The organism is Azospirillum lipoferum 4B (assembly GCF_000283655.1).
GTDB classification, from domain to species: domain Bacteria; phylum Pseudomonadota; class Alphaproteobacteria; order Azospirillales; family Azospirillaceae; genus Azospirillum; species Azospirillum lipoferum_C.
The window spans coordinates 2,341,467-2,453,899 of the sequence record NC_016622.1; the positions used below are offsets into that span (position 1 = coordinate 2,341,467).

100 protein-coding genes (1 of these 100 only partly in view) are annotated in these 112,433 nt (G+C 68.3%); 35 read left to right on the plus strand and 65 right to left on the minus strand.

The genetic code is table 11. The annotated features are described in order from the left end of the window. Positions 1-55 precede the first annotated feature (55 nt). On the minus strand, positions 56-1,075 hold the full coding sequence (locus tag AZOLI_RS10815; RefSeq protein ID WP_014248674.1) for an aspartate-semialdehyde dehydrogenase: 1,020 nt from the start codon (positions 1,073-1,075) through the stop codon (positions 56-58). A gap of 216 nt (positions 1,076-1,291) precedes the next feature. Between AZOLI_RS10815 and AZOLI_RS10820 the strand changes: the two genes are divergently transcribed. Continuing rightward, on the plus strand, positions 1,292-2,902 hold the full coding sequence (locus AZOLI_RS10820) for an ABC transporter substrate-binding protein (RefSeq protein WP_014248675.1): 1,611 nt from the start codon (positions 1,292-1,294) through the stop codon (positions 2,900-2,902). 45 nt (positions 2,903-2,947) lie between these two features. Here the strand turns inward: AZOLI_RS10820 and AZOLI_RS10825 are convergent, their stop codons facing one another. Beyond that, a complete protein-coding gene (locus tag AZOLI_RS10825) occupies positions 2,948-3,553 on the minus strand; it encodes a cysteine hydrolase family protein (protein WP_014248676.1) in 606 nt (201 codons plus the stop codon). 86 nt (positions 3,554-3,639) lie between these two features. Here AZOLI_RS10825 and AZOLI_RS10830 point away from each other — a divergent pair, with 86 nt between their 5' ends. Continuing rightward, the gene (locus AZOLI_RS10830; RefSeq protein WP_014248677.1) at positions 3,640-4,545 is read left to right on the plus strand and encodes a LysR family transcriptional regulator; all 906 of its coding nucleotides are present in this window, start codon (positions 3,640-3,642) and stop codon (positions 4,543-4,545) included. Positions 4,546-4,570: 25 nt separating this feature from the next. On the opposite strand, the gene AZOLI_RS10835 is transcribed toward AZOLI_RS10830, so the two are convergent. The 4 genes from AZOLI_RS10835 to def form a co-directional block, all read right to left on the minus strand. Beyond that, positions 4,571-7,033, minus strand: a complete 2,463-nt coding sequence (locus AZOLI_RS10835; protein ID WP_244442473.1) for a PAS domain S-box protein — start codon at positions 7,031-7,033, stop codon at positions 4,571-4,573. A 531-nt stretch (positions 7,034-7,564) separates the two neighbouring features. After that, entirely contained in the window at positions 7,565-8,302 is a 738-nt protein-coding gene (truA, locus tag AZOLI_RS10840) for a tRNA pseudouridine(38-40) synthase TruA (protein ID WP_014248679.1), read from the minus strand. Between the two features lie 5 nt (positions 8,303-8,307). Then, positions 8,308-9,264, minus strand: a complete 957-nt coding sequence (fmt, locus tag AZOLI_RS10845; RefSeq protein ID WP_014248680.1) for a methionyl-tRNA formyltransferase — start codon at positions 9,262-9,264, stop codon at positions 8,308-8,310. 32 nt (positions 9,265-9,296) lie between these two features. Continuing rightward, complete coding sequence (gene def / locus AZOLI_RS10850; protein ID WP_014248681.1) at positions 9,297-9,809, minus strand: peptide deformylase; 513 nt, start codon at positions 9,807-9,809, stop codon at positions 9,297-9,299. Between the two features lie 149 nt (positions 9,810-9,958). Between def and cobS the strand changes: the two genes are divergently transcribed. The 3 genes from cobS to AZOLI_RS10865 are packed head-to-tail and all read left to right on the plus strand — an operon-like array spanning position 9,959 to position 11,989. After that, positions 9,959-10,759: an adenosylcobinamide-GDP ribazoletransferase gene (gene cobS / locus AZOLI_RS10855; protein ID WP_244442474.1), complete on the plus strand. Its 801-nt coding sequence runs from the start codon at positions 9,959-9,961 to the stop codon at positions 10,757-10,759. Then, positions 10,756-11,400 carry a histidine phosphatase family protein gene (locus AZOLI_RS10860; RefSeq protein WP_014248683.1) on the plus strand — a complete coding sequence of 215 codons (645 nt, stop codon included), beginning with the start codon at positions 10,756-10,758 and terminating at the stop codon, positions 11,398-11,400. The genes cobS and AZOLI_RS10860 overlap by 4 nt, the downstream gene beginning before the upstream one ends. 52 nt (positions 11,401-11,452) lie before the next feature. Then, positions 11,453-11,989 (plus strand): pyridoxamine 5'-phosphate oxidase family protein, encoded by a 537-nt coding sequence (locus tag AZOLI_RS10865; RefSeq protein ID WP_014248684.1) that lies wholly within the window; start codon positions 11,453-11,455, stop codon positions 11,987-11,989. A 180-nt stretch (positions 11,990-12,169) separates the two neighbouring features. Here the strand turns inward: AZOLI_RS10865 and AZOLI_RS10870 are convergent, their stop codons facing one another. The 3 genes from AZOLI_RS10870 to AZOLI_RS10880 all read right to left on the minus strand — a co-directional run bounded on the left by AZOLI_RS10870 (position 12,170) and on the right by AZOLI_RS10880 (position 14,936). Continuing rightward, positions 12,170-13,540: a DEAD/DEAH box helicase gene (locus tag AZOLI_RS10870; RefSeq protein WP_014248685.1), complete on the minus strand. Its 1,371-nt coding sequence runs from the start codon at positions 13,538-13,540 to the stop codon at positions 12,170-12,172. Between the two features lie 279 nt (positions 13,541-13,819). Continuing rightward, positions 13,820-14,356: a flagellar basal body-associated FliL family protein gene (locus AZOLI_RS10875; protein ID WP_014248686.1), complete on the minus strand. Its 537-nt coding sequence runs from the start codon at positions 14,354-14,356 to the stop codon at positions 13,820-13,822. A gap of 112 nt (positions 14,357-14,468) precedes the next feature. Beyond that, positions 14,469-14,936 (minus strand): preQ0 transporter, encoded by a 468-nt coding sequence (locus AZOLI_RS10880; protein ID WP_014248687.1) that lies wholly within the window; start codon positions 14,934-14,936, stop codon positions 14,469-14,471. Positions 14,937-15,128: 192 nt separating this feature from the next. Between AZOLI_RS10880 and AZOLI_RS31090 the strand changes: the two genes are divergently transcribed. Next, positions 15,129-16,192, plus strand: a protein-coding gene (locus AZOLI_RS31090) for an IS630-like element ISAli2 family transposase (protein ID WP_076611714.1) whose coding sequence is annotated in 2 segments (ribosomal slippage) — positions 15,129-15,612 and positions 15,612-16,192 — 1,065 coding nt in all. Because the reading frame shifts where the segments join, the coding sequence is not laid out codon by codon here. Between the two features lie 192 nt (positions 16,193-16,384). Here AZOLI_RS31090 and cimA read toward each other — a convergent pair. From cimA to AZOLI_RS10910, 4 genes are all read right to left on the minus strand, one after another. Then, a complete protein-coding gene (gene cimA, locus AZOLI_RS10895) occupies positions 16,385-17,986 on the minus strand; it encodes a citramalate synthase (RefSeq protein ID WP_014248688.1) in 1,602 nt (533 codons plus the stop codon). A 184-nt stretch (positions 17,987-18,170) separates the two neighbouring features. Further along, a complete protein-coding gene (locus AZOLI_RS10900) occupies positions 18,171-19,847 on the minus strand; it encodes a methyl-accepting chemotaxis protein (RefSeq protein ID WP_014248689.1) in 1,677 nt (558 codons plus the stop codon). A 215-nt stretch (positions 19,848-20,062) separates the two neighbouring features. Beyond that, positions 20,063-20,950 (minus strand): NAD(P)-dependent oxidoreductase, encoded by an 888-nt coding sequence (locus AZOLI_RS10905; RefSeq protein ID WP_014248690.1) that lies wholly within the window; start codon positions 20,948-20,950, stop codon positions 20,063-20,065. A 65-nt stretch (positions 20,951-21,015) separates the two neighbouring features. Further along, the gene (locus tag AZOLI_RS10910) at positions 21,016-21,441 is read right to left on the minus strand and encodes a tellurite resistance TerB family protein (RefSeq protein ID WP_014248691.1); all 426 of its coding nucleotides are present in this window, start codon (positions 21,439-21,441) and stop codon (positions 21,016-21,018) included. Positions 21,442-21,581: 140 nt separating this feature from the next. Here AZOLI_RS10910 and AZOLI_RS10915 point away from each other — a divergent pair, with 140 nt between their 5' ends. Together AZOLI_RS10915 and AZOLI_RS10920 are read left to right on the plus strand one after the other, a co-directional pair. After that, entirely contained in the window at positions 21,582-22,529 is a 948-nt protein-coding gene (locus tag AZOLI_RS10915; RefSeq protein ID WP_044550781.1) for an AEC family transporter, read from the plus strand. 487 nt (positions 22,530-23,016) lie between these two features. Then, positions 23,017-25,221, plus strand: coding sequence for a putative bifunctional diguanylate cyclase/phosphodiesterase (locus AZOLI_RS10920; RefSeq protein WP_162488059.1), 2,205 nt, complete (start codon positions 23,017-23,019; stop codon positions 25,219-25,221). Between the two features lie 3 nt (positions 25,222-25,224). On the opposite strand, the gene AZOLI_RS10925 is transcribed toward AZOLI_RS10920, so the two are convergent. Further along, a complete protein-coding gene (locus AZOLI_RS10925) occupies positions 25,225-28,002 on the minus strand; it encodes an ATP-dependent DNA helicase (RefSeq protein WP_014248695.1) in 2,778 nt (925 codons plus the stop codon). 112 nt (positions 28,003-28,114) lie between these two features. On the opposite strand from AZOLI_RS10925, the gene mtgA reads away from it, so the two are divergent. Next, positions 28,115-28,789, plus strand: a complete 675-nt coding sequence (gene mtgA / locus AZOLI_RS10930; RefSeq protein WP_014248696.1) for a monofunctional biosynthetic peptidoglycan transglycosylase — start codon at positions 28,115-28,117, stop codon at positions 28,787-28,789. Positions 28,790-28,814: 25 nt separating this feature from the next. On the opposite strand, the gene AZOLI_RS10935 is transcribed toward mtgA, so the two are convergent. From AZOLI_RS10935 to AZOLI_RS10960, 6 genes are all read right to left on the minus strand, one after another. Beyond that, positions 28,815-29,486: a ChrR family anti-sigma-E factor gene (locus AZOLI_RS10935; RefSeq protein ID WP_044550048.1), complete on the minus strand. Its 672-nt coding sequence runs from the start codon at positions 29,484-29,486 to the stop codon at positions 28,815-28,817. 10 nt (positions 29,487-29,496) lie between these two features. Next, positions 29,497-30,072 carry a sigma-70 family RNA polymerase sigma factor gene (locus tag AZOLI_RS10940; RefSeq protein ID WP_014248698.1) on the minus strand — a complete coding sequence of 192 codons (576 nt, stop codon included), beginning with the start codon at positions 30,070-30,072 and terminating at the stop codon, positions 29,497-29,499. 248 nt (positions 30,073-30,320) lie between these two features. Continuing rightward, entirely contained in the window at positions 30,321-32,297 is a 1,977-nt protein-coding gene (locus tag AZOLI_RS10945; RefSeq protein WP_014248699.1) for a molybdopterin biosynthesis protein, read from the minus strand. 24 nt (positions 32,298-32,321) lie between these two features. Then, positions 32,322-33,494: a molybdopterin-binding protein gene (locus tag AZOLI_RS10950; RefSeq protein WP_014248700.1), complete on the minus strand. Its 1,173-nt coding sequence runs from the start codon at positions 33,492-33,494 to the stop codon at positions 32,322-32,324. Next, positions 33,491-34,408, minus strand: a complete 918-nt coding sequence (locus tag AZOLI_RS10955; protein WP_014248701.1) for a diguanylate cyclase domain-containing protein — start codon at positions 34,406-34,408, stop codon at positions 33,491-33,493. The genes AZOLI_RS10950 and AZOLI_RS10955 overlap by 4 nt, the downstream gene beginning before the upstream one ends. Positions 34,409-34,416: 8 nt before the next feature. Further along, positions 34,417-38,310, minus strand: coding sequence for a response regulator (locus tag AZOLI_RS10960; protein ID WP_014248702.1), 3,894 nt, complete (start codon positions 38,308-38,310; stop codon positions 34,417-34,419). Positions 38,311-38,578: 268 nt separating this feature from the next. Between AZOLI_RS10960 and AZOLI_RS10965 the strand changes: the two genes are divergently transcribed. Further along, positions 38,579-39,937: a PQQ-dependent sugar dehydrogenase gene (locus AZOLI_RS10965; protein ID WP_014248703.1), complete on the plus strand. Its 1,359-nt coding sequence runs from the start codon at positions 38,579-38,581 to the stop codon at positions 39,935-39,937. A 16-nt stretch (positions 39,938-39,953) separates the two neighbouring features. On the opposite strand, the gene cowN is transcribed toward AZOLI_RS10965, so the two are convergent. The 6 genes from cowN to AZOLI_RS10995 form a co-directional block, all read right to left on the minus strand. Beyond that, the gene (cowN, locus tag AZOLI_RS10970) at positions 39,954-40,250 is read right to left on the minus strand and encodes a N(2)-fixation sustaining protein CowN (protein ID WP_014248704.1); all 297 of its coding nucleotides are present in this window, start codon (positions 40,248-40,250) and stop codon (positions 39,954-39,956) included. Positions 40,251-40,394: 144 nt separating this feature from the next. Beyond that, positions 40,395-41,108, minus strand: coding sequence for a LytTR family DNA-binding domain-containing protein (locus AZOLI_RS10975; protein ID WP_014248705.1), 714 nt, complete (start codon positions 41,106-41,108; stop codon positions 40,395-40,397). Between the two features lie 22 nt (positions 41,109-41,130). After that, on the minus strand, positions 41,131-41,913 hold the full coding sequence (locus AZOLI_RS10980) for an RNA methyltransferase (protein WP_014248706.1): 783 nt from the start codon (positions 41,911-41,913) through the stop codon (positions 41,131-41,133). Between the two features lie 51 nt (positions 41,914-41,964). Next, a complete protein-coding gene (lpxD, locus tag AZOLI_RS10985) occupies positions 41,965-43,125 on the minus strand; it encodes a UDP-3-O-(3-hydroxymyristoyl)glucosamine N-acyltransferase (protein WP_014248707.1) in 1,161 nt (386 codons plus the stop codon). 89 nt (positions 43,126-43,214) lie between these two features. Continuing rightward, positions 43,215-43,679 (minus strand): cupin domain-containing protein, encoded by a 465-nt coding sequence (locus tag AZOLI_RS10990; protein ID WP_014248708.1) that lies wholly within the window; start codon positions 43,677-43,679, stop codon positions 43,215-43,217. A 104-nt stretch (positions 43,680-43,783) separates the two neighbouring features. Continuing rightward, positions 43,784-44,476: an OmpA family protein gene (locus AZOLI_RS10995; protein WP_014248709.1), complete on the minus strand. Its 693-nt coding sequence runs from the start codon at positions 44,474-44,476 to the stop codon at positions 43,784-43,786. A gap of 53 nt (positions 44,477-44,529) precedes the next feature. On the opposite strand from AZOLI_RS10995, the gene AZOLI_RS11000 reads away from it, so the two are divergent. The 3 genes from AZOLI_RS11000 to AZOLI_RS11010 all read left to right on the plus strand — a co-directional run bounded on the left by AZOLI_RS11000 (position 44,530) and on the right by AZOLI_RS11010 (position 46,742). After that, positions 44,530-45,567 (plus strand): DctP family TRAP transporter solute-binding subunit, encoded by a 1,038-nt coding sequence (locus AZOLI_RS11000; protein ID WP_014248710.1) that lies wholly within the window; start codon positions 44,530-44,532, stop codon positions 45,565-45,567. Between the two features lie 144 nt (positions 45,568-45,711). Then, positions 45,712-46,251, plus strand: coding sequence for a hypothetical protein (locus AZOLI_RS11005; protein ID WP_014248711.1), 540 nt, complete (start codon positions 45,712-45,714; stop codon positions 46,249-46,251). Continuing rightward, complete coding sequence (locus AZOLI_RS11010; protein ID WP_014248712.1) at positions 46,248-46,742, plus strand: hypothetical protein; 495 nt, start codon at positions 46,248-46,250, stop codon at positions 46,740-46,742. The genes AZOLI_RS11005 and AZOLI_RS11010 overlap by 4 nt, the downstream gene beginning before the upstream one ends. Positions 46,743-46,975: 233 nt before the next feature. Here the strand turns inward: AZOLI_RS11010 and acs are convergent, their stop codons facing one another. After that, positions 46,976-48,916 carry an acetate--CoA ligase gene (gene acs / locus AZOLI_RS11015; protein ID WP_014248713.1) on the minus strand — a complete coding sequence of 647 codons (1,941 nt, stop codon included), beginning with the start codon at positions 48,914-48,916 and terminating at the stop codon, positions 46,976-46,978. A gap of 399 nt (positions 48,917-49,315) precedes the next feature. Between acs and AZOLI_RS11020 the strand changes: the two genes are divergently transcribed. Then, positions 49,316-49,540 carry a hypothetical protein gene (locus AZOLI_RS11020; protein ID WP_014248714.1) on the plus strand — a complete coding sequence of 75 codons (225 nt, stop codon included), beginning with the start codon at positions 49,316-49,318 and terminating at the stop codon, positions 49,538-49,540. A gap of 231 nt (positions 49,541-49,771) precedes the next feature. Here the strand turns inward: AZOLI_RS11020 and AZOLI_RS11025 are convergent, their stop codons facing one another. From AZOLI_RS11025 to AZOLI_RS11040, 4 genes are all read right to left on the minus strand, one after another. Further along, positions 49,772-50,191 (minus strand): EVE domain-containing protein, encoded by a 420-nt coding sequence (locus AZOLI_RS11025; protein ID WP_014248715.1) that lies wholly within the window; start codon positions 50,189-50,191, stop codon positions 49,772-49,774. 17 nt (positions 50,192-50,208) lie between these two features. Then, positions 50,209-50,493, minus strand: coding sequence for a YciI family protein (locus AZOLI_RS11030; RefSeq protein ID WP_014248716.1), 285 nt, complete (start codon positions 50,491-50,493; stop codon positions 50,209-50,211). Between the two features lie 74 nt (positions 50,494-50,567). Next, positions 50,568-51,209, minus strand: coding sequence for a 3'-5' exonuclease (locus AZOLI_RS11035; RefSeq protein ID WP_014248717.1), 642 nt, complete (start codon positions 51,207-51,209; stop codon positions 50,568-50,570). A 22-nt stretch (positions 51,210-51,231) separates the two neighbouring features. Beyond that, positions 51,232-51,834: an NUDIX domain-containing protein gene (locus AZOLI_RS11040; RefSeq protein WP_014248718.1), complete on the minus strand. Its 603-nt coding sequence runs from the start codon at positions 51,832-51,834 to the stop codon at positions 51,232-51,234. A 397-nt stretch (positions 51,835-52,231) separates the two neighbouring features. Here AZOLI_RS11040 and AZOLI_RS11045 point away from each other — a divergent pair, with 397 nt between their 5' ends. The 4 genes from AZOLI_RS11045 (at position 52,232) to AZOLI_RS11060 (ending at position 57,114) form a co-directional block, all read left to right on the plus strand. Continuing rightward, complete coding sequence (locus AZOLI_RS11045) at positions 52,232-53,149, plus strand: class I SAM-dependent methyltransferase (protein ID WP_014248719.1); 918 nt, start codon at positions 52,232-52,234, stop codon at positions 53,147-53,149. Between the two features lie 344 nt (positions 53,150-53,493). Beyond that, complete coding sequence (acnA, locus tag AZOLI_RS11050) at positions 53,494-56,181, plus strand: aconitate hydratase AcnA (protein ID WP_014248720.1); 2,688 nt, start codon at positions 53,494-53,496, stop codon at positions 56,179-56,181. A gap of 121 nt (positions 56,182-56,302) precedes the next feature. Next, a complete protein-coding gene (locus tag AZOLI_RS11055) occupies positions 56,303-56,635 on the plus strand; it encodes a hypothetical protein (RefSeq protein WP_014248721.1) in 333 nt (110 codons plus the stop codon). Next, positions 56,632-57,114 (plus strand): hypothetical protein, encoded by a 483-nt coding sequence (locus AZOLI_RS11060; protein WP_014248722.1) that lies wholly within the window; start codon positions 56,632-56,634, stop codon positions 57,112-57,114. Before AZOLI_RS11055 ends, AZOLI_RS11060 begins: the two co-directional genes overlap by 4 nt. An 18-nt stretch (positions 57,115-57,132) precedes the next feature. On the opposite strand, the gene AZOLI_RS11065 is transcribed toward AZOLI_RS11060, so the two are convergent. Continuing rightward, positions 57,133-60,240 carry a PAS domain-containing protein gene (locus AZOLI_RS11065; protein WP_014248723.1) on the minus strand — a complete coding sequence of 1,036 codons (3,108 nt, stop codon included), beginning with the start codon at positions 60,238-60,240 and terminating at the stop codon, positions 57,133-57,135. A gap of 339 nt (positions 60,241-60,579) precedes the next feature. On the opposite strand from AZOLI_RS11065, the gene AZOLI_RS11070 reads away from it, so the two are divergent. Together AZOLI_RS11070 and AZOLI_RS11075 are read left to right on the plus strand one after the other, a co-directional pair. Beyond that, positions 60,580-61,614: an amidoligase family protein gene (locus AZOLI_RS11070; protein WP_014248724.1), complete on the plus strand. Its 1,035-nt coding sequence runs from the start codon at positions 60,580-60,582 to the stop codon at positions 61,612-61,614. Positions 61,615-61,628: 14 nt separating this feature from the next. Beyond that, positions 61,629-62,405, plus strand: a complete 777-nt coding sequence (locus tag AZOLI_RS11075; RefSeq protein WP_014248725.1) for a gamma-glutamyl-gamma-aminobutyrate hydrolase family protein — start codon at positions 61,629-61,631, stop codon at positions 62,403-62,405. A 171-nt stretch (positions 62,406-62,576) separates the two neighbouring features. Here the strand turns inward: AZOLI_RS11075 and AZOLI_RS11080 are convergent, their stop codons facing one another. Further along, positions 62,577-62,990, minus strand: coding sequence for a hypothetical protein (locus AZOLI_RS11080; protein WP_014248726.1), 414 nt, complete (start codon positions 62,988-62,990; stop codon positions 62,577-62,579). 335 nt (positions 62,991-63,325) lie between these two features. Between AZOLI_RS11080 and AZOLI_RS11085 the strand changes: the two genes are divergently transcribed. Beyond that, positions 63,326-64,921, plus strand: coding sequence for a phospholipase D-like domain-containing protein (locus AZOLI_RS11085; RefSeq protein WP_014248727.1), 1,596 nt, complete (start codon positions 63,326-63,328; stop codon positions 64,919-64,921). Between the two features lie 93 nt (positions 64,922-65,014). Here AZOLI_RS11085 and AZOLI_RS11090 read toward each other — a convergent pair whose 3' ends face one another. The 3 genes from AZOLI_RS11090 to AZOLI_RS11100 form a co-directional block, all read right to left on the minus strand. Next, positions 65,015-65,785 carry an OmpA family protein gene (locus tag AZOLI_RS11090; protein WP_014248728.1) on the minus strand — a complete coding sequence of 257 codons (771 nt, stop codon included), beginning with the start codon at positions 65,783-65,785 and terminating at the stop codon, positions 65,015-65,017. After that, positions 65,782-66,321: a DUF4398 domain-containing protein gene (locus tag AZOLI_RS11095; RefSeq protein WP_014248729.1), complete on the minus strand. Its 540-nt coding sequence runs from the start codon at positions 66,319-66,321 to the stop codon at positions 65,782-65,784. Before AZOLI_RS11095 ends, AZOLI_RS11090 begins: the two co-directional genes overlap by 4 nt. Before the next feature lie 138 nt (positions 66,322-66,459). Then, positions 66,460-67,095 carry a DedA family protein gene (locus tag AZOLI_RS11100; RefSeq protein ID WP_014248730.1) on the minus strand — a complete coding sequence of 212 codons (636 nt, stop codon included), beginning with the start codon at positions 67,093-67,095 and terminating at the stop codon, positions 66,460-66,462. Positions 67,096-67,252: 157 nt separating this feature from the next. On the opposite strand from AZOLI_RS11100, the gene AZOLI_RS11105 reads away from it, so the two are divergent. The 3 genes from AZOLI_RS11105 to AZOLI_RS11115 all read left to right on the plus strand — a co-directional run bounded on the left by AZOLI_RS11105 (position 67,253) and on the right by AZOLI_RS11115 (position 68,741). Next, entirely contained in the window at positions 67,253-67,924 is a 672-nt protein-coding gene (locus AZOLI_RS11105; RefSeq protein ID WP_014248731.1) for an NnrU family protein, read from the plus strand. An 80-nt stretch (positions 67,925-68,004) separates the two neighbouring features. Then, positions 68,005-68,439, plus strand: a complete 435-nt coding sequence (locus AZOLI_RS11110) for a CBS domain-containing protein (protein ID WP_014248732.1) — start codon at positions 68,005-68,007, stop codon at positions 68,437-68,439. Positions 68,440-68,474: 35 nt separating this feature from the next. Beyond that, positions 68,475-68,741, plus strand: coding sequence for a DUF2934 domain-containing protein (locus tag AZOLI_RS11115; protein ID WP_014248733.1), 267 nt, complete (start codon positions 68,475-68,477; stop codon positions 68,739-68,741). Between the two features lie 18 nt (positions 68,742-68,759). Here the strand turns inward: AZOLI_RS11115 and AZOLI_RS11120 are convergent, their stop codons facing one another. The 3 genes from AZOLI_RS11120 to AZOLI_RS11130 form a co-directional block, all read right to left on the minus strand. Beyond that, on the minus strand, positions 68,760-69,503 hold the full coding sequence (locus AZOLI_RS11120) for a cold-shock protein (RefSeq protein WP_014248734.1): 744 nt from the start codon (positions 69,501-69,503) through the stop codon (positions 68,760-68,762). A 174-nt stretch (positions 69,504-69,677) separates the two neighbouring features. Further along, positions 69,678-69,869 (minus strand): hypothetical protein, encoded by a 192-nt coding sequence (locus AZOLI_RS11125; RefSeq protein ID WP_014248735.1) that lies wholly within the window; start codon positions 69,867-69,869, stop codon positions 69,678-69,680. 55 nt (positions 69,870-69,924) lie between these two features. Continuing rightward, positions 69,925-70,512, minus strand: a complete 588-nt coding sequence (locus AZOLI_RS11130; protein ID WP_014248736.1) for a hypothetical protein — start codon at positions 70,510-70,512, stop codon at positions 69,925-69,927. A gap of 206 nt (positions 70,513-70,718) precedes the next feature. Between AZOLI_RS11130 and AZOLI_RS33620 the strand changes: the two genes are divergently transcribed. Continuing rightward, positions 70,719-71,633: a solute carrier family 35 transporter gene (locus AZOLI_RS33620; protein ID WP_014248737.1), complete on the plus strand. Its 915-nt coding sequence runs from the start codon at positions 70,719-70,721 to the stop codon at positions 71,631-71,633. A gap of 9 nt (positions 71,634-71,642) precedes the next feature. Here the strand turns inward: AZOLI_RS33620 and AZOLI_RS11140 are convergent, their stop codons facing one another. From AZOLI_RS11140 to AZOLI_RS11170, 7 genes are all read right to left on the minus strand, one after another. Then, the gene (locus AZOLI_RS11140; RefSeq protein WP_014248738.1) at positions 71,643-74,237 is read right to left on the minus strand and encodes a hybrid sensor histidine kinase/response regulator; all 2,595 of its coding nucleotides are present in this window, start codon (positions 74,235-74,237) and stop codon (positions 71,643-71,645) included. Positions 74,238-74,385: 148 nt separating this feature from the next. Continuing rightward, entirely contained in the window at positions 74,386-75,036 is a 651-nt protein-coding gene (gene maiA, locus AZOLI_RS11145; RefSeq protein WP_014248739.1) for a maleylacetoacetate isomerase, read from the minus strand. Positions 75,037-75,260: 224 nt separating this feature from the next. Then, the gene (locus tag AZOLI_RS11150) at positions 75,261-75,965 is read right to left on the minus strand and encodes an ABC transporter ATP-binding protein (protein ID WP_014248740.1); all 705 of its coding nucleotides are present in this window, start codon (positions 75,963-75,965) and stop codon (positions 75,261-75,263) included. 13 nt (positions 75,966-75,978) lie between these two features. Beyond that, positions 75,979-76,803, minus strand: a complete 825-nt coding sequence (locus AZOLI_RS11155) for an ABC transporter ATP-binding protein (protein ID WP_014248741.1) — start codon at positions 76,801-76,803, stop codon at positions 75,979-75,981. Next, positions 76,800-77,747, minus strand: a complete 948-nt coding sequence (locus AZOLI_RS11160; protein WP_014248742.1) for a branched-chain amino acid ABC transporter permease — start codon at positions 77,745-77,747, stop codon at positions 76,800-76,802. Before AZOLI_RS11160 ends, AZOLI_RS11155 begins: the two co-directional genes overlap by 4 nt. Positions 77,748-77,761: 14 nt before the next feature. Next, complete coding sequence (locus AZOLI_RS11165; protein ID WP_014248743.1) at positions 77,762-78,637, minus strand: branched-chain amino acid ABC transporter permease; 876 nt, start codon at positions 78,635-78,637, stop codon at positions 77,762-77,764. Positions 78,638-78,796: 159 nt separating this feature from the next. Next, entirely contained in the window at positions 78,797-79,963 is a 1,167-nt protein-coding gene (locus tag AZOLI_RS11170; RefSeq protein ID WP_014248744.1) for an ABC transporter substrate-binding protein, read from the minus strand. A 447-nt stretch (positions 79,964-80,410) separates the two neighbouring features. Here AZOLI_RS11170 and paaX point away from each other — a divergent pair, with 447 nt between their 5' ends. From paaX to AZOLI_RS11190, 4 genes are all read left to right on the plus strand, one after another. Then, positions 80,411-81,355 carry a phenylacetic acid degradation operon negative regulatory protein PaaX gene (paaX, locus tag AZOLI_RS11175; protein ID WP_014248745.1) on the plus strand — a complete coding sequence of 315 codons (945 nt, stop codon included), beginning with the start codon at positions 80,411-80,413 and terminating at the stop codon, positions 81,353-81,355. A gap of 124 nt (positions 81,356-81,479) precedes the next feature. Continuing rightward, complete coding sequence (locus AZOLI_RS30345; RefSeq protein ID WP_014248746.1) at positions 81,480-81,965, plus strand: BLUF domain-containing protein; 486 nt, start codon at positions 81,480-81,482, stop codon at positions 81,963-81,965. Between the two features lie 248 nt (positions 81,966-82,213). After that, entirely contained in the window at positions 82,214-83,242 is a 1,029-nt protein-coding gene (locus AZOLI_RS11185; protein ID WP_014248747.1) for a hypothetical protein, read from the plus strand. A 234-nt stretch (positions 83,243-83,476) separates the two neighbouring features. Then, on the plus strand, positions 83,477-84,529 hold the full coding sequence (locus AZOLI_RS11190) for a 2Fe-2S iron-sulfur cluster-binding protein (RefSeq protein WP_014248748.1): 1,053 nt from the start codon (positions 83,477-83,479) through the stop codon (positions 84,527-84,529). A gap of 16 nt (positions 84,530-84,545) precedes the next feature. Here AZOLI_RS11190 and AZOLI_RS11195 read toward each other — a convergent pair whose 3' ends face one another. The 3 genes from AZOLI_RS11195 to AZOLI_RS11205 form a co-directional block, all read right to left on the minus strand. Beyond that, positions 84,546-86,627 (minus strand): methyl-accepting chemotaxis protein, encoded by a 2,082-nt coding sequence (locus tag AZOLI_RS11195; RefSeq protein WP_014248749.1) that lies wholly within the window; start codon positions 86,625-86,627, stop codon positions 84,546-84,548. A gap of 284 nt (positions 86,628-86,911) precedes the next feature. Then, positions 86,912-87,928, minus strand: coding sequence for a fumarylacetoacetate hydrolase family protein (locus AZOLI_RS11200; RefSeq protein ID WP_014248750.1), 1,017 nt, complete (start codon positions 87,926-87,928; stop codon positions 86,912-86,914). 64 nt (positions 87,929-87,992) lie between these two features. Then, positions 87,993-89,129 carry a homogentisate 1,2-dioxygenase gene (locus AZOLI_RS11205; protein WP_014248751.1) on the minus strand — a complete coding sequence of 379 codons (1,137 nt, stop codon included), beginning with the start codon at positions 89,127-89,129 and terminating at the stop codon, positions 87,993-87,995. Positions 89,130-89,285: 156 nt separating this feature from the next. On the opposite strand from AZOLI_RS11205, the gene AZOLI_RS11210 reads away from it, so the two are divergent. After that, a complete protein-coding gene (locus AZOLI_RS11210) occupies positions 89,286-89,825 on the plus strand; it encodes a MarR family winged helix-turn-helix transcriptional regulator (protein WP_014248752.1) in 540 nt (179 codons plus the stop codon). Positions 89,826-90,250: 425 nt separating this feature from the next. After that, on the plus strand, positions 90,251-91,342 hold the full coding sequence (locus AZOLI_RS32480) for a hypothetical protein (protein WP_162488063.1): 1,092 nt from the start codon (positions 90,251-90,253) through the stop codon (positions 91,340-91,342). 219 nt (positions 91,343-91,561) lie between these two features. Here the strand turns inward: AZOLI_RS32480 and AZOLI_RS11215 are convergent, their stop codons facing one another. Continuing rightward, on the minus strand, positions 91,562-92,383 hold the full coding sequence (locus tag AZOLI_RS11215) for an IS5-like element ISAli1 family transposase (protein ID WP_167331742.1): 822 nt from the start codon (positions 92,381-92,383) through the stop codon (positions 91,562-91,564). A gap of 126 nt (positions 92,384-92,509) precedes the next feature. Further along, entirely contained in the window at positions 92,510-93,148 is a 639-nt protein-coding gene (locus AZOLI_RS11220; RefSeq protein ID WP_014248754.1) for a transferase hexapeptide repeat family protein, read from the minus strand. Positions 93,149-93,382: 234 nt separating this feature from the next. On the opposite strand from AZOLI_RS11220, the gene AZOLI_RS11225 reads away from it, so the two are divergent. From AZOLI_RS11225 to AZOLI_RS11235, 3 genes are all read left to right on the plus strand, one after another. Then, a complete protein-coding gene (locus AZOLI_RS11225; RefSeq protein WP_014248755.1) occupies positions 93,383-95,038 on the plus strand; it encodes an FAD-dependent oxidoreductase in 1,656 nt (551 codons plus the stop codon). Positions 95,039-95,063: 25 nt separating this feature from the next. Then, the gene (locus AZOLI_RS11230; RefSeq protein WP_014248756.1) at positions 95,064-95,261 is read left to right on the plus strand and encodes a DUF2783 domain-containing protein; all 198 of its coding nucleotides are present in this window, start codon (positions 95,064-95,066) and stop codon (positions 95,259-95,261) included. 235 nt (positions 95,262-95,496) lie between these two features. Then, positions 95,497-96,873 (plus strand): CocE/NonD family hydrolase, encoded by a 1,377-nt coding sequence (locus AZOLI_RS11235; protein WP_014248757.1) that lies wholly within the window; start codon positions 95,497-95,499, stop codon positions 96,871-96,873. 72 nt (positions 96,874-96,945) lie between these two features. Here the strand turns inward: AZOLI_RS11235 and infC are convergent, their stop codons facing one another. The 5 genes from infC to AZOLI_RS11260 all read right to left on the minus strand — a co-directional run bounded on the left by infC (position 96,946) and on the right by AZOLI_RS11260 (position 103,068). Further along, on the minus strand, positions 96,946-97,509 hold the full coding sequence (gene infC, locus AZOLI_RS11240; RefSeq protein WP_244442475.1) for a translation initiation factor IF-3: 564 nt from the start codon (positions 97,507-97,509) through the stop codon (positions 96,946-96,948). A 48-nt stretch (positions 97,510-97,557) separates the two neighbouring features. After that, positions 97,558-99,522 (minus strand): threonine--tRNA ligase, encoded by a 1,965-nt coding sequence (gene thrS / locus AZOLI_RS11245; RefSeq protein ID WP_014248759.1) that lies wholly within the window; start codon positions 99,520-99,522, stop codon positions 97,558-97,560. 670 nt (positions 99,523-100,192) lie between these two features. Beyond that, positions 100,193-101,473, minus strand: coding sequence for an EAL domain-containing protein (locus tag AZOLI_RS11250; protein ID WP_244442476.1), 1,281 nt, complete (start codon positions 101,471-101,473; stop codon positions 100,193-100,195). Positions 101,474-101,623: 150 nt separating this feature from the next. After that, complete coding sequence (locus AZOLI_RS11255; RefSeq protein WP_014248762.1) at positions 101,624-102,697, minus strand: quinone-dependent dihydroorotate dehydrogenase; 1,074 nt, start codon at positions 102,695-102,697, stop codon at positions 101,624-101,626. Continuing rightward, a complete protein-coding gene (locus AZOLI_RS11260; RefSeq protein WP_014248763.1) occupies positions 102,694-103,068 on the minus strand; it encodes a DUF952 domain-containing protein in 375 nt (124 codons plus the stop codon). Before AZOLI_RS11260 ends, AZOLI_RS11255 begins: the two co-directional genes overlap by 4 nt. Positions 103,069-103,368: 300 nt before the next feature. Here AZOLI_RS11260 and AZOLI_RS11265 point away from each other — a divergent pair, with 300 nt between their 5' ends. Further along, the gene (locus tag AZOLI_RS11265) at positions 103,369-103,587 is read left to right on the plus strand and encodes a hypothetical protein (RefSeq protein ID WP_014248764.1); all 219 of its coding nucleotides are present in this window, start codon (positions 103,369-103,371) and stop codon (positions 103,585-103,587) included. A 29-nt stretch (positions 103,588-103,616) separates the two neighbouring features. On the opposite strand, the gene AZOLI_RS11270 is transcribed toward AZOLI_RS11265, so the two are convergent. From AZOLI_RS11270 to AZOLI_RS11310, 9 genes are all read right to left on the minus strand, one after another. After that, complete coding sequence (locus tag AZOLI_RS11270) at positions 103,617-103,937, minus strand: hypothetical protein (RefSeq protein ID WP_014248765.1); 321 nt, start codon at positions 103,935-103,937, stop codon at positions 103,617-103,619. Positions 103,938-103,970: 33 nt separating this feature from the next. Continuing rightward, on the minus strand, positions 103,971-105,491 hold the full coding sequence (gene terL / locus AZOLI_RS11275; RefSeq protein ID WP_014248766.1) for a phage terminase large subunit: 1,521 nt from the start codon (positions 105,489-105,491) through the stop codon (positions 103,971-103,973). Then, complete coding sequence (locus tag AZOLI_RS11280; RefSeq protein ID WP_014248767.1) at positions 105,488-107,518, minus strand: glycosyl hydrolase family 28-related protein; 2,031 nt, start codon at positions 107,516-107,518, stop codon at positions 105,488-105,490. Before AZOLI_RS11280 ends, terL begins: the two co-directional genes overlap by 4 nt. 33 nt (positions 107,519-107,551) lie before the next feature. Beyond that, positions 107,552-108,337, minus strand: a complete 786-nt coding sequence (locus AZOLI_RS30350; RefSeq protein WP_048816486.1) for a hypothetical protein — start codon at positions 108,335-108,337, stop codon at positions 107,552-107,554. A 20-nt stretch (positions 108,338-108,357) separates the two neighbouring features. Further along, entirely contained in the window at positions 108,358-110,253 is a 1,896-nt protein-coding gene (locus tag AZOLI_RS11290) for a hypothetical protein (protein ID WP_044550065.1), read from the minus strand. Between the two features lie 13 nt (positions 110,254-110,266). Continuing rightward, entirely contained in the window at positions 110,267-110,836 is a 570-nt protein-coding gene (locus AZOLI_RS11295; RefSeq protein WP_014248770.1) for a hypothetical protein, read from the minus strand. Between the two features lie 78 nt (positions 110,837-110,914). Then, positions 110,915-111,187 carry a hypothetical protein gene (locus AZOLI_RS11300; RefSeq protein WP_014248771.1) on the minus strand — a complete coding sequence of 91 codons (273 nt, stop codon included), beginning with the start codon at positions 111,185-111,187 and terminating at the stop codon, positions 110,915-110,917. 192 nt (positions 111,188-111,379) lie between these two features. Beyond that, the gene (locus tag AZOLI_RS11305; protein WP_014248772.1) at positions 111,380-111,901 is read right to left on the minus strand and encodes a phage tail protein; all 522 of its coding nucleotides are present in this window, start codon (positions 111,899-111,901) and stop codon (positions 111,380-111,382) included. A 246-nt stretch (positions 111,902-112,147) separates the two neighbouring features. Further along, positions 112,148-112,433, minus strand: the 3' end of a protein-coding gene (locus AZOLI_RS11310) for a phage capsid protein (protein WP_014248773.1). 533 nt of this gene lie beyond the right edge of the window; the window shows 286 of its 819 coding nt (coding positions 534-819); its start codon lies off the right edge, out of view; its stop codon occupies positions 112,148-112,150.

Sequence of the window (112,433 nt, forward strand, 5' to 3'; positions counted from 1 at the left end):
TCCCGCCAAAGGCGGGGGAGGGTTAGGGAGGGGGCAAAAGCTCAGCCCGCCCCCCTCACTCCACCATATAATCCCGCACCAGCAGTTCCGCGATCTGCACCGCGTTCAGTGCCGCGCCCTTGCGCAGGTTGTCGGCGACGCACCAGAAGGACAGGCCGTTCTCCACGGTGAAGTCGTCGCGGATGCGGCTGACGAAGACCGGGTTGTCGCCGGCGACCTCGACCGGGGTGACATAGCCGTCGCTGCTCTGCTGGTCGACCACCGACACGCCGGGGGCGGCGCGCAGGATGACACGGGCCTCCTCGGCGTTGATCGGCTCCTCCGTCTCGATGTTGATCGACAAGGCATGGCCGATGAAGGTCGGCACGCGGACGCAGGTGGCCGCGACCTTGATCTTGGGGTCCAGGATCTTCTTGGTCTCCACCATCATCTTCCACTCTTCCCTGGTGGAACCGTCCTCCATGAAGGCGTCGATCTGGGGGATGACGTTGAAGGCGATCTGCTTGGGGAAGACGCTCTTGGCGATGGGGTCGTTGACGAAGATGGCGCGGGTCTGGGTGAACAGCTCGTCCATCGCCTCCTTGCCGGCGCCCGAAACCGATTGGTAGGTCGAGACCACGACGCGGCGGATTTTATAGCGGTCGTGCAGCGGCTTCAACGCCACCGCCATCTGGATGGTGGAGCAGTTGGGGTTGGCGATGATGCCGCGCTTGCGATAGCCGGCCAGCGCCTCCGGGTTCACCTCCGGCACCACCAGCGGCACGTCGGGGTCCATGCGGAAGTGCGAGGTGTTGTCGATCACCATGGCACCGGCGGCGGCAGCGCGCGGCACATGGACGGCCGACACCTTGGCGCCGGGCGACGACAGCACGATGTCCACGCCGTGGAAGTCGAACTTGTTGAGGTCCTCGACCTTGAGGATGTCATCCTCGCCATAGGACACCTCCTGGCCGATCGACTTTTCCGAGGCCAGGGCGATGACCTTGTCGGCCGGGAACTTCCGTTCGGCCAGCGTTTGCAGGATCTCGCGCCCGACATTGCCGGTGGCGCCGATGACCGCGACGGTATAGCCCATGACGGTGGTGTCCTTCTGCCGAATATCCGCGAATACAAGAATGGTGCCGGAAGGCGATAGGAGCTAGGCGCTTTCCCCGCGAATTGCAACCCGTCCTCTCATGGAACCTGCCCTCCGACCGGGTTGACAGTCCATGGAAGGCGGCGGGAAGATTCCTTTCCTCAACAGCGCCCGCCCTCAATAGCGCCCAAACGGGCCTCCAGGGAGACATCACGGATGACCAGCTTCAAGCGCGGCCTAATCGCGCAGACGGTTCTTGGTGCCGCCGCTCTCGCCCTCGCCGGTTTCGCCGCCCCCGCCATCGCCGACACGCCGAAGGACGCGCTGGTGATGGCCTGGCAGTTCGACGACATCGTCAGCCTCGACCCGGCCGAGATCTTCGAGCTGTCGGGGGCCGAATACAGCGCCCAGGTCTATGACCGGCTGGTCCATTTCGACGTCAACGACGTGAGCAAGATCGAGGGCGAGGCCGCCGAAAGCTGGACCGTGTCGCCCGACGGCAAGACCTTCACCTTCAAGATCCGCGACGGCATCGCCTTCCATTCCGGCAACCCGCTGACGGCGAACGACGTGGCCTGGTCCTTCGCCCGTGCGGTGAAGATGAACAAGGGTCCGGCCTTCATCCTGACCCAGTTCGGCCTGACCCCGGACAATGTCGAGCAGATGGTCCGCGCCACCGACCCGCGCACGCTGGTCTTCACCACCGACAAGACCTATGCGCCGACCTTCGTGCTCTACTGCCTGACCGCCGACGTGGGCTCCATCGTCGATTCCAAGCTGGTGAAGAGCAAGGAGAAGGACGGCGATTTCGGCGCCGGCTGGCTGAAGACCAACTCGGCCGGCTCCGGCCCCTTCGTGCTGAAGCAGTGGAAGGCGAGTGAGCTGCTGACCTTCGACGCCAATCCGAAATACTGGCGCGGCGCGCCGAAGCTGAAGCGCGTGCTGATCCGCCACATCCCGGAACCGGCGACCCAGCGCCTGCTGCTGGAGAAGGGCGACGTCGATGTCGCGCGCAACCTGAAGCCGGAGCAGTTCGAACCGCTGAAGTCCAGCGACACCATCCGTCTGGTCCAGGCGCCGAAGGGCACGCTGTGGTATCTCAGCCTGAACCAGAAGAACGCCATCCTGGCCAAGCCCGAGGTGCGCGAGGCGTTCAAGTATCTGGTCGATTACGACGGCATGGCCGGCACGATCATGAACGGCATCGGCGCCGTCCATCAGGCCTTCCTGCCCAAGGGCTTCCTGGGCGCCGTCAACGACAACCCCTACAGATACGATCCGGCCAAGGCGAAGGAGCTTCTGGCGAAGGCCGGCTATCCCGACGGCTTCACCGTCAGCATGGACGTGCGCAACACCAACCCGACCCAGGACATGGCCCAGGCGATCCAGGCCAGCGCCGCGAAGGCCGGCGTGAAGATCGAGATCATCCCCGGCGACGGCAAGCAGGTGCTGACCAAATACCGCGCCCGCAACCACGAACTGATGATCCAGCAGTGGGGTGCGGACTATCAGGACCCGAACTCCAACGCCGACACCTTCGCTTCCAACCCGGACAACAGCGACAACGCCAAGTCCAAGCCGCTGGCCTGGCGCAACGCCTGGGATATCCCGGAACTGACCAGGAAGACCGCCGCCGCGGTCGAGGAACGCGACAGCGCCAAGCGCGCCCGGATGTACGAGGAGCTTCAGCGCTCGGTCCTGGCCGATTCGCCCTTCGTCATCATGTTCCAGCAGACGGAGATGGTGGCGGAGCGGAAGACCGTCAGCGGCCTCGTCTGGGGTCCGAGCTTCGACACCAACTATTACTGGAAGGCCGAGAAGAAGTAAGGATGCGGGAGAGAAATTCCCCTCTCCCCGGGGGGAGAGGGGATTTCAGCCCCAGGCCCGGGCATCCTCCACCACCACTGCGAGGCTGTCGGACAGGCCGGTCAGCACGCCGCGCTGGATGTCGGCCGCCGGCACCACGCCGCCCTTGCCATCCGGCAGGTCGCGGGTCGCAGTGGCGGACGCCACGACCGTCACCCGCCAGCCGTGATCCACCGCCGACCGCACGGTGCTGCTGACGCAGTTGTGGGTCATGAAGCCGGCGACGATCATCTCGGTCCGCCCGCTGTCGCGCGCCACCGCCTGCAGGTCGGTCCCGGCGAAGGCATTGGCGAGCTTCTTGACCATCACCGGCTCGCCCCCGCGCGGGGCGACCGCCGGGATGATCTCCGCCATCGATCCGGTCGGGTCGAACACCGGCGCACCCGCCGCGGTGTGGTGGACGATGTGGATCACCGGCACAGTGTTGGCGCGGGCGAGGCTCAGCAGGTCTGCCGCCTTCTCCACGGCGGCATCGACACCCGACAGCCGCAGGGCGCCGTCGGTGTATTCGCGCTGAAGGTCGATCAGCACCAGCACCGCCTTGTCCAGCGGGGCGGGAGTGGCCGGAGCGCCGACGATCTGGCGCAGGGTCTTGGCGGTTTGGGTCGTCATCGGGGGATGCTCCGCAATCGTTTGAATGTTGATGGAAGCGATGCTGCCCCGTTCACCGATGCGCAGCCATCCGCTATCCTTGCACGATGGCTGTTCAGAAATTCACAGGTCCGCTCGATTGGGACGATCTGCGCGTCTTCCTGGAACTGGCGCGGGCCGGCAGCCTGTCGGCGGCGGCGCGCGGCCTGCGGCTGAGCCACGCCACGGTCGGGCGCCGGCTGGCTGCGCTGGAGTCCGCGCTCGGTCGCAGCCTGATGGAGCGCCGGCCCGAGGGCTATGTCCTGACCGAAGAGGGCGAAAGCGTCCGCGCCCTGGCCGAAGCGATGGACGAGCGGGCGCAGGCGATTCGCCGCCGTGAAGGCGACGACGCCGGATTGACCGGCACGGTCAGGCTGACGATGACCCAGGCGTTGGCCGACATCTTCCTGATCCCCCGCCTGGGGCCCTTGCGCGCGGCCAACCCTGGCCTGGACCTGGAAATCATCGTCGACAACCGCACCCTCAGCCTTGCCCGGCGGGAGGCCGATCTGGCGATCCGGCTGGCCCGGCCGCAGCGCGGCGATCTGGTCGGGAGGCGGCTGGCGACGCTGGGCTATGGGCTCTATGCCGCACCGGACGCGCCCGATGCGCTGATCGCCTATGACGAGTCGATGGCGGAGCTGCCGGAAGCGCTGTGGCTGGACCGCCATGGCGGCGGCCGGCGCGTCGCCTTCCGCTCCAACAGTGTGCAGGGTCAGCTCGCGGCGGCGGTCGCCGGCTTCGGCATCGCCTTCCTGCCCTGCCTGCTGGCGGACGGCGTGCCGGGGCTGGAACGCCGCCCGCTGCCCGGCCCCTCGCTGACCCGTGAGGCATGGCTGCTGGTCCACCGCGACCGCCGCGAAGTGCCGCGGGTGCGGGCGGTGATCGGGCATCTGGTGGCGGTCTTCACCGCCGAGCGGGAGCGGCTGGAGGGCCGCGCCGGCCATCGAGAGCAGCCGCCGGAACACGGATGATCTCCTGTCGACGGGCGGACGGGCGTCACTCCGCGACGGACAGCATTTCCACGACGGCGTTCCGCAGATCGTTGGCCGCGACCGGCTTGTGAAGCAGCGCGTGCCCACCCGCCCGCACCTCGACCAGGCGTTCCGGGGCAGTGTCGCCGGTGATGACCGTTGCCGGCACCGGCATGTTCAGGCGTTCGCACACCGCCCTGATCGCATCCAGGCCCGTTTCGCCGCCGCGCAGCCTGTAATCGGCGAGGATGGCGGCCGGCCATTCACCGCTCTCGACATGCAGGACGGCATCCTCGATGGAACCGGCGGTCAGCACCCGGTAGCCCCAGCCCTCCAGCATCGCCTGCAGCCCCTGGCGCACCAGAGGCTCGTCATCGATCACCAGGATCAGGCCATGGCCGACATCCATGGCCGGCACGCTTTTCAACCGGTCGGAACCGGGCGAGCGCAGGGTCACGGCCGGCACCTCGACGCGGAAGGCGGAGCCGCGCCCCGGCAAGGATCGGAGTTCGATCCGATGACCGAGCAGGCGGGCAAGGCGCCGGACCACCGCCAACCCCAGCCCCAGGCCTTTGTTGCGGTCGCGCTCCGGATTGCCGACCTGGAAGAACTCCTCGAAGATTTCCTCATGCTTGTCGGATTGGATGCCGATCCCGGTATCGACCACGGCGATGTACAGGTTGCCGCCCTGCCTGCGGCATCCGATCAGCACACCGCCCCGTTCGGTGTAGCGCAACGCGTTCTCGATGAGGTTGCGCAGGATGCGCTCCAGCAATGCCGGGTCGCTGCGGATCGTCGCGCTATTGCCGACGACCCGCAGGCGCAGCCCCTTGGCCGCGGCCTGGGCATGATATTCGGCACCGAGCCGATTCAGCAGCGGCCCGATCTGCATATCCACCGGCGTTGGAACGATCAGTCCGGCATCGAGCTTGGACACGTCGAGCAGGCTGTCGAGCAGCATCCGCAAGCCCCCCATCGCCTCGCCCAGCGACTTCAGCAGGCGGGAGGCCGGATGCCCGTCGAGCCTCTCCTCCAGAGCGCTCTGGAACAGCATCATGGCCTGCACCGGCTGGCGCAGATCATGGCTGGCCGCGGCGAGGAACTTCGACTTGGCGACATTGGCGCGGTCCGCTTCGGCCTTCGACGCGCGCAGGGCATCCTCGGCAGACTTGCGTTCGGTGATGTCGCGTATGGTTCCGCTGAAATAGCGCCGCCTGCCGGAGGTCCATTCGGCGATGGCCAGCTCGATGGGGAAGGTCGTGCCGTCCTTGCGCTGTCCCATCAGGTCCCGGCCGGCACCGCTGCCCCGCCGCTCCCCCGTGCGCAGACAGGTCATGATGTGGATGTCGCTCGCGGAGGAGCACGGTTCCGGCATCAGGATTCGGACGCTGCGCCCGACAGCCTCTTCCGCCCGGTGGTCGAAGATGCGCTCCGCCGCCGGATTGAACGACTGGATGATGCCGGCGTCGTCGGTGACAACCATGGCATCCGCCGCCGTCTCCACCATGGCGCGATACCGGGCCTCGCTTTCGGCCAGATCCGCCTCGCGCTGCTGGATCAGGCCAGCAGCATTCCGGATCGCTTTGCCGACCGCGTCGATCTCCAGGATGCCTCCGGTGTCGACGGAGGGCAGATGCCCGGCCCCCACCGCTTCCGCGGCCTGGGCCAGTTGCATGACCGGGCGCATCAGGCGGCGTCCGAGCCAGAAGGCGGCGGCGATGCCGATCAGGAAGAACGCCAGCCCACCGCCCGTGAACAGCAGGAGCGTCTCACGGGCCGGCGCCGCTATCAGGGATTGGGGAACGCTGATGGCGACCACCCAGCCGGCCGCGTGGGAGCGGCTGTAGGCCTGGAAGGCGGATACCCCCTCCAGATTGGTCGCGCGATGGATGCCCTCCGGCGCGTCGCGCATCCCGGCCCACAGGTCCAGCGGCAGCGATTTGCCGACGAACTGTTCGGCCTGATGCGAGCGGGCGATGACGGTTCCGTCCTCGTCGATCACCGCCGCCCGCCAGCCGGACGGAAGGCGCTCCGGAGAGACGATCGTCTGGAGCCGTTCCTGGGTGATGGTCAGGCTCAACAGAAAGCGGACATCGCCCTCGCGGATCACCGGCACCACGACGATCAGAAGCGGTGTGCGCGTCACACCCCCCATGATGAGACCGGATACCTGTGGTTTCCCCGTCGCGATCGCCCGCTGGTCGGCTATCAGGCCGGAATTCGCGGGCAGGGGCGTTCCCCAGGGCACGCGGCTGTTGACGAGCTGCAGGTTCGAGAGGTTGCGCAGGACCACGTTGGTGCCGAGACGATCCCTCACCTCGACGGCACGTCGGTGGAAGGTGGCAAGGTCACCCACCGCCAGACTTTCGGAGGTGGCAAGGACTTCGGCGGCGGCGATCAGTTGCGCCACTTCCCGGTCCACGTCCTCGGCCAGCAGGCGCGCCCTGTCACGCACCAGCCGCTCGGCTTCCTCCGCCTGGGCGTTCACGTTCCGGACAAGCAGGAAACCCGAGAAAAGGACAAGCGGAACGGCCACCGCCGTGACCAGCAGGATGAGCCAAGTCCGCAACCGGCGCGACCGCAGTGACGGCTGTGGATGGAGCCCGCGTGACGGAGGCTGCATCATACAATCGGGACCGGAGGGCGAACTTCGGCGGCGCAAGCGGTCTGCATTGGGTCCCTTCCAAGTCCCGGAGCTAACGGACGTCAGGCCGAACAGCCGACGGGATCAGAAGGTCGATCTGAGTGTTGCAAGACGACAGTCTCCCAAAACCACCTTCCGCTTCCGCCTGCCGATGCCGTCGTCCCTGGCAAAGCATACCTGTTCGGATCATCGAATTCTTTGAAACGCAACAGCTGTTTCTGGCTTGTTTTCAGAAAAGTCACTGAATGACCGCGGCTGACCATCGAGGCGCCTTCAGAAGATTTTCATACAACAATCGTTGTTGGCTTGGAACAATTAAGCAGCGATTCCGGCAATCGCTTTCATCAGTGTGGCTCGGCCATCTTTTCTATAACTTTAGTAGCGGGCCAACTTGAAATACAACCCATCCGGCGGGCAGGTCGGCCCGGCCTTGGCGCGGTCGCGGGCCTCCAGCGCGCGGCGGACATCGTCCACGCTCCATTTGCCGGCCCCCACCAGTTCCAGCGTGCCGACCATGTTGCGGACCTGGTGGTGCAGGAAGGAGCGCGCGGCGGCGTGAACGCGGATTTCGTCGCCCTGGCGCTCCACATCCAGCCGGTCGAGCGTCTTCACCGGCGACTTGGCCTGACACAGCGCCGCGCGGAAGCTGGTGAAGTCATGCTGGCCGACCAGCACCTGCGCCGCCGCGTGCATCGCCTCCGCATCCAGCGGGCGGGTGACGTGCCAGGCCCGGCCGGCGTCGAGAGCCAGCGGCGCCCGGCGGTTGACGATGCGGTAGACATAGGCGCGCCCGGTCGAGGTCAGGCGGGCGTGGAAGTCCCCGGTGACCGCCTCCACCTCCAGCACCGCGATGGGCGCCGGCTTCAGGTGGAAGTTCAGGGCGTCGCGCAGCTTCAGGCCGGTGAAGGGCTTTTCCAGGTCGAAATGGCAGACCTGCCCGAGCGCATGCACCCCGGCATCGGTGCGGCCGGAGCCATGGACCCGCACCACCTCGCCCGACAGGCGCTGCACCGCCTCCTCCAGGCTCTGCTGGACGGAGGGGCCGTTGTCCTGGCGCTGCCAGCCGACGAAGGGGCGGCCGTCATACTCGACGGTCAGTTTCCAGCGCTGCACGTCGGTCAGTCCGCGACGGCTTCGGTGGACACGGGGGCGGAGACCGGCTGCCCGACCGCCAGCGCGAAGCCGCGCAGGAAGGCCGCCCCGTCCACCGGCGCCTTGCCCGGCCGTTGCACCTTGACCAGCCGCACCGCGCCGTCGGCGCAGGCGACCGTCAGCCGCTCGTCCAGAAGCGTGCCGGGCGTGCCGCCGCCGGTCGCGGATTCGGCGGCCAGAACCTTGATGCGTTCGCCGTTGGCGGCATCGAACCAGCAGCCGGGCCAGGGGGTGAGCGCGCGGACCTGCCGCTCGACATAAGCGGCGGGCTGGGTCCAGTCGAGCCGGCCATCCTCGCGCGTCAGCTTGGCGGCGTAGGTGACGCCCTCCTCCGGCTGCGGCACGGCGGCCAGCGTGCCGGCGGCCAGCCCTTCCAGCGCCGGAGCGATCATACGGGCGCCCAGCGCCGCCAGTTCGTCATGCAGGCTGCTGGCGGTGGTGGCGGGGGTGATCGCCACCGCCTCCTTCGACAGCATGGCGCCGGTATCGAGCCCGATGTCCATCTGCATGATGGTGATCCCGGTCTCGGCATCGCCGGCCAGGATGGAGCGCTGGATCGGCGCCGCACCGCGCCAGCGCGGCAGCAGCGAGCCATGCACGTTGACGCAACCCAGCCGCGGCGCATCCAGGATCGGCTGCGGCAGGATCAGGCCATAGGCGGCGACCACTGCGACGTCGGCCTTGAGGTCGGCGAACTCCGCCTGTGCCTCGGCATTGCGCAGGCTCTTGGGCGTGCGCACGGGGATGCCGTGCTCCTCGGCGAAGCGGTGGACGGGCGATTTCTGCACCTGCTGGCCACGGCCGGCCGGGCGCGGCGGCTGGCTGTAGGCGCAGACGACCTGATGCCCCGCCTCGATCAGCGCGGCAAGGCTGGGCACGGCGAAATCGGGCGTGCCCATGAAGACGAGACGGAGCGGGGTCATCGGATCGTATCGCAGTTCTGTTCTTGGGCTGGTCAGGCCGTCGCCTTCTGCAGCTTCTGGACCTTCTTCAGCAGGATGTTCCGCTTCAGCATAGACAGGTAATCGACGAACAGAACGCCGTTCAGATGGTCGATCTCATGCTGGATGCAGGTGGCGAGCATCCCGTCGGCCTCGAACTCCTGCTGCCGGTTCTTTTCATCCAGATAGCGGACACGGATGCGCTGGGGACGGGTGACGTCGGCATACTGCTCCGGCACCGACAGGCAGCCCTCCTCGCACACCGCCTTCTCGTCGGACGACCAGACGATTTCCGGGTTGGCAAGGCGGATCGGGTTCGGCGGATCGTCCTTCTCATGGACGTCGACGACGATGACGCGGTCGAGCACGCCGACCTGCGGAGCGGCCAGACCGATGCCGTTGGCGTCGTACATGGTCTCCACCATGTCGTCCATCAGCTTGACGACGCGCACATCCACTTCGGCAACGGGTTGCGCCTTGCGCTTCAGGATCGGATGCGGGGCGACGAGGATCGGAAGACGGGCCATGGGTGCTCGATGATGAGAGGGGGAGTTCAAAGGGAGAAGGTAGGCGGACCAAGTGTTTTGGTCAAGGAATCGGACCTATGCGAACGGTGCGGAACCGTCCTCCGTGCAGGGTTGCGCCGGACGCCGGTTGGGCGTAGTCGATGCCGATCATGCGTGATGCGACCACCGCCCCCTCCCCTTCCCCGCGCTGGACCCAGGACGCCGCCTTGGCGCTGGTGTTCCTGACCCGCCTGCCCTTGCCCGCCATCGGCCCGCTCGACGGACCGCTGGCCGAAGGAGCTTCGGCGCGGGCGATGGGGTGGTTTCCGCTGGTGGGGGCGCTGGTCGGGCTGGCCGGCGGTGCCGTGTTCGCATTGGCGGCATCGCTGAACCTGCCGCCGCTGGCCGGGGCGCTGCTGGCCTTGGCGGCGACCGTCCGGCTGACCGGCGGGCTGCACGAGGACGGCGCGGCCGATGTCGCCGACGGATTCGGTGGCGGGCGCGATCTGGCGCGGAAGCTGGAGATCATGCGCGACAGCCGGGTCGGCAGCTATGGCGTGCTGGCGCTGGTCTTTTCGGTCGGCATTCGCGCGGCGGCGCTGGCGGCCCTGCCGGTGCCGGCGGCGGTCGCGGCGCTGGTGGCGGCGGGCGCCCTGTCGCGTTGCGGGCTGGCGGCGATGGCGCGTGTGCTGTCCCCAGCGCGGCGCGACGGGCTGGCCGCGGCGCAGGGCCGGCCGGCGATGGCGACGGTGCTGCTGGCGCTCGTCTTCGGCATTGCGGTGGCGGCGGCGGCTCTCGGCGGGCTGGCCCTGCCGACACTGGCGGCGTCCCTTCTGGGGGTGACCGCGGTGGGAGCGCTCGCCCGGCGCCATCTCGGCGGGCAGACCGGCGACGTCTTCGGCGCCGCCCAGCAGGTGGCGGAGGCCGCGGTGCTGCTGACCTTATCGGCCCTCATTGGAGCAGCGGCATGAATGCGGTGAGCCTCACCCCCCTGACCGTCACCCGCTGGTGGCTGATCCGCCATGCGCCGGTCCACAACCCCGACAACGTCATCTGCGGGTCGAGCGACCGCGAGGCCGACACCGGCAACCGTGCGGCGGCGGTATCCCTCTCGGCCAGCCTCCCCGCCGATGCCCTGTGGCTGACCAGCCCGCTCCGCCGCAGCCGGCAGACCGCGCAGGCGCTGTGGACCCGTAACCCCCGGCTTGCCGACACGGCGGTGGTGGAGCCGGAGCTGGCCGAGCAGGATTTCGGCGAGTGGGAGGGCATCAGCCACGACACCGCGGCGATGCGCGATGCGGAGGCGGCGGCCCGCTTCTGGCGCGACCCGGCCCGCCACGCCCCGCCCAGCGGCGAGAGCTTCGCCACGGTGATGGAGCGCACGGCGGCGGCGCTGCGGCGGCTGACCGGCCTCCATGCCGGACGCGACGTGGTCGCGGTGATCCATGCCGGAACCATCCGCGGCGCGCTGGCGCTGGCATTGGATTTGACGCCGGAGGCGGCGCTGCGGCTGCGGATCGATCCCTGGTCGCTGACCCGGATCGACCACTACCACGCCGGGACAGGATCCTGGTCGGTCGGGGGAGTGAACGCACTGCCCGGAACCTTTTGACGGCAAAAGGCGTTCCCCTGTCTCCGCTGGGCGACCGAACGAGAGGCAGACCATGGTCCATAGCAGCACCGCCGGCCACAGCCCCGACCAGGGCCCCGACAAGGGCGACGTCAAAAAGCTCTGGGAGATGATGAAGGGCGTTCAGGTCGCGATGATGACGACGCTGGACGACAACGGCCGGCTGAACTCCCGTCCGATGGCGACACTGTCCCATGCGGGTTTCGAAGACGGCACCTTGTGGTTCTTCACCCGCGCCCATTCCGAAAAGGTGGCGGAGATCGACCGCCATTGGCGCGTCAACCTCGCCTACGCCAATCCCGACAAGCAGGATTACATTTCGGTTTCAGGCATCGCCGAAGTGGTGCGCGACCGCGACAAGATCCGCTTCCTGTGGCGCGACATCATGACCACCTGGTTCCCCCAGGGGCCTGACGACCCGGAGGTCGCCCTGCTGAAGGTGTCGGTCGATCAGGCCGAATATTGGGACAGCCCGTCGAGCACCATGGTCTACGCCTATGGCTATGTGAAAGCGAAGCTGACCGGCCAGTCGCCCGATCCCGGCGACAACGCGAAGATCGCGTTTCAGTGAGGTGCGCGTAAGTTCCTGACTTGCTGCCGCATGCCCCCTCCCCGACCCTCCCCCGCTAACGCGGGAGAGGGGGCCTTACGGGAGAGCGGCGGCAGTCCCCTCTCCCACCGAAGGTGGGGGAGGGTTAGGGAGGGGGCCGAAGCACGTCCCTCCCTGGTACTCCTACCTCAAACCGAACCCTTACCAGCTCTTCGCGCGGGCCGCCGGCTTGCCGTTGCCGTGGGCTTCACGGCGGGCATGGGCGTGGTCCGGGCGGGCATCGCCGCGGTGGTTGTCGTTGCGGGCATAGTCCGGACGGGGGCCGCGCGGGGCGTGCGGACCCTTGGACTCGCCGTTGCGGTGCCACGGCTTGCCGGCGCCGCCACCCGGACGGCCGCTGCGACCGGCCGGACGGCCGGCACCACCGGTGGTGAAGGGGCGCGTCGGCTCCAGGCCGGGCACCACATGCACTTCGAGCGTCGCCTTCGTGTAGCGCTCGATGCGGACCAGGGTCTCGCGGTCGGCACGGGAGGCGAAGGACACGGCGATGCCCGAGGCGCCGGCGCGGCCGGTGCGGCCGATGCGGTGGACATAGTCCTCCGCCGAGCGCGGCAGGTCGAAGTTGATGACGTGGGTGATGTCGCGCACGTCGATGCCGCGGGCGGCGACGTCGGTGGCGACCAACAGGCGGACCTGACCGGTGCGCAGACGCTGGAGCGTGCGGTTGCGCTTGGTCTGGTCCATGTCGCCATGCAGGGCGGCGGCGGCATGGCCGGCGGCGCTCAGCTCCTCGGCCAGCGTGTCGGCATCACGCTTGGTGGCGGCGAAGATGATCGCCTTGCCGACCTCTTCCTGGGCGGCGAAATGCTGCAGCAGGCGGCGCTTGTGGTCGAGGTCGTCGGCATGGTGCAGACGCTGCTCGACGTTGATCGCAGTCGCCTGGCTCTCGACGGCCACGCGCTCCGGATTGCGCAGCAGGTTGCCGGCCAGCTGCGCCATGCGGCGGTCCAGCGTGGCGGTGAACAGCAGGGTCTGGCGCGTCGGCGGGCAGCACTTGGCGATGGTCTCGACATCGTCGAGGAAGCCCATGTCCAGCATGCGGTCGGCCTCGTCGAGGATCAGCACCTCGACCTCGTCCAGCGCGATGCGGCGGCGGGCGACATGGTCCAGCAAGCGGCCCGGAGTGCAGACGAGAACGTCGACCGGACGCGACAGCAGGCGCAGCTGCTCGCGGTAGGGCATGCCGCCGACCACGTCCACGATGTTCAGCTTCATGAACTTCGCGTATTTGCGGGCGGCGTCGGTGACCTGCTTGGCCAGCTCGCGGGTCGGGGCCAGAACCAGCACGCGCGGCGTGGCGGCGCCGTTCAGCGGCAGCTCGGCGGTGCGGGTCAGCGTCGGCAGCATGAAGGCGGCGGTCTTGCCGGTGCCGGTCTCTGCGGTGGCGAGGATGTCGCGGCCCTGCAGCGCCGGCGGAATGGCGGCGAGCTGGACCGGGGTCGGGGTGGTGTATTCGAACGCCTCGAGGGCCTTCAGGACGAGCGGGTGCAGGCCGAGTTCGGAAAACGTCAAGTCGTAACAACCTTCTCAAAGCAACACGGCACGGCCCCGCGCGCCCCGATGGCGGGCGTGGGACATACCGGCGGACTCGCCGGGAGGAGGTCGATAGAGGGAGAGGCGTCTATCCGATGCAGCGGCCGGGGCGCCCCAGAACCTTGGTGGGCGTTTGCCGTTGCGCAATCACAGCGCGTCTCGCTCAAGAGACGCGCGAGCCTCCAGCGATCAAGACGCCCTACATAGGCTATTGCGCCGCACAAGACAAGGGGCATCGCCGAACGAGCCCCGCGTCCTTCACTTGACGACCATGCGTTCGATGTAGATGTCGCGGATCAGGCCGGTCCCGGCCTCGCGGTTGACGGCGTCCCTGATCCGCGCTTTCAGGAAGTCGGCGGAGCCGGTGCCGGTCAGGGTTTCAGTGTCGGCCTGGCTGACGGTCTGGAACAGCCGGTCGGCGATGCGGTCCTGGTAACGCAGGACGCGGTCGGCCTCCACCTTCGGCGCAAGCACCAGCGAGACCTGCATCTCCACCGCGCGCAAGCCCCCAAGCGGCACCTCGATCGCCGGCAATTGCGCGAGGCGGGGTTTTGGCCCCATGCGCGCCTCGATCCGCCGCTGTTCCATGATGCGGTCCACCGCGACACCGCCGCCATAGGCCAGCCCGGCCAGGGTCGCCAGCGCGACCAGGACGACGATCAGCGTGCGGGCCGGATGGGCGGCTTCTGAATGGGGCGCAGGCTGCGGGGCGAGCGTGTCCAGCGGATCCCGCCTCAGCGGATCGGGGGGCGGGGCCGGGTACGGCGTTCCATGCAGCGTTCTGTTCGTGGCCATGGTCGGCCTCCTCCGGGCCGGACAGGGGCATGGAGGAGTGTAGCGCGACCGTGGTTAAGATTCGGTGGAGGTGGGGGGCGCCGCCATGGCGACGGGCGCCCTCCCGGAAGCCTCAGGCCGCTACGGCCATCCGCCCTTCCCGCGTGCGCATCAGCAGCCACACCGCCGAGACGCCCAGCAGCTTCGACGCGAGGCTGGCGGCCCACACGGTGGGATCCCAGATGTCCAGCATGCCGAAGAAGATGGCGGTGTCGACCGGCACCGACAGGGCGGCGCTGATCCACAGACGGTCGCGCAGGGGGCGGCGGGTGATGGTGAAGACCGCCCAGTCGATCATCTCCGACACCGCGAAGGCGACGACGCTGGCGGTGGCGACGAAGGGATCGGTCAGCAGATAGGACAGCACGGTGCCGCCCAGCATGGCGGCGAGCGCCCAATGGCCGAAGCGCACCTGAACCATGTCGCGCAGGATGAAGATCAGCCCGGCCCAGCAGGACCAGACCAGATCCAGGTGCGGAAACAGGCTGAAGGCGAAGTTGATGGCAAGAATGCTGCCGATATAGGCGGCAAGCCAGAGCATGGCGATGATCCTCCGAAAGCGGACCCGCGGCAATACGGGCGCCGGTGACCGGAGCAGTCCCCGCGTGAATGCGAGCGCCCCGAAACCGCGTTATACCGCATCCAGAAATTTCTGACTCGCGTTGTGTCGCAGGGGATTGAGGCTGCGGCTTTGGTGTGATTCGCTGTCCGCTCTATTCAGCGGGGAGCGGGAATGCCAGCGATAGCGATCCGACAGGACATCTCGGTCTGCGAGTTGCGCCGGCAGGCCCGATTGGAGGAGGACGGGCGGGTGGCGGCGCGTCTTCTGGCGATCGCCGCCGTGCTGGACGGTCACAGCCGGGCCCACGCCGCGCGCTTGGGCGGGATGGACCGGCAGACCTTGCGCGATTGGGTGCATCGTTTCAACGCCGAGGGCGTGTCCGGCCTGCGCGACCGTTCGCGTAGCGGCCGGCCCCGCCTGCTGGCCGATGAACTGCGCCCGGAGCTGGCGACGCTGATCGCCGCAGGTCCCGACCTGGAGCGCGACGGCGTGGTCGAGTATCGGCTGACCCACATCCAAGACTTGGCCAAGCGCCACTTCGGTGCCGACTACAGCCGCGGCGGCATGCACAACGTGCTCCAGCAGATGGGGCTGTCCTGGCAGACCCCGCGCCCGATCCACCCCAAGACCGATCCCGCGGCCCAGGAGGCATTTAAAAAAACTTCCCCGACCAACTCGCCGCCATCGCCAAGCGCCACCCCGGCAAGCGGCTGGAGGTCTGGTTCCAGGATGAAGCCCGGGTCGGTCAGAAGGGGACCCTGACCCGGCTGTGGGCGCCGCGCGCCATCCGGGTGCGTGCCGTGCGCGATCATCGCTTCAAGTCGGCCTACATCTTCGGCGCCGTGTGCCCGCAGCGCGACACCGGCGTCGCCTTGGTGATGACGCGCGTCAGCACCGAGGCGATGACGCTGATGCTCGCCGAGATCAGCCAAGCCGTGCCGCACGAGGGGCACGCCGTCGTTCTGCTGGACGGAGCCGGCTGGCACATCGCCAATGAGTTGGAGGTGCCGGCCAACCTGACCTTGCTGCCGCTGCCGCCCTACAGCCCCGAACTCAATGCCATCGAGCGCCTCTGGCAGGTGATGCGGGAAACCGTCCTCTCGCACCGCCTGTTCACCGACACAAAGCACATTATCGACGCCTGTGGCCGCGCCTGGAACTCCCTCATCAACAAGCCAGGCCGCATTCAATCAACCTGTGGTTATCCGTGGGCCACACAGGTCAAAACTTCATGAACTTGGTATTAGCTAACAGAACATCGCCATGGTGGGAAGGTATAGTCTGCCCCCTCCCTAGCCTTCCCCCGCTTCGCGGGAGAGGGGACTGCCGCCGCTCTCGCTATACACCCTCTCCCGCCAAAGGCGGGGAGGGAAGGGGCCCATGCGCAAGCATGGGAAGGGAGGGGCATTCAGCCCTCACACCGGCCCTCAGACCGGCTTCGCCTCGCTCTTCATCAGGGCGTAGGTGTAGCTGTCCACCAGCGCTTCCATCGAGGCCTCGATGATGTTGGTGGAGACGCCCAGCGTCGACCATTCGGTGCCGTCGGTCCGTGCGCTGCGGATCAGCACGCGCGGCATGGCGCCGGTACCGTCCTTGGCGGCCAGAATGCGTACGCGGTAGTCGGACAGGCTGACCTGGGCCAGCGCCGGATAGACCGGCTCCAGCGCCTTGCGCATGGCGACGTCCAGCGCGTGGACCGGGCCGTTGCCGTCCGCCACCTCCAGCCGGACGGCGTCGCCGACGCGCACGCGCACCACCGCTTCCGATTCCACCACCAGCTTGCCGACCGCGTTGTAGCGGCGCTCGTCGGTGACGTGGAAGCGCAGAAGCTCGAAGAAGCGCGGCACTTCGCCCAGCTCGCGCCGGACCAGCAGCTCGAAGCTGGCCTCCGCCGTGTCGTAGGCGTAGCCGTCGCTGTCGCGCTGCTTCACCAGATCGAGCAGGCCGGTCAGCCGGTCGTCCTTCGCGTCCACCGCCATGCCGATGTCGCGCAGCCGGACGATCAGGTTGGAGCGGCCGGCCTGGTCGGACATGACGATCTGGCGGCGGTTGCCGATGGCCTCCGGGGCGACATGCTCGTAGGAGGACGGGTCCTTCTCCACCGCCGAGACATGCAGCCCGCCCTTATGGGCGAAGGCGCTGGCGCCGACATAGGGCGCATGCCGGTTCGGCGCGCGGTTCAGCCGGTCGTCGAAGGCGCGGCTCAGCTGGGTCAGGAGATGCAGATCCTCGCGCCGGATGCCGGTCTCGTAACCCAGCTTCAGCATCAGCGTCGGGATCAGCGAGACGAGGTTGGCGTTGCCGCAGCGCTCGCCAAGGCCGTTGATGGTGCCCTGGACCATGCGCGCGCCGGCCAGCACCGCCGCCAGCGAATTGGCGACCGCGTTCTCGGTGTCGTTGTGGCAGTGGATGCCCAGCCGGTCGCCGGGGATGCCGTGGGTCTCCACCACCTCGCGCACGATGGCGTCGATCTCGTGCGGCAGGGTGCCGCCGTTGGTGTCGCACAGCACGATCCAGCGCGCGCCAGCCTCATAGGCCGCCTTGATGCAGGAGACGGCATAGGCCGGGTTGCGCTTGTAGCCGTCGAAGAAATGCTCGGCATCGAACAGAGCCTCGCCCTTGGCGGCGTGCAGCGCGGCGATGCTGTCGCGGATCAGATCGAGATTCTCCTCGCGCGGGATGTTCAGCGCGACGTCGACATGGAAGTCCCAGGTCTTGCCGACCATGCAGACCGCCTTGGCGCTCGACTGCGCCAGCGCGGTCAGCTGCGGGTCGTTGGCGGCGCTGCGGCCGGGGCGGCGGGTCATGCCGAAGGCGGTGAAGACGGCGCGGGTCAGCTGCGGCGCCTCGGCGAAGAACTGGTCGTCGGTCGGGTTGGCGCCGGGCCAGCCGCCCTCGACATAGTCGACGCCCAGCCGGTCGAGGTCCTTGGCGATGGCGATCTTGTCGGCGACCGAGAAATCCACGTCCTGGGTCTGCGCCCCGTCGCGCAGCGTGGTGTCGTAAAGATAGATGCGTTCGCCCGTCATCGCCGCCTGACCTGTCTTAAGCCGATGGAACGGCGGAAGGTCCGCCGCCCCGTGGAAAGCCGGGAGAATGGACGATGCGGCGCCCGCGCTCAACCGTTTTGAGAAGAAACTTGCGAAAAGCGAGCTCTTGCCGCAACGGACGGGATTGGCCGATGGATTGCGGATGCCGTCCGCCGCATTCCGGTCAGGCCGACCGCACCTGCCGGATGAAGCCGCTCACCTCCACCGACAGCCGGTCGGCGTCGCCGGACAGGCTGCGCGCCGCCGTCAGCACTTCCCTGGCCGATGCACCGGTGTCGTCGGCCGCCTTGTGCACCACCACGATGCTGGTGGAAATCTCCTCGGTGCCGACGGCGGCCTGCTGGACGTTGCGCGCGATCTCGCGCGAGACGGCGTCCTGCTGATCGATGGAGGCGGCGATGGTGGCGGCGATGCGGTTGATGTCGTCGATGGTCCGGCCGATCTCGGCGATTGCGTCCACCGCTTCCCCGGTGATGCCCTGCATGCTGCCGATCTGCGTCGCGATCTGCTCCGTCGCATTGGCCGTCTGGGTGGCCAGCGCCTTGACCTCGCCAGCGACGACGGCGAACCCCTTACCGGCGTCGCCCGCACGCGCCGCTTCGATGGTGGCGTTCAGCGCCAGCAGGTTGGTCTGGGCAGCGATGGAATTGATCAGCTGGACCACGTCGCCGATGCCCCTGGCATGGTCGGCCAGCTGGCGGATGGTTCCGTCGGTGTGCCGGGCGCGTTCGTTCGCCCGGCGGGCGATGGCGGACGCCTCCCCGACTTGCCGGGTGATCTCGCCGACCGACGCCGCCATCTCCTCCGCCGAGGCCGCGACGGTCTGGACATTGGCAGAGGTCTGGCCGCTGGAGGAGGCGACTGCAGCAGCCTGGGCGCGACTCTGCTCCGCCAGAGCCGAGAGCGACTGTGCATTGGCGGTCAGCCGGCCGGCGGCATCGGTCACCTGTCCGACCACGCCCTGCACCGCCCATTCGAACCGCTCGGCGAGTTCGGCCATCATGCGGCGGCGTTCGGCCTCCATCGCCTGTTTGGCCTGCTCCTGCTCGGCTTCCATCCTCTGCTTGGCGATGGCGTTGTCCTTAAAGACGGCGACGGCGCGGCCCATCCGGCCGATCTCGTCCCGGCGCCCGGCCGCCGGCACGGCGACGGTCACGTCGCCCGCGGCCAGCCGGTCCATCGCCTGCGTCATCAGTCGAAGAGGCGCGACCACCCGGCGGGCGACGACGCCGATCCCGGCAGCCAGCAATAGCGCCGCCACGGCCAGCAGCATCCAGGATTGCCGGCTCTCGCTCAGATAAAGCTCCTGCGAGTCCTTGAAGTCGTTTCCGGCGACCGCGACCTGCAGGTCGATCAGCGCAATAACCTGATCGGTCACCGGGTCGATGCTGCGATAAAGATCCTGGACGACGAATCGATCCAGCGCCGCCTTGTCCAGAGCATCCAGCACACGCAGCAGGGAGGCGACCGCAGCGTCGGCCTTGTCCATCGCCGCGCGGGCCTGGGTCACCAGACGGGCCTCGTCCGCGGTAAGCATGGTGGCGGTGTAGGCGGCCCAGCGCTCGTGCACCGTCGCCTGCGCCTTGCGGACGGCGGCGCCACCGTCCGGCCAGGACAGCGCGCCGGATCGCACCTTGTGCGAGGTATCGACGATCAGCACGGCATAGGCGTCGGAGATGATCTTGAGGTCGCGCAGGGGAACGACGCGATCCTCATAGACCGACTTCATGCGCTCGTTCGCGGATCGGAGATTCATTATTCCGTTCAGCGCCTCGGAGCCCAGCATGACGCCGAGAATGGCCAGAACCCCAATCAGAAGCGTCCGCAGGCTCAGGCTCATCCGCCACCTCCCCGTCCAGAGCGTCGTCACACAATTGCAAGGAAAAGACCAGACTTCAGGCATAGGGTCTGAAAGACGATCTAATCCACAAAGCTATGTGACGACGGAGTGCGGCACATTGGTGCCAACCCTGACTGTTCGGCGACCGATCTTTGCTCGGGAGAACGGGTGTGCGGATGGGGGGCCGGCTGACCGGCGCCGGCAACCGCGAAAGGTCAGCGCGCGAACAGGCGGTAGAGCGCGGAATGGTCCAGTGCACCATCTCCCTGGTCGACCAGCATCTCGAACAGCTCCAGCGACAGGCCCAGCGTCGGAAGGTCGATGCCGGACTGCTGGGCAAGCTCCTCCGCCTGGCGCAGGTCCTTGACCTGGGTGGTGACGCGGCCGCCCGGCGTGAAGTCGCCGCTGACCATGCGGCCGCCATGCAGGTCGAGGATGCGGGATTCGGCGAAACCGCCGCGGATGGCGTCCCGCACCTTCGCCGGATCGGCGCCGGCCGCCCGCGCCAGGGCCAGCGCTTCCGCCACCGCGCCAATGGTCAACGCGACGATGACCTGATTGGCGGACTTGGCGATCTGGCCGGCACCGCTGGCCCCGACATGGGTGATGCGGCGGCCCATCGCCTGCAAAACCGGCAGGGCGCGGGCGAAGGTGGCATCGGTTCCGCCGGCCATGACGGTCAGGGTCGCGGCCTCCGCCGCCACCGTGCCGCCGGAAACCGGGGCGTCGAGCCAGTCCGCGCCGGCCGCGGCGGCCCGTTCGGCCAGCGCGCGGGTGGCGGCGACGGCGGTCGTGCCCATGTCGATCACCAGATGGCCCGGGCGCAGGACCGGCAGCAGCGCCTCGGCCACCGTCTCCACCGCCGCCGTGTCGGTCAGCATCAGGATGACGATGTCGGCCTGCCCGGCGACCGCGGCCGGACCGGTGGCGGCGATCATGCCCTCCGCCGCCAGTTCGGCGACCGGGCCGGGGCTGCGGCTGCTGACCACCGGCTCCGCACCGGCGCGGGCCAGGGCGCGGGCCATCGGCTTGCCCATCAGGCCAAGCCCGATGAAGCCGATGCGCCGGCCGGAAAGGTCGGGGCGGGTGATCTCGTCGCTCATGTCCAGGCTTTCGATTAAATTCCGGGCCGGCAAAATTCCGGGCTTTCAGGAGAAGGCCGGCAGGATCACAGGCGCATATGGCGGGCGCGGGCGCCGCGTTCGATGGCGGCGGCGCACAGCCGGTCCACCCCAAGCCGGTGGCGGATCAGCTCCAGCATGCGCAGCTCCTCCTGCGAGGCCTTGGGATCGGCGGCGGCGATGTCGCAGGCGACCGCATAGGCGGTTTCGCGCAGCTTGGACGGCAGCGCCTGCTCGACGATGGTCAGCACCGTGTCCAGCCCGTCATTGTCGGACAGCATGGCGGTGCATTCGCGGGTGGCGGCCATCACCTGATCGCCGCTGTAATCCTGGAAGATCGGCAGGTAGCGCACATTCTCGCCGATGGCCTCCAGTTCCGCGTCGGTCATATCGCCGTCGCAGGCGGATACCAGGACCATGACATAGATGAGGGCGCTGTGGTGGTCGATCATTGCGTCTGTCGGCTTTCTCATGAGGCGGTCTCCCCTGGGGAGCGGTCGCGTGTCCTTGCCGCAATCTCGAACGCCGCATGGGCGGCGTCAAGGGTGCCATGCTCGCGGCGGAGGGGTCGGTCGCTCGACGCGACGGTTGGCTACCCCTATTGTCGCGCATCATGAACGTCGTCCTCAATGTCGCTTTTCCCGTATTCGCCATCATCCTGGCCGGCTTCCTGTCCGGAAAGTCGAAGCTGCTGGGCCCGGCTTCGTCGGAGGCGCTCAACAAGTTCGTCTATTGGATGGCGCTGCCGCCGGTGCTGTTCCTGGGCACGGCGCGGCGGTCGATTCCGGAAATCTTCAACGGCCCCTTCATCGGCGCCTTCCTGGGATCGATGCTGCTGGTCTACGCGCTGGGGGCGATCGTCGGCCGGCTCCTGCGGCGGGAACGCACGCAGATCCAGTGCATGCAGGGGCTGAACGCCGCCTTCTCCAACACCGGCTACATGGGCATCCCGCTGTTCCTGGCCGCCTTCGGCCCGGACCGCCTGGCCCCCACCATCCTGGCGACCGTCATCATGAGCGCCATCATGGTCGGCATCGCCGTGGTCTGGATGGAGTTCGCCAACAGCCATGGCAACGGGGTGGGCAAGGCGCTGCGCGATGTCGGGCGCGCGCTGGCGAAGAATCCGCTGATCCTGTCCACCGCCGCCGGCCTCGCCTGGTCGGCGCTGCTGCCCGGCGTCGCGGTACCGAAGCCGATCGCCACCTTCTGCGAATTGATGGGCTCCCCCGCCGGCCCCTGCGCGCTGTTCGCCATCGGCCTGTTCCTGGCCTCGCAGCGGCTGACCGCCGGGCTGGCGGAGGCGGGGTGGATCAGCGCGTTGAAGCTGCTGGTGCATCCGGCGCTGGCCTGGGTGCTGACGCAGACCCTGTTCCCGATGGACCCCTTCTGGACCGGCAGCGCCGTGATCCTGGCGGCACTGCCGACCGGCGCCCTGACCTTCGTGGTCGCGACCCAGTACCAGACCTATGTGGAACGCACCTCATCGGCCATCCTGGTGTCCACGGTGTTCAGCGTGGTGACCCTGTCGGCGCTGCTGGCCGTCTACGCCCCCGCAGGATGATGCGGCGCCCTAGAGCCGTCTGTACGGATGAGAAGACGGCAAGGATTCGGCTCCCGCTCCCCTTGTCCACCACGTGAACACCGGACGTGGTCGCCGGGGGCGGGGAAATGGCCGGTGCATGCCGCCATGACCGGCTCGTTCCGCATTCAATAATGCGAACTGTTGCAGTCGTATGAAACTCTTGCTCCGCTGCCTGGCGATTGCAAGAATGCATATCGGAGAATTCAGGCGGCCCGGCTTGGAGAAGAAGGCGCGGCATTGGCGCGGGTGTTGGAAACGGCAGCCCCGCACCAGTGGGGATGGAGCGGAGCGGAAGCGATGCAGCACGCCATGACCCATCGATTTTCTGAAGCGCCCGCAGCCCGCCCGCCGCGCTTCCATCCATCCGTCGTGCGATGCCGCGCCTTGGAATCAGCGTCAGCCCCAACTGTCCGCACCCGCCGGCCCTCCGCTACCTTGCGACCCCTAAGCAATGCGGAGCCGGGCCATGTCTGACGGAAGCGCTCCGGGCCGGGCCGTAACGATCCGCCCGGGCAATGATGGAAATCCGCCACCCTTGGGGCGACGCCTATCCATCCCTTGGGCTGGCGGCGGCATCGCCGTCAGTCTTCTCTTCTGGATCCTTCTGTTCAGCACCCTCGTCACGCTCGTGTCCACGGCGCTCCAACTCTATTTCGATTTCCGGCGGGAGGTACGCGGGATCGAAGGCCGGTTCGACGAGATAAGGCTCAGCACCGTTCCCAGCATGAGCAACAGCCTGTGGGTGGTCGACCACGACCAGCTGCGTCTGCTGCTCAACGGCATCATCCGCCTGCCGGACATCCAGATGGCGGAGGTGAGGGAGCACAGCGCGACCGCGAAGAACCCCCTGGTGCTCACCGTCGGCACGCCGCAGGAGCGGCCCGGCCTCCATGCCGAAATGCCGCTGACCCGCTTGGCGGAGGGGAAGACCCTGACGCTGGGAACGCTGCGGGTGGAAGCGACGCTGGACGACGTGTACCATCGTCTGCTGACGACGGCGGAGGTGATCCTGATAAGCCAGGGCATCAAGACCTTCCTGGTGTCCGGATTCATCCTGTTCATCTGCCACCGGCTGGTGACGCGCCACCTGATTTCCATCGCCGCCAGCATGCGCCGGCACGACCGCCTGTCCTCGCCGCCGCTCCTCACCCTGGACCGGCCGGCGCCGAGCCGGCCCGACGAGCTGGACCAGCTGATCCGATCCTTCAACGATCTGGCCGGCGACCTCTATGCCGCCAACTGCGAACTGGCCGGGGCGAACGCCGCGCTGGAGCACGACATCGCCCTGCGCCGCAGCTATGAGGAGCAGCTGTACCGGCAGGCGCATTTCGACGAGCTGACCGGGCTGGCCAACCGCCTGCTGACCCGCGACCGGCTGGAACAGGCGATCCTGAGCTCCCGGCGCAACCAGCTGCCGTCCGCGCTCCTGTTCATCGACCTCGACAATTTCAAGAACGTCAACGACACGCTGGGGCACGAGGCGGGGGATACGCTGCTGCGGGAGGCGGCGAACAGGCTGTCGGCATCGATCAGGCAGGGCGATACCCTGGCCCGCATGGGCGGCGACGAGTTCCTGGTCGTGCTGCCCTGCATCGCCGGCAACGTCGCGGCGCGCGGCGTGGCGGAACGGGTGCTGGAGGCCTTCGCCCCGCCCTTCCGGATCTGCGGCCACGATCATTTCGTGACGGCCAGCATCGGCATCGCGCTCTACCCGTCGGACGGCAGCGACGCGCCGGAGCTGATGCGCAACGCCGATCTCGCCCTCTACCGGGCGAAGGAGCGCGGACGGAACCGATACGAATTCTTCACGGCCGAAATCAACGAGCGGGTCCAGCAGCGGATCATGCTGGAAAGCCGCCTGAGGCTCGCCGTCCTGCGCTCCGAATTCGTGCTCCACTACCAACCGATCGTCGAGGCGGGGGGCCGCCGGCCTGTCGCCCTGGAAGCACTGCTGCGCTGGCGCCAGCCCGACGGCACGCTGGTGGGGCCGGGACATTTCATCTGCGTGGCGGAAGAGGTCGGGCTGATCGGCGAGATCGGCGCCTGGGTGATCGAAACCGCGATCCGCGAAACCGCCGACCTGTTCGGCAAGGAGGCATCGGCACCGCGGGTCGCCGTCAACGTCTCGCCCCGGCAACTGCGCGACCCGTCCTTCGTCTTCCGCGTGACGGAGGCGCTCGCCGCCCACGGCCTGCCGCCAAGCCGTCTGGAGCTGGAGATCACCGAAGGTGTCCTGATGGACGAAGCGCCGGAGGTGACCGACGCGCTGCACCGGCTGTGCAGCTACGGCGTCCGTCTGTCCATCGACGATTTCGGGACCGGCTATTCCAGCTTGAGCTATCTGCAGCGCTATCCCTTCGACATGCTGAAGATCGACCGCTGCTTCGTCTCCAATGCCACCGATGGGGCGGCTGCGGCCCGGCTGGTCGAAACCATCATCATGATGGCCCACGGTCTCGGCATGGAAACCATCGCCGAGGGGGTGGAGACGGAAGAGCAGTTCGATTTCCTGCAATCGAAGGGTTGCGACCAGATGCAGGGCTATCTGCTGGGCCATCCGGCCCCGCTGGCCGAGATCGCCGCTCGGTTCCCCGCCGCCGACGCACCGTCGGCGAGACCGCTGGAGACGGTCACAGGGGACGGCACTGCTCCCGCCCCCTGCGCGGGCTGACCCTCACCAGCCCCGCAGGAACTCCGCCGTCTCCTCCACCGCCTGCTTCAGCCCGACCCGGCGCATCTCCACCCCCTCCGGGAAGGCGCCGGCCAGCCTGCTCGGCATCATGGAGTCGAGCAGGACGAAGACGCCGGTGTCGTCGGCACGGCGGACCAGCCGGCCGAAGGCCTGCTTCAGGCGCAGCCGCGTGATCATGTCCTCGTAGCGCCGGCGGCCGAAGGCATCGCGGCGGGCGCGGTGGAGGATGTCGGGACGCGGCCAGGGCACGCGGTCGAAGACGATGAGCCGCAGCGAGCGGCCCGGCACGTCCACCCCGTCGCGCACCGCGTCGGTGCCGAGCAGGCAGGCATGCTCCTCGTTGCGGAAGATGTCGATCAGGGTGGAGACGTCGAGCGGATCGACATGCTGGGCATAGAGTGGGATGCCCACCTGATCCAGCGGCTCCGCGATGCGGTCGCGCACGGCGCGCAGGCGGCTGATCGCAGTGAACAGGCCGAGCCCTCCCCCGCCCGCCGCCAGGAACAGCGATTTGTAGGCCGCCGAGACCTGCCCCAGATCGTCCTTGCGCACGTCGTTGACCACGAAGACGCGGGTGCGGTTCGGGTAGTCGAAGGGGGAAGGCACCTGGGCGCGGATCGCCGGGGCCGGCAGATGGCTGGCGCCGCAGCGGTCCTCCGCGGCGCGCCAGTCCTGCCCGACATCGCCGGTGCCGTCGGTCAGCGTGGCGCTGGTCACCACCAGCCCATGGGCGGGACCGGCCAGCGCCTCTGCAAACGGAACCGTCGGATCGACCCAATGGCGGTACAGCCCGACATCGACGTCGCGGCCGTCGATCCGCTCCACCGCGAACCAGTCGACGAAGTGCGACGGCGTCTCGGTCGGCAGGGTGCGCAGCATGGCGCGCCACGCCTCCACCGTCAGGGTGCCGCGGCGGTGCAGGCTTCGCGACAGCGCATCGATGCGGCGGCGCTGGTCGGAATCCAGTTCGGCGCTCTCGTCCTCAAGCCGCTGCGCCAGCCGGCGGGCCAGCGCCTCCACCGGTTCGGACAGGCGGACCAGCGCCTGCTCCAGCTCCGCCGCCGCTTCCAGCAGCCCGTCGACCGGATAGGCCTTGTCGGCCTCCAGGCTGTAGGGGCCGCCCTGTCCGGCGGTGCGGGCATACACCTGCTGACGGGCCAGCAGCAGAAAGCGCTCGGTCGGCCCCTGCGGGTTGTCGGCGGCCAGCCGCGCCGACCAGCCGTCGCCGGGCAGGACGCGGGCACCCATCAGGATGTCGTCGAGGTGGCGCAGTGCCTCTTCGTCGTTGGCGACAATGTCCTCCAGCCGGCGCTTCAGGCCGCGGGCGCGGCTGCGGCCGGTCTCCTCGGCTCCCAGCAGCCAACGGCGCAGCTCCTGCGTCTCGCGTCCGGTCAGGTGCCCTGCGAAGGCGCTGTCGGCGGCGTCGAAGACATGGTGGCCCTCGTCGAAGACATAGCGGCTGGGCAGCGTCGGCTCCTCGCCGCCGCCAAGCGCCGCCTGCACCATCACCAGCGCGTGGTTGGCGATGACGATGTCGGCGCGGCGGGCGCGGCGCACGCTCTTCTCGATGTAGCAGCGGGCGTAATGGTCGCAGGCGGAATAGATGCACTCGCCGCGGCGGTCGGCCAGCCCCATGGTCGGCCCGCGCCCGGCGATGTCGACCAGCCAGCCGGGAAAGTCGCCGCCGGTCATGTCGCCGTCGCGCGTCGCCGCCGCCCAGCGCGCCATCAGCCCGACACCGATGGCGTTGTGCGGCTGGAAGGGCATGGCGCGCACCGCCTCTTCCAGGTTCAGCAGGCACAGGTAGTTCTCGCGCCCCTTGCGCAGCACCACCTTGCGCGCCTTGGTCGCCGGGTCGGCATAGAGCCGGTCCAGCTCGGCGTCGATCTGGTGCTGGAGGTTGCGGGTGTAGGTGGAAATCCACACGGTGCCGCCATTCTTCTCCGCCCACACCGTGGCCGGCGCCAGATAACCGAGAGTCTTGCCGACGCCGGTCCCGGCCTCCGCCAGCACGACATTGGGGGTGTCCGGCAGCTGGCGCGGGGCGAAGGCGGCGGACACCGCGCTGGAGTAATCGGCCTGCTGCGGCCGCGGCTCCGCCACCTTGCCCAGCACATTGGCCGACAGCATGGCGGCGAGGCGGCGGCGCGCCTCCTCCGGGTCCACCGGGTTCTGCGCGGGCGGCGGCGGCGGCGCGCCCTCCTCCCACTCCTTGATGCGGGTCCAGACGCGCAGGCCGGAGCGGGCGGCACCCTTCTCCGGCCCGTCGGGCTTGCCGAGCGCGGCCAGAACCGCCGCTGCCCAGGGCCAACCGGCGCGCCCCATCTCCCAGGCGAAGGCGACGGGGTCGGAGGACTCCTCCCGCCCCCCAGGAGTCAGGGGGGCGCCGAGATCGCCCAGCAGGCGGCGCACGGCGCGCTGGAGCGCCAGCGCCTCCGCCTCGTGGCCCTCCGGTGTGGGCAGGTCGAGCGCCTCGGCGATGCCGCGCGGGGTGGGGACGCAGAAGCGGGCGGGATGGACGAAGGCGAACAGCTCCAGCACGTCGAAGGCCGGGAAGCCGTCGATGCCCAGCCGGCGGGCGAAGGCGCGGGCATGGCAGACCAGCGGCGGCTGGCGGCGCACCTTCGAGGCGGCTGCGGCCAGCGACAGCTCCTCCACCTCGCCGTCGAGCGTCAGCGACACGACGCGGCGCGCGCCGGCCACCATGGCGGGCGCGTCGTCCAGGCTGTGCATCGGGGTGGGGTCGGCGGTCAGGTCCATCGGCGGCACTATATGGCGGCGGCGTGCCGCAAAGCGAGTGCCGGATGTTGACGGGCCGCCGCTTCACCCCCATTGAGGGAAGTCCGGGGGAGCCGAGCGGAGACGGGACTTTATGCGGAAGCTGCTGCGCTGGGCGTCGATCGGGGTGGCGGGTCTGGTGGCCTTCACCATCCTGTGGGCCGCGCTCTACCGGATCGTGCCGCCGCCGGCGACGCCGCTGATGCTGATCCGGGCGCTGGGCGGCTCCGGCCTGTCGCGTGACTGGGAACCGCTGGAGCGCATCTCACCCTCGCTGGTGGAGGCGGTGATCGCCTCGGAGGACAGCAATTTCTGCGGCCATGGCGGCTTCGACTGGGCCGCCATCGAGGGCGCCTTCGAGGACAACGAGGAGGGCAAGCGCCTGCGCGGCGGCAGCACCATCAGCCAGCAGACCGCCAAGAACGCCTTCCTCTGGCCCGACCGCAGCTGGACCCGCAAGGGGGCGGAGGCTTGGTTCACCCTTCTGATCGAAGGGCTGTGGACCAAGCGCCGCATCCTGGAGGTCTATCTGAACATCGTGGAGTGGGACGACGGCGTCTATGGCGCGGAGGCCGCGGCGCGGCATCATTTCGGCAAGTCCGCCGCGGCGCTGACCCGGCGCGAGGCGGCGCTGCTGGCCGTGGTGCTGCCCAGCCCGCGCAACTGGTCGCCCACCCGCCCCGGCCCCTATGTCGCCCGGCGGGCGGGGGTGATCGAGCGGCGGATGGCGGTGGTGCGCCGGGACGGGCTGGCCGACTGCGCGCGGTAGCGCCAGCCCCGGCCCAGCCCAGCCCTCAGAACTTGATGAAGCGGTTGAACAGCCGCCCCAGCGGACCGGTCAGCCGCAGGCCGCCGATGGTGGTGGCGAGGCACAGGCAGCCCTCCGGGTCGGACACCGGCCGGTGGACCAGCGACGGGTCGCCGATGGCGAGGTCGCCGGGCAGGAAGGCGCCGAACTCGTCGGAGAAGCCGCCTTCCAGCACCACGGTCAACTCGATGCCGCCATGGGTGTGCTGGGGCACGCCGACGCCGCCCTTCATGCGGATCAGCCGGGTCGTCCCGTTCGGGCCGGACAGCAGATCCAGGCCGCGCATCCCCGGCTGCAGAAAGCGCCAGCCCTCTTCCGCGATCCGTCCGTCGCGGCCGAGACGACCGCGCAGATAGCTGCGCAGCGGCTCCGGATAGCGCGACTGCTCGGCCGGCGGCCTCGGCACGGGGCGGCAAGGCGCCGGCCGCTCGTGGTCCAGGCGGGCCATCAGCGCTTCCAGGCAGCCGTTGGACAGCGGCTCCGGCTCCAGCTCGTCGAGCAGGGCGCCGCCGATCGCCTCCATCTCCGCCACCTCGTGACGGCAGGCGGGGCAGAAGGCCAGGTGGGTCGCCACGGCCAGCGAGGCGCCTTCGCACAGGGCGCCGCCGGCATAGTCGATCAGCAGCGTATCGCCCGGATGGTGGCTCGGCCGAATCATCGGAAATGCCTCATCCCACATCCCTCAGCGACCGGCGCAGGCGTTCCATCGCCAGACGCAGGCGCGATTTCACCGTGCCCAGCGGGATGCCGTGCTCCGCGGAGATGACGCTGTGCGGCTTGTCCTCGAAATAGGCCATGCGCAGCAGTTCGGCCTGTTCGGGCGGCAGGTCCTTCAGCGCGGCGCGCAGGCGGCCGTTGCTCTCCTTCGCCTCGATCCGGCGGTCGGCGGCCTCCTGGGGTTCGGGGACCAGGGCCGGATCGTCGGGATCGATCTCCGGCCGCTGTTCGCGGCGCAACACATCGATTCGCTTGTTGCGCGCGATGGTGAACACCCAGGTGCCGGCCGAGGCGTGGATCGGATCATAGGTTTCGGCACGACGCCAGACCAACAGCATGACCTCCTGAACAAGCTCTTCCGCGGCGGCGGAATCGCATCCCAAACGGCGCAGATACGTCTTCAGCCGTGGCGCGAAGTGGCCGAACAGGACCCCGAACGCCTGACGGTCCCGCTCGCGCCCGACGGCGACGAGCAGATCTTCCAGACTGGGGGCCATGTCGGCCGCGGGGGTGTGCTGGTCCTGCATGAACCCATTCAAGGGGAACATCGGCCGCCGCACAAGCCGGGGATGGCACCCATTCCCGGAATTCGCGGCACCCTCCCCTTCCCAGGTCCCTTTTCAAGTCCCCTGCACCGGTCCCCAACGCCTCCGGCCGTCAAGCCGGGCTGTATGTCGCATCGTGATCCTCGGTACGCAACCGCCAGGCCGTCGGATCACCAGAAATCCCGGCCTGCGGCATTTTGTTCGGATTTGACGGAAGGATCGGTCGGCCTCTATCGGATGAACCCCATGGCACGCAGAGCCTTCGCCACCTCCGGCGTCTCCAGCGCCTCGACGAAGCGGCGGACAGCCGGACGGTCGCGGCGGGCGGCGGGGACGATGAAGTCGTAATGCTCCTCCTGCAGCGGCAGGAAGCCCAGCCCGTAGAGATCAGCGGCCGTCCCGATGGCCACACCCCAGTCGGCGCGGTTCTGCGCCACCGCGACGGCGACGGCATTGTGCGACTTGGCCTGCGTCCAGTAGCCGGTCGGCCGCGCCGGCCCCAGCAGCCGGTCGGTCAGGATGCGGGTGCCGCTGCCGGCATTGCGGTTGATCAGGATGCAGTCGGCGAGACCGGCGACCGCCGCCACCGCCTCGGCCGCCGCCCTGCCCTCGAAACGCGGATCGCCGCGGCGGAAGACGATGCCCTGCATCCGGCGGTAGCCGGTGACGAGCTCCAGCCCCGGCGCCAGGAAGGGCGTGTTGTAGGTGCCGGTGGCGGGGTCCATCAGATGGACCGGCGCGATGTCGCACTCGCCGCGCCGCGCCGCCGCCAGCCCGCCCATCGAGCCGACATTCAGCGCCTTCACCGTCATCCCCTCGCCGATCAGGCCGCCGAGCACGGCGTTGAGGCCGATGCACTGGCTGCCGACCACGATCAGGTCGGCCGGAACCACCGACCGGCCGAGCAGCTGGACCGAGACCGGCGTCCCGGCCTCCACCGCCTCCGCCTGGGCGTCGATGGCGAGGAAGCCGTCGGCATGGCTGAAGGCGGTGACGGCGCCCGATCCCTTGGACAGCGGATAGGCCGCCAGCGCGTCCCCATCGGCGCCATGGACCAGCGAGACCATGACATATTCGGTGCGCCCGCGCTCCGACCCAAGCCGCACCGGCAGGGTGGCCGGCACCTCCTCCGCCGTCGCGGGCGGCAGGCCGGCCATGGCGCGGATCACCGGCGCCACGAAGCTGTGGAAGGTGAACATGGCCGAGGTCGGGAAACCCGGCAGGATCACCACCGGCTTGCCGCCGGTCACCGCGAGGCACAGCGGCTTGCCGGGCTTCAGCGCCACGCCATGGGCGACGATGCCGGGATCCTTCAGCTGCGCCACGATGCGGTGGGAGCGGTCGCCCGCCCCCTTCGACGTGCCGCCCGACAGCAGCAGCGCGTCGCATTGCAGCCCCCGGGCGACCAGCCGCTCCAGCGCCTCGTCCTCGTCCGGGGCGATGCCCAGCGGCACCGGCTCCGCCCCCAGTTCGGTCACCGCGGCGGCCAGGATGGCGCCGTTGCTGTCATAGACCGCGCCGGTGCGGATCGGCTGGCCGGGCGCCACGATCTCGTCGCCGGTGGACAGGATGGCGACGCGCGGCCGGCGCACCACCGCGACCTCCGCCAGCCCGATGGCGGCGAGAACGCCGATCTCGCGTGAGGTCAGGGCCTGGCCCTTGCGCAGCACCACCTCGCCCCGGCCGATGTCGGACCCGGCGGCAGCGACGAAGGCGCCGGGGGTGGCGGGCCGGGTCAACGTGACGAACAGGCCGTCGGGCCGCTCCACCGCCTCCGTCGTCTCCACCATCACCACCGCATCGGCGCCGCGCGGCAGCATGCCACCGGTGGCGATCACCGTCGCGGTTCCGGGCTCCACCGTCAGTTCGGGGGCATGGCCGGCGGCCAGCACCTCGTCGTTCAGGCGCAGGGCGACCGGGCTGTCCTCCGCCGCACCGACCGTATCGGCGGCACGCACGGCGAAGCCGTCGACCACCGAACGGTCGAAGCCGGGAACGTCCACCTCCGCCACCACATCGGCGGACAGCACGCGGCCGAGGGATGCGGACAGCGGTACCCGCTCCTCCCCCCGCGGGGACAGGTCGAGATGGCGATGGAAGCGGGCGCGCGCCTCCTCTCCGCTCACCACCTCCAGGAACTGGTCCTGGCGGGCGGCCTGGGCGACGAAACGGCGGATGTCCTCGCGGCTGCGGTCGGAACTGTGCACGCGGCAAACCCTTCCCGAGAAGAATCAGGCGAAACGATACATGGTGACCGCCACGCCGTCCGGCACGCCTTCGCTGTCCGCCCCGATCAGGACGAAACCGTCGGCCCGCGCCGCAGCCGCCAATCCCGGCCAGCCGGGCGAACCCACCGGCTCCACCCTGCCCCCGTCGTCCAGCCGGACCCGGTGCAGGTCGACACAGCCGATCTCCGAAACCAGCTTGCGCGCGGTCACCGCCCGAACCGTGGCATGGGGCAGCCCGGCGGGCAAGCCGGCGGCACGTCGCACCGCGCGTCCGGCCAGCAGCTCGTAAGCCGCCAGCGCCGCCATCGGTTCGCCCGGAACCAGCAGCACGGGAACGCCGCCTGAAGTTCCCAGCCCGGCACTGCCGCCCGGCCGCATGGCGATGCCGTGAAGGTCCAGGCTGCCGGCCTTCGCCAGGGCGGGAGGCGCCACATCGTCCGGGCCGGTGCCGGTGCGTCCGGCCGACAGGATCAGGTCGGCGCCGGGCCGGGTGAAGCCATCGGCCAGCGCGTCCATGTCGGCGGGCACCAGAACGACCGCCTCGACATCGCCGCCGTCGCGCCGGACCAGCGCGGCCAGCATGTCGCCCAACTGCTCCGGCGCGCCGGCCTTGGGACCGCCGGCCAGAAGGATGCGCACCCGCGGCGCCGGCAGGACCGGCAGGTCGCGGTGCCCGGCGGCGGCGAGCAGGCCGAGGTCGGCGGGGCGCAGGCGCCGGCCGGCCGGCCACAGCGGGCTTCCGGCCGTCATCCAGGCGCCCCGGCGCTCCACCCCGCTGCCGGGTGCCACGGCATCGACCGCCTCGACGAAGGGGCCGGCGACCTGCGCCGATTCATAGGGGATCACCGAGTCGCAGCCCGGCGGCAGCGGATCGCCGGCCACCACCGCAACTGCGCCCGCCAGCGGCACCGGATTGTAGGATCCTGCACCCAGCGTATCGGCCGCCGCCACGGCATAGCCGTCCGTCGCGGCCCGGTCGGCCGGCGGCCAATCCCCCAGCGCCGCGACCGCCTCCGCCAGCACCAGACCGGCGCAATCCGCCAGCGGCAAAGGCCGGGCGGATTGCGGGGCAGACGGCGGGGTGGCTCGGCCGTCGATCCAGGTCCAGGCGGCATCCAGGGTCGACCGGCGGGAGAAGCCGCGGCTGCGGACATCATTGAACGGCGGGGCGGTCACAGCACCGGCACCGTGGCGTCCTGCACGCGGTTGCGGCCGGCGCGCTTGGCACGATAGAGCAGCTGGTCGGCCATCTCCGCCAGCCGTTCCGGGCTGCCGGCGGCGGACGGAATCACCGTGGCGACGCCGAGGCTGATGGTGACATAGGGGGCGACGGGCGACTGGGCATGCGGGATGCGCCGTTCGGCCACCCCGGCCCGGAAGCCTTCGGCGACGCGGGTGGCGCCGGGACCGTCGGTCTCCGGCAGCAGGCAGACGAACTCCTCTCCGCCATAGCGGGCGACGAGGTCGCTCGGCCGCCTCGCCCGGTCCGACAGCACCTCGGCCACCACGCGCAGGCATTCGTCGCCGACCTGATGGCCGTACTGGTCGTTGTAGGCCTTGAAATGATCGACATCGAGGATGATGAGCGACAGCGGCTGGTGCGAACGGGCGCAGCGCCGCCATTCGCGGGTCATCGCTTCGTCGAAGCGCCGGCGGTTGGCGATGCCGGTCAGCCCGTCCAGGAAGGACAGGCTGCGCAGCAGATCGGTCTGGCGTTTCAGCAGCAGGTGGTTGCGCACCCGCGCCTTCACGATGGGCGGGCTGATCGGCTTGGTTATGAAGTCGATGGCCCCGACCTCCAGCCCGCGGGTCTCGTCCTCCACCTCGCTCTTGGCGGAGATGAAGATGACGGGGATGTCGTGGGTGGCCGGGTCGGCCTTGATGCGGCGGCACACCTCGAAGCCGTCCATCCCCGGCATCATGATGTCCAGCAGGACAAGGTCGGGCATACGCGCCTGGACGAGATCCAGCGCCTTGTCGCCGTCGGTGGCGAAATAGATGTCGTAATCGTCCTTCAGGATGCGGCTGAGCACATGGACGTTGGACGGGATGTCGTCGACCACCAGTATCTTCGGGCGGGATTCGGCCATGGGCGCGTTCAGACCATCGGTAACGAAAGGCCGAGGTCCCGCGCGATCCGCCGCACGATCCCAAGCGCCCTGATGAAATCCAGACCGTCGATGGCGGATGAGAGCCCCTTCATCGTCGAGGGCTCGACCGAATCCGTCAGCAACGGTGCCAGCATAGCGAACTCTTCTGCGGCTGCGAAGTTGCTCTCATGCAACAATGTTGCGAACTGCGGCAATCGCCCGGCCAATTCCTTGCGGCTTTCCGCCGACCGGCCGGAATCGCCGCCGCTCCCCGCATTCCCGGAGCCTGCAGCCTCCGCCGCCAGCCGGTCGGCACTTTCCAGCACCAGGGCCAGTTCGGCATGCAGCACCGGCAGCTGGGCATCGGCCGCGGCGGCATCGCCCCGCTGCACGGCGATCTGCACCGCGTCGGCGGCAGCGGACAGGCGCACCGCCCCGACATTGCCGGCGACGCTCTTCAGTTCATGCGCGATGCCCTTGGCCGTCGTCAGGTCGCCGGAGCCCAGCGCCGCCGAAATCCGGTCGGCGACATCGCCGTAGCCCGACGCGAACTGGCCGATGAAGCGGCGGAGCAGCTCGGTATCGCCGCCAAGCCGGTTGAGCGCGTCTGCCAGATCGATGCCCGGCAAGTCGCCTGGCAGATCCCCTGCCGAGCGGTCCGAGACCGCTGCAGGCAGCATGGCGATGCCGGGGGAGGCCGCTGCGGTCAGCATGGTCTGGCCACGCGAGGGGATCGGTCCGGCAGCGCAGGGCGTGCACGGCCGGATCGTCACCAGCGGCGGCCCGATCCAGCGGGTCAGCGTGGCGAACAGTTGCGGCAGGTCGAGCGGCTTGGGCACATGGGCGTCCATTCCGTTGTCCAGGCAGCGCTGGCGGTCGGCGGGCAGGGCGCTGGCGGTCATCGCGATGATCGGCAGATTTCGTCCGCCCGGCAGCGCACGGATCGCCGCGGTCGCCGCGAACCCGTCCATGTCCGGCATCTGCACGTCCAGCAGCACCGCGTCGAAGGGCTGATCGGCCGCGCGCACGCAGTCCGCCGCTTGCCGGCCGGTGGCGGCCACGGTGACGACCGCCCCCGCCCGCTCCAGGATCTCGCGCGCCACCTGCTGGCTGATGGCATTGTCGTCGGCCAGCAGCAGCCGGCGGCCGTGCAGCGCCCGGCTGGCATCCCAGGCCGCTCCGGAAAGCCCTCCATCCGGCCGGCCGCCGCCCCCCGCTTCGAATCGCAGCATGGGATAGGCCGGGTCCGGAATGGAGGCGGGCAGGCGGACGCCCTCGCCGTCCGGCGCCGTCCGGGCATAGGCGATGGTGACGGCGTCGAGCAGGGTGGAGGCAGTGACCGGCTTCACCAGGAAACCGGCGGCACCGGCTTCCTCGAAACGGGCGCCCAGCCGGTCGCGGCCATAGCCGCTGATGACGATGATCATCGGGGTGCCGGCGCGGGCATCGACACGGATGCGGCGCGCCGCCTCGATGCCGTCCATCCCCGGCATCTTCCAGTCCATCAACACGACGTCATAGGGGTTGCCGGCCGCCGCCGCCCGCTCCAGCTCGTCGATGGCGGCCTGTCCGTCGGCGCAGGCGGTCACCGCCCAGCCGAAGGCGGCGGCGATCTCGCTCAGCACCTCGCGCGCGGTGGCATTGTCGTCGACAACCAGCACCGTCAGGTCGCGCGGAACCTGACGCGGCAGCCGTCCAGCCGGCCCGGCCGCGAACCCGCCCCCCGCACCGCTCCCGGCATGAAGCCCGAACTCCGCATGGAAGCGGAAGACGCTGCCCTTGCCCGGCTCGCTCTCCACCTCCATGGCGCCCTTCATCAGACGGACCAGCCGCGCGCAGATGGCCAGCCCCAACCCGGTGCCGCCGAAGCGCCGGGTGGTGGAGCTGTCGCCCTGGCTGAAGGCCTGGAACAGCCGGTCGCGCTGCTCCGGCGCGATGCCGATGCCGGTGTCGCGCACGGCGAAGTCCAGCACGGCGCGGTCGTTGGACAGCGAGCGGACCCTGACCGCCACCACCACCTCGCCGGTCTCGGTGAACTTGATGGCGTTTCCGGCGAGGTTGATCAGGATCTGCTGCAGGCGCAGCGGGTCGCCGATCAGGTCCAGCGGCACGTCCGGCGCCACGGAGAACAGGACGTCGATGTCCTTTTCCTGCGCGGCGGAGCCGACGATCACCGCCAGCGTCTGCAGCAGGTCGTCCAGGCGGAAAGCGACCTGCTCCAGTTCCAGCTTGCCGGCCTCCACCTTGGAGAAGTCGAGGATGTCGTTCAGGATGCCCAGAAGCGACTGCGCCGACACCCGCACCTTGTGCACGTAGTCGGCCTGCCGGTCGGTCAGCTCCGTCTGCTGAAGCAGGTGGATCAGCCCGAGGATCGCGTTCATCGGCGTGCGAATCTCGTGGCTCATGTTGGCCAGGAACTCGCTCTTGGCGCGGCTCGCCGCCTCCGCCGCCAGCCGGGCGCGCTGCATCGCCGCCTCCGCCCGCTTGCGCTCGGCGATCTCGTGGAAGACCACCACCGCACCCTCCACCCTGCCGTCGGCCAGCATGGGCGAGGCGGTGTATTCCACCAGGAAGGGCTTTCCCGCCTTGGTCCAGTAGGTGTCCTCCAGCCCGCGCCGGGTTTCCCCGCTCAGCAGCACCGCGGTCACCGGACACTCCAGCGCCGGGAAGGGCGAACCATCGGCGCGGCGGGAATGGATCAGCGCATGCAGGCTGCCGCCCAGAAGCTCTTCGTTGGCATAGCCGGTCAGCACCGAGGTGGCGGGGTTGGCGAAGGTGATCCGCCCCTCGCGGTCGATGCCGCAGATGCTGTCGGACGCGGAATGAAGGATCAGGTTCAGGCGGCGGTTGGCGTTGGCGAAGGCCTCGTTGGCGGACTCCAGTTCCCGCTTCTTGGCGTCGAGTTCCGCATTGGTGTCGGCCAGCCGGTTGCGGCCGGCCACCTCGCGCTCCAGACTGCGAAGGGCGGCATAGGCCAGGCCGGCGCAGGCCAGCACCGCCAGCCCGACCAGGATGCTGCCGCGGATCGACCGTTCCCGCCACGCCGCCAGCTCCGTCCGCTCCGACAAGGCGACGAAGACGACCAGCGGCAGGGTCGGCACCCGCTGATAGGACAGGACGCGCAGTTCTCCCGGCACCGGCCCTTCCACCTCGAAGGTCTCGGTGGCGGCGTCGATGGAATGGCGCAGCACGATCCTGCCGTCCGGCCCGTCCAGCGGCTCGCTGTCGGGGAAGCGCAGCACCGGCTTGCCGTCGGTGCGGTAGACCGCGACCGCCGAACCGGCGCCGAGATCGAGGCCTTCGTAAAGCTGGCGGTAATAGCCGAGGTCGATGTTGGCGTGGATGACCCCCAGGAAGCGGCCATCCTGCAGGACCGGCCGGCTGACCGTGAAGGACTGCGCACCGGTCAACCTGCCGGTGATCCGCTCACCGACATGGAACTCGGCGCCATCGCGGTGGACCTGGAAATAGGTTCGGTCGGCGACGTTGCCGCGCGGCACCGGAAACTGCCGGCTGGACAGGACGTTGTCGCCGGTGGAGCCATGGACCCACAGGGCCGCGATCTCCGGCAGATTGTCCACCATGTCGCGGACGGTTATCCATGCCTCGCGGTTGGTGTCCAGCCCCGACATGCCATAGCGGTCGATGAGATCCTGGGTGCGCCGGATGGCGAGATCGGCGGTCGCGACCGTCCGCCGCACATGTTCCTGCATGAGCCGCGCCGACGCCTGCGCCTGCTCCTGCGCATGGCGCAACGTCTCGGTCCGGTCGGCCCGGACCACATAGCCCCAGAATCCGATTCCCAACAAGGCGATCAGCGAAAAGGCGGCGGCAAGCAGCATGCGGGTGCGGGTGGGCGACAGGGCAGTTGCCGCAGCTTCGATCGCGTTTCTGTCCATCATTGCCGAACCGTCGCCGCATCGCTGCCGTCGACCGGCGCCCGCCGCCAGCCTTTCCGCCTACATCGGCCGGAGTATGGTCTGGCGTGCTCCGTGACCGCAAGCAACTTGATGGGCGCAAGTGTTACGATGGGGGCATCCGGCGCTTGCGGGGGACCCCGACGGTACAGCCCCCCTTGCTCCGCCTGCCTTCGCGCGCGGCCGGGGACATCGTACCCCATATTTGTCATGCCGCTCTTTCCGCTCCCGCCCCGTTGAAAGCGCCCGACCGATGGCCGACCGCCGCCTCGCTCCCGTCAAGCATCTTCCAACCACCCTGTCGGGCGCCGGCCTGCTGGCTCTGGCGGCCTGCATCATCCCGGCCGCGACGGCGCTGGCACAGGCGGCGATGACGGGGCCGGTGCGGACGGACCCGATGCAGACGGTCGGCGCCGAGGTGCATGTGCGGATGGAAACGCTGCCCAAGCCCTACGCCACGCCCGCCGTCGCCAACGAGGCGGTGCTGGTGCCGCGTCCCGCCGACCGGCCGCTGCGGGCGCCGCGCGGCTTCACCGTCACCCTGTTCCGTGACGGGGTGGAGAATGCGCGCAACCTGCTGGTCCTGCCGAACGGCGACGTTCTGGTTGCCCAGCAGAGGCCCGGCACCCTGACCCTGCTGCGCGATGGCGATAGCAACGGCCATGCGGAAATGGCCCGGATCTGGGCGGAGGGCTTCGATCATCCCTTCGGGCTCGCCTTCCATGACGGGGCGGTGCTGGTCGGCGACCTGGACGGGGTGTGGCGGCTGCCCTGGACGGCCGGGACCGCGCAGGCGGGGGAGCGGCGGCGGCTGACCCCCGAGGGCGCCTTCGGCAAGCGCGGCGGCCACAACACCCGCTCCGTCGTGGTGGCGCCGGACGGCCGGCATTTCTACGTCGGCATCGGGTCGGAGGGGAACATCGCGGTGGAGCCGGAACCGCGCGCCACCATCCAGGAATTCCGCATCGACGGCAGTGGCCAGCGCCTGTTTGCAGCCGGATTGCGCAACCCCGTCGGCCTCGCCTTCAAGCCGGGCACGAACGACCTCTATGCCGTGGTGAACGAGCGCGACGGGCTGGGCGACCAGCTGGTCCCCGATTTCCTGACCGCGGTGACCCCCGGCGGATTCTATGGCTGGCCCTATTCCTACATCGGCGCGAACCCGCAGCCGGACCTGGCGGGGCAACGGCCCGATCTGGTCAAGGCGGCGCTGGTGCCGGGGCTGCTGTTCCAGGCCCATTCCGCGCCGATCGGCCTGGTCTTCGGCGACGCCACCCATTTCCCGGAGCGCTACCGCATGGGCGCCTTCGTGGCTCTGCACGGGTCATGGAACCGGTCCCGCCCCACCGGATACGCCATCGCCTTCGTGCCCTTCGACAGCGCCCCCTTCGACAAGAACCGCCCGACCGGCACCTATGAGACCTTCGTCACCGGCTTCCGCATCGACAGCCGGTCGGGCGGCGACGAGACCCCGCGGGTCTGGGGCCGGCCGAGCGGGCTGGCGATTTCCGCCGACGGCGCCCTGCTGATCGCCGAGGACGCCTCCGGCACGGTCTGGCGGGTGGCCTATGCCGCGGCCGACCGCGAGCCGGAGCCGGCCGCGAAGCCCTGACCGTGCCGCGGCCCGTTCAGCAGCACTCGTCCTCAAGCTGGCGCAACATCGCCAGCCCTTCCTCGTCGTCATGCTCCTCGAACAGGTCGGCGATGTAATAGATGTTGGAGCAGAGCAGGCACAGCCCGTCGGCCTGTCGCTTCAGCGGGTCCTCGGCGACCGCCAGCTTGGCGCGGAACCGCTCCCAGAAGGCGTTGGTCTTGGCCGGATCGTCGATGTGCATGTAAAGCCGTTCGACGATGCGGCGGCTGTTGCCCTCGCAGTCGATTCCCTTGAACGAGACGTAACGGTCGGGCGCGTCGATGCTGTCCACGGGATGCGGCCTCCTGATGCCGGTTGCCAGGGGTGGGGAACATGGCACCGATGCTTCCCCGCCCGCGACCCTGCCTGCAAGCCGCGCTGCACCAGCGGCATCCGGCCTGCGCGAACGGTGGAATTGCTGCGTGAATGGAGACGGCTAAAGCGCCAGCCGCTTCTTCAATGTCTCGGCCCGGTTGCGGCTGACCGGCACGCGGGGGGCGCCGGGGGCGGCCATGACGAAGGCGGCGCGGCCGTCCTGCCGTTCCACCGCGCGGGCATGGCGCAGGTTGACGATGTAGCCGCGATGGGTGCGCACGAAGGACCGGGCGTCGAGCCGCGCCTCCAGCTCCGACAGGGGCAGGCCGCAGAAGAAGGCGCCGTCGACGGTGTGGACCGTGGTGTAATGGCCGTCGGCCTGCAGATAGACGGCATCCGCCGGGTCGAGCAGGACAATGCCCTGCCCTTTTTCCACCGGCAGCTTGACCAGGGGTTCGGGCTGCGGGAGCGGACCATCGGCATCGGCCGTCGCCGCCCGCCCCGCCTCCATCAGCATCAATGCGGTGACCGCACTCCCATCCGCCACGGTCGCGGCGGGCGCCAGCGCGGTCGCCTTCACCACCAGAACCCGGCCGGGCAGCGCCACCATCATCGAACAGGCGGAGGCGGGAGCGGCCGGATCGCCGGCCGCGGCCAGCAGCAGTTCCACCTTGGCCCGGTGCGAGGGCGGGTGCAGGTCGTGCAGATAGGCGCCGACCAGCCCGGCCGCCCGTTGCCCCAGCAGCCGCACCGCTGCCGGATTCAGGGCCAGCACCCGCCGTGCGCTGTCCAGCAGCACCAGCCCGACGTCCATGTTCTGCAACGCATAGTCCATGGACGCCCACTATAGCGGTGAATCAGTCCTGGCTCTCGCCTTTCCGCCGGCTGCCCTGCACCAGGGCGGCGACGACGCCGTGGAAGGTGCGCACCTCCTGCTCGGTCATCTCCATGCGCTCGAAGGCGTTGCGCAGCGTGCGGACCATCGACGGGCGCTTTTCCTCGCTGGTGAAGAAGCCGGTGCGGTCCAGCGCCGCCTCCAGCCGTTCGAAGAAGTTCACCCGCTCCGCCATCGTCGCCGGGCGGGTCTGTCCGGTGTGCAGGAAGCGGTCGGGCGTGCGGTCGCCGGCCTGGAACCACTCGTAGCCGATCAGCAGCACCGCCTGCGCGAGGTTGAGCGAGGAAAAGGCCGGGTTCAGCGGCACCGTCACCAGCGTCTGGGCGAAGGTCAAATCGTCGTTGACCAGCCCGGTACGCTCCGGCCCGAACATGGCGCCGACCTTCTGCCCGGCGGCATAGCGCTCCCGCATCTCGCCCGCTGCGACGCGCGGGGTGACGAAGCGCTGGATCATGTCGCGGGTGCGCACCGTGGTGGCATAGACCGCCTCCAGGTCGGCGACCGCCTCGGCCGTCGTCTCGAAGATCTTGGCGTTGTCGATCACGAGGTCGGCGCCCGATGCGGCGGCACTCGCCTTCGGGTTGGGCCAGCCGTCGCGCGGCTTGACGAGGCGCAGGTCGGTCAGCCCGCAATTCAGCATCGCGCGCGCACAGGCGCCGATGTTCTCGCCGAGCTGCGGCTGCACCAGGATGACGGCGGGGCCGCCAAGGATGGACTCACGCGTGGGGTTCTGGCCGGAGGTCATGGGAACGATTGTGGTTGAACGACAGAGCGGTGAAGACGGCCTGCTCGCCGCCTATTCCTGCTGCTCCGCCTTCTCCGCCTCGACCTTCACCGGGCCGCCGTCGATGGCGGTCAGGCGCTTCTTCAGGTCGGAGACGTCGGCGAACAGGCGCTTCAGGCGGGCGAGGCCCTTGTATTGTTCGAAGGCGCGGGCGCGGGGCACGGCGGGATAGCCCATCCACACCGACTTCGGCGGGATGTCCATGCCGACGCCGGAATTGGCGGCCACCACCGCGTCGCTGCCGATCTTCACATGGTCGGCAACGCCCACCTTGCCGGCCAGCACCACGCGGTCGCCGATCACCGTGCTGCCGGCGACGCCGACATGGCCGCACAGCATGCAGTTGGTGCCGACCTGGACGTTGTGGCCGATCTGGACGAGGTTGTCGATCTTGGTGCCGTTGCCGATGCGGGTGGCGGTGACGGTGCCGCGGTCGATGGTGGCGCCGGCGCCGATCTCGACATCGTCGCCCAGAATCACCGTGCCGATGGAATTCACCCGGCGGATCAGCACATTGGTGCCGACGACGCGGCCGGTGGTCTTGGCCGATTCGACGCTGCCCGGCTCCGGCGTGACGAAGCTGAAGCCGTCATTGCCGACGGCGGCGTTGGGATGGATGATGCAGCGCGCGCCCATCTCCACCCGTTCGCCGATGCGGGCGCCGGGATGGAGCAGGCAGCCGTCGCCGATCACCGCGTCGGCACCGACGGTGACGTGCGGCAGGACGATGGCGCCGGCCCCGATGCGGGCGCGCGGACCGATATAGGCGAAGGGGGCGATGGAGGCATCCGGCGCCACGACGGCGTCGGGCGCGACATAGGCCTGCGGCGACACCCCCGGTTCGGCATGGACCGGCTTCTCGAAGATGTCGAGCATCCCGGCCATGGCATAGCGCGGGCGCTTCACCACGATGCGGTTTTCGATGCCGTCCGGCACCTCGACCCCCTCGGCGACCACGGCGGCGACCGCCTTGCTGCCGGGCAGCAGGGCCAGCAGGTCCTTGTCCATCGCCAGCGCCAGATCTTCCGGCCCCTCGGCCTCCGACGGGTGGACGGCGCGGCGGATCGGGAGGGAGCCGTCGCCCTCGATCCGGGCGTCCAGCGCTTCGGCGATCTCGGCCAGGGTGCGGGGGGCCTGGGTCGGGTGGAGCTGGGTCGGATAGGGCTGGGTCATGGGAAAGCACCGGTGTCAGTGTGTTCACGAGCCGCCCTGCCGGACAGCGCGGCGGACCCTAACACGGGCGTCCGGCGGATGGCGAGGTGTCAGAATGCGGCCCCGGCCTGCGCATCTCCCGTCTGCCCGCCCTTGGCACCCGGACGCAGCCAGCCCTTCACCCGCTCCTTCACCCGCCGCAGCAGCGGCTGGCGCGCCTGAACCGCGTAGTATTTGCGCACCGTCTCCAGGATCTCCCAGGTGCCGGTGAAGCCCATCGGCAGGACCAGCGCGTCGCCGGCCCGGTATTCCCGCGGGACCCCGCCTTCGGGCGTGATGATGACGCGGCCGGACAGCAGGACGCAGAACTCGTGGTACGGCCAGTCCTTCATCGCCACGGTGCCCGGCGTGCACTGCCACACCCCCGACTTGAAGCGGCCATGATCGCCGTCGAACAGGTTGCGGTGAATCTCCTGCGGCTGGCCGGACAGGATGGCGCCGAAGACCGCCGGCTTGCCGATTTCGTCATCGGCGATGCGGCGGCTTTCGATGGGCACGGGGGTGAAGTCGGGCATCGGCTCTCCCGGTCGGAAGGGGTGGACGTCGAAGGGATGAACGGTCGGCGGCGCCCCAGCGCAACAGCACAAGCCCCCGAAGGTTCCCAGCGGGATCGAAAAAATCAGCCGCCCAGATTGACGATCTCCACCCGCCGGTTGGCCGCCGCCTTCGGTTCGCCGGGCAGCAGCAGGTCCCGTGCGCCCATGCCCGATGCCTCCAGCCGGTCGCGGCGGATATGGTGGCGCGAGGCCAGATACTCGACCACCGCCGCCGCCCGCCGCCTGGACAAGGCGAGGTTGGCCGCATCGCCGCCGACGGCGTCTGTATGGCCGACGATGCGGAAGCGCGTGTTGCCTGCCGTCGTCATCACCGCGGCCACCCTGTCCAGGATCGCCCGCGACTCCGGCTTGATGCCGGCGGAGTTGAAGTCGAACTCCACCCGGAAGGCGGCGCGCAGTTCCGGCGCCGGCAGGGCGGCGGGCCCCGGCAGCGGCGGCAGCGCCACCGGTCCGGGAGGAGCGGCAGCGCTTGCCGGCGGCGGAGCGGCGGGGCGCTGCATCGCCACCGGCGGGCAGTTCGGGCCGGTGGTGCCGAGCAGTGCCGCCTGAATCTCGCATTCGCTGGGGTTCGGTCCCATCGGCATCGCCGGGTTCGGCAACCCCTGAGCGCCTGCCCCGAGCGGCAGAACCAGCCAGACACAAGCACCGAGCATCAGGCCGAGCCGCGTGGCGGCATTGCGGCTCCGCCGCATGGCCGCATTGTTCGGACTGCGGACGGTGGTGTCACATTGCCCGTGGAACAGTCCTGCGTGCATCTGTACGATCCCGGTCCGTATCTTTCGTGTAGGGCGCTTGGGAGGAAACAAGCATGAAATCGCTGAAGGCTCTGCTCGCCGGCATCGCGCTGGCCGCGCTGACGGTTCCCGCCGTGCTGGCCGGTTCTGCGACCGCTGCCGACTACAAGGCGGAGTACAAGCTTTCCACCGTTCTGGGCAAGCCTTTCCCCTGGGGCATCGGCGGTGACCGCTGGGCCGAACTGGTCAAGGAGAAGACCAACGGCCGCATCAACATCAAGATGTATCCCGGCACCTCGCTGGTGAACGGCGACCAGACCAAGGAATTCACCGCGCTCCGCCAGGGCACCATCGACATGGCGGTCGGCTCCACCATCAACTGGTCGCCGCAGGTGAAGGAGCTGAACCTGTTCTCCCTGCCCTTCCTGATGCCCGACCACAAGGCGCTGGACGCCCTGACCAAGGGCGAGGTGGGGAAGAAGCTGTTCGACCTGCTCGCCACCAAGGACGTGGTGCCGCTGGCCTGGGGCGAGAACGGCTTCCGCGAGATCTCCAACTCCAAGCACCCGATCCGCACCCCGGCCGACCTGAAGGGGCTGAAGATCCGCGTCGTCGGCTCGCCGCTCTACCTCGACACCTTCTCGGCGCTGGGCGCCAACCCGACGCAGATGAGCTGGGCCGACGCGCAGCCCGCGCTGTCCACCGGCGCCGTCGACGGCCAGGAGAACCCGCTGACCATCTTCGTCGCCGCCAAGCTGGCGACGCTGGGCCAGAAGAACCTGACCCTGTGGGGCTATGTCGCCGACCCGCTGATCTTCGTGGTCAACAAGGAGGTGTGGGCGAGCTGGTCGAAGGAAGACCAGGAGGCGGTGCGCGCCGCCGCCGTCCAGGCCGCGGCCGAAGAGGTCGCCCTCTCCCGCAAGGGCATCACCGCCGAGGACGACAGCCTGCTGAAGGACATCGCCGCCCAGGGCGTCGAGGTCGTCCGCCTGACGCCTGACCAGCAGAAGGCCTTCCAGACCGCGACCCAGCCTGTCTTCGACAAGTGGACCAAGCAGATCGGCCCCGATCTGGTGAAGGCGGCCCAGACGGCCATTGCGGAACGGAAGTAGGCATTCCTCGCCCGCATATCGAATAGCGGCGCCCTTCTGGGCGCCGTTTTTCATGGCCGCAAGGCACTTGCTTGTGATGCTTGACCGTGCGGTTTACGCTACAATTCCCCTCGACTTGCCTGATGGTTTGCGGAGCGGGCGCGTATGACGTCGGAAATGCTGCTGGCGCTGTTCTGCATCGGCGCCACCCTGCTGTTCCTGGCGGTCCGGCGTGGGTTGATCCTTCGCACCGACCAGGAAATCCGCCGCACCGGCGCGATCCTGGTGGCGGAACGCGACGCGCTGGAACGCCAGGCCAACGAGCTGGAATCCATGCAGGCCGACATCGATGCGATGAAGGCCAAACTGGTCGAGCTGTCGACCGACAAGCTGGTCCTCAGCCGCCGCGGCGGCAAGCGAGCCGCGGCATCGCGCCGCTTCATCCACGAGATCGGCCGGCCGGAGCCGGGCCGAAAATGCTTCGTCTTCCGGCTGGCGATGGCGCCGGGCTTCGTCGCCCAGCCCGACGCCAAGGCGGTGGTCCATCCCGCCATCTGGCAATTCGAGAATGTGGCGCAGGTTTGGGCCGCCGATTTCGCCGCCGCCCAGATGCTGACCCGCAGCATTTTCCATGAAGGCGTCGGCGTGACGGTTTCCGGCGAAGATGCCGAGGAAGACGCCGTTGCGGGAGCCGCCGCGCCATGACCATCCTCTGGGTGCTGGGGGCGGTCGCCAGCCTGGGCGCCGGCGTGGTGGGAGAACGGTTCCTCGGCATCCGCGCCCGCCGCCAGTCGCAGAAGTTGGCCGCCTTGAAGGAGCGGCTGGACGTCTACGCCAACTACGCCAAGCTCGCCGCCGTCCGCCGGGCGGAGACGGAGGAAACACTGGCCGGCCTGCGCCGCGAGGTGGCGGAGGTGGAGGGCGAGATCCTGTCCCTGCAATCGGCCGTGACCGACGAGGCCGCGCTTGCGCCGATGGAATTCTACTCCGTCGACCGCGTCGCCCGCTCCGGCGGCCCGCTGTGGTATGTCGCGGTGGAGGCGCTGGACGCCACCGCCCCATGGTCGGGCGTGCGCCACTACGCCGTCGCCGCCGACACCGCGGAGGACGCGCGCAAGCGGATCGTCGAACGCTATCCCTCGCCGTCTTCCTTCGCCATCTCCCCCGCCGCGCAGCTGGTGCTGCCGGAGCGTTGAGGGCAATCGTGCTGGAGAGTGGTCGGCTGACGATGCCCCCTCCCCATCCCTCCCCCGCTATCGGACCGACCTTCGGTCGGCCGAGGCGGGAGAGGGGGCCTTACGGAAAAGCGGCGGCAGTCCCCTCCACCGCCGAAGGCGGGGGAGGGTTAGGGAGGGGGCAAAACGCCAACGAGATTCCAAGAAAAAAGGGGCGCCCCAACCGGAGCGCCCCCTCTTCCATCAACCGCAGATCACGCGTTGTTCATGCGGTTGTCGATCAGGTCCGTCACCACGCCCGGATCGGCCAGCGTGGAGGTGTCGCCCAGGCTGTCATGCTCGTTCGCGGCGATCTTGCGCAGGATGCGGCGCATGATCTTGCCCGAACGGGTCTTCGGCAGGCCGGGAGCCCACTGGATCAGGTCGGGCGAGGCGATCGGGCCGATCTCCTTGCGGACCCAGGCGACCAGTTCCTTGCGCAGCTCTTCCGTCGGGGTCTCGCCGGCGTTCAGCGTGACATAGGCGTAGATGCCCTGGCCCTTCAGGTCGTGCGGATAGCCGACGACCGCGGCCTCGGCGACCTTCGGGTGGGCGACCAGCGCGCTTTCGACCTCGGCGGTGCCCATGCGGTGGCCGGACACGTTGATGACGTCGTCGACGCGGCCGGTGATCCAGTAATAGCCGTCGGCGTCGCGGCGGCAGCCGTCACCGGTGAAGTACTTGCCCGGGAAGGTCGAGAAGTAGGTCTGGACGAAACGCTCGTGGTCGCCGAACACCGTGCGCATCATGCCGGGCCATGCGTCGGCGATGCAGAGGTTGCCCTCGGTCTCGCCTTCCAGGATCTGGCCTTCGTTGTCGACGACGACCGGCTGGACACCGAAGAACGGCTTGGTCGCCGAGCCCGGCTTCTGGCCGATGGCGCCGATCAGCGGGGTGATCAGGATACCGCCGGTCTCCGTCTGCCACCAGGTGTCGACGATCGGGCAGCGGGCATCGCCGACCACATTGTAGTACCACAGCCAGGCTTCCGGATTGATCGGCTCGCCGACCGAACCCAGGACGCGGAGCGAGGCGCGCGAGGTCTTCTTCACCGGGCCTTCGCCCTCGCGCATCAGCGAGCGGATGGCGGTGGGGGCGGTGTAGAAGATGTTGACCTTGTGCTTGTCGATGACCTGCCAGAAGCGCGAGGAGTCCGGATAGGTGGGCACGCCTTCGAACATCAGCGTTGTCGCGCCGTTGGCGAGCGGGCCGTAGACGATGTAGCTGTGGCCGGTGACCCAGCCCACGTCGGCCGTGCACCAGTAGACCTCGCCGTCCTTGTAGTCGAAGACATACTGGTGGGTCATCGACGCATAGACGAGATAGCCGCCGGTGGTGTGCAGCACGCCCTTCGGCTTGCCGGTCGAACCGGAGGTGTAGAGGATGAACAGCGGATCCTCGGCGCTCATCTCCTCCGGCGGGCAGTCGGCGGAGACGCTGTCCATCTCTTCATGATACCAGAGGTCGCGACCCTCGGTCCATGCGACGGTGCCGCCGGTGTGCTTGACGACCAGCACATGCTTGACCGTCGGCGCGCCGGCCACTGCCTTGTCGGCGTTGGCCTTCAGCGGCACCTTGCGGCCGCCGCGCAGGCCCTCGTCGGAGGTGATGACGAAATGGCTGTCGCAGTCGACGATGCGGTCCTTCAGGCTGTCGGGCGAGAAGCCGCCGAAGACGATGGAGTGGACGGCACCGATGCGGGTGCAGGCCAGCATCGCATAGGCCGCCTCCGGGATCATCGGCAGGTAGATGGTGACGCGGTCGCCCTTCTTGACGCCGTTCTTCTTCAGGACATTGGCGAGACGGCAGACCTTCTCGTGCAGTTCCTTGTAGGTGATGGCCTTGGAGACGCCGGGGTCGTCGCCTTCGAACAGGATGGCGGTCTGGTCGCCGCGGGTCGCCAGGTGACGGTCGATGCAGTTGGCCGAAACATTCAGCGTGCCGTCATAGAACCAGCGGATGTGAACGTCGTCGTTGAAATTGACGTCCTTTACCTTGCTGTAGGGCTTGATCCAGTCGAGCCGCTTGCCCTGCTCGCCCCAGAAGGCCTCGGGGTCCTTGACCGACTGCTCGTACATGCGGGCATAGGCTTCCGCATTCACGTGGGCGGTCGCCGCGATCTCGGGCTTCACCGGAAACAAGCTGTTATCGGTCATGAGTGCGATTCCCCCGTGGTGCTTCCGAGTTGGCCGGAAGATGTTGCAGGGCGGCGGGCCGCCGCCCGGAATTGAGCGGCATTATCCACACATGTTGCGGGACTAACAAGCAAATCGGCCCCCGCAGGCCCCCCGACCAAAGGAGGATTGTGTCGCTGATTTTGCAGCGCGAGACTGTTTCTTCCCCAAGCATACCCAGGCATTTCAGGGCACGCAGGATCCGGCGCCGGTCGGGTCCGGAGCACGGCCCCATCTTGCCGCGACCATCCGCCGCGCCGCGCTGCACACTGCATCGTGATCGCTCTGTAACGGAAGTTCGCTTGCTTAACCCGACCTTAACCGGGTGGCCGCTATAGAGTTGCTGCACTACGGTAACGATCATCGGCGGCAAGGATCGCAATGCCCAGCACCACGAACGCGGACGATCTTCCCGAAGCCGGCGACCGCAGCGACCGCCTCGCCGGTCTGGCCGACCGCACCAGCCTGATGGCCATCGACGCCACGCTGCGCGCGCTCGGCGCCCCCCTCAACGCGAACTCCGCCGTCAGCGTGGCGGACATCGCCCGGCGCATGAAGCAGGCGACCAGCGACTTCCGCGCCGCGATGCAGGAGGCGGCGGAGTAGGTTTTTCCATTAAGTGCAAGGCGTGTCGGCTGACGATGCCCCCACCTAGCCTCCCCCGCTCTCAGCGGACCTACGGTCCGCCTGCCGCGTCAGCACAAAGCAGAGCTTTGTGCGAGAGCTGGGCGGGGGAGGAACTGCCGCCGCCCTTCCAAACAAGCGCTTGTCCCCTCCCCCGCCCAGCGGGGGAGGGTTAGGGTGGGGGCAAGTGTCACCTCAGTTCCTCACGGCCCCTCAGGCCGGCACCCCGACCCCCGCCAGATCGCACACCCGCGCCCATTCCTCCTCGCTGACCGGGCAGACCGACAGGCGGGACTGGCGGACCAGAGCCATCGACTGCAGCAGCGGGTCGGCCTTGATCTGCTTCAACGTCACGGGCGTCTTCACCGGCATCACCGGGGCGACGTCGACCATGCCGAAGCGGCCGGACTCGTCGCTGGGGTCCGGGTAATAGGTGCGGACGATCTCGACGATGCCGACGATCTCCAGCCCTTCGTTGGAGTGATAGAAGAAGGCGCGGTCGCCCACCTCCATTGCCTTCAGATTGTTGGACGCCTGGTAATTGCGCACCCCGTCCCAATGGGTCCGGCCGTCGGCGACCATGCGGTCCCACGAATATTTGAACGGCTCGGACTTCAGCAGCCAGTAGGCCATCGCCGGCACTCTCCCGCTCAGGCCTTGGGGTAGACGCGGCGCCAGGGCCGGATCGTCACGCTGTCGAACAGGCCGGCCTTGGCATAGGGGTCGCCGGCGGCGAACGCCTGCGCGGCGGCGGCATCGGCGCACTCGACGATCAGCAGGCTGCCGACCATGCCGCTCTGGTCGTCCGACAGCAGCGGGCCGGCGGCGAAGATGCGGTCGGCGTTGGCCTCCAGATAAGCCAGATGCTCTGCGCGGTTGGCGGCGCGGACGTCGGCGGCACCCGCCTTGTCGACGCAATGGAACATGAACAGCATGCGGTCCCCTCCTCCATTCGGTGGAGCGGGAGCCTAGCGCAGGGGACGGCGGCGGGAAAGCGCCGCCTGCAGCGTCACGCCACCACGCGCGGACGCCGCGGCGGCGCCTTGCCGCGGCCCTTGCCGCCTTTGCAGGGGGAATAACCGCCGGGCGCGATGCGGCCCAGGCTGATGCCGGTGCCCTCGATCTCGCCGAAGCCGCGCAGCCCCATCTCCTGCGTCGCGGCCAGCGCGATGCGGCCGCAGGCTTCGGCATCGCTGCCGGCACGGTGGTGGTCGAGCGCGATGCCCAGGAAGTCGGCCAGATGGTTCAGCCGGTGCCCGGTCAGCGTCGGCCAGGCACGGCGGGCCAGCACGACCGTGCAGAGATAGTCGCAGGCCGGCCAATCGAGCCCGTAGTCGGTCAGGGTATGGCGCAGCACGCTGAGGTCGAAGGCGGCATTGTGCGCCAGGATCAGCCGGCCCTGCACCCGCTCGCGCAAGGCCGCCCACACCTCCGGGAATTCGGGCGCTCCGGCCACGTCCTCCGCCCGAATGCCGTGGATGGCGCTGTTGAAGGAATTGAAGCGCAGCTCGCGCGGGCGGATCAGATGCTCTTCCGTCGCGGTTACACGGCCGTTCTCGATCCAGGCGACGCCGATGGAGCAGGCGCTGGTGCGGGCCTCGTTGGCGGTTTCGAAATCGATGGCGACGGCGTGGCCGGTGATGACGGTCATTGATGTCCGATTTGCAAGCGGGTCAGAGGCGGAGAATGCCGGCGAGATCCTCGGGCAGCGCCTCTTCCGCCGCCAGCACCCGCAGCTTCAGCAGGCTGGCGACCGCCATGGCATCGGTGATGGCGCCGGCCAGCACCATGTCGATCACCTCGGCGAAGGGCACGCGGCGAACCGCCAGCACCTCGGTCTCGTCGGGAGCGGACTCGCCCTGCTCCAGACCCCAGGCGACGAAGGTATGGGCGACCTCGTCGGTGATGCAGTTGGACAGGTGAAGCTTCATCAGCGGCATCCAGCGCCGCGCCGTCAGGCCGGTTTCCTCGCGCAGCTCGCGCGCCGCCGATTCCTGCGGCTCCACCCCCTTGCGCCCGCCGCCTTCCGGAATTTCCCAGCTGTATTGCTTCAGCGGGAACCGGTACTGGCCGACCAGGGTCACCGTGCCGTCGTCGTGGACCGGCACCACGCCGGTGGCGAGGCTGCGGGGATGGACGACGCCGTAGATGCCGGGAGCGCCCTTCGGGGTCAGAACCTTATGTTCGACCACCTCCATCCAGGCATTCTCGTACTTCGTCGTGCTGGTCAGCACGGTCCAGGGATTGCCGGTGGACTCACCGGTTTCGATCGGCACGCGAGGCCCCCTCCGTCGGTTGCGACGGGAGTATAGGGAGACGGCCCCGCGCTCGCAATGGCCGCACCACAGCAGGTCACAGACAAAAAAAGATAAAATTTTCCAACAATTGGGGAAAACGAAGTCAAAATAGTTAAATAATGGTTTCTTGACAGACAAATCGACCGCACTTACTTCTAAATCGCGACGGCAAGAGGCGCGGTCATACTCCGAAAGGGTGAGGCAGAAGCCCGCCCATTGACCTGGAAAGGGCAGCTACGTGGCTCCGCAGTTTAATCCACAGGATTTGGAGCGGTGGCAAAACCCCGACTGGCGTATTCGTTTGGCCGCCTGGTGGGAAGGGTATGACCTGTCCCGGCTGCCCCGCGTTACGAACCGGTCTGCCCTGCGTAACTCGATGGACGACCGCAGGCACGGGCCGGTCAATGCGGTGGGCGCCGGCCTTTCCGCTCCCCTGCCCACTCCGGGCGATCCGCTTCCATCCGGTTCGGCGGCCGGCGGCAATCCGGAGCTGGACCGGCTGGCGTCGATGCAGCTCGACCGCCACGGCGAACCCGTCTGGTCGCCGGCACGCAGCGAGGGGGCACAGCTTCTGTGGGGCCAGGACATGACCGGGCCGGAGGAAGCGGCGTGGATGATCGACTCCGTCCGCTCCTTCGGGCTGAACCCGGCCAAGAGCGTGCTGGACCTTTCGGCCGGCCTCGGCGGGACAGCCCGCGCCCTGGTGGAGAGCTGCGACACCTGGGTGACGGGGCTGGAACCGTCGCCGCTGCTGGCGAAGCTGGCGATGGACCGCTCCAAGGCGCTGGGAGTGTCGAAGAAGGCGCCGGTCGCCCATTACGACCCGGAGCATTTCAACCAGGCCGGCAGCTTCGACCTCGTCATGGCCGACCGCATCGTCCACCGGGTGCGCGACAAGGAACTGTTCCTGGACCGGGTCGGCGACTGCGTGAAGCCCAAGGGCGGCATTGCCCTGTTCGATTACGTGATCGACGGCGCCCCCGGCTCCTGGGATGCCTGGAACGCTTGGCGGGAGGAGGAGCCGATGGAGGTCTATCCCTGGACCGCCACCCGCATGGCGGACGAGTTGACGCAACGCAACCTCGACCTGCGCATTTCCGAGGATCTGACCCAGCTGCACCGCCGCCACATCATCGACCGGGTGCGCAAGCTGGCAGACACGCTGGCCGCCGCAGTTCCGCCGGCACCGGTGCTGGCGGCGCTGAAGCGCGAGCTTGCCCTGTGGTGGGCGCGGCTGCGCGTGCTGGGCAGCGGCCTGCGCTTCGTCCGCTATGTGGCGATGAAGCCGGCGTGAGGCGCCGGAGCAGACTCCCCTAATGTTCATATGAGTAAAGAAAGCATCCGCCGGCACGGCATAGGATGATCGATGGAGCCTGTCCGAATGCCGGCCGGAGGATGGGTACGGCGCGATGCTCCATGACCATGCCCATGCTTCCGCTTTCTTCGAGCCATGCGTTTGATCTGCCCCGGCCACGCCCTACATCTTGCCTGCATGACGCGCGGGCGCCGTTGCGGCCGCCCCAGTCTTTTGGGCGGCCCATGACGTCCTTTTGACCGTCATCACCTGGACCGTAACCGAAGCGCTCTCCCAAGCGCCGCTCAAGGCGCGCGCCAGACCCAAAGCCAAGGAGGCTTCCCGTGACCACCTTCACCGGTCAGGATACGCTCAAGACCCGCCGCTCGCTCAGCGCGGGCGGCAAGAGCTACGACTATTTCAGCCTGAAGGCCGCCGAGGAGGCGGGTCTCGGCGATCTGTCGCGGCTGCCGTTCTCGATGAAGGTGCTGCTGGAAAACCTGCTGCGCTTCGAGGACGGGCGCACCGTCTCCGTCGACGACGTGAAGGCGGTGGCCCAATGGCTGGTCGACAAGCGGTCCGACCGTGAAATCGCCTATCGGCCCGCGCGCGTGCTGATGCAGGACTTCACCGGCGTGCCGGCGGTCTGCGATCTGGCGGCGATGCGCGAGGCGATGGCATCGCTGGGCGGCGACCCGGCGAAGATCAATCCGCTGGTGCCTGTCGACCTCGTCATCGACCACTCGGTGATGGTCGATTACTTCGGCGGCAACGACGCCTTCGAGAAGAATGTCGAGCTGGAGTTCGAGCGCAACCTGGAGCGCTATGCCTTCCTGCGCTGGGGCCAGAAGGCCTTCGACAATTTCCGCGTGGTGCCGCCGGGCACCGGCATCTGCCATCAGGTCAACACCGAATATCTCGCCCAGGTGGTGTGGACCGACAGCGACCCGTCGGGCAAGCCGGTCGCCTATCCCGACACGCTGGTCGGCACCGACAGCCACACCACCATGGTCAATGGGCTGTCCGTGCTGGGCTGGGGCGTCGGCGGCATCGAGGCGGAGGCCGCGATGCTGGGCCAGCCGATCTCCATGCTGATCCCGGAAGTCATCGGCTTCAAGCTGACCGGCCGGCTGAAGGAGGGCATGACCGCCACCGATCTGGTGCTGACCGTCACCCAGATGCTGCGCAAGAAGGGCGTGGTCGGCAAGTTCGTCGAGTTCTTCGGGCCGGGTCTGGACAGCATGACGCTGCCCGACCGCGCCACCATCGGCAACATGGCGCCGGAATATGGCGCCACCTGCGGCATCTTCCCGATCGACGCCGAGACCATCCGCTATCTGACCTTCACCGGCCGCGACCCCGACCGCGTGGCGCTGGTCGAGGCCTATGCCAAGGCCCAGGGCATGTGGCGCGAACCGGACAGCCCCGACCCGGTCTTCAGCGACATTCTCGAGTTGGACATGGGCACGGTGGAGCCGTCGCTGGCCGGCCCGAAGCGCCCGCAGGACCGCGTCGCCCTGTCGGGCATCGCCCAGGGCTTCGCCAAGGACATGACCGAGGCCTACAAGGCCGACGACCCGACGAAGGCGGTTCCGGTCCAGGGCGCCGATTACAGCCTGGAGCAGGGTGCGGTCGTCATCGCCGCCATCACCTCCTGCACCAACACCTCCAACCCGGCGGTGCTGGTCGCCGCCGGCCTGCTGGCCAAAAAGGCGGTGGAAAAAGGGCTGAAGCAGAAGCCGTGGGTGAAGACCTCGCTGGCACCGGGCAGCCAAGTGGTCACCGACTATCTCGCCAAGGCCGGGCTGCAGCCCTATCTGGACCGCATCGGCTTCAACATCGTCGGCTATGGCTGCACCACCTGCATCGGCAATTCCGGCCCGCTGCCGGAACCGATCGCGGCGGCGGTCGAGGAGGGCAACCTCGTGGTCGGCGCCGTGCTGTCGGGCAACCGCAACTTCGAAGGCCGCGTCAACCCGCACACCCGCGCCAATTATCTGGCCTCTCCGCCGCTATGCGTCGCCTATGCGCTGGCCGGCAACCTGAACATCGACCTGACCAAGGACCCCATCGGGACCGGCACCGACGGTCCGGTCTATCTGAAGGACATCTGGCCGAGCAACCGCGAGGTTCAGGACGCCATCGACGCCTCGCTGACCGCGGACATGTTCCGCAGCCGCTATTCCGACGTCTTCAAGGGGCCGGAGCAGTGGCAGGCCATCGCCACCGCGGAGGGCCAGACCTACCAGTGGCAGGAAGGCTCCACCTATGTGAAGCTGCCGCCCTTCTTCACCGGCCTGACCAAGACGCCGGACCCGGTATCGGACGTGCGCGGCGCGCGGGCGCTGGCGGTGCTGGGCGATTCGATCACCACCGACCACATCTCCCCCGCCGGCTCGATCAAGCGGACCAGCCCGGCCGGCGAGTATCTGCTGAGCTATCAGGTGCGGCCGCAGGACTTCAACAGCTACGGCGCCCGCCGCGGCAACCATGAAGTCATGATGCGCGGCACCTTCGCCAACATCCGCATCCGCAACGAGCTGATCCCCGGCGTGGAGGGCGGCGAGACCAAGCATTATCCGTCGGGCGAGCGGCTGCCGATCTACACCGCCGCCATGCGCTATGCCGACGAAGGCGTGCCGCTGGTCGTGGTCGCCGGCAAGGAATACGGCACAGGGTCGAGCCGCGACTGGGCGGCGAAGGGCACCCGGCTGCTGGGCATCCGCGCGGTGATCGCCGAGAGCTTCGAGCGCATCCACCGCTCAAACCTCGTCGGCATGGGCATCCTGCCCTTGCAGTTCAAGGACGGCCTCACCCGCGCCGACCTGAATCTGGACGGGTCGGAGACCTTCGACATCGCCGGCATCGAACAGGATCTGCGCCCGCGCAAGGATGTCACCCTGACCCTGACCCGCGCCGACGGCAAGGTCGAGACCTACCCGCTGCTGCTTCGCATCGATACGCTGGACGAGGTGGAGTATTACAGGAACGGCGGCGTGCTGAACTTCGTGCTGCGGAATCTGGCGAAGTGATCGCGCCCGCGCGGCATTCGCCACTTCATTCGTGAGCGAATGCCGCGTGGGGCGAAGTCTTGGTTGGACGGCACCTGTTCTCTTCTCCCTTGACGGGTGCCGCCCTGCTGGCTTAGGAAATGTGAACCGCGACCGGGAATTCCCGGTCGCTTCGCTTTTCGGCCGAACGGCCATCACCAGCCCGGCCTTGGATGCGGTTCCGGCCTGCATCTGGGCGGTTCAACATGGGTTGCTAAGCGACATGCCGAATCTTCAGGACGTGATGGACAACCCGCAACTGCTCGCGGAATCCATCGAACGAATGATGAAGTATCGTGAGACACGAGGCGAAGTGTGCCTGAACCACGGCATCCGCACGACCGAGGAACTTGACGCGCTGGTGCGTAATGCTTCCAAGGACGACGATGTGGACGTGAACGCCTACCGGCGGCTGCTGGGGCTTCCCCTCGAATGAAGAATGGCGACCCGGCGTTACCGGAGTTTTCCTTTTCCACCGACGTGTGGTCCAGGATATTCTCCGAGTATGTGCGCTTTCTGTGGAAGGCCTGCGGCGTTTTCGGACTTTCCCAGAAGCATATCGAATACAGCGACCGCGAACTTGCGCTGGCAGTGAAGGAAGCGGAGATCGACATCAGGGCAATGCTTGCCCGCCGCTCCAAATCACGTGGAGTGAGCCGCGGAAAGATCGCCGGGGTCCTGGCTTTCCGGCTGAGCCGCTTCAAGATCGTCCATTTCAAGGAAGAGGCCTGGGACAACAGCCACTTCCATCTCGTCCAGGAACTTGCCGCGACGCTTCTGGTGCGCAAGCTGTTCGTACAACGCCAAGTCCCGGAAGCGAATATCCTCGAACTCAGCTACCAGCTCTCGCGCCGGCACGCCAACCAGGAAACCGCCGGGCTGTTCTTCGACGCCTTCGTGGCGGAGGGCGGCTGACCTCCGCCTGCTCGCCTCTCACGCCGCCCCGGCGCTCGCCATCATGCGGCGGAGGTCGTTGGGGAAGACCGGCTTGTGCAGCAGGCGGAAGCCGCGGCGCTCGGCCTCTTCCTGGCGTTCGGAGCTGGTGTCGCCGGTCAGGATGATGCCGGGAACGGTCCGGCCCATCATGGTCTGGACCGCGATCACCGCCTCCGGACCGGTGCGGCCCTGCTGGAGCTGATAGTCGGCCAGAACGATCTGTGGGCAGCGTCCGTCGGCGCGCAGCCGCTCCAGCGCCTGGTCGCCCGACTTGGCGGTCAGCACGTCATAGCCCCAGCCTTCCAGGATCGCCTTCAAGCCGAGAAGGATGATCGCCTCGTCGTCGATCACCAGCACCATGCCCTTCGCATCCGCTTCCTTGCTGGGCGGGATCGCCGTCTTGACCGCAACGTCGCCACCCCCCGTCGCCCCCCGGCCCTTGCCGCCGCCGAACGCGCTGGCGATGGCGCTGATCGCTTGCCCCCGGTCGTTGGCGGCGGCGTTGGCCGCATCGTTGGCGGCGGAGCGGCGGGCCAGCGTCGCCGCGGCGGCTGCCGTGCCGCTGGCGGGACGGGCATTGCCCAGGATCACCCGCGGCAGTTCCACCGCGAAGACCGAGCCCTTGCCTTCCCACGACCGCACCGTCACCGGATGGCCGAGCAGGCGCGACAGCCGCTTGACGATGGCCAGCCCCAGGCCCAGGCCGCGCTCGCTGCGCTCGCCCAGCTGGGTGAATTCCTCGAAGATGTCCTCCAGCCGGTCGGCGGGGATGCCGGCGCCGGTGTCCCACACCTCCACCCGCATGCCCGACGGCGTGCGGCGGCAGCCCAGCAGCACCTTGCCGCTGCTGGTGTAGCGCAGGGCGTTTTCCACCAGATTGCGCAGGATGCGCTCCAGATGGGCCGGGTCGGTGCGCACCCAGGCGCGGGTCGGCACGGCGCGCAGCTGCAGCCCCTTCTGGGCGGCGCGCGGGCCGTATTCGGCGACCAGACGGCCGAGCAGCTGGTTCAGCCGCACCTCGACCGGTGCGGCGACGATCTTGCCGGATTCCAGCCGCGACATGTCGAGCAGGCCGTCCAGCAGGCCCTTCAGCGTGTCCAGCCCCTGACGGATGTTGTCGAGGATCGGCAGCGCCGGGTGCCCCTGCAGCCGGTCGCTCAACGCCGCGGTGAAGAGGTAGAGCGACTGGACCGGCTGGCGCAGGTCGTGGCTGGCGGCGGCCAGGAACTTCGATTTGCCCTCGTTGGCCTGATCGGCCTCTTCCCGCGCACGGTGCAGTTCGGCCTCGGTCTTCTTGCGGTCGGTGATTTCGACCGCGGCGCAGGTGACGCCCTCCACCCGGCCGGAGGGGTCGCGCAGCGGATCGACCGTCAGGTCGAAGAAGCGCTCCTCGCCCTTGCAGCGGATGCGAACCTCCTCCCGCGCGCCGATGCCGCTCTCCATCACGCGGCGCTTCAGCGCCATCAGGGTGTCGGCCTCCTCGCCATGGTCGAACAGGTCGGCGTCGGTGCGGCCGATCATCGTCTCCGGCGAGAAGCCCAGCAGTTCGGAATGGGACCAGGTGTAACGCAGGTCGCGGTCCTGGTTGAACACCGCCACCCCCGAATTGCGCAGGCCGGTGCGCACGCGCTCCTCGGCGACGCGCAGGGCCTCCTCGGTGCGCTTGCGCTCGGTTATGTCGATGCCCGAGGCGATCAGGTGGGTGACATGGCCGTCGCCATCGACCATCGGGGTCAGGTTGACGTCCACCGTCATCTCGCGCCCGTCGCCCAGCCGCAGCCCGGAGTCGAAGCGGGAGGAACGGCCGTGCGCGCCCAGCGCCAGCGCCTGGCGCAGCCGTTCGCGCCCGGCGGCGTCGAAGGACAGCCAGCAGATCTGGTCGAAGGGACGGCCGACGATGCGGGCGGCCGGCAGCCCGGCGGCATCGGCGGCGGCGCGGTTGACCTGGGCCACCGCCCCGTCCGGCGTCAGCACGCCGACATAGGCCGGCAACGCGTCCAGAACGGCGCGGATATGGCCTTCCGACTGGCGCAGCGCCGCTTCGCGCGCTTCCAGCCGGTCGGCCATCATGTCGAAGGCATGGCCGAGCTGGCCGATCTCCGACGAGCGGTCGGACAGCTTGACGCGGGTGGCGGTCTTGCCTTCGCTCCAGTCGCGGGCGGCGCAGACCAGCGCGTCGACGGGGCGGCGGATGAACAGGGTGCCGCCGATCCAGGCGGCGGCGGCGGCGACCAGGAAGCCGGACAGGGTCATCAGCAGCCCGTCGCGGGTGGCGCGGTCCACCGCCCCCATCGCCGCAACGCGGTCGACGCCGACGCTGATGAACAGGTCGCGGATCCCGGCGGTAGGCGGGGAGAAGGCCAGGATGCGGGACACGCCGTCCAGTCCGGGCAGCATCGTCACACCCATGTCGGTCGCCGACAGCAGCGGCAGGTGGTTGTCCGGCAACCGCTCGCCGGCGCGGCCCTGGGCGCCCGGCAGCTTGACCAGGATGGTGCCGGACCGGTCGGCGACGGTCAGGGCCGTGTTCTCCGGCATCGGGTGGGTGGCGAAGATCGAGATCAGCCGCGGCACGTCGAGAGACAGGGCGATCACGCCGGCCCGCTTGCCGTCGGCGTCGGTGTAGGGAACCGCGACCGGAAGCTCGCCGCCGGAGATACCGGACTGGGTGATCGTCCATTCGCCGACGACGAAGCGGCCCTGGGCCATTGCCCGGCGGAAATGCGGCTGGGAGGTCAGGGAGACGCCGATGCGCGACGGGTCGGCGCTGCACTTGATGCGCCCGCCGGCATCGGTGACCGACAGCGTGCGGTAGTCGGCGGAGCGGGCGGACAGCCTCTCCAGATAGGCTTGGCAACGGGCGACCTCGCCCCCGCTCCCGTCTCCGCGCAGGAAGGGAGCCTCCGTCACCGCGGTGACCATCAGGCGGGCGCTGTCCAGGATGCGGACATGTTCGCTCTCCACCTGACGCAGCAGCCGTTCGGCCTGGAGGGTGACCTCCGCCTCGCGCTCCGCCCGCTGTTCGAGCACGCTGTAGATCTGGATACCGATCGCCGGCAGCACCGCGAGCAGGACCAGGATGAAGAGGCGTGCCAGAAGGGTCATGGCGTAGACGAGGCTCCCACCGCGAAGCCGACCGGATGGCGCACCAGGCGCGCCACCGTGCCGCTTGCCTACCGCTATCGCACTTATGGTTAAGCGCCGGTTAATTTAGAAAACAGTTGGGTAGATCACGCAAAATCCTCCCGAACAGAAGCAAGAAACGCACTCAAGAATGCCGATCGATCAGCCACATTTGCATCGAAATTCAAAACATACCCCCAAGGAGTGGTTATCGCCGAAAGGAGTATGCCCTTGCCACGACCTGGGCTTCGCACCGTCGGCGCGGGTCTGGATTTCCGGCCTGCGGGAACAGCGCCGGGAATGGAGTGTTGATGGCTTGCAATGACCCATCCCTTCTTCCTCCCCCCGCTCCGCACCACCCCCCAGGGCACGCCGCGCCGCGTCGGGGTGGAACTCGAATTCGCCGACCTGGACGCGCCGTCGGCGGCGTCCTGCGTGCGCGAGCTGTTCGGGGGGACGGTCACCGTCGAAAACCCGCACCGCTGTCTGGTGACCGGCACCGCCCTGGGCGACTTCACGGTGGAGCTGGACATGCGCTCCGCCCATCCCGGCAAGGGTGGGGCCGCGGTGCTGGACCCCTTGCGTCCGCTGTGGGGCAACATCGGCAGCTTGGTGATGCCGTTCGAGATCGCCGCCCCGCCGGTGACGATGGAGCGGATGGCGGACCTGGAGAGGCTGGTCGCCTGCCTGCGCGACCGCGGCGCCGCCGGGACGGAGGCCAGCCCGTTCTTCGCCTTCGGCCTGCATTTCAATCCGGAGGTGGCGCGGACGGACGGCGACTATGTGCTGGACCACCTGAAGGCCTTCCTGATCCTGGCGCCCTGGCTGCGGCGGGAGATCCGCGTCGATCCGACCCGCCGCCTGTCAGGCTTCATCGCCGCCTTCCCCGCCCCTTATGCCGCCAAGCTGGCCGATCCGGCCTATCGCCCCGACCTGGGCGGGCTGATCGACGATTATCTGGCCGACAACCCCACCCGCAACCGCGAGCTGGACCTGTTCCCGCTGTTCGCCCATCTCGATCCCGACCGTTTGGCGAAGGCGATGGAGGACCCGCATATCCGCCCGCGCCCGACCTTCCATTACCGGCTGCCCAACGCGCGGCTGAGCGATCCGGACTGGTCGCTCGCCGCCGACTGGAACCGCTGGGTGGCGGTGGAGCGGCTTGCGGCCGACCGCGCCCTGCTGGACGGGCTGGGTGCCGAGTACCGGCAGATGGCCAAAACGCAGGCGCCCGATCGCTGGGCCGAGCGGATCGACGGCTTCATGGCCGCGAACCCCGTCATTCATGGCCCTCCCAGTGAGGAGGAAGACTCGGGGGATGACGCTGCGGACGGCACCCTGCGGCAGGCCGGCTGAAAAGGGAGCGTGCCATGGCAGCCGTCATCGGAAGGTCCCGGCCGCTGGTCGGCATCACCGCCTCCGTCCATGGCAGCCGCATCGCCGCCATGGCCAACCGCCTCGCCCTGTGGCGAGCCGGCGCCGCGTCGGTCCGCATCACGGCCGAGGCGCCCTTCCCTATCGACCGGCTGGACGCGCTGGTGGTCGGCGGCGGCGACGACATCGACGCGGCGCTCTACGGCGAATCCGCCCGGCCGCACATCCGCATCGATCCCGAACGCGACCGGCTGGAGATGCGCGCGCTGGACTGCGCCGCCAAGCGCGGCCTGCCGGTGCTGGGCATCTGCCGCGGGTCGCAGATGATCAACGTCCACCGCGGCGGCTCGCTGCACGTCGACATCCACGAGGTGTACGAGGAAGCGCCGCACATGCGCACCGTGCTGCCGCGCAAGCGCATCCGCATCGAGCCCGACAGCCGGCTGTACTGCATCCTCGGCATCGCCGAATGCCGGGTGAACGCCCTGCACCACCAGTCGGTGGACCGCGTCGGCGACGGTCTGCGCGTCGTCGCCCGCGAGCGCGCCGGCATCGTCCAGGGCATCGAGGCACCCGACGAGCCCTTCATGATCGGCGTTCAGTGGCACCCGGAATATCTGGTGGCGGACAGCCGCCAGCAGGGCCTGTTCCGCCGGCTAGTCGCCACCGCCATGGGCGCCGCCCCGCTGGACGACATCGCCGGAACCGCGCAGCCGGGCGCCGAGCGGATCGAAGCCCCACCCGACCGCCGGCCGGTGCGGGCGCAGGGCTGAAGCCTTCCGGCTTCCCGGCGGCCACGGTGCTTTTCCTCCGCCTCGCGCGCCCCGTCGCGCCATCCTCTTCGAGGACGCTCCGCTCCGAAGCCGGGCAGGTCGAAAACGACGCGGGCGCCGCCGGAGGGATGGCTCCGGGGCGCCCGCGGTGTCATGGCCGCTATGCGGACGTTACTGTTCCGGGCCGCAGTTCGGGGTGCCCGGCGGGCAGTGGGTGCCGGTCGCGGTCTGGTTGTCGCGCGGGATGTTGCTGCTGGTGTTGTTGCCCATGCCCGACGGCGCGGTGGTCACGCCCGGCGTCGACGAACCGGACATGCTGCCGCTGGAGGTGCCGGTCGAGCCCGAGGTGCCTGGGGCGGGCATCGGACCGCCGCTCGTCGCGCCGGCCGACGGCGAGGTGGTGGCGCCCGGCGGGGTGCGGACGACGCCGTCCGGACCGGTGGAACCGGCGCTGCCGCTCGGCGCGGTATCGTAGGCGCCGGGGCTCTTGAGGGCGCCGGGGTTGCCTTGCTGGGCGGTCTGCGCCATGGCCGGAGCAGCCATCAGGAGAACCGCCGAAACGGCGCCGATCATCAGGTTACGCATCCTCGAACTCCTTCATGGTGGCAACGCCTCGCAGTCGGGCGTCTTTCGGATCGGGGCGGATGGCGGACCCTCATCGCGTACCGCGTTGGCGTCGCGCTTGCCGGCCGGGCCATCGCCTCTTTCACCGGGATCAACAGGTCAGTCCGACCATGGTTTCGGTCGATGGAGGCGCAATTTTCAGGAATCCGCGGCAAAAACGTAGCCGGAAGGTCCCCCTTCGGCATGCCCCCGACACACCGGGCCTGCGGCGGGAACAACCGGCCCGCGCCGGGGTTCAAGCCGCGAGGCGGACAGTTTCCATGCGTTTCCGCCGTGCCCGGAGTCGATTTTTCCCGATGAAGCTCAATCCTTCCGCCCCGCCGATCCATTCCCCACAGCCCGCAGCCGGGCCGGTGCTGCGCCCCGGCGTCACCTGCTGGCGGACGGAGCGGGCCGGGCGGGTGGCGGTTCTCGTCGACGGCGCCGATTATTTCGTCGCCGCCCGCGCAGCGATGGAAAAGGCGCGGCATTCGATCCTGCTGGTCGGCTGGGACGTCGATCCGCGCATGCGGCTCGATCCCCACAGCCCGGAAACGCTCGGCCGCTTCCTGGCCCGGCTGATGCGGTCGCGCCCCGGCCTGCATGTGCGGGCGCTGAAATGGGACATGCCCTTCCCCATCGCGCTCGACCACCCGCATGAACCGCTGGAGCGCTGGAACCGCAACACCGGCCGCCGGCTGAACGCCCGGCTGGACGGGGAGTTGCCGGTCGGCGCCGCCCAGCACCAGAAGATCCTGGCGGTCGACGACGCGCTCGCCTTCTGCGGCGGCATCGACTTCTCCTTCGACCGCTGGGACACGTCGGAGCATCGCGACGACGACCCGCGCCGCCGCGGCCCGGACGGCGAGCCCTACGGCCCCCGCCACGACGTGATGATGATGGTCGACGGCGATGCCGCCCGCGCGCTGGCGGAACTGGCGCGGGAGCGCTGGCGCTGCGCCACCGGCGAGGTGCTGGAGCCCTGCCCGCCTCCTGATCACGACCCCTGGCCCGACTGCCCGCTGCGCGACTGCTCCCACCCGGTGCTGACCGACGCGGTGGTCGGCGTGTCGCGCACCGTGCCGGAGACGGACGACAGCCCGGCGATCCGCGAGAGCGAGGCGCTGACCTTCGCCGCCATCGCCGCGGCGGAGCGGACCATCTATCTGGAAAACCAGTATTTCGCCTCCGCCCGCGTCGCCGGCGCGCTGGCCCGCCGGCTGGCCGAGCCCAACGGGCCGGAGGTGGTGGTTGTGGTGTCGATGGAAAGCCCGAGCTGGTTCGACCGCATGGCGATGGACACGCCGCGGTCGGTCGCCCTGCGCTGCCTGCGCGAGGCAGACCGCTTCGGCCGCCTGCGCGCCATGACCCCGGTGACCGAGCAGGGGGCGCCGGTGATCGTCCATTCCAAGGTGGTGGCGGTGGACGGCCGGCTGCTGCGCATCGGCTCCTCCAACCTGAACAACCGCTCGATGGGCTACGACAGCGAATGCGACCTGACCATCGAGGCGCCGGAGGAGGACGGTCCCGAGCGCGACCGGGCGGCGGACGCCATCGCCGGCGTGCGCAACCGCCTGCTGGCCGAGCATATGGGCATCGACCAGGACCGGCTGGAGGCCGAGCTGCGGGAGACGGGAAGCCTGATCGCCGCCATCGACCGCCTGTGCCGGCAGTCCGGCCGCCGTCTGGTCGACCTTCCCACCACCGATCCCAGCCTGACCGAACAGGCCTTCGCCGCCCTGCGCATCGCCGATCCCGACGATCCGGAGGAAGCCTGGGCGCCGTGGAAGCGCCTGCCGGCACCGCCGCGCTCCGCCTTGCGCGTGGCCGCCGCGGCGTTGCTGACCGTGGGTCTGGCGGCGGGTGCGTGGGGAGTGTTGCGGGCGGTGCGGAAGGAGGAGCACGGTCGGTAGGGCATTTCATCCTAAAGCCAAGGCCCCCTCCCCCGCTGCGCGCGGAGAAGGGGGCCTTGTGCGAGGCGGTAAGGAGGGGCCGCGGCGCCCCCTTTAGCGGGTCTGCGCCACCGTGCCGTCGTCGGAAATGATGATCTCGACGCGGCGGTTCTGCTGGCGGCCGGCATCGTTGCTGTTGGAGGCGACGGGCTGCGCCTCGCCCATGCCCTGGGTGACGATGCGCGACGGCGACACGCCACGCGCCGACAGGGCGTCGCGGACGGCCTGGGCGCGGGCTTCCGACAGGCGCAGGTTGGTGGTGTCGCTGCCGGTGTTGTCGGTGTGGCCCTCGATCCGCACGGTGCGTGCCGGATGCGCCTGCAGGAACTGGGCGAGCCGGTCCATGCGCTCATAGGCGCCGGGGGTCAGTTCCGCCCGGCCGGTGGAGAACAGGATGTCGCCGAGCGTCATGACGAGGCCACGCTCGGTGCGCTGGGCCTGCAGGTCGCGCAGCTGCTGCTCCAGCTCGGTGTTGCGGGCCTGGAGGCGGTAGGTGTCGGCATTGGCGACCACGGTCTGCGCACCCTTCACCCCGGCCGTCTCCTGCGCGATCTGCACGCGGCGGCTGACGAGATAGGCCTGATGATCGACCTCGGAGGCGTCGGCGCCCTGCTCCCGCAGCGCCTCGGCCCGGCGCAGCGCCTGCTCGGCGTCGCGCAGCTGCAGCGGGGCGTTGCCGGCGATCTGCGGGTTGGCGGCGGCGAGGCTGTAGTCCTGGCGCGCCTGGGTCAGGGCGGCGCTGTCGGTCGGCTGGGTGGCGCAGCCGGCAAGGCCGAGCCCGAGGCCGGCCAGCACCAGAAGGGTGCGGGGGGCGAAGCCGTTCATTGACGCACCTCCGGATGGTTGTAGCCCCAGCTGTTGCCGGTGCTGGTCCCGAGCGAACCTGCGGGCGCCGGCGGGACGGCGGACGGCGCGGGGTGGCTGGAACCGCTCATGCCCGAAGCGCCATGGCTCGAGCCGCTATAGACCGGTGCGGCATTGGGCGCAGTCGCCGACTGCGGCGTGTTCGGGGTGGCGGAACGGCGGACTGCGGTGGCAGCCTGCTGGGTCACCGCGCGCTGCGAGGTCACCGTCGCCAGTTCGGCATCGACGCGGGCCTCCTCGGCCAGACGGCGGGCGCGGGTGCGTTCGTCGGCGCGCATCGCCATGTCGGCGGCGGCCAGCTTGTCGCGGGCGCTCTGCAGGGCGACCGGCGCATATTGCAGGGCGTTGGCGCGCTCGGCCTCCTGCACCGCCTGGGAGGCGGCGCCGAGCTGTGCGGTGGGCGGCGGTATGTCGGAGGCGCAGGCGGCCATGCCGAGCGCCGCCGACAGGACGGCGGCGGCACGCCACCGGTTGGTCGTTGCGGAATTGCGGGTCATCGCATTGGGTCCTTTCGGAAGCGGCTCATGCCGGAAATCCTGGCCGACGCTGCTGGCCGTAAGGCCATGTCCGTTCGGGTGGTTCGTGCCTCCAACGTGCAAGCGGGCATGAAGGTTCCGTGGCGGTTCAACGGTAAATCAGCCGCCGCGCGGCATCCCGGCCTGTGCCGCACGGCGGCTGTCGCGGCGGTGGCGGACCAGCCGCAGCACATAGGCGCCGATCAGGGCGACGAACAGCAACAGCGTCGCCGGCACCATCAGGTCGGCGATCCAGGGGAAACCCACCCGCACCAGATAGCCGGTGCAGGCCAGCACCAGCGACCACAGCGTCGCCCCCGCCGCGGCATAGAGCAGGAACACCCCCATCGGCAGCCCGCAGGCCCCGGCGGGGACGGAAATCAGGGTGCGCAGGCCCGGCAGGGGCTGGCACAGCAGGACGGCGAGGCCGCCGCGCCGGGCGAACCATCCGGTGGCGCGGTGGACCTGTTCCGGCTTCACCGTCAGCCAATGGCCGTGACGGCCGAGGAAGGCCTCGAACCGCTCGCGTCCCATCCAGTGCGCCGGCGCATACCACACCAGTTCCCCCACCGCGGAGCCGAGCCCGGCGGCCAGCGCCACCAGCAGCAGGTTGAACTCCCCCGTCGCCGCGCCCATGCCGGCCAGCGGGATCACCGTCTCCGCCGGGATCGGCGGCAGCGCGCGGGCCAGGATCAGCATCAGGAAGATGCCGAGATAGCCGAACTGCTGCACGATCTGGATGATCCACTCGGTCATTCGCTCGATGGGTTTGGCGGTGAAATGGGAAGTATCGATACTGTGAACCGCGCGACCGGCGTGGGCGTTCCCCCTTCTTGACCAGCCCCCTCTTGACCCGCCCCTCTTGACCCGAGTCAAGGCGCGGCTCGTTCATCCACGGTTTAGTGTCTCCATCATGACCGCATCCCTCGCCCTCGCCGCCGCCCTGCTGTTCCTCAGCCATGCCCTGCCGTCCTGGCCGGGGGTGCGGCCCGCCCTGATCGCCCGGCTTGGCCGCGGCGGTTTCGTGACGATCCATTCCGTCGGCTCGCTGCTGACGCTGACCCTGTTCGTGCTGGCCTATCGCGCCGCCGATGGCGGGGAGGTGCTGTTCACGCCCTTCGACTGGGCGGCGCCGCTGGTCGCGGTGGTGATGCCGGTGGTCTTCCTGTTGCTGGTCGCCCGTGTCACCACCCGCTTCGGCAGCCAGAGCGAGCCCAACCCGCCCCGCGGCATCTTTCGCCTGACCCGCGCGCCGGGCAGCCTGGCGCTGCTGCTGTGGGCATGTGCGCATCTGAACGCCACCGGCGACGGGCGCCGCGCGCTGCTGTTCGGCACCATGGCGGCCATAGCGCTGTTCGCACTGGTCAAGAACGAGATCGTCCTGGGCCGCAGCCCGGCCGGCCGCGCCTTCCGGGCGGAGACCTCGCTGCTGCCGCTGGCCGGACCCCAGGGGGTGCGCGGCGCGCTGACGGGACTGGCGGAAATGGGGCCGGCGCGATTGGCCGGGGGGCTGGCCGCTTATGGGGGCATGCTGTTGCTGCACCCCTGGCTCTTCGGGGTGGATCCCCTCTACTGGATAGGTTGAGCGCGACGGTGGACTGGCGCATCTGTTGAGACGGGACTGGAGTACCGCGCCTCACCGCCACTGTGCCAGGAAGCCCCCGCATGAAAATCCGCGAGATCATGACCCGCGACGTGCAGACGGTCCGGCCCGACGACAGCATCCGCCGGGCCGCGCAATTGATGGACCAGTTGAACGTCGGCATCCTGCCCGTCTGCGAAGGGCGGGATTTGGTCGGCGTGGTGACCGACCGCGACATCACCGTCCGCGCCATCTCGGCCGGAAAGCTGCCCGACCGCTGCAAGGTGGCGGAGGTGATGACCGCGAATCCCCGCTATTGCTACGAGGACGACCCGGTCGGCAGCGTCACCGAACTGATGGCCGGCCAGCAGATCCGGCGCGTGCCGGTGGTCGACCGCAACGACCGGCTGACGGGCATCGTCTCGCTGGGCGATTTGGCAACCGAAGCCAAGAACGACCGCGCCGTGCAGGGCGCTCTGGAGCGGATCTCCTCCCCCTCCCAGCCGGACCGCAGCTGACCGGCCCGCAACCCATCGAAGTGGAACCGACCATCATGGAACACACACTGGGTCCGGACGACCCGCGGGTCCGCGAACGCGCCCATCGGCTTTGGGAAGACGAGGGGCGGCCCGAAAACCGCCATCTCGACCACTGGGCGCAGGCCGCCCGCGAGATCGAGGAGGAGGACCGCCGCAACTCGGGCGGTCCCCGCGTCAACAGCCCGGACGCCGGGCTTGCCGTCCCCGACGACCCCGCCGCCCGCAACCAGCGGGAAGCGGCGGAGCATCTGGGGCAGTCCACGGTACCGTCCGACCGGTAGGCCGGGCGGCGGAAGCGGTCACTCGACTTTGAGGCTGACCGCTTCCATGCCCTTTTCGGTCTGGCGGACGGTCATGCGCACGCGCTGTCCGTCATCCAGGCCGCGCAGCCCGGCACTCTCCAGCGCGCGGGCCGGGATGAACACGTCGCGCCCGCCGCCGTCGGGCTGCGCGAAGCCATAGCCCTTGCCGCCGTTGAACCACTTCACGGTGGCGCCCATCTCGCTGGTCGGGCCGCTGGCCTGCTGCGGCCGACCGGGACCGCGATCCTGGAACCCGCGGCCCTGGCCACGATCCTGGAAGCCGCCGCGGTCGCCGCCCCGATCCCCGAAATTGCGGTCACGCGGACCGCCGGCATCGCGGCGCGCGCCGAACCCGCGATCCCCACCCCGATCACCAAAGCCGCGGTCACCGCCCCGATCCCCACCCCGATCGCCGAAGCTGCGCTCGCCGAAGCCGCGGTCGCGACCCTGCGGACGGGCCGGGGCGGCGGCGGTGGAAAGGTCGACGGAATGCAGGACGCTGACCTGCTGGCCCTTGCGATCCTCGACGATGTCGACGACGACGGTGGCGCCGTCCGGCAGGGTGGTATGGCCGGCGGGCACGACGAGCGAGGCCGGCAGCAAGGCGTCCTTGCCGCTGTCCCCGACCTTGACGAAGCCATAGCCGCGTTCGGGGTTGAACCATTTCACGGTGGCCGTCACCTGGGTGGCGACGACGTTGGGCTGACGATAGACGTGGCTGCGGGGCGGCTGATTGTACATGGGAAACCCGAACTCCGGCGAACAGAAGCGGCGCCCGCACCGGTCCCGACATGGACCGGCGGACGCCAACCCCTGACACATCGCCCGTCCCGGCGGCTTTGGCAAGTCGGGACCGCTCCGAATAGGCCGGACAGGCTGTAAAATCTCACGGCCGGGGCCTCAGCCCATCGGCCGTCAGCCCATCAGGCGATCCATCAGACGGTCGGGCACCGGCGGCGGTTCGCGCGGCGGCACCGGGATGGGGGCCGGCGGCTCCCCCAGCGGCGGGCGGGACGGATCGCCCGGCACCGGCTCGTCGGGACCGACCGGGGGAATGGACGGCTCGCGCGGCGGAGACGGCGGAAAAGGACCAAGGCTGAACTTCATGCTCGGTGTCCTGCAGCGGTGAAAGGGCAGCGGTGATTGGAAGGAGCGCGGCGGGTCAGCCGCCCTGCCCGCCGGGCGCCGTCTGCGACAGGCGGCGGGCATCGTTCAGGCTTTGCATGCAGCGGGCCTCGTCGCCGTCGCGGGCGGCGCTGCGGGCCGCCGTGACCAGGGCCTCCAGTTGAGCATTCCTGGCCGCCTGCCCCATCAGCCCGTTGGCCCCGCCGGAGCCGCCGGGTCCGCTGTCCGGCATCGCGCGGGAGTTGGCCTGCGGAGCGACGGAGGGGGCGGTCGGCATGTTGCTGCCGATTGCCGGAGGTTCGATCACCGCCTGGTCGCCGACGGCGGGCGGCGCCACCATGCCGCCGGATTGGGCAAGTTCCTCGCTGCTGGTGCCCGCTCCGGAACCGGAGCCCAGCTCGTCGCGCGGGGTCGAGCCGGACAGGCCGGGTGCCGGGCCGTCGGGGACGGCGACCGGCGGCGGTTCGGTCGACAGGCCGCGGTTTGCCGCGAACTGCTCCACCATCGCGGCGCATTCGGTTTGCGTCCCGGTCTGTGCGGCGGCCGGCTGGACGGCCAGTAGCCCGGCCGCCACCGCAAGCGCGAGGGGGGCGATGGCGCCAAGCCTCGTGAAATCTGTCCGCATCGGTCGCATCCTCCTCGGTTGGCTGTGCCACGGACGGCGTAGGTCAACCGACTCAACGGCGTGCGGCCGGGCCAAGTTCCGATGGCCAAACTCGGATGGCCGGGCGGAAGAGGGATCCGGCCATGCAGCTTGCTCATTTCGCGGGCAGTCGCCGGGTGCTGTAGAGTGCCGGCCTCCACCCTCAACCAACGGTTCACAAGCCCATCATGATCGCCAATATGGCTGCGCTCGGCGCGGCGCTGTGCTGGGCCGCGGGCGGCCTGATCGCCATCGGGCCGGTGCGGGTGCTCGGCTCCATCGCGTTCAACCGCGTGCGCCTGACCATCGTCGCCGCGGTCCTGCTCGTCGCCACCACGCTGCTGGGCGGCTGGGAGACGCTGGACACCGGCGCGGTCCTGACGCTGGCCCTGTCGGGGGCCGCCGGCATCGTGATGGGCGACATGGCGCTGTTCTGGTCGCTCAGCCGGCTGGGGCCGCGGCGCAACGTGGTGATCTACGCCGCCAACGCGCCGCTGACGGCCCTGCTCGGCTACACCCTGCTGGGCGAGGCGTTGGGGACGTGGACGACGCTGGGGATCGTGCTGGTGACGCTGGGGGTGATGCTGGCGGTGGCCCTGCGGTCCGGCTCCACCCACAATTGGGAAGCGGTGCAGGGCAGCCTGCTGGCCGGCGTCGGCGTCTGTCTGGTGGCGGCGGTGGCGCAGGCGGTGGGATCGGTGATCGCCAAGCCGGTGATGGCGGCCGGTGCCGATCCGGTCGCGTCGGCCACCGTGCGGGTGACGACGGCGGCGCTGATGTTCACCGCCATCGGCGCCCTGTCGGCGCTGCGGGGCGGCGATGCCGCGGCGGCCGGCGGCGGCCTGTTCCTGCCGCGGGGCCTGACGCCGAAGCTGGCCCTGCAGGTCGCCGGCAACGGGCTTCTGGGCGTCGGTCTGGGGATGACGCTTCTGCTGGTCGGGCTGGCCCACGGCAATGCCGGGGTGGTCGCCACCCTGTCGGCCCTGAGCCCGGTGCTGATCCTGCCGATGATGTGGCTGATGACCGGCCAACGCCCGTCGCTGGGCGCCTGGGCCGGCGCCGCGGTCGCCGTGGCCGGCGTCGCCCTGATCGTCAACCGATAGACGCGGGCCTCAGCGCACCTGCTCCACCGCGACACCCAGGGTGGGAAGCGCCGCCTGGAGCGCCGCGGAGGCGCGGTTGACGGAGTCGCGCAACTGCACCTTGAGGGCCGGCACGTCGGGGCGGTCCTGTTCGCAGGCATGCTGCAGCTTGCGGGCCAGCCGCGACAGTTCCAGCAGGCCGACATTGCCGGCCAGCGACACCATGGCATGGGCGTCGGCGGCGGCGTCCTTCATGGTCTCCGCCTTGCCGATGCGGTCGGCGCGCAGGGCCAGTTCCGCGAGCGTGCCGGTGACGAAGCGGGGAAGCACGTCGGAGCCCAGCGTATCCGCCAGCGTGTCCAGCGTGGCGCGGTTCAGCACCGGCGCGCTGTCGGAGACCGGAGCGACCCCGGCCAGCACGGCCGCCTCCTCCGCATCGCCGCCGGGCCGGGCAGTATCCGCCGCAGCCCCCGCCGCAGCCTTCGCGTCTGCATCCGCCTTGGCCTCCAGCCAGCGGTCGACCGCCGACAGCAGGGTGTCGCGCTCGATCGGTTTGGTCACATGGTCGTTCATGCCGACATCCAGGCAAAGCTGCAGCTGATCGGTCAGCGCGTTGGCGGTCAGCGCGATGATGGGCACGCTACCCCGCCGTCCGCCCAGCTGACGAATCGCCGCGGTCGCCTGCAGGCCGTCCATCCGGGGCATCTGCATGTCCATCAGGACCAGATCGAACTCGCCGCCGCGCACCGCCTCCACCGCCAGAATGCCGTCCTCCGCCACCTCCACCGTGTGGCCGGCCTTGCAGAGGATGGAGGAAGTGACGATCTGGTTCATCGGCACGTCCTCGGCCAGCAGGATGCGGGCGCTGCGCCTGGCCATCCCCTCCGCCCGCTGCTCCGCCGTGTGGCTGGGGGCCGCCTCCACCGGCAGCGGCAGCTCGAACCAGAAGGTGCTGCCGACGCCCGGGCTGCTCTGTACGCCGATCCGGCCGCCCATCAGTTCCGACAGCTGTTTGGAGATGATCAGCCCCAACCCGGTGCCGCCGAATCGCCGCGTGGTGGAACGGTCGCCCTGGCTGAAGCGCTGGAACAGGTTCGTCAGATCGGCCGCCGGGATGCCCGGTCCGGTGTCGCTGACGGAGAAGCGGACCAGGGCCGGAGCCTCCTCGCCACCGCCGCCCGCCTCCCCCGACAGCAGGCCGACGGAAACCAGCACCGATCCGCGTTCGGTGAACTTCACGGCATTGCCGACCAGATTCAGCAGGATCTGGCGGATGCGCGCCTCGTCGCCGCGGACGAAGCGCGGCACCGTGCTGCCCAGCGACAGCTGCAGCAGCAGTCCCTTCTGCGAGGCGGCATTGCTCATCAGGTCGCGGCAGTCGCGCAGCAGCCGGTGCAGGTCGAAGGCGCGCTCCTCCAGCTCCAGCTTGCCGGCCTCGATCTTCGAATAGTCCAGGATGTCGCCGATGATCGCCAGCAGCCCGCGCCCGGCCTCGCGCTGGAGCGAGACATACTGGCGTTGTTCCGGCGTCAGGTCGGTGCCCAGCAGCAGGTCGGCGAATCCGATGACGCCGTTCAGCGGCGTGCGGATCTCGTGGCTCATGGAGGCCAGGAATTCCGATTTCACGCGGTTGGCCGCCTCGGCCTCGGCGCGGGCGGCGGACAACTCCTCCTCATAACGCTTGCGCTCGGTCACGTCGCGGACGACGCCGATCACGACGAACATGCCGTCGGCCCCCACCGTGGGGCGCATGCTGGATTCGACCCACAGGTAATGGCCGTCACGGTGGCGCAGCCGGTGGGTGAAGGTGACGGGCGGCGACCCCGGCTGGATGCCGGCGAAGGCCATCGCCGCACTTTCCAGATCGTCCGGGTGCAACAGGTTGGCGGGGGCATGGCCGACGAGTTCCACGGGATCATGGCCCAGGATGTCGCGCACCGATGGCGACAGATAGCGCACCGATCCGTCCGCCTTCATCTCCAGGATCATGTCGGTGGCGTTGTCGGCCAGCAGGCGGTAACGGGCCTCGCTCTCGCCCAGCCGCTGCTCAGCGCCATGATGGCGCTGTTCGCGCAGCAGCAGGATGCCGAGGAACAAGGTGCCGAGCGGCACGATGGCAAGCATGGGCGCCGCCGTCCGCTCCGCCACCTGAAGCGCCAGATCCAGGCTGGGAAGCAGGACGAGGGTACAGAGCGACGCCAGCCCCAGAAGCAGGCCGAACAGCAGGAGCGACATCGCGCCCAGCGCGACGCGGCGCCTTTTCACCCAGACCGAGAAGCCGACGCCGACCAGGAAGGACAGCCCGGCATTGGCGATCCCGGCCTCCATCCCCGCACCGCCCAGGGAGAAGCGGTAGCCGGCCACGCTCGCCGCCGCCATCGCCGCGGAGATCGGCCCGCCGAACAGGGCGGACAAGCCGATCAGCGGGGCCCGCGCATCGATGAAGATGCCCGGTCCGACATGGATGGGGTGGACCATCGAGAACAGGGCGGTCAGCGCCATCACCGCGCCGAAGACGGCCTGGCGGGTGAACTGGCTCCAGCCGCCGGACCGGCGGATCAGGAAGGTGTAGGCGAGAACGACGAAGGCGCTTGCCGCGATGTTCTCGGCAAGATCGTAGGCCATCGAAGAAAAGTTGCCCAACATCGCCCGGCCGTCGTCCCTACATCGCTCCACCTACCTCTATACCACGGAAGGATGCCGCGAAACCGCTAACACCAATGATGGGATGTGATTTGAACGGGACAACAGCCGGATGCCCGACGCCCACGCCTCAGGCGTCCGCGTCGGGCTGGCCGTCGGGAGCGGCGGCGGCGAAGGCCGGCAGGGCACGGCATGCCTCGTCGATGCGCAGCAGGGTCGGATAGCCGTCCAGCGGGCAGGACAGCCGCCGCGCATTGAACACCTGCGGCACCAGCAGGATGTCTGCCAGTCCCGGCGAATCGCCGTGGCAGAAGCGGCCGGTGCGCGGATCGCCGGCCAGATGCGCCTCCAGCGCCGTCAGCCCGACGGCGATCCAGTGGCGGTACCAGCCGTCGACCTCCTCCTGGCTGTGGCCCATCGCCTTCAGCCGGCCCAGCACCCGCAGATTGTTCAGCGGATGAATGTCGCAGGCCACCGCCAGCGCCAGCGCCCGCACCCGCGCGCGGCCCAACGCATCGGCCGGCAGCAGCGGTGGGCTGGGATGCGTCTCGTCCAGATACTCGATGATGGCAAGCGACTGGGTCAGCACATGGTGTCCGTCCGGCCCGTCGACCTCCAGCGCCGGCACCAGAAGTTCCGGGTTGAGGTCGGCATAGGGCGGCTTGGCCTGCTCGCCGCGGCGCAGATGGACGAAGGCCTGCTCCGGCGCCAGCCCCTTCAGGTTCAGGGCGATGCGCACGCGGTAGGCGGCGGAGGAGCGGAAGTAGGTGTGGAGTTTCACGGGCTTGGGTCCGCTAGGTTGATGCTGCGCTTGCCCCCACCCTGACCCTCCCCCGCTCTCAGCGGACCTACGGTCCGCCTGCCGCGTCAGCACAAAGCATAGCTTTGTGCGAGAGCTGGGCGGGGGAGGGAAACAGGAGCTTTGTCGGGGGTCGGCGGCAATCCCTCCCCCGCCCAGCGGGGGAGGTTAGGTGGGGGCATTCGAAGCCGACACTCTACCAACCCTCACAGCCCCAGATAAGCCTGCCGCACCCGCTCGTTGCTCAACAGCGCGGCACCGCTGTCGCTCAGCACAATCTCGCCGGTCTCGATCACATAGCCGCGGTCGGCGATGGCGAGCGCCGCATGGGCGTTCTGCTCCACCAGCAGGATCGTCGTGCCCTCGCGCTTCAGCAGCTGCACGGCGTCGAAGATCTCCGCCACCAGCAGCGGCGCCAGCCCCATGCTTGGCTCGTCGAGCAGGAGCAGGCGCGGCTTCGCCATCAGCGCGCGGGCAAGCGCCACGATCTGCTGCTGGCCGCCCGACAGGGTGCCGGCAGGCTGGTCGCGCTTGACCTTCAGCACCGGGAACATCTCGTACAGCCGCTCGATGTCGTCGTCGGGCTTGCCGCTGCCGCGGCGGTAGGCGCCGAGGCGGAGATTGTCCTCCACGCTCTGCGGGCCGAACAGCTGCCGGCCCTCCGGCACCTGCACCACCCCTTCGGCGACGCGGCGCGAGGCCTTCATCCGGGTGATGTCGCAGCCGTCGAAGGTGATGCGCCCGCTGCTGGCGGGATGGACGCCGGACAGGGTGCGCAGCAGCGTCGTCTTGCCGGCCCCGTTGGCACCGACCAGCGCCACCAGCTCGCCCTCCCGCACGGACAGGCTGGCCGATTTCAGCGCGTGGATGCGGCCGTAATGGCTGTTCAGGCCATCGATTTCCAGAAGCATGTCCGGGCCTCCCTTACGGTGCCGCGCCGAGATAGGCGGCGATGACGTCCGGGTTGGCCGCCACCTCCTGCGGCGTGCCCTCGGCCAGCATGCGGCCCTGGTTCAGCGCGGTGATCCGGTGCGAGATGCCCATCACCATCTTCATGTCATGCTCCACCAGGACGATGGTGACGCCGCTCCCTGCCACGGTCTTGATCACCTCGTCGATCTCGCGGCTTTCGGTGGCGTTCAGGCCGGCCGCCGGCTCGTCCAGCAGAAGCAGCTTCGGTTCCGACGCCAGCGCGCGGGCGATCTCCAGCCGCTTCAGCGCGCCATAGGGCATGGAGGCGGCGTCGGCATCGATGTATTTCTCCAGCCCGACATCGGTCATCAGCTGGGCGGCGCGGTCGCGCGCCTCGCGGTCCTTGCGCACCAGAGAGGGGAAGCGGAACAGCGCCGGCAGCAGCCGGGTGTTCAGGTGCAGGTGCCGCCCGACCATGACGTTCTCCAGAGCCGTCATGTTGAAGAAGATCTGCAGGTTCTGGAAGGTGCGCGACATGCCGCGGGCCGCCAGCCTGTAAGGCGCCATGCCCGACACGTCGGCCCCGTCGAACAGAACCCGGCCGCCCGACGGCTTGTAGACGCCGGTCACAAGGTTGAACAGCGTGGTCTTGCCCGCGCCGTTCGGGCCGATGATCGAGTGGATGTCGCCGGCCGCGATGGTGAAGCTGAGATCGCCGACGGCGAGCACGCCGCCGAACTCGCGGCTGAGATGCTCCACCTGCAGGATCGGCGGGCCGACGCGGCGGGCCTGGGCCGCGGTGTCGGCGGCGAGGTCGGTCGTGGTCAGCATGTTCATGCCCGCCTCCGCGCCGGGACCAGCGCTGCCAGGGTGGGAAGAAGGCCCTTCGGCATGAAGACCATCGTCGCCATCAGGATGCCGCCCAGCACGATCTGCTGGTAATCCTGGAAGACGGTCAGCGCCTGCGGCAGCAGAGTCAGGACCACCGCACCCACCACCGCGCCGAAGGTGGACGCCATGCCGCCGAACACCACCATGGTCACCAGCTCGATCGACTTGAAGAAGTCGGCCTTGGCCGGGGTGATCAGGCCGGTGTAATGGGCGAACAGGCTGCCGGCCACGCTGGCGAACACTGCAGACAGCACGAAGACCAGCACTTTGAAGCGCGCGGTGTCGACGCCGACCACCTCGGCCGCCACCTCCGACCCATGGACGGCGCGCAGCGCCCGGCCCATCGGGCTGTCGATCAGGTTCAAGGAAAGCCAGACCACGCCCAGCAGGAACACGCCGACCACCCAGTACCAGACCTTCTCGCCATACAGCTCGACGCCGAAGATCCTGAACGGCTCCACCATCATGCCGTCCGGGCCGCCGGTCAGGCCGCTTTCGGTGCGCAGCACGATCGACACGATGATGCCGATGCCGAGTGTCGCCATGGCGAGGTAATGGCCCTTCAGCCGCAGGATCGGTTTGGCGACCAGGAAGGCCAGCAGCCCGACGAAGACGGCGCCGGCCAGCAGCGCCAGCACCGGCGGCCAGCCGTAGCTGCCGACCAGCACGCCCGACGCATAGGCGCCGATGCCGAAGAAGCCGGCATGGCCCAGGCTGATCTGCCCGGCATAGCCGATCAGCAGGTTCAGCCCGACGCAGACCACGGCGTTGAAACCGGCCAGGATGGCGATGTCGAGGTAGAAGTTGTTGGGCAGGAAGGCCGGCAGGACCGCGATCACCGCGCCCAGCGCCAAAAGCCCGGTCAGCCGCCCGTGAAGGAGTGCGTTCATCGGTTATCCGGTCCTTACACCCGTTCGGTGCCGCGCTTGCCGAACAGCCCGTTCGGCATGAAGAGAAGGACGGCCAGGATGATGACGAAGGCCACCGCATCCTTGTAGGCCGAGGAGATGTAGCCAGCGCCCAGCGCTTCCGCGACGCCGACGATCAGCCCGCCGGCCACCGCACCCGGCCCGTGGCCGAGGCCGCCCAACACCGCGGCGGTGAAGCCCTTCAGCCCCAGCATGATGCCCATCTCGGTGTAGGAGAAGGTGATGGGAGCCACCACCGCCCCGCCGATGGCGCCCAGCGCCGCCGACAGCGCGAAGGAGGCCAGCACCACCCGTTTCACGTCGATGCCGACCAGCTGCGCGGCCAGCCGGTTGTGCGAGGTGGCGAGGATCGCCTTGCCGGTCAGCGTCTTGTTGAAGAACAGGCCGATGGCGACGATCAGCACGCCCGCCGTTCCCACCACCCACAGCGACTGCGGCTGCATCGAGGCGCCGAGGACCTGGATCGGCGTTTCGCCGGAAAAGGCGTCCAGCCGCTTGAAGTCCTTGCCCCAGATCAGCTCGGCGATGCCGCGCAGGAAGATCGACGCGCCGATGGTGATGATGATGAGGGTGACGGTGGAGGCGTTGCGCGCCCGTTCGACCGCGAATTTAGCCACCAGAACGCCGACCAGCATGGCGCCGCCGCAGCCGATCAGGATCGCCAGCGGCAGCGGCACCCCCGACGCGGTCAGGGTGGCCGACGCCATGCCGCCGACCATGATGAACTCGCCCTGGGCGAAGTTGATGACATGGCTGGCGTTGTAGATGATCGAAAAGCCGAGCCCCGCCAGCGCATAGATCGCGCCGATGGTCAGCCCCGACAGCATGTATTGCAGCAGTTCCGCGAACATCGTTGGGTTTCCGCTTCGCAGGCCCCCTCCCCGCCCCTCCCCCTCTTCGAGGGAGAGGGTGCCTCACGGGAAAGCGGCGGCAGTCCCCTCTCCCACCAGAGGTGGGGGAGGGTTAGGGAGGGGGCATCGTGACGTGAGTTAAAAAGGGCGGAAGCCCCCTCACTTCACCAGCGACCAGTCGCCCTGCTTCACCTCCACCATGTGGAAGGCGTCCAGCGTCAGGCCCATGTGGTCCTTGGCGCTCATGGTCACGGTGCCGCCGGTTCCGACATAGCCCTTGGTCTGCTCGATGGCGTCGCGCAGCTTGGCCTTGTCGGTGCCGCCGGCGCGCTTCACCGCATCCAGCGCGATCATCAGACCGTCATAGGCATGGCCGGCGAAGGTCGAGACCTCGGTGTTGAAGCTGTCCTCGTAGACCTTGGTGAACTCGGTCACGACCTTCTTCTGCGGGTCGCTGTCGGGCAGCTGGGCGGCGACGACCAGACCGGCGGCCGGCAGGCGGACACCCTCGGCGGCACCGCCGGCCAGCCGGATGAACTCCTTCGACGCCACGCCGTGGGACTGGTAGAGCGGCAGCGAGATGCCGAGCTGGCGGTAGTTCTTTGTCACCACCGCAGGCCCCTGGCCCAGGCCGAACACCAGCACCGCCTGCGCCGCGGCGTTGTTCTTGATCTTGGTCAGCTGGGCGGTGACGTCGGTGTCCTTGGCGCCATAGGTCTCGTCGGCGACCAGTTCGATCCCGCGCTCCTTGGCGACGGCGATGGTCTGATCGCGGCCCGACTTGCCGAAGCCGGAATCCTCCGACAGCAGCGCCAGCTTGGTCAGCCCGCGCTTCTTCATGTCCTCCATCACCTTTTCCGCGGCCATGCGGTCGGTGTGGGGGGTCTTGAACACCCACTTCTTCACCGGCTCGACAATCACCACGGCGCCGGCCAGCGAGATGAAGGGCACGCCGGCGCGCTCCACCAGCGGCACCGCCGCCATGGTCGCCGCGGTCGTGGTACCGCCGACGATCACGTCGACGCCGTCGCTCTCGATCAGGCGCTTGGTGAAGGAGGCCGCCTTGTCGGCCGCGCCGCCGTCGTCATAGACGGTCAGCTGCACCGGACGGCCGTCGACGCCGCCGGCCTTGTTGATGCGGTCGGCATACAGCTCCAGCACCTTCTTCTCCGGATCGCCGAGGAAGGAGGCCGGGCCGGTGGCCGAAACGATGGCGCCGACCTTGATCGGGTCCGCGGCCTGCGCCGCCCCGGACAGCAGGCCGGACACCGCCGTCATGGCGGTCAGTGCGGTGAAGGCGATGGTGGCGAACAGGCGTTTGCGCATGATGTCCTCCCTTGGGCTGCCCACCTTGACACCGGACCGGGCGGCGGCCCGGTCCCGGCGCGGCGGGACGATTTGCATCGCATAATGTTTCAAACGAAATTATTTCGGAAGAAGATTTTTAGCCGTCGTGACCACAATCTCAGTACGGATATTGCCGGCCGCCTCCCCTTCCCTTTGCGATCCCGCCAGCTTCGGTGCGGGGGATCGTCATTTCATTTTATGACACAAATTTGTTTTGATGAGTCAACGTAGTGTATCACATTAATGGTTGTCAAACGGAAAGTCCGGCTTGCCTCCTATCTGCCGCCGCTGCTCGTTCCGTTCCGATCGTCCGCGCCGTCGTGACACTGGCAGAACCGGGTCCGGGTTTCGTATACAACTCCGTCGCGCCGCCTCATTCGGCTCCACCCGCACCACAAGCCGTATCGATAAGGACGTCCCCACCGCATGGCCCGCCCGCGTCGCCCCGAAGACCTTGCCGCCCAGCTGACCGAGACGATCGCACCGCGGGCGAAGTCGCTGATCATCACCGTCTATGGCGACGCCGTGCTGCCGCATGGCGGATCGCTGTGGCTGGGCAGCCTGATCGACCTGATGGGCCTGTTCGGGATGAGCGAGCGGATCATCCGCACCTCCGTCTTCCGGCTGTGCAAGGACGATTGGCTGACCAACACCCAGATCGGCCGGCGCAGCTTCTACCGCGTCACCGACAGCGGGAAGGAACGCTTCGCCGCGGCCGAACGGCGGATCTACGCGCCGCTGGCCCGCGAGTGGGACCGTGGATGGGACCTGCTGATGGTGCCGCCCAACGCGCTGGACGCGGAGACGCGCGACGCCCTGCGGCGGGAGCTGACCTGGCAGGGCTTCGGCGCCGCCTCGGCCACCGTCTACGCCCACCCCAACTGCGACGAGGCGGCAATGCACCGCTCGCTGGCGGAACTGGGGGTCGCCGACAGGATCGTCCACATGAAGGCCAGCCTGGACCGGGCGGAAGGGTTCGGGGCGCTGCGCGATCTGGTGCGCGGCTGCTGGGATATCGATCAGCTGGAGCACGACTATGCGGCATTTCTGGATCACTTCCGCCCGGTCTGGGCGGCGGTCGATGGCGCGGAGACGCCGGATCCGGCAGCCTGCTTCGTCCTGCGCACGCTGATGATCCACGATTTCCGCCGCATCCTGCTGCGCGACCCGATGCTGCCCCCCGACCTGCTGCCGGCCGACTGGCCGGGCCAGGAATCGCGGATGCTCACACGCAACCTGTACCGCCGGCTGGCCGGCCCGTCGGAAGCCTTCCTGATGCAGGCGGCGACCACCGCCAACGGGCCGCTGCCCGATGCACAGCCCGCCTTCCTCGGTCGGTTCGGCGGGATGGAGATCATACCGGTGGGCTGACCAGCGATCTGCGACAATGAGCACCGGCGGAAGCCGCTCTTTCGGCCTGAAGTTTATATATAAAATGCAAGCTATCGCGGTAAGATGAGGCCGTCGCCTGAACGACCATCACCGGACTGCCGCCATGCTGACCATCGCCTACCGCAGCGAGGCCGTTGACCGACTGCCCTACAGCGCCCTCGCCGACATTTGCCTGTTCAGCGCCCGCAAGAACCGGGAGCTGGGTGTGACCGGCTTCCTCGTGGAGTTCGAGGGCATCTTCCTCCAGGTGCTGGAAGGCGAGGCCGAGGTGGTGGAGCCGCTTTACGCCCGCATCGCCGCCGACCCGCGCCATCGCAATGTCGAACTCCTCTTGCGCGAGACCTCGGCCGGCCAGCCGAACTTCGGCTTCTGGGCGATGAATTTCGGGCCGCTCGACACCCCGACCTTCTGGCAGGCGGTCTTTGGCTCTCCGATTCGGATCGAGGAGTTCCGCCGCCGGTCGCACGATGCCGACTTCGCGCTGGACGTCCTGGCGCGGGCCTACATGCATGCCTGCATCGCCGCCGACGTCGATGCCGCGACCCGCGCTCTGGTGCGTGGCAGCATCCCCTGCTTCGAGGCCGCCTGACCCTGCCGGGGTCCAGCCTTCCGATACCCTATTTCCGGATAAAATCAGCTTTGCGAACGAATTGATCTGGATCAATTCGGCGCATTCGCGCGCATTATCTTTTGAAATCAAGCGCTTGGCCGCATTCTCCGGGCCGGATTAAGTGATACAGATACCGTTGCCGGTGCGTAAATTCTGTGTCATATAAAGACCACAGGGCGCCGATGGAAAAGTGAGCGCCCGCCGAATGTCCCGGAGGAAACGCCCCCATGTCCAAGGACTACACCCCCATCGCCAACACGATGGAGTTCCCCCCCGCCACGCCGCAGCCGAACGTCTACCCGCTGTCCTGGGTGTCGCAGACCAAGAAGCTGGAAGAGGTCTACGCCGCGGCCCAGCGCGAGAACTGGGATCCGGCCAAGCTGCCCTGGGACAGCTTCGACGTGTCGCGCTACAGCTGGGAGGAGCGGGAGGCCATCGCCTACTGGTGGACCATCCTGTCGGTGTTCGACGCGTCGGCCCCGCCGGTCTTCGCCCATGCCCTGATCAAGACCTACGAGGTGCATGAGGAGGATCCCGTCCGCCGCTGCTTCTTCTCCGTCACCCGCGACGAGCAGAACCACGAGCAGATGTGCGGTCTGGCCATCACCAAGCTGCTGGAGGCCACCAGCCCGCTGACCTACGAGCCGAAGACCGATCTCGGCCGCCGTCTGCAGAAGAACGCCCACTGGCTGTACTACAATGGCGGGCGTTATTGGGACGGCTACAAGAAGGCGGTTCCGAAATACTCGCTGGCCGTGCTGTTCAGCTCCTTCCTGATGGGCGAGATCGCGGCGGCGACCATCTTCCACCAGATGGCGGCCGGCTGCAGCGAGCCGGTGTTCAAGGAGGCCTTCCGCAACATCGGCCGCGACGAAGGCCGCCATATGGCGATCTGCATGTCGGTGATGGAGCGCGACTATCCCCATCTGGCGGTGGAGGACCGGTCGATCATCACCAAGCAGATCCGCGCCGGCTATCTGTTCCTGTCCGCCGTGCTGTTCGAACCGCCGCCCCAGTTCTGGGACCTGCCCGACGACTTCATCGCCACCCAGCGCGAAGCCGAGGCCATCGCCCGCAACGCCGGTTTCCACATCCCGGACTACGAGGCGAAGAAGGAGAACTGGCGCAACGCCATGCTGAACCTGAAGGGCGTGCTGGACCGCTACAACATCCCGTTCCCGGCGATCCCCGAGGTCGGCATCACCGGCGAGGAAGTGCGGGACGTCGACATGGACGAGATCATCCCGGTGTTCTGAGGCGATTCGTCAGAGCGCCGGCCCGGTTGCCCCCACCCTAACCCTCCCCCGCTCTCAGCGGACCTACGGTCCGCCTGCCGCGTCAGCACAAAGCGTAGCTTTGTGCGAGAGCTGGGCGGGGGAGGGGACTGCCGCTGAAAGCCGACAAAGCTCCTGTCCCCCTCCCCCGCCCAGCGGGGGAGGGTCGGGGTGGGGGCAAGAGTCCCCTGAAAGAACAGCCCAAGGATCCCCCCGGTGAGCCGCATCCGCCTCCACCCCTCGGGCCGCACGGTCGAGTGCCGTGACGGCGAGACCGTCCTGTCGGCGCTGGAACAGGCCGGCTACGCCCTGCCCAACAACTGCCGCGCCGGCGCCTGCGGCGAATGCAAGGTCAAGGTCCTCAGCGGCCAGTTCGACCAGGGCATGGTGCTGGACATGGCGCTGTCCCAGGGCGAGCGGAAGGACGGCTATGGCCTGATGTGCATGGCCAAGCCGATCTCCGACGAGTTGGTGATCGAATACGGCACCGCCGACGCCCAGCCCAAGCTGTTCCCGCCGCGCGAGAATGTGCTGTTCATCGTCACCGACCGCATCCCGCGCACGCCGCGCATCGTGGAACTGCGCCTGCGCCCGCTGGGCCAGCCGCTGCGCTACTGGCCGGGCCAGTATGTGATGCTGGGCGATGCCGCGGCCGGCGCGCCGCCGCGCTGCTATTCCATCGCCAACGCGCCCCGTCCTGACGGCGAGATCGTGCTGCAGGTGACCCGCGTCGACGGCGGCCCGACCAGCGGCTGGATCCACGACACGCTGACCGTCGGCAGCATGGTCAAGCTGTCCGGCCCATACGGCACCTTCATCGGCGACCCGTCGGTGGACAGCCCGGTGCTGTGCATGGCCGCCGGCTCCGGCCTTGCCCCCATCCTGGCGCTGACCGACGCGGCGCTGCGCCGCGGCTACCGCCCGCCGGTGACATTGCTGTTCTCCGCCTGCACCAGGGCGGATGTGTACGAGTTGGGTCTGCTCAGCTACTGGCAGGCCAAATACCGCAACTTCAAGGTCAAGGTGACGCTGACGCGGGAGGAGGCTGCCGGCCATCTGAAAGGCCGCATTCCCGCCATCCTGCCCGGCCTGTTCCCCGACCTGTCCGGCCACGCCATCTTCACCGCCGGCAGCCCCGCCTTCGTCGAGGCCTGCGTCGCCGCCGCCCGCGCGCAGGGCGCCCGGGACGACCGGATCCACAGCGAAGGCTATGTCTCCCAGCACATCCCGGAAACGCTGCCGGCCGACCGGCTGATGTCTGTGGGCTGAAACGGACGAACGCGCCTTAAGCCTTGCGGACACCGGCGATGAAGCCGTCGATCTCGCGGCTCAGATCCTTCGACTGGCCGGCAAGCGCGGCGGCGGCGGCGAGAAGCTGATCGGCCGCCGCCCCGGTTTCGCCGGCGCCCGCCCGGATGTCGCCCATGCCGCCGCTGACCTCCTGCGCCCCATCGGCGGCCTGGATCACGCTGCGGGCGATCTCCTGGGTCGCCGCCGCCTGCTGGTCCACCGCCGCGGCGATGCCCGACGCGATGCGGCTGACCTGGGCGATGGTTTCGCTGATGCCCTGGACGGCGGTGACCGCCTCCTGCGTGGCGTCGCGGATGCCCTTGATCTGGCCGACGATGTCCTCGGTCGCCTTGGCGGTCTGGTTGGCGAGGTTCTTGACCTCCGACGCCACCACGGCGAAGCCCTTGCCGGCCTCGCCTGCGCGCGCCGCTTCGATGGTGGCGTTCAGCGCCAGCAGGTTGGTCTGTCCAGCGATGGAGTTGATGAGCTCCACCACCGCGCCGATCCGCTCGGCGCTTTCCGCCAGCACGACGACGGCCTCGTCGGCCCGCTTGACGTCGGTCACCGCGGCGTCGGCGATGCGGGCGGATTCGCCGACCTGCCGGCCGATGTCCTGGACCGACGCCGACAGCTCTTCCGTCGCGGCGGCGGCGGTCTGCACATTCTCCGCGGCGGCGCGGGCGGAGGCCGCCACCTGCTCCGACCGGCCCAGGCTCTGGTCGGCGATGCCGGTCAGGCCACGCGCGGTCGATTCCAACTGCTGCGCGGCCGACGCCAGCGCGCCGGTCAGCCCGCCGACCCGCTCCTCGAAGCCTTTCTGCAGATCGGCGAGCGTCGCGGCGCGGGCCTCCTTGGCCTGCCAGTCGGCCTTCTGCTGACAGTCCAACTCGCGGGCGCGGACCAGCCCATCCTTGAACACCTCGACCGCGCGGGCCATGCCGCCGGCCTCGTCGTCGCGGTCGGCCCCCGGCACCGCAGTCTCCAGGTCGCCGGCCGCCAGCCGTGTCATCGCCCCGGTCAGCGACGCCACCGGGCGGGCAATGCCGTCGCCGACCTTCCACGCCACCAGGCACCCCAGCGCGACGCAGCCGAGACTGACCAGCACGGTCAGCAGGGTCAGCCGGTTGGCGTCGGCCATCACGCTGGACTGCGGCGCCGCCACCATGAAGGACCAGACGCTGTCGGCGCCGGTGAAATGGATCGGCGTCAGCCGCAGATAATGCGGCGCGCCGTTCAGCGGCAGGATCCCGTCGAAGTCGCGCCCTTCGGCCACGGCGCGGCGGGCGGCCTCCGGCAGGTCGTCGGCGGCCTTGGACAGCCGGCCGCCATCGGGATGAGCGACATAGAGGCCGGAGCCGGTCAGCACCGCAGCATAACCGTCGCCATAGGGCTTCACCGCGCGCACCAGATCGGTCAGCCCGGTCAGCGCCATATCCACGCCGGTCACACCGATGACGCGCCCATTCCCGCCGCCATCCATCACCGGGGCGGCGGCGCTGGTCATCAGCCGCTTGGTGAAGTCGTCGAGATAGGGTTCGGTCAGCACCGCTTTCCGCGCGGTCGCCGCCGCCTTGTAGTATTCCTTCTCCTGCACGTCGGAGAAGGGATAGCCCTCGCTGTCGTCGGCCTGAACCCCCTTGTCCCCCGGCAACCACAGCAGGCTCATCCGCCCGGTCTTCGGCAGCCCGAGAATCTCGGTTGCCCGGTCATGATCGGCGAAATCCCGGTCGCGCCCGTCGAACCCGTCGTCGGCCATGTCCACCCACACGCCGGCATAGAGCGGATTGGCTTCCGCCGTCCGGCGCAGATAGCGGTTCACCGTTTCGCGCCGCGGGCTTCCGGTGGAGCGCTCCACCTCCACCAGCGCCGCGGTGGCACGGGCGGCATTCAGGGCGGTGGACAAATCGGCGGCCACCCGGGTGCCGTGGCGGTCGGCCGTCTCGGCGGCGAGCAGAACGGCGGCGTTGTGCGCGGCATCGCGCGTCAGAACCAACGACACCGCCGTAACCGCCGCGGCCCCCGCCGCCAGCACCGTGGCCACACCGATGATGATCTTCGTCCTGAAATTGGCCTTCATCGCGACACCGTCGTCCGGTCCGCCCAAAGCTCCGGAATGAACGGAAAGGCGGCACCAAATGGGGAAAGGGGGCCACCTTATATTCGATAATAAGCGTCTGGCATGCTGATTTTTGCGATTCGATGACAGACCGTTCAATCACCCGGATGGCCATGAATCGCGATACCGACGGCGGGGCGAATTGCTGCAAGCGCGAAAAGGACGCCTGCGGAATGCTTGTACATCCCGCCGACGCCCGTATCCCAGCCTTCCAGACCGGGCCGCCGCGGCCTTACGGTCCCTCCTTACGGCCCCTCATACCGCACCACCTGCTGGTCGATGGCGCCGAACACGCTGGCACCCTCCTTGTCGAACAGCTCGATCCGCACGCGGTCGCCGAAGCGCAGGAAGGGCGTCTTCGGCGCGCCATGCTCGATGGTTTCGATCATCCGCAACTCGGCCAGGCAGGAATAGCCGACACCGCCGGCACCGACCGGCTTGCCGGGGCCGCCGTCCAACTTGTTCGACACCGTGCCCGAGCCGACGATGCTGCCGGCCGCCAGATGGCGGGTCTTGGCGGCATGCGCGATCAGCGTCGGAAAGTCGAAGGTCATGTCGACGCCGGCATCCGGGCAGCCGAAGGCTTCGCCGTTCAGCGTCGTCACCAGCGGCCGGTGCAGCTTACCGCCGTCCCAGGCGTCGCCCAACTCGTCAGGCGTCACCGCGACGGGGGAGAAGCTGGAGGCCGGCTTGGACTGAAAGAAGCCGAAGCCCTTGCCCAATTCCGCCGGGATCAGGTTGCGCAAGCTGACGTCGTTGACCAGCATCAGCAGACGGATATGGCCGCCCGCCGCCTCCGCCGGGACGCCCATCGGCACGTCGCCGGTGACGACAGCGATCTCCGCCTCGAAATCGATGCCCCAGGCCTCGGTCGCCGCCGGGATCGGGTCGGTCGGCGCCAGGAAGCCGTCGGAGCAGCCCTGATACATCAGCGGATCGGTCCAGAAGCTGGGCGGCATCTCCGCCCCGCGCGCCTTGCGGACCAGCTCCACATGGTTGACGTAGGCCGATCCGTCCGCCCACTGGTAGGCGCGCGGCAGCGGCGAAGCCGCCTCGGCCGGGTCGAAGGGCTGGCCCGATGCCGGATCGGCGTTCAGGGCGCGATAGGCCTCCTCCAGCCTGGGCGCCAGCGCCGTCCAATCGTCCAGCGCCGCCTGCAGGGTGCGGGCGATCTCCGGCACCGGGGTGGCGCGGGTCAGGTCGCGCGACACCACCACCAGGGTGCCGTCGCGCCCGCCCGCCTTCAAACTTGCCAGCTTCATTCGTCTCTTCCCTTCCTCGAGATTCAGCGTCCGGCGACCTTGACCCTTGTTTCAGGCTGGCCGCTCATTTCGCCTTCCAGCTGTCGGCGTAGCCGCCCCATTCGACGCCTTCCATCGCCGGATAGACATCCAGCGGGTCGCGGGTGTCGATCATCACCGCGACCTCGTCGGTCTCCTTACGCTCGAACTTCTGCGCCACCTCGTAGGCCTTCGGATGCGGCCCGTGCGGGAAACCCGAGGGGTGATAGGTGACCATGCCCGGATGGATGTTGTCGCGCGAGAAGAACTGGCCGCGGTGATAGAACAGCACCTCGTCGTAATCCTCGTTGGAGTGGTAGTAGGGCAGCTTCAGCGCCTCCGGATCCGATTCGATGGGCCGCGGCACGAAGGTGCAGACGACGAAGCCGTTGGCGATCCAGGTGCTGTGCGCCGAAGGCGGCAGGTGGTAGCGGTGGCTCATCAGCGGCCGGATGTCGCGCCAGTTCAGCCGCACCGGCGCCAGATCGCCGTGCCAGCCCACCGCGTCCAGCGGGTTGAACGGATAGGTCATGGCGCAGAGCTGATTGCGCTTCTTCACCCGGACCAGGGTCTCGCGCTCGTGCTTCTGCGCCTGGAAGGCGTCGTCCAACGCCGGGACGTCCAGCACCGCCGGATCGAAGATGGCATGGGTGCCGACCAGCCCCTTGTGCGGCAGCTTGTAAGCGTCGCCGGTGGCCTCCACCATCAGGACCATCACCGCCTCGTCCGTCTCCAGCCGCCAGCTGGTGTTGCGCGGCAGCACGACATAGTCGCCCTCACGCACCTCCAGATGGCCGTAGTCGCAGAACAAGTGGCCGCCGCCCTGGTGGAAGAACAGCAGATCGTCGCCGTCGGCATTGCGGACCAGATGCTCCATCCTGCCCTTGAAGCGCCACAGCCGAAGCTGGGTCGCCCCGTTGCCCATCAGGGCCGGCGCCTCCAGGGGGCATTCCGGAATTTGGCCGGGCATATGGTCGACATGGTTCAGGTCGAAGGCGCGCGGGCGCAGCGGCCCGTCGAAGCTGGTCCAGCCGGTGGGCGGGTGGGCATGGTGCATCTGGGTCGCCGGGCCGAAGAAGCCCTCGCGCCCCATCTCGCGCTCGTAGGTGCCGGCGGGAAGCCGGACATGGGCCTGACGCGACGCGGTGCCCTCGACCTTCGGAAACGAAATCCAGTTCTTCATGGCGCTTCCCCCTCAATGCCGCAGGCCGCTTCCATGTCGGGCGCCGGCAGGCTCGTTCCGTTGCCGCCATTTTAGTTTCGTTTGAAACTGTTGCAAGGGCCAAATTACAGCGCAGGATGGGGCACTTGCGATTCTTCTTACAGACGATGTCCGCCGATGCCGCCCGCCCGCCGTTCCCGCACCGACTCACCCGCATCAGCATCCAGCCCGGCAGAACTGCCGGCGCTGCATCTGACGCGCTTCCTGCCCTACCGGCTGTCTGTGCTGGCCAACACGGTCAGCCACACGCTGGCCAAGCTGTACGAGAAGCGGTTCGGCATCACCATCCCGGAATGGCGGATCATCGCCGTGCTGGGCGGCGGCGAGACGATGAGCGCAGGCGAGATCGCGCAGCGCACGGCGATGGACAAGGTGCAGGTCAGCCGCGCCATCAGCCGCATGCTCGAGTCCGCGCTGATCCTGCGCGAATCGGGCGACACCGACCGGCGCAAGGCCCTGCTGACCCTGACGCCCAAGGCGCTGGCGATCTATGCCGAGATCGTGCCGATGGCCCTGACCTATGAGGAAGAGGTCACCGACGCCCTGTCGATCGACGAACGGGCGCAGCTCGACACGCTGTTGTCGAAGCTGCAGGCCCGCGCCGACCAGCTGGCCGCCCGCCCGGCGCCGGTCAGCGCACAGGTGGATGAGGACTAAGAAGAACTTAACGAAACTCAACTTGGTAAAATTTCGAAGGTGCATGGCAGCCAGTCTGGGATGCAACGCCCTCTTGGGTACTCGTTCAGCCTCCGATCACACCTCAGCCGTCCAAGTTGAAGTGTGGTCATTGCTGTCCGCTGTTGTATGACAGTCAGATTCCCGACATAGTGGTCCTTATCCATCATCCATCATCCATCATCCATCATCGTTTAGCGGAAGTTTTCCCCTAGTCACTGGCCCGGCGATCAAACCATATTGCCAGATTTAGAAAGCTCTACAATGTTAAAAGCTGGACATCGTTTAAACGCATTAAATGGGTACAAAGAAGTTACCGTATAGCGTGAAGTAAATAGTTGATAATATACTACATACGCTGAGCTTTAAACCCTCTCATGTCCATATATATTTTAGGGGAAAGAACCATGCCTGAAGCATCTGCATTCAAAAATAATGTTAAAAGTTATATTAGGGAAACAAGTATCTTAATATCAAATAGCGATGACGATGATATCAGCCATATGCTCAAATCGATAAATAAATCTCTAGAAGGCCTAATTAATCTCGAAAAAGAATACGAGAAAATATGCGCTATAACTTGGCTTATACAAACGGATATGATTAATTTCTACAGCAACAGCTACATGAGCGAGAGAAATAGCCAAGATCACACCAACTCAAAGAAAATTCTCAAATCTATTTTCCAAATTTTATATGAAAAACTCCTTAGAACCAGTGAGACATATGCGGAAATTGATGCTCCAATTTTGAAGATGATGATAGATGGGAATAAATACCTTAGCAGGGACGACCTATTACATATAGAAAGTGCAAAGTTTAATATACAAATCGCCATCATAAAGGAGCATACTGAGAAATTTTATTCAGATGCCCAATCTATGAAATCAATCATGGAAGAAAAGGCAGATATCTCAATAAGTACAATGAAATCCTATGACGACAATATAAATTCTTTTGAAGAAAAATTATCGTCATATAGAAAAACTGTAACGGACATATCGAAAGAGTTTAATTTTGTTCGGCTTGCGAAAGCGTTTCGAACTATGATAAGGGAAAAAAAGATAAACCTAAAACACACCAACACAAACCTTTTTTCAATGGGAATATTGTTGTTAATACCAATCCTGCTTTCTGCATTATATACCATATGGCTTTGGAGTCACTCGACAAACCTTGTTCAGGACCTCAAGGATAAACTAATATTTAGCGCTCCAATTCTTTTACCACTAGAAGCAATATTGGTATACTATTTTAGGATTATCCTTAAAGAACAACTAAGCCTTAAAGCGCAGATACTTCAGCTTGAACTTCGGTACAGCGTTTGTGCTTTTATTGAAGGCTATGCAGAATTTACTAAGGAAATCCCGCGGGAGAAATTGGAGAAATTTGAGTCATTAGTATTTAGTGGCATTACACTCGATCCTTCGGCTGTACCTGGTACCTTTGATGGCATGGATCAACTCATCAATCTAGCGAAAGCCGCAAACGGAAAATAACTGAACAAGCCTCATCTACTTCATTTGCCTCCCACCTGATTCGCTCAATACAAGGAAAGCGGTATATCGGCTGGACAACATATGACGATGACCAGGACACTATCATCCTTGGTCCCTATATTCCCTTGAAACTGTTTACGGCTTGGACATGACACAATCGCATTGACCTGCCAGTCTTCCAATCACTAAGAGTCCGACTCGGAATCGGCAAAGCTGTGTCTATGTTCGAGCCACCCGTCTTGAGAGCAGTTTGACGCTGGCGATGAAGACCCAGGCGACGGCACTCTCGACGGTGGCCTCGAAGTCCTTGGCGAGGCGGCGATTGCGGTTAAGCCAAGCGATTGTACGCTCAACGACCCACCGCCGAGGCAGCAGTTCAAAGCCTTTGGCGGCGTCGGACCGCTTGACGATCTCCAGAGTCCATGTCCCGATCTGAGCCAAAGCGGTTTCCAGCTTGGGTCCAGCGTAGCTGCCGTCCGCGAAGACGTGGCGAAGCCAGGGGAAGAGCGTGCGAACGGAGGCGAGGAGCGCTGGGGCGCCATCACGGTCCTGGATGTCGGCGGCATGAACGATGGCGGCGACCAGCAAGCCATTGGTGTCGGTCAACACATGCCGCTTGCGCCCCTTGATGCACTTGCCCGCGTCGTAGCCACGGGGGCCACCTGCTTCCGTCGTCTTGACCGACTGGCTGTCGATCACCCCCGCTGTCGGGCTGGCCTCCCGTCCCATGCTTTCCCGAACCATCGCCACCAAGGCGTGATTGATCGTCTCCCAGGTCCCATCGTCGCGCCAGCGGTAGAAATAGCGCTGGACCGTCGTCATCGGCGGGAAATCCTTCGGCAGTTGCCGCCACTGGCACCCGGAGGTCGCCAGAAAGAGGATGCCGTTCACGATCTCGCGCACGTTGACCGTTCGCGGCCGTCCCAAGCGTCGAGCCGCCGGGAGGAGTGGTTCGAGCACCGCCCACTCCGCGTCCGTCGTGTCGCTTGAATACCTCAATCCTTTTCGCTGATACTGCGCTCGGGTGATTTCAGTCCACATTGTCTTGTCATTCGTCATGCTTCGCAACATCGATCGAATCACAAGAGACTGAAATCACTCAATTCTTTTCGGGTCAGGCTCTAACACTTCCTCATGGAGACATCCCGTTAGGAGTTCCGGCGCCACTCAGCCCCCCTTCACCTTGTGCAGCGGCTGGCCGGTGCCGGCATCGACGCGGCCGCGGCCGGGTTCCTCCGCCTCCAGGGCTGAGCAGGCGACCATGGTGGCGAGCGAACGGCGGGCGAGACGCTGATACTCGTCGGTCCCCTCCGATTTCCAGGCGATCTCGTCGGGTCGCAGGTCGCGCACAACCTTTCCCGGCAGCCCGGCGACCAGCGTGCGCGGCGGTACGACGAAGCCGGCCTTGATGAAGGCCATCGCGGCGACCACCGACTCCTCGCCGATCTCCGCCCCGTCCATCACCACCACATTCATGCCGACCAGCGCGTTGCGGCGGACGATGCAGCCGTGCAGCACCGCGCCATGGCCGACATGCCCGTCCTCCTCGACGATGGCGTCATGGCCGGGGAAGGCGTGGAGCGTGCAATTGTCCTGCACGTTGCTGCCCCGCTGCAGCACGATCCGGCCGAAATCGCCGCGCAGGCTGGCGCAGGGGCCGACATAGCAGCCGGGGCCGACCACCACATCGCCGATCAGCACGGCGGAGGGATGGACGAAGGCGGTCGGATCGATGACGGGAATCACCCCGTCGATGGCGTAGACGGTCGGGCGCGGCAAGGTGGGCGTGACGGTGGGAGCGGTCATCGTCGGCGTTCCTCGGTGTCTCTGTCCGGTCTTTTGCCGCAAGGCTACACCGCCGAACCTTGTTCGCGATACCGATTTTCCGTCATAGTATCCATACCTGTATCGCTTCCAGATCGCCCGTGCTGGGCGCTTGATTGGTATCAAATGAAACTGTATCGTTGGCAACCATAGCGGTTCGTTACAAGCCGGCGCGCAAAAGCGCCCGATCATGGTTTCTGGGGGAGGAAACGCCCAATGCACGCGACCTTCAGCTATCCCAAATACAGCTTCATACCGTCGGAGGAACAGCGCACCGGCAGCATCCGGCGCCATCCGGTGGTGGTCATCGGCGCCGGCCCGGTCGGGCTGACCGCCGCGCTCGATTTCGCGCGCAAGGGCGTGCCGGTGGTGGTGCTCGACGCCGAGGACACCGTCAGCGTCGGCAGCCGCGCCGTCTGCTATGCCAAGCGGGCGCTGGAGGTGTGGGACCGGCTGGGCGTCGGCCGGCGCATGATCGACAAGGGCGTGGTGTGGAAGATCGGCAAGGTCTTCAACGGCGACCGCATGGTCTACCAGTTCGACCTGCTGCCGGAGCCGGACCACAAGATCCCCGCCTTCATCAACCTCCAGCAATATTACCTGGAGGATTTCCTGGTCACCGAGGCGCGTAAGAGCGACCTGATCGACCTGCGCTGGCTGTCCCGCGTCATCTCGGCCAAGCAGGAGGCCGACCATGTCGTGCTGCAGGTGGAAACGCCCGACGGCGTCCATGCGGTGGAGGCCGATTGGGTGATCGCCTGCGACGGCGCCAAGTCGTCGGTGCGCAAGATGCTGGGGCTGGAGTTCCAGGGCGAGGTGTTCAAGGACCGCTTCCTGATCGCCGACGTGGTGATGAAGGCCGATTTCCCGGCGGAACGCTGGTTCTGGTTCGACCCGCCCTTCCACCGCAAGCAATCGGCCCTGCTGCACATGCAGCCCGACAATGTCTGGCGCCTGGATTTCCAGCTCGGCTGGGACGCCGACCCGGAGGAGGAGAAGAAGCCGGAGCGCGTCATTCCCCGCGTGCAGGCGATGCTGGGCGCCGACACCCCGTTCGAGCTGGAATGGGTGTCGGTCTACACCTTCCAGTGCCGGCGGCTCGAGCGGTTCCGCCATGGCCGCATCCTGTTCGCCGGCGATTCGGCCCATCAGGTCTCGCCCTTCGGTGCCCGCGGCGCCAACAGCGGCGTGCCCGACGCCGACAATCTGGTGTGGAAGCTGGCGCTGGTGCTGGACGGCAAGGCGCCGGAGTCGCTGCTGGACAGCTACAGCGACGAACGGGTGGCGGCGGCGAAGGAGAACATCCTGAACTCGACCCGCTCCACCGACTTCATCACGCCGAAGAGCGAGATGAGCCGTGTCTTCCGCGACGCCGTTCTGGAGCTGGCGGTCGACCAGCCCTTCGCCCGCTCTCTGGTCAATTCCGGCCGGCTGTCCACGCCGACCACCTACAGCGACAGCCCGCTGAACACACCGGACGGCGACGCCTTCGCCGGACGGATGGTGCCGGGCGCGCCGGCCACCGACGCGCCGGTGGAGCGCGACGGCCAGCCCGGCTGGCTGATGGAGGCGCTGGACGGCCGTTTCACCGTGCTCTACGCGGCCGGTGACGAGCCGGTCCCGGTCGAGGTGGCGGAGGCGCTGGACGCTCTCGCCGCCGGGCCGCTGCCGCTGGCATGGCACGCGGTGACCGACCGGCGCCGCGGCATCGCCGGGGAACTGGTGGACAGCGCCGGCCGCCTGCGCGAGCGCTACGACCTGACGCCGGGCAGCGTCTATCTGATCCGCCCCGACCAGCACGTTGCCGCCCGCTGGCGCCGCTTCGACGCTGCGGCATTGTCCGCCGCGCTCGCCCGCGCCACCGGCCGCTGATCCCCCGATTTCCTGGAGCCCTCCCATGGCCAAATTGATGACCGAGCAGCGCTTCGCCAGCCCGGACGACGTCTACCAGCTGCTGATCGACAGCCACCGCGACCTGACCCCCGACCAGAGCACCCGCCTGAACGCCAAGCTGATCCTGCTGCTGGCCAACCACATCGGCGACGCGGAGGTACTGGCGGAGGCGCTGCGGGTGGCACGGCAGGGGGTGGAGTGAGAGAGGCTGCCCCCTCCCTTCCCATGCTTGCGCATGGGCCCCTTCCCTCCCCCGCCTTCGGCGGTAGAGGGAGTTGAGCGCGAGAGCGGCGGCTGTTCCCTCTCCCACCGCAGGTGGGGGAGGGTTAGGGAGGGGGCATCGTCAGCCGACACCCCGCCACCTCCCCCACTGACGCCAAGCTCAAGATGGCGTACAAAAGGCGCAAGACCCTTCCCTTGCGGAGACTGCGCCCGCCATGACCCTGCGCCGCCTGATCGCCCTGCTGTTCTTGCTGTCATGGTGCGGACCGGCGCTGGCCGAAGGGCTGGTGCAGACGCCGTTGTCGATCCCCGCCCGCTTCCCCGACGGCAGTTCCGCCACGCTGGAGGCGATGCTGCTGCGGCCGGACGGTCCCGGCCCGTATCCCATCGCGATCATCAGCCACGGCACGCCCCGCGACCCGGCGGAACGGGCGCAGATGACGCCGTTGCGCTATCTGCCGGAAGCCCGCGAATTCGCCCGGCGCGGCTGGGCGGCGGTGGCGGTGATGCGGCGCGGCTATGGCGGATCGGACGGCCCCTACAGCGAATCGACCGGCGGCTGCAACAACCCCGACTATCTGCATTCCGCCCGGCAGAGCGCCGAGGACCTGCGCCAGGCCGTCCGCTATGTGGCGACCCAACCCTATGCCGATCCCGGCCGCGTCATCGCGGTGGGCGTGTCGGCCGGCGGGCTTGCCAGCATCGCGCTCAGCGCCGATCCGCCGCCGGGACTGCAGGCGGCGATCAGCTTTGCCGGCGGGCGCGGTTCCATCGCCGACAACGAGGTCTGCCGGGAGGAGCGGCTGGTCGCCGCCTTCGGCACGCTGGGCCGCAGCTCGCGCGTGCCGAACCTGTGGATCTATGCGGAGAACGACCTGTTCTTCGGCCCCGACCTCGCCCGCCGCCTGTGGGAGGCCTTCACCCATGAAGGCGGCCGGGGCGAGTTCATCGCCGCACCGCCGCACGGCAAGGACGGTCATTCCTTCTTCAGCGCGGCCATCGCGGAATGGACGCCGATGGTCGACGGCTTCCTGGCGCAGAACGGGCTGGTCCCGCGCCGGACGCCCATCGCGCTGTCCCTGCCGGCTCTGCCGCCGCCGCCCGAACTGTCCGCCGCCAGTCGGGCCAAGTTCCCCGCCTATGTCGCCGCCGGCGGCAACAAGGCCTTCGCCGTGTCGCCCGACGGCGCCTATGGCTGGAAATCCGGCCTGCGCAGCCTGGACGCGGCGCAGGAAGGCGCGCTGGAAACCTGCGCGAAGCACACCCGCCAAAGCTGCCGCATCGCCTATCTGAACGACCGCCCGGCCGGTGCCGGCGCCGATATGGCCGCCGCGCCGCAGGAAGGACCGCTCGGTACGCCCGTCAGGCTGGAGCCGCCGCCCGAACTGTCCGACGCCAACCGGTCGAAATTCAGCGCCTATGTCGAAGCCACCGGCCGCAAAGCTTTCGCGGTGTCGCGGGACGGCGCCTTCGGCTGGAAGTCCGGCATGTCCAGCGAGGATGCCGCCCGCCGCGGCGCCCTGGACAACTGCGCCAAATACACCCGCCACACCTGCTATGTGGTGATCGTCGACGACCGGCCCCTGCGGTGAGGCGTCGTCGCCCCAAAAGAAGAAAGGCCCGTCCGGCATCCCGGACGGGCCTTTCCGTAACCTCACCCCGCGTCAGCGCGGGGCCAGCACCATAATCATCTGACGGCCTTCGAGCTTCGGCATCTGCTCAACCTTCGCCAGTTCGTCCAACGCGTCGCGGACGCGGACCAGCACGTTCATACCCAGATCCTGGTGCGCCATTTCACGACCGCGGAAGCGCATGGTCACCTTGACCTTGTCGCCTTCCTCGAGGAAACGGCGCGCCGAGCGCATCTTCACGTCATAGTCGTTGTCATCGATGTTCGGCCGGAGCTTGATCTCCTTGACCTCGATGATCTTCTGCTTCTTGCGGGCCTCGTTCGCCTTCTTCTGCGCCTCGTACTTGAACTTGCCATAGTCGAGGATTTTGCAGACAGGCGGTTCGGCCTGGGGAGCAACCTCGACCAGGTCGAGGCCGGCATCCTCAGCGGCCAGCAAAGCATCGCGCAACGACACCACCCCGATCATCTCGCCATCTGCGCCGACGAGACGAACGGAACGAGCCGAGATCTCCCGGTTAACCCGCGGGCCATCGCGGGTCGGGGCGGCTTCGGACGGAATCCTGGCTATGGACGCTTCTCCATGGTCTGAAACCACGTGGAAGCCGGCCGTCCAGAGGAGCGGCCGGCGGCGTCACGCGGTCGGTTAAAACGGCGAGTCGGTCGCGGTCTCGCCGGCAGGCGATCTCGCTTCCTCCACCAGTTTAGCCACGGCCGCATCAAGGGCAAGAATTTCCTGATCCTTGCCGCCCAGCACGCGGAGCGCGACCGTCCGCTCGTCCGCCTCGCGCTTTCCGACAACCAGCATCAGCGGCACCTTCTGCAGGCTGTGCTCGCGGACCTTCAGGTTGATCTTCTCGTTGCGGGTGTCGAGCTCGACGCGCAGGCCCTTGCGCTTCAGCAGCTTGGCCACTTCCTCGGCATAGCCGTCGGCCTCGCTGGTGATGGTGGCGACGGTCACCTGGACCGGCGACAGCCACAGCGGGAACTTGCCGGCGTAATGCTCGATCAGCATGCCGATGAAGCGCTCCATCGACCCCAGGATCGCGCGGTGCAGCATGATCGGCCGGTGGCGCGCGCCATCCTCGCCGATATAGCTGGCATCGAGTCGTTCCGGCAGATTCGGATCGTACTGCAACGTGCCGCACTGCCAGGTCCGGCCGATGGCGTCGGTCAGGTGGAACTCCACCTTCGGGCCGTAGAAGGCGCCCTCGCCCGGCAGCTCCTCATACTCCAGCCCGGCGTCGCGCAGCGCCTGGGCCAGCGCCCCTTCGGCGCGGTCCCAAAGCTCGTCGGCACCGGTGCGGACATCCGGACGCAGAGCCAGCTTCACCGAGATCTTGTCGAAGCCCAGATCCTTGTAGACGCCGAGCTGCAGCTTGAAATACTCGGCCGCCTCGCTCTGCACCTGATCCTCGGTGCAGAAGATGTGGGCGTCGTCCTGGGTGAAGGCGCGCACGCGCATGATGCCGTGCAAGGCGCCCGACGGCTCGTTGCGGTGGCAGGCACCGAACTCCGCCATGCGGATCGGCAGGTCGCGGTAGGAGCGCAGGCCGTGGCGGAAGATCTGGACATGGCCGGGGCAGTTCATCGGCTTGATGCCCAGCAGCTTCTCGCCGCCGTCGGCCTCCACCTTGAACATGTTGTCGCCATACATGTCCCAGTGGCCCGACGCCTTGAACAGCGAGCTGTCGATCAGCTGCGGCGTCTTGACCTCGACATAGCCGGCGGCCTTCAGCTTGGTGCGGATGTAGGTTTCCAGCGTCTGGTAGAGCGTCCAGCCCTTCGGATGCCAGAAGACCGAGCCGACCGCCTCCTCCTGCACATGGAACAGGTCGAGTTCCTTGCCCAGCTTGCGGTGGTCGCGCTTCTCCGCCTCCTCGATCTGGTGCAGGTAGGCCTTCAACTCCTTCTCGTCGCGCCAGGCGGTGCCGTAGATGCGCTGGAGCATGGGGTTGCGGCTGTCGCCGCGCCAATAGGCACCGGCCACCTTCATCAACTTGAAGCCCTGCCCGACCTTGCCGGTCGTCATGGCGTGCGGGCCGCGGCACAGATCCAGCCAGTCGCCCTGGCGGTAGATCGACACCGGCTCGCCCTGCGGGATCGCCTCGATCAGCTCGGCCTTGTAATGCTCGCCAAGCTTCTTGAAGTAGGCGACCGCCTCGTCGCGGTCCCACACCTCGCGCACGATCGGGATGTCGGCCCCGACGATCTCGCGCATCTTCGCCTCGATCTTCTCCAGATCCTCGGGCGTGAACGGCTCGTCGCGCGCGAAGTCGTAATAGAAGCCGGTGGCGATCGACGGGCCGATGGTGACCTGCGTGCCGGGATACAGCTTCTGCACCGCATCGGCCAGCACATGGGCGGCGTCGTGGCGGATGACCTCGAGAGCGTCGGCGTGGTTGCGCGTGACGATCTCGATCTTGGCGTTGGTAGTGACGGTGGTGGTGAGGTCCTTCACCGTGCCGTCGATCTTGACGGCAAGCGCATCTTTGGCCAGGCGCGAACCGATGGACTGGGCAATCTCAAGCCCGGTCACCGGCCGGTCGAACTCCCGCACGCTGCCGTCGGGCAGCGTGATGGCGATGTTGGACGTCACCGAAGTCACCATTTCACTAGTGTTGCGTGTCACCCGCATCGGGTGCCCGGACATGGCCGGGAACGCGAAATTTCCATCGCCGCGTGGGGGAATGTCAAGCGCGGTGGCGGAAATCAAGGGTGTGGACAGACCAACGCTGCATTGCCGCCACAACCCGGCATCGGTTCCTTGGCAGGTACTTGCCCCCCACCCTAACCCTCCCCCGCTGGGCGGCTATGGCATGCACACAACTCGCATTTGCGAAAGAACAGCAGCCTTTGGCAGCGAATAGCCCTTCTCCCCTTGCGGGAGAAGGGTTGGGATGAGGGGTGCTGCCAGCCGCAAGGCCGGTGCGATCCGGATTTGCGCCCCCCCTCACCCCAACCCCTCTCCCGCAAGGGGAGAGGGGCTTTCCTCAATGCCAAGCTGCACGTCTTTTCGCAAGCGCGAGATCTGTGCATGCCATAGGGCTGGGCGAGGGAGGGTTAGGGTGGGGAGAAGTCAACCGGTTGATAAAGGGCAAAATGCTGAACTACAATCCTGCAAAACAGGAAGGCACCGCCATGAACAAGCCCACGTCAGCCAACGAGGAGCCGCCCCTAGTCCGCTACAATTTGGCAGACTTGATAGAAGGTGTGTCGCCGGACCAATTCCGCAATGTCTTCGACTGGGGGCCCGACGTTGGTCGTGAGTGCGTAACAGTTTACTCCGGCTTCCGGCTCAGCCGCGGTTCGCCGAACAGATAGCCCTGGCCGAAGTCGAAGCCGGTGTCGAGCACCTCGACCAGCTGGTTCTCGGTCTCGATCTTCTCGACGATCAGGTCGATGCCCTCGGCGGCGCAGCGGTGGCGCAGCTCACGGATGCGCGCGGCATTGGCGGGGTCGAGCACCAGGGCGCGGTCCAGCTTGATGCAGCGGAACTCGTGGCGCAGCAGCCGGTCCAGGTCGATGGCGAGGTCCGTCACCTGATCCATCGAGAAGCGGAAGCCCAGCCGCGCCAACTGCGACAGGATGCCCATCGTCACCGCCCCGCCGACACGCAGATCGTGCTGGCTCAGCTCGAACACCAGCTTCGGCACCAGTGCGTGGTTCTGCGCCATCATGTTCAGGAACTGGCGCATAAACTCCGCGTCGGCCAGCGTCGCGGCGGAGATGTTGGCGAAGAAGCCGATGGCGTGCTGGCGCCGCTCCGTCTCGCGGATCAGCTGGACGCAGCGGACCAGCTGGAGGTTGTCGATGGTGGCGATCAGCCCCTCGCGCTCGGCGATGTCGAGATAGCGGTCGGGCATGATCTGCTGCCCGTCGGCAGCCCGCACGCGCGAGAACACCTCGTAGAATCGGTGCTTGCGCTGGGGCAGGCTGACGATGGGCTGGAGATAGACGTCGATGCGGTCGGCCTTCAGCGCGTCGCGCACCGCCTCCAGCACCGCGGCGTCGTCCATCGGCACGGCCGGCGCAGTAGCGGACGGGGTGGCGGAGGACGGGGTGGCGGAGGACGGGGTGGCGGAGGACGGGGACAGGGCGGGACGGCGCTCCCCACTGGCGGCCGGCGGACGGGGAGCCCGCCGTTCGGTCAGGCGGGCGACCAGCGACTGCAGAAGCTTCACCTCCTGCATCACCGCGTCGTAGCGGACCCCGCCATCGGGCTGGGCACCGGGATCGGGGGCGAACCGCTGCTCCAGAAGATGGGCCAGTTCCTCCACCCGGTCGTGCAGGCGGGCGAGGCGGCGGGCGGCCTTGCGCTCGCGCTCCAGCCGGGTCACCACGTCATGGACCAGCGCCCCGGCCAGCACCACCAGCGCGCCGGCCAGCCACGCCACCAGCGGATCGGCCTCCGGCCGCAGCGCCCACAGAGCGGCACCGGCTGAAATTCCGGCGATCAGGTAAGCCAGCGCATAGACAAGGTGCGTCAGCAGGGTCATCGCAGGAACCACGGTGGTGGAAACGGCAGTGCCGGGGCGGAAGTCGGCGGTCAGGGCCTTCATCGGATGCGCAGCCTTGGGCACGAGCATGGCACGGACCGGGCGGGCATCCCCACTCACTGTCGGGACACCCGCTTGACGATCCGTTAATGCTACGCCCCTGCCCGCCGCATCCTGCGCGGCCTTGGCACTTGTCTCCTCAGTGGTGACCCCTCAGCGGAGATCCGCCCCCACCGCCTCGGCGACGGACCGGAAGCCGTCGCGGCGCAGCAGCTCCGCCAGCTCGCGGCGGATGCGGTGGACCACCGCCGGCCCGGCATAGACCATCGCCGAATAGAGCTGCACCAGCGAGGCGCCGGCCCGGATCTTGGCATAGGCGTCCTCGCCGGTCGCCACGCCGCCCACCCCGACGATCGGCAGCTTGCCGCCGGTCAGCGCGTAGATCTCGCGCAGGACGGAGGTCGATGGCTCGAACAGCGGACGGCCGGACAGGCCGCCGGCCTCGCTGCGCATCGCCGCCGGGATGCCGTCGGGCCGGGCGATGGTGGTGTTGGAGACGATCAGACCGTCGATGCCGGACTCCAGCGCCACCGCGGCGATGTCGCTCTTGTCCTCCACCGTCAGGTCGGGCGCGATCTTCAGCAGAAGCGGCGGGTTGCGGGTCAGGCCGCAGGCGGCCCGCGCCTCCAGCACCCGCTCCAGCAGGGCGCGCAGCGGATCGCGGCCCTGCAGCGCGCGCAGCCCCGGCGTGTTGGGGGAGGAGACGTTGACGACCAGATAATCGGCCAGCGGCGCCAGCCGGCGCACGCCGATCACGTAATCGTCGGCGGCGTCGGCGGTGTCCTTGTTCTTGCCCAGGTTGGCGCCGACGATTCCGGGCGCGCGCTTGGCCGCCGCGCGGCGGCGCTCCAGCCGCTGGGCGAAGGCTTCCAGCCCCTCGTTGTTGAAGCCCATGCGGTTGATGACCGCCCGCTGCTCCACCAGCCGGAACAGGCGGGGACGCGGGTTGCCGGGCTGCGGCCGCGGGGTGACGCTGCCCGGCTCGACGAAGCCGAAGCCGAGATTCAGCATGGCGTCGACCACTTCGGCATTCTTATCGAAGCCGGCGGCGAGCCCGACCGGGTTGGTGAAGTCCAGCCCCCAGACGCGGGTGTGCAGCGCCGGTTCGTCCTTGCCACGGGCCGGCGGGACCAATCCGGTCTTCAGCGCCTTGATGGTCAGGCCATGCGCGGTCTCAGGGTCGAAGCGGAACAGCAGCGGCCCGGCAAGCGGATAGAGGTCGATCACGGAACGAGGTCCTGAAGGGTGAAGGGAAAACCGGCGGGGAAGGCGTGGCGCCCATCCGGCCCCAGCGGCAGCGGGTCGACCCGCAGCACGGCATCGACCGGCAGCGGCCCGTAGAGGTGCGGGAACAGCTGTCCGCCGCGCGAGGGCTCCCAACGCAGGGCGGCGCCCAGCCGGTCGGCGTCCACCGTCAGCAGCAACAGGCCGTCCTGGCCGGCGCGATGCTTGGCGGCGCTCTCCACCACCTGTCCGGCGGTGGAGAAATGGATGAAGCCGTCCTGGGCATCCTGCGACGAACCCGGGTAGCTGCCGGCCGGGCGGGCGGCGTCCCACTCGTCCGCGCGGCACATGTGGTGGATGATTCGGTCGGTCATGATGGTCGGACACTATCCCAAGGCGCGGCCACCGGCCAGACGCATCGAAGCCGCAGGCCCTCTGCCGCAACGCAAGATCGATTCACCGAATGCAATTCCGCACGCGGTGCGCGTTGCATTTTGCAAAGCACACTCGAAACTATTCGGCATTTTGCGGGTATTTTTGAGTTTCCGGGACCTTCGTTCCTGCCGAAACGGCGGGCCATCCAGTTCAACCCCAGCGATTCCAAGGGCCGAAACCGCCTTCGCAGAGTGGCACCGCTTTTGCTGTAACAGAAGCAAGTCAACGGAGGACCCGTCATGAACGCGATTTCCATGAGCCTGATGAAGAAGACCCACTCCTGCAACACGGACCTGGGCGCCTCGGTCACCGCCATGGGCGCGCTGTGCGAGCCGGGTCAGACCGCGGTCCCGCTGAAGCCGAGCGCCACCATGCTGGCGGCGGGCGCGCGGGCCGGCGGCGTGTCGGTCGAGGTGGCCTGGAAGATCTACCAGGCGATGATCCACCACGCCGACTGAGCCGACTCGCCCGTCGCGGCCGTCAACGGTCAGCGCCGTCCGCCCTCGAACGGCATGAAGCCCGAATCGAGCTTGGTCTCGATCCGCAGCAGATGGTCGGTCAGGCGCTGTTCGACGTCCTTGAGGGTCGCGAAGGAGACATAGGTCTTCGCGACCTCCAGCTTGTATGCGGCAAGGCTCTCGCGCACCTGCGCCTGAGCCTCCTCCGCCCGGGCGCGCAGATCGTCCAGCGCGCTGTCGGCATCCCTGCGCGCCCGCGCGATCAGCCAGAACAAACCGCCCATCGCCGGCAGTTCGACCGCGGTGATCCACCAGGCGAGATCCAGGCCTCCGGTCAGGGTGTCGTGCATCGGGGTCTCCTGTGGTTGAGGTGAGGATAGGACTCAAAGCTCCCAGTCCGACGGTGCCACCACTGTGCCGACACCCCGCCAATCGGGGCGGCGTTCGGGCAGGGCTGACGCCTCTTCGAAGCGGAAGGGTTCGGCATTGAGACAGCCGGCCACCGCGTCCAGGCCGTCGTCGGGCCCGCGATAGCTGCCGTCCGGACGCCAGTCGCGCATTTCACGGATCAGCGGCGTGTCCCACACCGACCGGTGGGCCAGCATGCGGCGGTCGGCCATCAGGGCGTCGAAGGCCTCCATGATGCGCTCGGCCTTGGGCTTGCGGCTGGTCTGCTCGACCACGCCGACGGCCAGCCGGTCATGGCGCAATCGCTTGCGCAGCATGCCGGGCAGGAAGCGGCCGATGCCGTTGATCTCGATGTGGATCGACGACAGGTGGTTGTCGGCGAGAAAGCGGGAGACCTGCCCGCATTGCTGGTCGGCCTCGGTCTCTTCCGACCGGGGGTCGACCGCCAGATATCGCACCCGGTGCAGGTAGAAGCGGTTGTCGGCGCCGCCGAAAACCACGGCGACCACGCTGCCGTCGCCGCCCTTGCCCTTGCCGTCCGCTTCCAGCCGGGCAAAGGCCGGGTCCCACCAGCAGGAGGCGGAAACCATCCGCACCCCGTCCAGCGTCAGCACCGCACGGCCCAGCGCCTCGCGATACACCAGCTCCGCGTCGTAGCGGCCGAGCTTGGCGACATCCAGCATACCGTCGGCGACGCTGACCGGACGCAGCAGCATCTGGCTGGTGAACTTGTTGGGGCCGGTCGATTTGCGGATGCGGGCGACATGCGCCTCGCCGAAGCGTTCCTTCCAGGTATAGGTGCGCTTGCCCTCGGCGTCCTCGGTATAGACCGGCAGGACCAGCCGCTCGAATCCATCCAGGAAAGGCGGGCTGCCGTCGTCGGTCTCCTCGGCATAGAGGCTGTCCTGCGCATGCGGCGTGCCGACATAGAGCTGCGCCCCGCCCGGCACCAGCACATATTCCAGCTCCGACAGGCGTTCGCGCAATGCTGCGCGTTTGACCGCCGTGTCGGCGTTGCGCGGCACCTCCACGTCGTCGCAGATCACCACGTCGGCACGGCTGCCGGTGATGTTGCCGCCGATGCCGGCCGCCGCCATCGACGGGTCGCGCAATTCCATCGGCCGCACCACCGTGAACTGGTCGGCCGCCCACTGGTCGCGCTCCCTGGCCGGCGGCTTCAGGTGGGCGCAGCCGGGATGGCGTTCCAGGATGCGCTTGACGTTGCGCACCATCTTCGTCGCCAGCCGCATGTCGGCGGCCAGCACCAGCAGCCGGCGGTTGGGATCGCGCAGCAGCAGCCAAGCCGCGAACAGCCCGACCAGGGTCGATTTGCCCGAGCCGCGGAAGGCCATCAGCAGCATGCGCCGGTTCTGCCCGGCCATATGCTCCTCCAGCCATCCTGCCATCCGCGCATGGTGGGCGGGGGTCTTCAGTTCGACCATCCTGTTCCAGCCGTCGACGAAGCCGAAAAAACTGCCGTCCTCCCGCTCCGTCATGGATTCCGCCCCAGAACGTGCCAGCCGGCGCCGTTCGACATCACCGTCACCGCATGGCCCTGGGCGGCCAGCGCGATGGCCTCGCTGTCCGGCCCGCCGCCGCCGGCCTGGGTGACGGTGACGCGGTTGCCGCCGGTGTCGGACTTCTTGACCGTGACCGTCCGCCCCACCGCATGCGGCGCCGACGGCGCCGGCAGCCGCACCTCCACCGCACCGTTCCAGGCGCTGACCAGATAGAGCTGCTGGTTCAGGTCCGGCTCGAACAGGCCGGGGGTGTCGTGATAGTGGGCGTTGCCGGGCTGGCTGTTGCCGGCGACGATCCACCAGCCCGCCCCGTTCGACACCAGCGTGACGAAATCGTACCGGTTGCCGAGCGACAGCACCCGCCCGTCCGGCCCCGGTCCGCCGGTCTCCGTCACCGTCAGCGGGTTGGTGGACGCATCGGTGCGCTTGATCGTCACCGCATGGCCGTTGGCGTCCTCGGCCTTGGGCAGGCGCAACTCCACCGGCCCGCCATAGGCGCTGGCCAGATAGACGGAACTGCGCAGGTCCAGCGCCACCAACCCGCCCTGGACCGGCTCCACATAGTCGGTGTCGTAGCGCAGCGCCTCCACCACCAGTTCGGTGACGCGGCTGCGCTGAAGCCGGTTCTTCTCCGGATAGCCGGCATTGACCGCGGTGTATTGCCCGCCCGAGCGATCGAGGATCGCCGGCCCGGCAGCGGCGGAGAACAGGTTGACCACCGCCGTTTCCACCGACCCGGCATCCAGCTGCAGGTTCGGCAGGGCGCCCAGCGACTCGGCGTAGAAATTCACGATCAGCGTCTTGTCGGTGACGGCGCCGACGCGGAAACAGGCCTCCGCCCCCGGCCACAGATTGGCCTCGCAGTCGAAGAAGGCGTTGTTGAAACGCCCCTGCTCCACGAAGAAGCCGCAGCCGCTCATCGGCGCCGACAGCGAATAGACGCGCACCGCATGGAACCGGTTGGCGTTCGGCGTATCGCCCGCCCCGGTCCGCGTCAGCCACACCCCATGGCGTGATGGCCGCGCCACCAGCACGCGGGCGATGTTGTTCCAGTAGCAGGGCAGGTTCGGGTCGATGTAGCCGTCGAAGACCAGCCCCACCTCCGGCTCCCACAGGGTGAGGTCGGTCAGGCTGTTCTGCACGCAAGGCCCGTCGCGGCCGAACAGCCGCACTCCCGCCTTGCCCTGCTCCAGCCGCAGGCCCGACAAGGTGGCGTAGCCGTCCGGCAGATGGATCAGGTCGAAGCCGTTGGACGCCCCGCGGATCACCGACCCCTGCCCCACCCCGTACAGCGTCTGCCCGTAGCCGAGCGTCAGCGTGTTGGCGATGCGGTAGGTGCCCGGCGGCACGAACACGGCGCGGGCCGAGGTCAGCGCCGCCTGCAGGGCCAGCGTGTCGTCGACCAGACCGTCGCCAACCGCGCCGAAATCCTTCACCGACGCGAGGTCGGCCAGCTTGTCGCGCACCGGCCGGGCGGTGGCCCCGGCCCCCGGCGGCAGATAGGTCGCCAGCGCCTCCTCGTCCACCGGCGGGCGGATCGTGGGGTTGCCGGCGCTGTCGAAGGCCAGCAGCTTGCCCTGGCGCAATCCCCGTTCCGGCAGCAGGGGGGAGGCCGGCAGGTCGCTGTCGGCATAGCGCAGCATCAGCTCCTGATCGCCCGCCACCTGCTGGAGCATCGCCGTCAGCCGGTCCAGCTCGCCATTGAGGGCGGAGGCCGGCAGCGGCCCGCTTTCACCGAAATCGCTGCGCCGTTCGATGGGCAGCCGGCGGCGCAGCAGCACCACCGTACCCTCCGCCGGCGCCGCAGCGAAGGTCACCGCCCCGCCCGCGCCGGCGCCGGCCCCGCCGACCGCATAGCCGGTGCTCTGCAGCGCGGCGCCCAGGAAGACCTGGAGATCCTCGTCGGCGAAGATCGGGAACGGGTAGGTGAAGACCCGCTGCGCGCCGTCGGCAAGATACTGCACGCGCGGGATCCCGCGCGGGATGAGAAGCGACGTGGACATCGGGGATCTCCGCGAATACGCACACAAGCGCGCTCAAAAGAACTTGCTCATGTATTCCAGCCGCTGACGGTCGGCGAGTTGCGACAACTCCAGCAGGTTGCGGCGCTTGGCCTCGTCCAGGCTCTGCTGGATGGCGGCGCGTTTCAGCTGGTCGGTCGCCTGCGCGCCCTTCCGTTCGGTCTCGCTGGAGTTGGTCAGCCCCAGCAGGATCGCCTCGCCCGACCCATCCTGCGCCGTGACGCCCCGCGCCCCCAGCCCGGCGCGCGTCTTGCTGACGGCCTGACGCAGGGCAGCCAGCCGCCGCTGTTCGGCCGCATCCGCCGCAGCGGTCAATTGGGCCAGCTGGGTTTGGGCGTCGGATTCCTTGGCGCGGACGGTCTGCTCCTGGCTGGCGCGCAGCTGCGCCAGCGTCTGCTCCTGGGAGGAGCGGTAATCGTCCATTTCCTTCGCCCGCGCCGCCGCAGCCGCCGCAGCGGCCGCCTCGTCCTTCTGGCGCTGAAGCTCCTGCTCCCGCTGACGCAACTCGGCGTCATGGCTCCACTGGCGGGCCTGCGCCTCGGCCTCTAACTGGGCCTGCTGCTGGCGGGCGGCGGCGGCGGCCTGGGCGTTGCGTTCGGCCGCCGCCGCTTCCTCGCGGTACTTCTGTTCCAGGGCCGCCTGTGCGGCGGCGGCCTGTGCCGCGTCCTGCTGGCGCTTGTATTCCAGTTCGGCAGCGGCTTGTTGGGCTGCGGCCTGCTGTGCAGCGGAACCGGACTGGCCGGCACTGGCGCTGCGCACGGTGCCGATGACCGAGCTCGCCAGCGGCAGTGCCGTGGTCACGAGGGGAGCAATTCCACCCATCAGTCGTTCACCTTCAATTCCATGGTCACGGAAAGCAGCGTGAAGGGCAGCGGCGCATCCTGTTCGATGCGCCACAGCGGGACATTGGTGTCGTGGCGCCAGCCGAGCGCCCGCAGCCGTCTGTCCCCCGACACGCGCGGCGGCACCCCGCCGGTGGGTTGCGGACCAAGCCGGTGAAGCGGAAGTTCTTGCAACCCGCGCCCCAGATCGACGCGCAGCGCCGCCGTCTCCTCCAGCCGGAAGGTGACGGCGACCAGCCGGACGATGTCGGCCCCGGTCGCCTGACCCAGCAGGTTGGGCGGCAGCGGCTCGATCCGGTGGGTATAGGGCAGCCCGATCTCGACCCTGCGCGCCGGCGGGTCGAGCGTGACGCTGCCGGCCTGCACGGTGACGGAGTTGCGGATCACCCCGTCGGCGACGATTGCGACCGTCCGTCCCTCCAGATGCGCCAGCCCGCCCCAGACCGCGGTTGCCTCACCCCGCTCGGCGGCGATCGCCGCATCGAGGTTCAGCGCATCGTCGAACCGCTCGATGGACCACACGCCGCGCCGCTCCACCAGCGTATAGACCTCGTCCCCCACCGCGGCGACGGAGCGGACCGCCCCATCGGTTTCCAGCAGGGTCCAGGCGGTGACGTCCTCCGCCCGGTAGGCGGTGAGCGCCCCCAGCGTGCCGTCCTCCATCGCGACGAACAGCAGCCGGCGGTTCTGGTCGTAATCCTGGTCGCGCGGGCTGGACAGCAGATGGCGGGCCAGCAGGGCGAGGTCGTTCGCCTGATAGGCCGCCTCGGTGTCGGTATAGAGGAACTCGCGGATTTCGCGCCGGTTGCGCGGCACGAACAGCGTCGCCCCCTCCACGTCGCGCGGCGGAATGGCGCGGTCCATCGGCGAGCCGATGCGCGTCTGGCGGTTGACCTGCATGCTCTGCGGGGTCAGCGGGTCGCCGGTCACCATATATTCGGCGCCCGACGTGAAGACCTGCAGATGCCGGCCGGAGAAGACGGCGCGCACCGCGTTCACCTGATCGGACAGGATGCCGAATTCGATGGCCTGATCGTCCAGCCCCTCCCCCAGATCGAAATTCCAGATCTGGGCGGAGCGCGACAGCCACAGCCGGTTGGGCAGGTCGCGCGAGCCGCCGATCACCAGCCGGTCCTGGTGGAAGGCCGCCGACACCGGCCAGCCGCGCAATGCCGAGAAGGCCTGCTCCTCCCATTGCGTCGTCGGCTGGGTGTCGGCCAGCGTCTCCTTCACCGTGGCGTTGAGCTGGGTGGCCGATACCACGCCGGTCACCTGCAACTGCTTGCCCTCGATGCGGATGCGGGTGCCGTCATGACGCGGGTCGAAAACGGGGGCGGAGGCGGTGACGGTGATCGCCCCGCCGGTGCCGGACGGCGTCACCGTCACCGCCGGATCGCCGAAGCGGTGGAAGGGTGTCCGCACCAGCTCCCCTTCCACCGCAAAGGCCCACTCGGCCAGGGTCCAGGCCCCGTCGTCGCCGCGCGTCAGCTTGCGCGGCGGCAGGTCGGGATGGCAGACCAGCAGCGTGTCGGCGCTCTGCGTCCAGGTGATCTGCGCCAGTTGCGTCAACGTCCAGGGCGCGGCAACCGACGCCAGCTTGCTCCCGCCCTGGAACACGTCGATCCAGCGGTCGGTGAAGACCAGCAGATAGGTCTGCTCGCTGTTCCGCTCGAATGCCACCAGCCGCCCGTCGCCGCGGGCCAGCGCGGTGAAGGCAAGACCCGACCGCCGCGTCACCCCGCCGGTCGGGTCGATGAACAGGTTGCGCAGGGCCAGCGCGCCGTTGTCGTAGGCCTTGAGGTCGCCGCGTCCGAGCAGGCGGCGCGACACCTCGCCGGCGGTGAAGTTGGTCTTGACCTGATGCAGCCGTCCCATAACGTCCTCCCCTTCATGCTCTCGCATCGATCAGGGTGAAGTCCTCGAAGCCCGGCTGGCTGTCCTGCTGGGCGTCGATCTGGCGGGCGCGGCGGAACTCGCTCTCGGCCAGCTGGGCCAGCAGCTCCGCCCGCGTCGAGCTTTCGGTCAGCGGCAGGCAGAACTCGGCGGCGAGCCGGGCGATCAGCGCCTGATCGAAGAAGGCGGGGAAATGCTCCTCCGCCGGACGGCCGATATAGGACAGGGTGACGGCGCCGGCATCGCACAGCAGCGTCCGGCCGCTGATGCGATAGGACAGACCGCGCCCCCGCCCGTCGCCCCCCGCCCCCAGCGCCCGCAGGAAATCGGCCGGCAGTTGGAAGGCGCAGGCATAGTCGGCGACCGGCGGTTCGGCCAGCCGCGGCAGCGTCGCCTGGACGCTGGCGAAGCTCCAGGCGTTGGCCGACAGCAGTGCGTCGCGCGTTGGCGCATAGAGGGCGGCGGCGACCTCCGCCTCGGCGGAGCCGTCGTCGAAGGAGGCGATGGCGGTGGCGCCGAGCTTGATCAGCGCGCGGCCGCACAGGCCGATGGCGGTCAAGGCCATGGACGGTCTCCCTTTCCAGGGTTTCGGAAAGACGCCGCCCTCTATGGTCGACGTGCGGCGCCCTTCCCTTTCGGCGGATCAGTCGCCGTTGGCGCTGCCGAACGGCGTCAGGTTGGCGACGTCGACCGCTCCGTTGGCGCTGGCCGCCACCACCAGCACGCCGGTCGCCGGCGTCGCGCCGCCGACCGCACAGTTCGCCAGCAGCATGTCGCCCACCCGCAGCAGGTCGGCCGCACCGTTGAAATAGCCGGCGGTGTCGATGTCGGTCGCCGCATCGGCCGTGGTGTAGTGCCAGAGCGTGAAGCCGTTCGCGTAGGCAAGCACGCTCAAATCCTTGGACGCATAGGCCATGGATCGAAGACTCCATAAATGAAGGTTGGGACATATCTCGCGACACGCCGTGTCAAGGAATTCGGCCAGCAAGCTACGGTGCATGGGAAGCGCTGGGCTGTTTTCAGCGAGCGGGCTCCGTCACGGAGAATATGAAGACAGCAGCAAGAAGAAGGGGCATGGAACTTGCTATCTAATCAAGCAAACCCTACTTTACGCCTTGATGATATAGGTGGTGATTAGACTCGGCTGCGTGTTGTTGTGCTGCTGTCCACCACCGACACTGCTGGTGGCGGACGATGACACGTTGGACGTGGCGTAAGGATCCTCGCTGCCGGCCCCGCGCGTGCCAGACGACGGCAAGACATAACCGGCATGTGGATAGACGCTGTGATAGTGATTGGGCATCTGGGCTGTCGTCAGCGTGTGCGTCTCGGCGCCGCCCGACGCCCCGAGCGTGGTTCCGGCAATGTTGGAGCCTGTGGAGGTCAGCCGGTTGGCGGCCGTCCCTCCCATATCGTCTTTGCCGGCGGGGACGCGTCCGCGAAGGTCCGGCAGGTTGAAGCTGGTCGCGCCATCTCCGGCACCGAACGACGTGCCGAGAACAGCGAACAGATCGCTGTATGTCGTGCGGTCGACTGCGCTGCCGTCGCACAGCAGATAACCGGCTGGCGCGATGGCGCCGCCGAAAGCCAGAAGGGCACCGGTGGGGACAAGGCAGGAACAGGTCGTCATGAGGGCTCTCCATAGGTTGGTTGAATAGGTCGAGGCTGGCCACCGAACGCCACATGAGGGCAGGATGGGACATGGCTGACTGACCCATGCCGTCCACCTCGAACGCCAAGTCGTAATGCGGGCGAGTTTCGCTGGGCTCTTGGCAGTTTCCGATCAGGGCCGCCGGAACGGCGGTCAGAGGCGGGCAAGACATCGCCTCATGCCGTGGCGGCTTCAGTGCCTGAAAGGATGCTCAATCTGCGAAGTTCAGCTCTCCAGGCAGCGCAGGGTCACAACGCCGGTGGTGTCGATCAGCGCGGCGCCCTGGCTCATCATGTTGTTGACGAAATGCGCCGCGCGGTCGCCGTGCCAGGTGATGTCGGTCTTCACGTCGGCGCCCGCCGCGTGGCCGACCGCCGTCTTGTGATACCAGTGGCAAAGCCGGACATTGCCGCTCAGCGTCAGGCCGGAATGCGGCAGCCACAGCGTGCCGAGCCAGCGCTTGGCCTGGGTGCCGCGCCAGGGCAGCTCGTCGGAACCGACATAGTCGGAG

What these genes read in the sequence shown, in the direction of transcription:
- AZOLI_RS10975 (WP_014248705.1), bottom strand. Translation starts at nt 41,108, where the DNA reads ATGGACTATGCGTTGCAGAACATGGACGTCGGGCTGGTGCTGCTGGAC.
- AZOLI_RS11305 (WP_014248772.1), bottom strand. Translation starts at nt 111,901, where the DNA reads ATGACGACCTGTTCCTGCCTTGTCCCCACCGGTGCCCTTCTGGCTTTC.
- AZOLI_RS11035 (WP_014248717.1), bottom strand. Translation starts at nt 51,209, where the DNA reads ATGACCGTCATCACCGGCCACGCCGTCGCCATCGATTTCGAAACCGCC.
- AZOLI_RS30345 (WP_014248746.1), top strand. Translation starts at nt 81,480, where the DNA reads ATGCTGACCATCGCCTACCGCAGCGAGGCCGTTGACCGACTGCCCTAC.
- AZOLI_RS11025 (WP_014248715.1), bottom strand. Translation starts at nt 50,191, where the DNA reads ATGGCCTACTGGCTGCTGAAGTCCGAGCCGTTCAAATATTCGTGGGAC.
- AZOLI_RS11005 (WP_014248711.1), top strand. Translation starts at nt 45,712, where the DNA reads ATGACGTCGGAAATGCTGCTGGCGCTGTTCTGCATCGGCGCCACCCTG.
- fmt (WP_014248680.1), bottom strand. Translation starts at nt 9,264, where the DNA reads ATGACCCCGCTCCGTCTCGTCTTCATGGGCACGCCCGATTTCGCCGTG.
- AZOLI_RS10965 (WP_014248703.1), top strand. Translation starts at nt 38,579, where the DNA reads ATGGCCGACCGCCGCCTCGCTCCCGTCAAGCATCTTCCAACCACCCTG.
- AZOLI_RS11170 (WP_014248744.1), bottom strand. Translation starts at nt 79,963, where the DNA reads ATGCGCAAACGCCTGTTCGCCACCATCGCCTTCACCGCACTGACCGCC.
- AZOLI_RS11155 (WP_014248741.1), bottom strand. Translation starts at nt 76,803, where the DNA reads ATGAACATGCTGACCACGACCGACCTCGCCGCCGACACCGCGGCCCAG.
- AZOLI_RS11120 (WP_014248734.1), bottom strand. Translation starts at nt 69,503, where the DNA reads ATGTACAATCAGCCGCCCCGCAGCCACGTCTATCGTCAGCCCAACGTC.
- AZOLI_RS11260 (WP_014248763.1), bottom strand. Translation starts at nt 103,068, where the DNA reads ATGACCGACCGAATCATCCACCACATGTGCCGCGCGGACGAGTGGGAC.
- AZOLI_RS11115 (WP_014248733.1), top strand. Translation starts at nt 68,475, where the DNA reads ATGGAACACACACTGGGTCCGGACGACCCGCGGGTCCGCGAACGCGCC.
- AZOLI_RS10875 (WP_014248686.1), bottom strand. Translation starts at nt 14,356, where the DNA reads ATGGCCACGAACAGAACGCTGCATGGAACGCCGTACCCGGCCCCGCCC.
- AZOLI_RS11165 (WP_014248743.1), bottom strand. Translation starts at nt 78,637, where the DNA reads ATGTTCGCGGAACTGCTGCAATACATGCTGTCGGGGCTGACCATCGGC.
- acs (WP_014248713.1), bottom strand. Translation starts at nt 48,916, where the DNA reads ATGACCGATAACAGCTTGTTTCCGGTGAAGCCCGAGATCGCGGCGACC.
- cobS (WP_244442474.1), top strand. Translation starts at nt 9,959, where the DNA reads ATGCGTGATGCGACCACCGCCCCCTCCCCTTCCCCGCGCTGGACCCAG.
- AZOLI_RS11020 (WP_014248714.1), top strand. Translation starts at nt 49,316, where the DNA reads ATGCCCAGCACCACGAACGCGGACGATCTTCCCGAAGCCGGCGACCGC.
- AZOLI_RS11100 (WP_014248730.1), bottom strand. Translation starts at nt 67,095, where the DNA reads ATGACCGAGTGGATCATCCAGATCGTGCAGCAGTTCGGCTATCTCGGC.
- AZOLI_RS11065 (WP_014248723.1), bottom strand. Translation starts at nt 60,240, where the DNA reads ATGACCCTTCTGGCACGCCTCTTCATCCTGGTCCTGCTCGCGGTGCTG.
- AZOLI_RS10865 (WP_014248684.1), top strand. Translation starts at nt 11,453, where the DNA reads ATGGTCCATAGCAGCACCGCCGGCCACAGCCCCGACCAGGGCCCCGAC.
- AZOLI_RS10860 (WP_014248683.1), top strand. Translation starts at nt 10,756, where the DNA reads ATGAATGCGGTGAGCCTCACCCCCCTGACCGTCACCCGCTGGTGGCTG.
- AZOLI_RS11185 (WP_014248747.1), top strand. Translation starts at nt 82,214, where the DNA reads ATGTCCAAGGACTACACCCCCATCGCCAACACGATGGAGTTCCCCCCC.
- AZOLI_RS11280 (WP_014248767.1), bottom strand. Translation starts at nt 107,518, where the DNA reads ATGTCCACGTCGCTTCTCATCCCGCGCGGGATCCCGCGCGTGCAGTAT.
- AZOLI_RS10825 (WP_014248676.1), bottom strand. Translation starts at nt 3,553, where the DNA reads ATGACGACCCAAACCGCCAAGACCCTGCGCCAGATCGTCGGCGCTCCG.
- AZOLI_RS11105 (WP_014248731.1), top strand. Translation starts at nt 67,253, where the DNA reads ATGACCGCATCCCTCGCCCTCGCCGCCGCCCTGCTGTTCCTCAGCCAT.
- AZOLI_RS10830 (WP_014248677.1), top strand. Translation starts at nt 3,640, where the DNA reads ATGGCTGTTCAGAAATTCACAGGTCCGCTCGATTGGGACGATCTGCGC.
- mtgA (WP_014248696.1), top strand. Translation starts at nt 28,115, where the DNA reads ATGCGGAAGCTGCTGCGCTGGGCGTCGATCGGGGTGGCGGGTCTGGTG.
- AZOLI_RS11110 (WP_014248732.1), top strand. Translation starts at nt 68,005, where the DNA reads ATGAAAATCCGCGAGATCATGACCCGCGACGTGCAGACGGTCCGGCCC.
- AZOLI_RS11205 (WP_014248751.1), bottom strand. Translation starts at nt 89,129, where the DNA reads ATGAAGAACTGGATTTCGTTTCCGAAGGTCGAGGGCACCGCGTCGCGT.
- AZOLI_RS10990 (WP_014248708.1), bottom strand. Translation starts at nt 43,679, where the DNA reads ATGCCCGACTTCACCCCCGTGCCCATCGAAAGCCGCCGCATCGCCGAT.
- AZOLI_RS11200 (WP_014248750.1), bottom strand. Translation starts at nt 87,928, where the DNA reads ATGAAGCTGGCAAGTTTGAAGGCGGGCGGGCGCGACGGCACCCTGGTG.
- AZOLI_RS11220 (WP_014248754.1), bottom strand. Translation starts at nt 93,148, where the DNA reads ATGACCGCTCCCACCGTCACGCCCACCTTGCCGCGCCCGACCGTCTAC.
- AZOLI_RS11295 (WP_014248770.1), bottom strand. Translation starts at nt 110,836, where the DNA reads ATGGCCTTGACCGCCATCGGCCTGTGCGGCCGCGCGCTGATCAAGCTC.
- AZOLI_RS11075 (WP_014248725.1), top strand. Translation starts at nt 61,629, where the DNA reads ATGGCAGCCGTCATCGGAAGGTCCCGGCCGCTGGTCGGCATCACCGCC.
- AZOLI_RS11045 (WP_014248719.1), top strand. Translation starts at nt 52,232, where the DNA reads ATGGACGACCGCAGGCACGGGCCGGTCAATGCGGTGGGCGCCGGCCTT.
- AZOLI_RS11070 (WP_014248724.1), top strand. Translation starts at nt 60,580, where the DNA reads ATGACCCATCCCTTCTTCCTCCCCCCGCTCCGCACCACCCCCCAGGGC.
- AZOLI_RS11010 (WP_014248712.1), top strand. Translation starts at nt 46,248, where the DNA reads ATGACCATCCTCTGGGTGCTGGGGGCGGTCGCCAGCCTGGGCGCCGGC.
- AZOLI_RS10910 (WP_014248691.1), bottom strand. Translation starts at nt 21,441, where the DNA reads ATGAGAAAGCCGACAGACGCAATGATCGACCACCACAGCGCCCTCATC.
- AZOLI_RS11250 (WP_244442476.1), bottom strand. Translation starts at nt 101,473, where the DNA reads ATGAAGGCCCTGACCGCCGACTTCCGCCCCGGCACTGCCGTTTCCACC.
- AZOLI_RS11000 (WP_014248710.1), top strand. Translation starts at nt 44,530, where the DNA reads ATGAAATCGCTGAAGGCTCTGCTCGCCGGCATCGCGCTGGCCGCGCTG.
- AZOLI_RS10960 (WP_014248702.1), bottom strand. Translation starts at nt 38,310, where the DNA reads ATGATGGACAGAAACGCGATCGAAGCTGCGGCAACTGCCCTGTCGCCC.
- AZOLI_RS11265 (WP_014248764.1), top strand. Translation starts at nt 103,369, where the DNA reads ATGAACGCGATTTCCATGAGCCTGATGAAGAAGACCCACTCCTGCAAC.
- thrS (WP_014248759.1), bottom strand. Translation starts at nt 99,522, where the DNA reads ATGGTGACTTCGGTGACGTCCAACATCGCCATCACGCTGCCCGACGGC.
- AZOLI_RS11290 (WP_044550065.1), bottom strand. Translation starts at nt 110,253, where the DNA reads ATGGGACGGCTGCATCAGGTCAAGACCAACTTCACCGCCGGCGAGGTG.
- AZOLI_RS11090 (WP_014248728.1), bottom strand. Translation starts at nt 65,785, where the DNA reads ATGAACGGCTTCGCCCCCCGCACCCTTCTGGTGCTGGCCGGCCTCGGG.
- AZOLI_RS11060 (WP_014248722.1), top strand. Translation starts at nt 56,632, where the DNA reads ATGAAGAATGGCGACCCGGCGTTACCGGAGTTTTCCTTTTCCACCGAC.
- AZOLI_RS33620 (WP_014248737.1), top strand. Translation starts at nt 70,719, where the DNA reads ATGATCGCCAATATGGCTGCGCTCGGCGCGGCGCTGTGCTGGGCCGCG.
- AZOLI_RS10915 (WP_044550781.1), top strand. Translation starts at nt 21,582, where the DNA reads ATGAACGTCGTCCTCAATGTCGCTTTTCCCGTATTCGCCATCATCCTG.
- AZOLI_RS10940 (WP_014248698.1), bottom strand. Translation starts at nt 30,072, where the DNA reads ATGCAGGACCAGCACACCCCCGCGGCCGACATGGCCCCCAGTCTGGAA.
- AZOLI_RS11130 (WP_014248736.1), bottom strand. Translation starts at nt 70,512, where the DNA reads ATGCGGACAGATTTCACGAGGCTTGGCGCCATCGCCCCCCTCGCGCTT.
- def (WP_014248681.1), bottom strand. Translation starts at nt 9,809, where the DNA reads ATGGCCCGTCTTCCGATCCTCGTCGCCCCGCATCCGATCCTGAAGCGC.
- AZOLI_RS11230 (WP_014248756.1), top strand. Translation starts at nt 95,064, where the DNA reads ATGGCCAAATTGATGACCGAGCAGCGCTTCGCCAGCCCGGACGACGTC.
- AZOLI_RS11085 (WP_014248727.1), top strand. Translation starts at nt 63,326, where the DNA reads ATGAAGCTCAATCCTTCCGCCCCGCCGATCCATTCCCCACAGCCCGCA.
- AZOLI_RS11140 (WP_014248738.1), bottom strand. Translation starts at nt 74,237, where the DNA reads ATGGCCTACGATCTTGCCGAGAACATCGCGGCAAGCGCCTTCGTCGTT.
- AZOLI_RS11125 (WP_014248735.1), bottom strand. Translation starts at nt 69,869, where the DNA reads ATGAAGTTCAGCCTTGGTCCTTTTCCGCCGTCTCCGCCGCGCGAGCCG.
- AZOLI_RS11030 (WP_014248716.1), bottom strand. Translation starts at nt 50,493, where the DNA reads ATGCTGTTCATGTTCCATTGCGTCGACAAGGCGGGTGCCGCCGACGTC.
- AZOLI_RS10815 (WP_014248674.1), bottom strand. Translation starts at nt 1,075, where the DNA reads ATGGGCTATACCGTCGCGGTCATCGGCGCCACCGGCAATGTCGGGCGC.
- AZOLI_RS32480 (WP_162488063.1), top strand. Translation starts at nt 90,251, where the DNA reads ATGCCTGAAGCATCTGCATTCAAAAATAATGTTAAAAGTTATATTAGG.
- lpxD (WP_014248707.1), bottom strand. Translation starts at nt 43,125, where the DNA reads ATGACCCAGCCCTATCCGACCCAGCTCCACCCGACCCAGGCCCCCCGC.
- AZOLI_RS11095 (WP_014248729.1), bottom strand. Translation starts at nt 66,321, where the DNA reads ATGACCCGCAATTCCGCAACGACCAACCGGTGGCGTGCCGCCGCCGTC.
- AZOLI_RS11235 (WP_014248757.1), top strand. Translation starts at nt 95,497, where the DNA reads ATGACCCTGCGCCGCCTGATCGCCCTGCTGTTCTTGCTGTCATGGTGC.
- AZOLI_RS10900 (WP_014248689.1), bottom strand. Translation starts at nt 19,847, where the DNA reads ATGAGCCTGAGCCTGCGGACGCTTCTGATTGGGGTTCTGGCCATTCTC.
- AZOLI_RS11195 (WP_014248749.1), bottom strand. Translation starts at nt 86,627, where the DNA reads ATGAAGGCCAATTTCAGGACGAAGATCATCATCGGTGTGGCCACGGTG.
- AZOLI_RS11080 (WP_014248726.1), bottom strand. Translation starts at nt 62,990, where the DNA reads ATGCGTAACCTGATGATCGGCGCCGTTTCGGCGGTTCTCCTGATGGCT.
- AZOLI_RS11150 (WP_014248740.1), bottom strand. Translation starts at nt 75,965, where the DNA reads ATGCTTCTGGAAATCGATGGCCTGAACAGCCATTACGGCCGCATCCAC.
- AZOLI_RS10820 (WP_014248675.1), top strand. Translation starts at nt 1,292, where the DNA reads ATGACCAGCTTCAAGCGCGGCCTAATCGCGCAGACGGTTCTTGGTGCC.
- terL (WP_014248766.1), bottom strand. Translation starts at nt 105,491, where the DNA reads ATGACGGAGCGGGAGGACGGCAGTTTTTTCGGCTTCGTCGACGGCTGG.
- AZOLI_RS10935 (WP_044550048.1), bottom strand. Translation starts at nt 29,486, where the DNA reads ATGATTCGGCCGAGCCACCATCCGGGCGATACGCTGCTGATCGACTAT.
- AZOLI_RS11270 (WP_014248765.1), bottom strand. Translation starts at nt 103,937, where the DNA reads ATGCACGACACCCTGACCGGAGGCCTGGATCTCGCCTGGTGGATCACC.
- cimA (WP_014248688.1), bottom strand. Translation starts at nt 17,986, where the DNA reads ATGACGGGCGAACGCATCTATCTTTACGACACCACGCTGCGCGACGGG.
- AZOLI_RS10880 (WP_014248687.1), bottom strand. Translation starts at nt 14,936, where the DNA reads ATGCTCTGGCTTGCCGCCTATATCGGCAGCATTCTTGCCATCAACTTC.
- AZOLI_RS11210 (WP_014248752.1), top strand. Translation starts at nt 89,286, where the DNA reads ATGCCGCCCGCCCGCCGTTCCCGCACCGACTCACCCGCATCAGCATCC.
- AZOLI_RS10995 (WP_014248709.1), bottom strand. Translation starts at nt 44,476, where the DNA reads ATGCACGCAGGACTGTTCCACGGGCAATGTGACACCACCGTCCGCAGT.
- AZOLI_RS11300 (WP_014248771.1), bottom strand. Translation starts at nt 111,187, where the DNA reads ATGGCCTATGCGTCCAAGGATTTGAGCGTGCTTGCCTACGCGAACGGC.
- AZOLI_RS10905 (WP_014248690.1), bottom strand. Translation starts at nt 20,950, where the DNA reads ATGAGCGACGAGATCACCCGCCCCGACCTTTCCGGCCGGCGCATCGGC.
- paaX (WP_014248745.1), top strand. Translation starts at nt 80,411, where the DNA reads ATGGCCCGCCCGCGTCGCCCCGAAGACCTTGCCGCCCAGCTGACCGAG.
- AZOLI_RS10920 (WP_162488059.1), top strand. Translation starts at nt 23,017, where the DNA reads ATGTCTGACGGAAGCGCTCCGGGCCGGGCCGTAACGATCCGCCCGGGC.
- AZOLI_RS10980 (WP_014248706.1), bottom strand. Translation starts at nt 41,913, where the DNA reads ATGACCTCCGGCCAGAACCCCACGCGTGAGTCCATCCTTGGCGGCCCC.
- AZOLI_RS10925 (WP_014248695.1), bottom strand. Translation starts at nt 28,002, where the DNA reads ATGGACCTGACCGCCGACCCCACCCCGATGCACAGCCTGGACGACGCG.
- AZOLI_RS11225 (WP_014248755.1), top strand. Translation starts at nt 93,383, where the DNA reads ATGCACGCGACCTTCAGCTATCCCAAATACAGCTTCATACCGTCGGAG.
- AZOLI_RS10955 (WP_014248701.1), bottom strand. Translation starts at nt 34,408, where the DNA reads ATGGCCGAATCCCGCCCGAAGATACTGGTGGTCGACGACATCCCGTCC.
- AZOLI_RS11160 (WP_014248742.1), bottom strand. Translation starts at nt 77,747, where the DNA reads ATGAACGCACTCCTTCACGGGCGGCTGACCGGGCTTTTGGCGCTGGGC.
- AZOLI_RS11215 (WP_167331742.1), bottom strand. Translation starts at nt 92,383, where the DNA reads ATGTGGACTGAAATCACCCGAGCGCAGTATCAGCGAAAAGGATTGAGG.